The sequence below is a fragment of the Pectobacterium carotovorum genome (assembly GCF_033898505.1).
Lineage (GTDB): Bacteria > Pseudomonadota > Gammaproteobacteria > Enterobacterales > Enterobacteriaceae > Pectobacterium > Pectobacterium carotovorum_J.
Genome location: NZ_JAXAFK010000006.1, coordinates 1 through 115,343 on the forward strand (window position 1 = coordinate 1; position 115,343 = coordinate 115,343).

Annotated in this window: 90 protein-coding genes, 1 tRNA gene and 1 rRNA gene; 48 read left to right on the plus strand and 44 right to left on the minus strand. The window is 52.5% G+C overall.

Annotation, left to right across the window (positions count from 1 at the left end; translation table 11 throughout):
- Window positions 1-5: 5 nt before the first annotated feature.
- A 5S ribosomal RNA gene (gene rrf, locus R9X49_RS19725) occupies window positions 6-121 on the plus strand.
- A 169-nt stretch (window positions 122-290) separates the two neighbouring features.
- Here rrf and mobB read toward each other — a convergent pair.
- Window positions 291-812, minus strand: coding sequence for a molybdopterin-guanine dinucleotide biosynthesis protein MobB (mobB, locus tag R9X49_RS19730; protein ID WP_319850002.1), 522 nt, complete (start codon window positions 810-812; stop codon window positions 291-293).
- Complete coding sequence (mobA, locus tag R9X49_RS19735) at window positions 802-1,380, minus strand: molybdenum cofactor guanylyltransferase MobA (RefSeq protein WP_319850004.1); 579 nt, start codon at window positions 1,378-1,380, stop codon at window positions 802-804. Before mobA ends, mobB begins: the two co-directional genes overlap by 11 nt.
- Window positions 1,381-1,593: 213 nt before the next feature.
- Between mobA and R9X49_RS19740 the strand changes: the two genes are divergently transcribed.
- The 4 genes from R9X49_RS19740 to polA all read left to right on the plus strand — a co-directional run bounded on the left by R9X49_RS19740 (window position 1,594) and on the right by polA (window position 6,741).
- On the plus strand, window positions 1,594-1,863 hold the full coding sequence (locus R9X49_RS19740; RefSeq protein WP_005968263.1) for a YihD family protein: 270 nt from the start codon (window positions 1,594-1,596) through the stop codon (window positions 1,861-1,863).
- A 78-nt stretch (window positions 1,864-1,941) separates the two neighbouring features.
- Window positions 1,942-2,928, plus strand: a complete 987-nt coding sequence (locus R9X49_RS19745) for a serine/threonine protein kinase (protein WP_319850005.1) — start codon at window positions 1,942-1,944, stop codon at window positions 2,926-2,928.
- A 24-nt stretch (window positions 2,929-2,952) separates the two neighbouring features.
- On the plus strand, window positions 2,953-3,576 hold the full coding sequence (gene dsbA, locus R9X49_RS19750) for a thiol:disulfide interchange protein DsbA (protein WP_010281626.1): 624 nt from the start codon (window positions 2,953-2,955) through the stop codon (window positions 3,574-3,576).
- A 375-nt stretch (window positions 3,577-3,951) separates the two neighbouring features.
- Window positions 3,952-6,741, plus strand: a complete 2,790-nt coding sequence (gene polA, locus R9X49_RS19755) for a DNA polymerase I (RefSeq protein WP_319850006.1) — start codon at window positions 3,952-3,954, stop codon at window positions 6,739-6,741.
- 416 nt (window positions 6,742-7,157) lie between these two features.
- Here the strand turns inward: polA and yihA are convergent, their stop codons facing one another.
- On the minus strand, window positions 7,158-7,793 hold the full coding sequence (yihA, locus tag R9X49_RS19760) for a ribosome biogenesis GTP-binding protein YihA/YsxC (RefSeq protein ID WP_015842306.1): 636 nt from the start codon (window positions 7,791-7,793) through the stop codon (window positions 7,158-7,160).
- Window positions 7,794-7,969: 176 nt separating this feature from the next.
- Between yihA and yihI the strand changes: the two genes are divergently transcribed.
- The 4 genes from yihI to R9X49_RS19780 all read left to right on the plus strand — a co-directional run bounded on the left by yihI (window position 7,970) and on the right by R9X49_RS19780 (window position 10,498).
- Window positions 7,970-8,524 (plus strand): Der GTPase-activating protein YihI, encoded by a 555-nt coding sequence (yihI, locus tag R9X49_RS19765; protein WP_319850007.1) that lies wholly within the window; start codon window positions 7,970-7,972, stop codon window positions 8,522-8,524.
- A 3-nt stretch (window positions 8,525-8,527) separates the two neighbouring features.
- Window positions 8,528-8,695 carry a hypothetical protein gene (locus R9X49_RS19770; RefSeq protein ID WP_319850008.1) on the plus strand — a complete coding sequence of 56 codons (168 nt, stop codon included), beginning with the start codon at window positions 8,528-8,530 and terminating at the stop codon, window positions 8,693-8,695.
- 122 nt (window positions 8,696-8,817) lie between these two features.
- Window positions 8,818-10,191: an oxygen-independent coproporphyrinogen III oxidase gene (hemN, locus tag R9X49_RS19775; protein WP_319850009.1), complete on the plus strand. Its 1,374-nt coding sequence runs from the start codon at window positions 8,818-8,820 to the stop codon at window positions 10,189-10,191.
- Window positions 10,192-10,249: 58 nt separating this feature from the next.
- Window positions 10,250-10,498, plus strand: coding sequence for a hypothetical protein (locus R9X49_RS19780; protein WP_319850010.1), 249 nt, complete (start codon window positions 10,250-10,252; stop codon window positions 10,496-10,498).
- 53 nt (window positions 10,499-10,551) lie between these two features.
- On the opposite strand, the gene R9X49_RS19785 is transcribed toward R9X49_RS19780, so the two are convergent.
- From R9X49_RS19785 to glnA, 4 genes are all read right to left on the minus strand, one after another.
- Entirely contained in the window at window positions 10,552-10,674 is a 123-nt protein-coding gene (locus R9X49_RS19785) for a YshB family small membrane protein (protein WP_015842303.1), read from the minus strand.
- Window positions 10,675-10,817: 143 nt separating this feature from the next.
- Window positions 10,818-12,230, minus strand: a complete 1,413-nt coding sequence (glnG, locus tag R9X49_RS19790; RefSeq protein WP_010298133.1) for a nitrogen regulation protein NR(I) — start codon at window positions 12,228-12,230, stop codon at window positions 10,818-10,820.
- A gap of 8 nt (window positions 12,231-12,238) precedes the next feature.
- Window positions 12,239-13,288, minus strand: a complete 1,050-nt coding sequence (glnL, locus tag R9X49_RS19795; protein WP_005968247.1) for a nitrogen regulation protein NR(II) — start codon at window positions 13,286-13,288, stop codon at window positions 12,239-12,241.
- 214 nt (window positions 13,289-13,502) lie between these two features.
- A complete protein-coding gene (gene glnA / locus R9X49_RS19800; RefSeq protein ID WP_015842300.1) occupies window positions 13,503-14,912 on the minus strand; it encodes a glutamate--ammonia ligase in 1,410 nt (469 codons plus the stop codon).
- A 369-nt stretch (window positions 14,913-15,281) separates the two neighbouring features.
- Between glnA and typA the strand changes: the two genes are divergently transcribed.
- The 4 genes from typA to fabY all read left to right on the plus strand — a co-directional run bounded on the left by typA (window position 15,282) and on the right by fabY (window position 19,421).
- The gene (gene typA / locus R9X49_RS19805; protein ID WP_039349771.1) at window positions 15,282-17,105 is read left to right on the plus strand and encodes a ribosome-dependent GTPase TypA; all 1,824 of its coding nucleotides are present in this window, start codon (window positions 15,282-15,284) and stop codon (window positions 17,103-17,105) included.
- 160 nt (window positions 17,106-17,265) lie between these two features.
- Entirely contained in the window at window positions 17,266-17,877 is a 612-nt protein-coding gene (yihX, locus tag R9X49_RS19810) for a glucose-1-phosphatase (RefSeq protein WP_319850014.1), read from the plus strand.
- A gap of 64 nt (window positions 17,878-17,941) precedes the next feature.
- Window positions 17,942-18,379 carry a D-aminoacyl-tRNA deacylase gene (dtd, locus tag R9X49_RS19815; RefSeq protein WP_010281657.1) on the plus strand — a complete coding sequence of 146 codons (438 nt, stop codon included), beginning with the start codon at window positions 17,942-17,944 and terminating at the stop codon, window positions 18,377-18,379.
- A gap of 100 nt (window positions 18,380-18,479) precedes the next feature.
- Window positions 18,480-19,421 (plus strand): fatty acid biosynthesis protein FabY, encoded by a 942-nt coding sequence (gene fabY, locus R9X49_RS19820; protein ID WP_319850015.1) that lies wholly within the window; start codon window positions 18,480-18,482, stop codon window positions 19,419-19,421.
- A 292-nt stretch (window positions 19,422-19,713) separates the two neighbouring features.
- On the opposite strand, the gene R9X49_RS19825 is transcribed toward fabY, so the two are convergent.
- From R9X49_RS19825 to gmk, 7 genes are all read right to left on the minus strand, one after another.
- Entirely contained in the window at window positions 19,714-21,405 is a 1,692-nt protein-coding gene (locus tag R9X49_RS19825; RefSeq protein ID WP_319850016.1) for an AsmA family protein, read from the minus strand.
- 157 nt (window positions 21,406-21,562) lie between these two features.
- Complete coding sequence (locus R9X49_RS19830) at window positions 21,563-22,951, minus strand: nucleobase:cation symporter-2 family protein (RefSeq protein WP_015842295.1); 1,389 nt, start codon at window positions 22,949-22,951, stop codon at window positions 21,563-21,565.
- A gap of 208 nt (window positions 22,952-23,159) precedes the next feature.
- Window positions 23,160-25,241, minus strand: a complete 2,082-nt coding sequence (gene recG / locus R9X49_RS19835; RefSeq protein ID WP_319850191.1) for an ATP-dependent DNA helicase RecG — start codon at window positions 25,239-25,241, stop codon at window positions 23,160-23,162.
- Window positions 25,241-25,933 (minus strand): tRNA (guanosine(18)-2'-O)-methyltransferase TrmH, encoded by a 693-nt coding sequence (gene trmH / locus R9X49_RS19840; RefSeq protein WP_319850017.1) that lies wholly within the window; start codon window positions 25,931-25,933, stop codon window positions 25,241-25,243. The genes recG and trmH overlap by 1 nt, the downstream gene beginning before the upstream one ends.
- Window positions 25,934-25,938: 5 nt before the next feature.
- Window positions 25,939-28,038 carry a bifunctional GTP diphosphokinase/guanosine-3',5'-bis pyrophosphate 3'-pyrophosphohydrolase gene (gene spoT / locus R9X49_RS19845; protein ID WP_015842293.1) on the minus strand — a complete coding sequence of 700 codons (2,100 nt, stop codon included), beginning with the start codon at window positions 28,036-28,038 and terminating at the stop codon, window positions 25,939-25,941.
- Window positions 28,039-28,056: 18 nt separating this feature from the next.
- Window positions 28,057-28,332, minus strand: a complete 276-nt coding sequence (gene rpoZ, locus R9X49_RS19850; RefSeq protein WP_005968230.1) for a DNA-directed RNA polymerase subunit omega — start codon at window positions 28,330-28,332, stop codon at window positions 28,057-28,059.
- A gap of 53 nt (window positions 28,333-28,385) precedes the next feature.
- Window positions 28,386-29,009, minus strand: coding sequence for a guanylate kinase (gene gmk, locus R9X49_RS19855; RefSeq protein WP_263058375.1), 624 nt, complete (start codon window positions 29,007-29,009; stop codon window positions 28,386-28,388).
- A 319-nt stretch (window positions 29,010-29,328) separates the two neighbouring features.
- Here gmk and ligB point away from each other — a divergent pair, with 319 nt between their 5' ends.
- The 4 genes from ligB to R9X49_RS19875 all read left to right on the plus strand — a co-directional run bounded on the left by ligB (window position 29,329) and on the right by R9X49_RS19875 (window position 34,232).
- A complete protein-coding gene (ligB, locus tag R9X49_RS19860; protein ID WP_319850019.1) occupies window positions 29,329-31,020 on the plus strand; it encodes an NAD-dependent DNA ligase LigB in 1,692 nt (563 codons plus the stop codon).
- A gap of 254 nt (window positions 31,021-31,274) precedes the next feature.
- Window positions 31,275-32,960 carry a kdo(2)-lipid A phosphoethanolamine 7''-transferase gene (eptB, locus tag R9X49_RS19865; protein ID WP_319850020.1) on the plus strand — a complete coding sequence of 562 codons (1,686 nt, stop codon included), beginning with the start codon at window positions 31,275-31,277 and terminating at the stop codon, window positions 32,958-32,960.
- Window positions 32,961-33,209: 249 nt separating this feature from the next.
- Window positions 33,210-33,286: transfer RNA gene (locus tag R9X49_RS19870), tRNA-Pro, on the plus strand.
- Window positions 33,287-33,707: 421 nt separating this feature from the next.
- On the plus strand, window positions 33,708-34,232 hold the full coding sequence (locus R9X49_RS19875; protein WP_319850021.1) for an Ail/Lom family outer membrane beta-barrel protein: 525 nt from the start codon (window positions 33,708-33,710) through the stop codon (window positions 34,230-34,232).
- A 40-nt stretch (window positions 34,233-34,272) separates the two neighbouring features.
- Here the strand turns inward: R9X49_RS19875 and R9X49_RS19880 are convergent, their stop codons facing one another.
- From R9X49_RS19880 to R9X49_RS19890, 3 genes are all read right to left on the minus strand, one after another.
- Entirely contained in the window at window positions 34,273-35,880 is a 1,608-nt protein-coding gene (locus R9X49_RS19880) for an EAL domain-containing protein (RefSeq protein ID WP_319850023.1), read from the minus strand.
- 183 nt (window positions 35,881-36,063) lie between these two features.
- Window positions 36,064-37,020: an AraC family transcriptional regulator N-terminal domain-containing protein gene (locus tag R9X49_RS19885; protein ID WP_413775900.1), complete on the minus strand. Its 957-nt coding sequence runs from the start codon at window positions 37,018-37,020 to the stop codon at window positions 36,064-36,066.
- Between the two features lie 220 nt (window positions 37,021-37,240).
- Complete coding sequence (locus R9X49_RS19890) at window positions 37,241-38,443, minus strand: NAD(P)/FAD-dependent oxidoreductase (RefSeq protein WP_319850024.1); 1,203 nt, start codon at window positions 38,441-38,443, stop codon at window positions 37,241-37,243.
- Window positions 38,444-38,719: 276 nt separating this feature from the next.
- Here R9X49_RS19890 and pitA point away from each other — a divergent pair, with 276 nt between their 5' ends.
- A complete protein-coding gene (gene pitA / locus R9X49_RS19895) occupies window positions 38,720-40,225 on the plus strand; it encodes an inorganic phosphate transporter PitA (RefSeq protein WP_319850025.1) in 1,506 nt (501 codons plus the stop codon).
- Window positions 40,226-40,409: 184 nt separating this feature from the next.
- On the opposite strand, the gene uspB is transcribed toward pitA, so the two are convergent.
- Window positions 40,410-40,745, minus strand: coding sequence for a universal stress protein UspB (uspB, locus tag R9X49_RS19900; protein WP_319850026.1), 336 nt, complete (start codon window positions 40,743-40,745; stop codon window positions 40,410-40,412).
- 574 nt (window positions 40,746-41,319) lie between these two features.
- Here uspB and uspA point away from each other — a divergent pair.
- The 3 genes from uspA to R9X49_RS19915 all read left to right on the plus strand — a co-directional run bounded on the left by uspA (window position 41,320) and on the right by R9X49_RS19915 (window position 45,165).
- On the plus strand, window positions 41,320-41,757 hold the full coding sequence (gene uspA, locus R9X49_RS19905) for a universal stress protein UspA (protein ID WP_015842285.1): 438 nt from the start codon (window positions 41,320-41,322) through the stop codon (window positions 41,755-41,757).
- 291 nt (window positions 41,758-42,048) lie between these two features.
- Window positions 42,049-43,392, plus strand: a complete 1,344-nt coding sequence (gene gdhA, locus R9X49_RS19910) for an NADP-specific glutamate dehydrogenase (protein WP_203470588.1) — start codon at window positions 42,049-42,051, stop codon at window positions 43,390-43,392.
- 459 nt (window positions 43,393-43,851) lie between these two features.
- Window positions 43,852-45,165 carry an NAD(P)/FAD-dependent oxidoreductase gene (locus tag R9X49_RS19915; protein ID WP_205592073.1) on the plus strand — a complete coding sequence of 438 codons (1,314 nt, stop codon included), beginning with the start codon at window positions 43,852-43,854 and terminating at the stop codon, window positions 45,163-45,165.
- A gap of 96 nt (window positions 45,166-45,261) precedes the next feature.
- Here the strand turns inward: R9X49_RS19915 and R9X49_RS19920 are convergent, their stop codons facing one another.
- From R9X49_RS19920 to prlC, 3 genes are all read right to left on the minus strand, one after another.
- Entirely contained in the window at window positions 45,262-47,157 is a 1,896-nt protein-coding gene (locus tag R9X49_RS19920; RefSeq protein WP_319850027.1) for a bifunctional metallophosphatase/5'-nucleotidase, read from the minus strand.
- A 150-nt stretch (window positions 47,158-47,307) separates the two neighbouring features.
- The gene (gene rsmJ, locus R9X49_RS19925) at window positions 47,308-48,054 is read right to left on the minus strand and encodes a 16S rRNA (guanine(1516)-N(2))-methyltransferase RsmJ (RefSeq protein ID WP_319850028.1); all 747 of its coding nucleotides are present in this window, start codon (window positions 48,052-48,054) and stop codon (window positions 47,308-47,310) included.
- The gene (gene prlC, locus R9X49_RS19930) at window positions 48,051-50,093 is read right to left on the minus strand and encodes an oligopeptidase A (RefSeq protein ID WP_319850029.1); all 2,043 of its coding nucleotides are present in this window, start codon (window positions 50,091-50,093) and stop codon (window positions 48,051-48,053) included. The genes rsmJ and prlC overlap by 4 nt, the downstream gene beginning before the upstream one ends.
- A gap of 358 nt (window positions 50,094-50,451) precedes the next feature.
- Between prlC and R9X49_RS19935 the strand changes: the two genes are divergently transcribed.
- From R9X49_RS19935 to R9X49_RS19950, 4 genes are all read left to right on the plus strand, one after another.
- Complete coding sequence (locus tag R9X49_RS19935) at window positions 50,452-53,001, plus strand: TonB-dependent receptor (protein WP_319850030.1); 2,550 nt, start codon at window positions 50,452-50,454, stop codon at window positions 52,999-53,001.
- 178 nt (window positions 53,002-53,179) lie between these two features.
- Window positions 53,180-53,692 (plus strand): sigma-70 family RNA polymerase sigma factor, encoded by a 513-nt coding sequence (locus R9X49_RS19940; RefSeq protein WP_319850031.1) that lies wholly within the window; start codon window positions 53,180-53,182, stop codon window positions 53,690-53,692.
- Window positions 53,689-54,678: a FecR domain-containing protein gene (locus R9X49_RS19945; protein WP_319850032.1), complete on the plus strand. Its 990-nt coding sequence runs from the start codon at window positions 53,689-53,691 to the stop codon at window positions 54,676-54,678. Before R9X49_RS19940 ends, R9X49_RS19945 begins: the two co-directional genes overlap by 4 nt.
- 200 nt (window positions 54,679-54,878) lie before the next feature.
- Window positions 54,879-55,700 carry an energy transducer TonB gene (locus R9X49_RS19950; RefSeq protein ID WP_319850033.1) on the plus strand — a complete coding sequence of 274 codons (822 nt, stop codon included), beginning with the start codon at window positions 54,879-54,881 and terminating at the stop codon, window positions 55,698-55,700.
- A gap of 10 nt (window positions 55,701-55,710) precedes the next feature.
- Here R9X49_RS19950 and R9X49_RS19955 read toward each other — a convergent pair whose 3' ends face one another.
- The gene (locus R9X49_RS19955; RefSeq protein ID WP_205558863.1) at window positions 55,711-56,004 is read right to left on the minus strand and encodes a DUF2623 family protein; all 294 of its coding nucleotides are present in this window, start codon (window positions 56,002-56,004) and stop codon (window positions 55,711-55,713) included.
- A 210-nt stretch (window positions 56,005-56,214) separates the two neighbouring features.
- Between R9X49_RS19955 and R9X49_RS19960 the strand changes: the two genes are divergently transcribed.
- Entirely contained in the window at window positions 56,215-57,906 is a 1,692-nt protein-coding gene (locus R9X49_RS19960; protein WP_319850034.1) for a molecular chaperone HscC, read from the plus strand.
- 238 nt (window positions 57,907-58,144) lie between these two features.
- On the opposite strand, the gene R9X49_RS19965 is transcribed toward R9X49_RS19960, so the two are convergent.
- Both R9X49_RS19965 and R9X49_RS19970 read right to left on the minus strand, forming a co-directional pair.
- Window positions 58,145-60,859, minus strand: a complete 2,715-nt coding sequence (locus R9X49_RS19965; RefSeq protein ID WP_319850035.1) for a J domain-containing protein — start codon at window positions 60,857-60,859, stop codon at window positions 58,145-58,147.
- Window positions 60,859-61,587, minus strand: a complete 729-nt coding sequence (locus tag R9X49_RS19970; protein ID WP_319850036.1) for a DUF1266 domain-containing protein — start codon at window positions 61,585-61,587, stop codon at window positions 60,859-60,861. The genes R9X49_RS19965 and R9X49_RS19970 overlap by 1 nt, the downstream gene beginning before the upstream one ends.
- A 228-nt stretch (window positions 61,588-61,815) precedes the next feature.
- Here R9X49_RS19970 and R9X49_RS19975 point away from each other — a divergent pair, with 228 nt between their 5' ends.
- On the plus strand, window positions 61,816-62,658 hold the full coding sequence (locus R9X49_RS19975; RefSeq protein ID WP_225086278.1) for a 23S rRNA (adenine(2030)-N(6))-methyltransferase RlmJ: 843 nt from the start codon (window positions 61,816-61,818) through the stop codon (window positions 62,656-62,658).
- A gap of 128 nt (window positions 62,659-62,786) precedes the next feature.
- Window positions 62,787-64,139 (plus strand): glutathione-disulfide reductase, encoded by a 1,353-nt coding sequence (gene gorA / locus R9X49_RS19980; RefSeq protein WP_319850037.1) that lies wholly within the window; start codon window positions 62,787-62,789, stop codon window positions 64,137-64,139.
- Window positions 64,140-64,270: 131 nt separating this feature from the next.
- Here gorA and R9X49_RS19985 read toward each other — a convergent pair whose 3' ends face one another.
- Entirely contained in the window at window positions 64,271-67,054 is a 2,784-nt protein-coding gene (locus R9X49_RS19985) for an AAA domain-containing protein (RefSeq protein ID WP_319850038.1), read from the minus strand.
- 327 nt (window positions 67,055-67,381) lie between these two features.
- Between R9X49_RS19985 and R9X49_RS19990 the strand changes: the two genes are divergently transcribed.
- On the plus strand, window positions 67,382-68,287 hold the full coding sequence (locus R9X49_RS19990) for a siderophore-interacting protein (protein WP_319850039.1): 906 nt from the start codon (window positions 67,382-67,384) through the stop codon (window positions 68,285-68,287).
- A 33-nt stretch (window positions 68,288-68,320) separates the two neighbouring features.
- Here the strand turns inward: R9X49_RS19990 and dsbG are convergent, their stop codons facing one another.
- A complete protein-coding gene (dsbG, locus tag R9X49_RS19995) occupies window positions 68,321-69,076 on the minus strand; it encodes a thiol:disulfide interchange protein DsbG (RefSeq protein ID WP_319850041.1) in 756 nt (251 codons plus the stop codon).
- Window positions 69,077-69,253: 177 nt separating this feature from the next.
- On the opposite strand from dsbG, the gene R9X49_RS20000 reads away from it, so the two are divergent.
- The gene (locus R9X49_RS20000; RefSeq protein ID WP_319850193.1) at window positions 69,254-69,880 is read left to right on the plus strand and encodes a LysE family translocator; all 627 of its coding nucleotides are present in this window, start codon (window positions 69,254-69,256) and stop codon (window positions 69,878-69,880) included.
- Between the two features lie 43 nt (window positions 69,881-69,923).
- Here R9X49_RS20000 and R9X49_RS20005 read toward each other — a convergent pair whose 3' ends face one another.
- Window positions 69,924-70,796, minus strand: a complete 873-nt coding sequence (locus R9X49_RS20005) for a LysR family transcriptional regulator (protein WP_319850042.1) — start codon at window positions 70,794-70,796, stop codon at window positions 69,924-69,926.
- 102 nt (window positions 70,797-70,898) lie between these two features.
- Here R9X49_RS20005 and R9X49_RS20010 point away from each other — a divergent pair, with 102 nt between their 5' ends.
- A complete protein-coding gene (locus R9X49_RS20010; RefSeq protein WP_413775901.1) occupies window positions 70,899-71,408 on the plus strand; it encodes a phenolic acid decarboxylase in 510 nt (169 codons plus the stop codon).
- 55 nt (window positions 71,409-71,463) lie between these two features.
- Here R9X49_RS20010 and R9X49_RS20015 read toward each other — a convergent pair whose 3' ends face one another.
- From R9X49_RS20015 to ghrB, 7 genes are all read right to left on the minus strand, one after another.
- The gene (locus R9X49_RS20015) at window positions 71,464-72,597 is read right to left on the minus strand and encodes an alkylhydroperoxidase domain protein (RefSeq protein ID WP_319850044.1); all 1,134 of its coding nucleotides are present in this window, start codon (window positions 72,595-72,597) and stop codon (window positions 71,464-71,466) included.
- Complete coding sequence (locus tag R9X49_RS20020; RefSeq protein WP_319850045.1) at window positions 72,594-73,628, minus strand: putative FMN-dependent luciferase-like monooxygenase; 1,035 nt, start codon at window positions 73,626-73,628, stop codon at window positions 72,594-72,596. Before R9X49_RS20020 ends, R9X49_RS20015 begins: the two co-directional genes overlap by 4 nt.
- Window position 73,629: 1 nt before the next feature.
- A complete protein-coding gene (locus R9X49_RS20025; protein ID WP_319850046.1) occupies window positions 73,630-75,321 on the minus strand; it encodes an ABC transporter ATP-binding protein in 1,692 nt (563 codons plus the stop codon).
- The gene (locus R9X49_RS20030) at window positions 75,318-76,178 is read right to left on the minus strand and encodes an ABC transporter permease (RefSeq protein ID WP_181830108.1); all 861 of its coding nucleotides are present in this window, start codon (window positions 76,176-76,178) and stop codon (window positions 75,318-75,320) included. Before R9X49_RS20030 ends, R9X49_RS20025 begins: the two co-directional genes overlap by 4 nt.
- Complete coding sequence (locus tag R9X49_RS20035; RefSeq protein ID WP_319850047.1) at window positions 76,175-77,119, minus strand: ABC transporter permease; 945 nt, start codon at window positions 77,117-77,119, stop codon at window positions 76,175-76,177. The genes R9X49_RS20030 and R9X49_RS20035 overlap by 4 nt, the downstream gene beginning before the upstream one ends.
- A 27-nt stretch (window positions 77,120-77,146) precedes the next feature.
- Entirely contained in the window at window positions 77,147-78,784 is a 1,638-nt protein-coding gene (locus R9X49_RS20040; protein ID WP_319850048.1) for a TIGR04028 family ABC transporter substrate-binding protein, read from the minus strand.
- A gap of 305 nt (window positions 78,785-79,089) precedes the next feature.
- Window positions 79,090-80,052, minus strand: coding sequence for a glyoxylate/hydroxypyruvate reductase GhrB (gene ghrB / locus R9X49_RS20045; protein ID WP_319850195.1), 963 nt, complete (start codon window positions 80,050-80,052; stop codon window positions 79,090-79,092).
- A 339-nt stretch (window positions 80,053-80,391) separates the two neighbouring features.
- Here ghrB and R9X49_RS20050 point away from each other — a divergent pair, with 339 nt between their 5' ends.
- Complete coding sequence (locus R9X49_RS20050; protein ID WP_319850049.1) at window positions 80,392-82,353, plus strand: methyl-accepting chemotaxis protein; 1,962 nt, start codon at window positions 80,392-80,394, stop codon at window positions 82,351-82,353.
- 20 nt (window positions 82,354-82,373) lie between these two features.
- Here R9X49_RS20050 and R9X49_RS20055 read toward each other — a convergent pair whose 3' ends face one another.
- Together R9X49_RS20055 and R9X49_RS20060 are read right to left on the minus strand one after the other, a co-directional pair.
- On the minus strand, window positions 82,374-82,847 hold the full coding sequence (locus R9X49_RS20055; protein WP_319850050.1) for an N-acetyltransferase: 474 nt from the start codon (window positions 82,845-82,847) through the stop codon (window positions 82,374-82,376).
- The gene (locus tag R9X49_RS20060; RefSeq protein WP_319850051.1) at window positions 82,844-83,407 is read right to left on the minus strand and encodes a DNA-3-methyladenine glycosylase I; all 564 of its coding nucleotides are present in this window, start codon (window positions 83,405-83,407) and stop codon (window positions 82,844-82,846) included. The genes R9X49_RS20055 and R9X49_RS20060 overlap by 4 nt, the downstream gene beginning before the upstream one ends.
- Window positions 83,408-83,734: 327 nt before the next feature.
- Here R9X49_RS20060 and R9X49_RS20065 point away from each other — a divergent pair, with 327 nt between their 5' ends.
- The 8 genes from R9X49_RS20065 (at window position 83,735) to R9X49_RS20100 (ending at window position 93,447) form a co-directional block, all read left to right on the plus strand.
- A complete protein-coding gene (locus tag R9X49_RS20065; RefSeq protein WP_319850052.1) occupies window positions 83,735-84,541 on the plus strand; it encodes a sulfite exporter TauE/SafE family protein in 807 nt (268 codons plus the stop codon).
- A 126-nt stretch (window positions 84,542-84,667) separates the two neighbouring features.
- Window positions 84,668-85,582, plus strand: coding sequence for a glycine--tRNA ligase subunit alpha (gene glyQ, locus R9X49_RS20070; RefSeq protein ID WP_010286428.1), 915 nt, complete (start codon window positions 84,668-84,670; stop codon window positions 85,580-85,582).
- A gap of 9 nt (window positions 85,583-85,591) precedes the next feature.
- Window positions 85,592-87,661: a glycine--tRNA ligase subunit beta gene (glyS, locus tag R9X49_RS20075; protein ID WP_319850054.1), complete on the plus strand. Its 2,070-nt coding sequence runs from the start codon at window positions 85,592-85,594 to the stop codon at window positions 87,659-87,661.
- A gap of 284 nt (window positions 87,662-87,945) precedes the next feature.
- Window positions 87,946-88,662 (plus strand): DUF3053 domain-containing protein, encoded by a 717-nt coding sequence (locus tag R9X49_RS20080; RefSeq protein ID WP_319850055.1) that lies wholly within the window; start codon window positions 87,946-87,948, stop codon window positions 88,660-88,662.
- Window positions 88,663-89,191: 529 nt separating this feature from the next.
- Entirely contained in the window at window positions 89,192-91,099 is a 1,908-nt protein-coding gene (locus R9X49_RS20085) for a PTS mannitol transporter subunit IICBA (RefSeq protein WP_319850056.1), read from the plus strand.
- A gap of 61 nt (window positions 91,100-91,160) precedes the next feature.
- Complete coding sequence (locus tag R9X49_RS20090) at window positions 91,161-92,309, plus strand: mannitol-1-phosphate 5-dehydrogenase (RefSeq protein WP_319850057.1); 1,149 nt, start codon at window positions 91,161-91,163, stop codon at window positions 92,307-92,309.
- 117 nt (window positions 92,310-92,426) lie between these two features.
- The gene (locus R9X49_RS20095) at window positions 92,427-92,993 is read left to right on the plus strand and encodes an MltR family transcriptional regulator (protein WP_319850196.1); all 567 of its coding nucleotides are present in this window, start codon (window positions 92,427-92,429) and stop codon (window positions 92,991-92,993) included.
- A gap of 91 nt (window positions 92,994-93,084) precedes the next feature.
- Complete coding sequence (locus tag R9X49_RS20100) at window positions 93,085-93,447, plus strand: YibL family ribosome-associated protein (protein WP_319850058.1); 363 nt, start codon at window positions 93,085-93,087, stop codon at window positions 93,445-93,447.
- A gap of 117 nt (window positions 93,448-93,564) precedes the next feature.
- On the opposite strand, the gene R9X49_RS20105 is transcribed toward R9X49_RS20100, so the two are convergent.
- The 3 genes from R9X49_RS20105 to fdhD form a co-directional block, all read right to left on the minus strand.
- Window positions 93,565-95,457, minus strand: coding sequence for a methyl-accepting chemotaxis protein (locus tag R9X49_RS20105; RefSeq protein WP_319850059.1), 1,893 nt, complete (start codon window positions 95,455-95,457; stop codon window positions 93,565-93,567).
- A gap of 333 nt (window positions 95,458-95,790) precedes the next feature.
- The gene (gene sodA / locus R9X49_RS20110; protein ID WP_010284182.1) at window positions 95,791-96,417 is read right to left on the minus strand and encodes a superoxide dismutase [Mn]; all 627 of its coding nucleotides are present in this window, start codon (window positions 96,415-96,417) and stop codon (window positions 95,791-95,793) included.
- 236 nt (window positions 96,418-96,653) lie between these two features.
- Complete coding sequence (fdhD, locus tag R9X49_RS20115) at window positions 96,654-97,487, minus strand: formate dehydrogenase accessory sulfurtransferase FdhD (RefSeq protein ID WP_319850060.1); 834 nt, start codon at window positions 97,485-97,487, stop codon at window positions 96,654-96,656.
- A gap of 560 nt (window positions 97,488-98,047) precedes the next feature.
- On the opposite strand from fdhD, the gene R9X49_RS20120 reads away from it, so the two are divergent.
- Window positions 98,048-99,583: an aldehyde dehydrogenase family protein gene (locus tag R9X49_RS20120; protein ID WP_319850061.1), complete on the plus strand. Its 1,536-nt coding sequence runs from the start codon at window positions 98,048-98,050 to the stop codon at window positions 99,581-99,583.
- Between the two features lie 220 nt (window positions 99,584-99,803).
- Window positions 99,804-100,796 (plus strand): acyltransferase, encoded by a 993-nt coding sequence (locus R9X49_RS20125; RefSeq protein WP_319850062.1) that lies wholly within the window; start codon window positions 99,804-99,806, stop codon window positions 100,794-100,796.
- Window positions 100,797-100,826: 30 nt separating this feature from the next.
- Here the strand turns inward: R9X49_RS20125 and xylB are convergent, their stop codons facing one another.
- Together xylB and xylA are read right to left on the minus strand one after the other, a co-directional pair.
- Complete coding sequence (xylB, locus tag R9X49_RS20130; RefSeq protein WP_319850063.1) at window positions 100,827-102,284, minus strand: xylulokinase; 1,458 nt, start codon at window positions 102,282-102,284, stop codon at window positions 100,827-100,829.
- 76 nt (window positions 102,285-102,360) lie between these two features.
- On the minus strand, window positions 102,361-103,680 hold the full coding sequence (gene xylA / locus R9X49_RS20135; RefSeq protein WP_319850064.1) for a xylose isomerase: 1,320 nt from the start codon (window positions 103,678-103,680) through the stop codon (window positions 102,361-102,363).
- Window positions 103,681-104,038: 358 nt separating this feature from the next.
- Between xylA and xylF the strand changes: the two genes are divergently transcribed.
- The 4 genes from xylF to xylR all read left to right on the plus strand — a co-directional run bounded on the left by xylF (window position 104,039) and on the right by xylR (window position 109,170).
- Window positions 104,039-105,034, plus strand: coding sequence for a D-xylose ABC transporter substrate-binding protein (gene xylF / locus R9X49_RS20140; protein ID WP_319850197.1), 996 nt, complete (start codon window positions 104,039-104,041; stop codon window positions 105,032-105,034).
- 120 nt (window positions 105,035-105,154) lie between these two features.
- Window positions 105,155-106,696 carry a xylose ABC transporter ATP-binding protein gene (locus tag R9X49_RS20145; protein WP_319850065.1) on the plus strand — a complete coding sequence of 514 codons (1,542 nt, stop codon included), beginning with the start codon at window positions 105,155-105,157 and terminating at the stop codon, window positions 106,694-106,696.
- Complete coding sequence (gene xylH, locus R9X49_RS20150; protein WP_413775902.1) at window positions 106,674-107,855, plus strand: xylose ABC transporter permease XylH; 1,182 nt, start codon at window positions 106,674-106,676, stop codon at window positions 107,853-107,855. Before R9X49_RS20145 ends, xylH begins: the two co-directional genes overlap by 23 nt.
- A 136-nt stretch (window positions 107,856-107,991) precedes the next feature.
- Window positions 107,992-109,170, plus strand: coding sequence for a D-xylose utilization transcriptional activator XylR (gene xylR, locus R9X49_RS20155; RefSeq protein WP_319850066.1), 1,179 nt, complete (start codon window positions 107,992-107,994; stop codon window positions 109,168-109,170).
- 73 nt (window positions 109,171-109,243) lie between these two features.
- Here xylR and R9X49_RS20160 read toward each other — a convergent pair whose 3' ends face one another.
- Window positions 109,244-109,819, minus strand: a complete 576-nt coding sequence (locus R9X49_RS20160) for a DJ-1/PfpI family protein (protein ID WP_319850068.1) — start codon at window positions 109,817-109,819, stop codon at window positions 109,244-109,246.
- Between the two features lie 426 nt (window positions 109,820-110,245).
- On the opposite strand from R9X49_RS20160, the gene argG reads away from it, so the two are divergent.
- Window positions 110,246-111,592: an argininosuccinate synthase gene (argG, locus tag R9X49_RS20165; protein WP_319850069.1), complete on the plus strand. Its 1,347-nt coding sequence runs from the start codon at window positions 110,246-110,248 to the stop codon at window positions 111,590-111,592.
- A 270-nt stretch (window positions 111,593-111,862) separates the two neighbouring features.
- On the plus strand, window positions 111,863-112,513 hold the full coding sequence (gene carI / locus R9X49_RS20170) for an acyl-homoserine-lactone synthase CarI (protein ID WP_319850070.1): 651 nt from the start codon (window positions 111,863-111,865) through the stop codon (window positions 112,511-112,513).
- Here carI and R9X49_RS20175 read toward each other — a convergent pair.
- Both R9X49_RS20175 and pemB read right to left on the minus strand, forming a co-directional pair.
- Window positions 112,497-113,225: a LuxR family transcriptional regulator gene (locus R9X49_RS20175; protein ID WP_319850071.1), complete on the minus strand. Its 729-nt coding sequence runs from the start codon at window positions 113,223-113,225 to the stop codon at window positions 112,497-112,499. The genes carI and R9X49_RS20175 overlap by 17 nt on opposite strands.
- A 348-nt stretch (window positions 113,226-113,573) precedes the next feature.
- The gene (pemB, locus tag R9X49_RS20180; protein ID WP_319850072.1) at window positions 113,574-114,782 is read right to left on the minus strand and encodes a pectinesterase PemB; all 1,209 of its coding nucleotides are present in this window, start codon (window positions 114,780-114,782) and stop codon (window positions 113,574-113,576) included.
- Window positions 114,783-115,343: the final 561 nt, after the last annotated feature.

Consider the following 115,343-nt stretch of genomic DNA (forward strand, 5'->3'; position numbering starts at 1 on the left):
ATTTGCCTGGCGGCGATAGCGCGGTGGTCCCACCTGACCCCATGCCGAACTCAGAAGTGAAACGCCGTAGCGCCGATGGTAGTGTGGGGCTTCCCCATGTGAGAGTAGGGAACTGCCAGGCATCAAACAAGTGGAAAGCCTCTGTCGAAAGACAGGGGCTTTTTGCTATGCGTGTTTGGGGAAGACTGACCTGTCAGGAAGACTAATCATGAATCTCTATACTGTGGTGAAAGACCGCCGCGACCAGCCGATTACTGGATGGCTTAGTGTAAACGGCGATCTACTCCGAACTACAAACGGCTATTTCTGAGCCATTGGTGAATAAAATTAGCAACCTGCTCCGGCTGATTGATATCAAGTACTGGAAGTATGGTGCTTATCTTAGTATCCGTTGCAATTGCGATAACATATTCATCGATCAAATCACTTAATTCTCTGCCCAACGATTGGCGAAACAAGGCTATTTTAGCGATCTTTTCATGTTTAAAGCCCTCAACCAGCACCAGGTCGAGGGTCGAGGCATCCATTTTCCCTACCAGATCGTAAATATTTGGCTCTTCCTGCTCAGGGGTCTCTGTCATTAATGCCCACCTTTGATTGCTGGCAACGATGGTTTGTGCCGCACCAGCTTTACGCAATTCATAGCTGTCTTTGCCAGGTGTATCAATGTCCATTTGGTGATGCGTATGCTTAATTAACCCGACTCTAACACCATGATTAATAAGCAGAGGAATGACGTGTTTAAGTAATGTTGTTTTACCTGTACCACTATAAGCGGCAACAGCGAGTAAAGGGAGATGATTAGAACCCACTGCGTTGATCCTCCCAATTGGATAAATCTTCAGGTGAATTCAAATTACGAAACGCTTCAGGCTGATCGTTAAATGAAACGGCTTTTGCTCCAACCTGTTCCATAAATAACATCAGCTTACGATTTCCAAGATGCAGATAGGTCTCTAGTGGTTCAATAAGGTTTTTATTGATTAAGAGTAATGTGGGATGTGGACGTTCTCCATCAGTGGCATAAGCCGCATTGGCTTCCCCCCGCACTTGCCACAAACGATGTACCAGATCGAGGGGGAAAGCAGGCACATCACAGGGGACAAATACCACCCACTCGGACATGGCGGCATGTAATCCACTTAGAATGCCTGCTAGCGGGCCAGGAAAGCTTGTATCAAAGTCACCAATAATTTGGCACCCGCTTTGCGCATATACAGCCTGATTGCGGTTGGCACTGATAATAACCTCGTCGACCTGTGCTTTAAGCCGAGAGAGAACGTGTAGGTATAGCGGCTCACCGTTCAGTGCTACCAGACCTTTATCGTGTCCGCCCATACGCGTTGCACGTCCGCCTGCGAGAATAACGCCTGTAATCATTTTACTTCCTAATTATCTATGCCCACTTTCCTCTGTTCTGAAAGTTTTTGAGGGATAAGCCCTGCGCTATTCTCTGAAAACTTTCGCAGAAGACCAAGTTCTTTCCTCATGTGCGCGAGGCTGTTATTTTTATCACTATATGCTCAATATCGCTCAAGCGGCTTCCTGCATATTGAAATTTATTGAGTACAAATCGTTTTTAAGGAGAAAAAAATGAAATGTCATCGCGTTAATGAGTTGATTGAACTACTGCACCCAGCCTGGCAAAAAGAACCCGATTTAAATCTGGTGCAATTTTTACAAAACCTTGCACAGGAGGCGGGGTTCGAGGGGCAGTTAAATGAACTGACTGATGATATCCTTATTTACCATCTAAAAATGCGTGATGCAGATAAAGAACAAGTCATTCCCGGTTTGAAGAAAGACTATGAAGAGGACTTCAAGACCGCTTTGCTTCGTGCCCGGGGAGTTATTAAAGACTAGTGGAAAGGAATAACACGTTCATGATGCTAACTATTGCACGCATATCTATTATGTTGCCCCTGACCCATTGTGGCCGCGATGAATAGTTCGGTATTTAACTTTCAGACGCTGTTCCCAGATCTGATTATGGATGCCTTGCTGGATGTTGGGCTGCGCGTTGATTCCGGCCTGACGGCGCTAAACAGCTATGAAAATCGGGTGTATCAGTTTGCGGATGAAGATCGTAAACGCTTCGTGGTGAAATTTTATCGCCCGGAACGGTGGAGCGCGGCGCAGATTCAGGAAGAGCATATTTTTGCCCAGCAGTTGGCAGAAGATGAAGTCCCTATTGTCGCGCCCATTTTGCTTAATGGTCAGACTCTGAACGTCTATGAAGGGTTTCATTTTGCCGTATTCCCCAGTGTGGGTGGTCGGCAGTATGAAATGGATAATGAAGAGCAGCTCGAGTGGGTCGGGCGTTTTCTCGGCCGGATTCACCAGACGGGGCAGAAAGCGTTATTCACCGATCGCCCGACGATTGGGGTAAATGAATATCTGCATGAACCTTATCGGCTGTTGGAAACATGTCCGCTAATACCGCAAATACATCGACATGATTTTTTACAGGCAACCCGTCAACTGATTGATACAGTTGAAACTTATTGGCACAGCGATTGGCGACCACTGCGTTTGCATGGGGATTGTCACCCAGGAAATATTCTGTGGCGTGATGGCCCGCTATTTGTAGATTTGGATGATGCTCGTAATGGCCCGGCAATACAGGATTTATGGATGCTGTTGCACGGTGACCGTCGTGAACAACGTATTCAACTGGATATCTTGTTAGAAGCCTATAGCGAATTTGCGGAATTTCAGGAGAAAGAGCTCGCACTGATTGAACCGCTTCGAGCGATGCGACAGATTTATTATTTAGCCTGGGTGGCTCGTCGCTGGGAAGATCCTGCTTTTCCAAAAAATTTCCCCTGGATGACAGATGCTGATTTTTGGTTGAAGCAAACGGCAATATTTATTGGGCAAACTCAGCTGTTACAGGAACCTCCTCTGCAGCTAATGCCAATGTACTGAAATTAAATGGAGAGAGTGAAATTTATGAAAAAATTATGGCTTGCGCTGATTGGCGTTGTTCTGGCATTTAGTGCTTCTGCTGCAGAGTTTTCTGACGGCAAGCAATATGTAGAATTAGATAAACCTGCAACTCAAGAGCCTCAGGTTCTTGAGTTTTTCTCATTCTATTGCCCGCACTGCTATCAATTTGAACAGGTTTACCATGTTCCAGATGCAGTAAAAAAAGCGCTGCCAGAAGGGACGAAGATGACACGTTATCACGTGGACTTCCTGGGCCCATTGGGTAAAAACCTGACTCAGGCCTGGGCTGTTGCTATGGCGCTGGGCGTAGAAGATAAAATTACCCCGCTGATGTTTGATGCCGTTCAGAAAACACAGACCGTACAAAAGCCTGAAGATATTCGCGAAGTCTTTGTGAAAGCTGGCGTGAGTGCGGAAGAGTTTGATGGTGCTCTGAATAGCTTCGTTGTGAAATCTCTGGTTGCCCAGCAGGAAAAAGCGGCTGCAGATTTACAATTACGCGGCGTTCCTGCCATGTTCGTTAACGGTAAATATATGATCAAGAATGATGGTCTTGATACCAGTTCAATGGATGGGTATGTAAAACAGTACGCTGACGTAGTGAAGTTCCTCATTACCAAGAAGTAATTATTTAATAAGTCATGCGGGTAAAGCCGCATGACTTTATACCTTCCCGCTGTTCATCTTCTTATCTTTATATCTCCCTAATCCGCAATGGCTATTTATCTTTTTTTATATCCACAAATTGGATGACGGTTTTCTGTGCCTCAAAAATAAACACTTTATATTATAACTGCATGAAATTAATGAATATAAAAAAACTCCTTGAGATAACAGAGGAAATTAATAATTAAGAGGATAAAATTATTCACAAAGTTATCCACAGGAAGATCTTGCGAGGATCCATGCAAAATCAGCCAATATCTTACGTTAAGGATCGTCTCTTTCCCTGACCTATGGCATGCTTAGCGCCATGACAGACAACAACGATCACGGCAGGCTATGGCTCAGATTGCAGAAAACCCTTTAATACTGGTAGACGGTTCATCCTATTTGTATCGTGCTTATCACGCTTTTCCACCGTTAACAAACAGCGCGGGAGAAGCAACCGGTGCAATGTATGGCGTACTGAATATGCTACGCAGTTTGCTGCTGCAATATCAGCCCAGCCATGTTGCCGTTGTTTTTGATGCGAAAGGGAAAACGTTTCGCGATGAACTGTTCGAAAATTATAAGGCTCACCGCCCACCGATGCCGGAGGATCTGCGCGAACAGATAGAACCTCTGCATAAGATGGTGAAAGCGATGGGGCTGCCGCTTTTGGCGGTTTCCGGCGTAGAAGCGGACGATGTGATCGGCACGCTCGCCGTTCAGGCGGAAAAAGCGGGTAAGCCAGTGCTGATTAGTACCGGCGATAAAGATATGGCGCAGTTGGTGACGCCAAGCGTGACGCTCATTAATACCATGAATAACACCATTCTTGGCCCACAGGAAGTGTGTGATAAATACGGTATTCCCCCTGAGCTGATTATCGATTTCCTTGCGCTGATGGGAGATGCATCGGATAACATTCCTGGTGTACCCGGCGTGGGTGAAAAAACGGCGCAGGCGCTATTGCAAGGTCTTGGTGGGCTGGATTCGCTGTATGCTAATCTGGATAAAATTGCCGAGCTTTCTTTCCGTGGTGCGAAAACCATGGCGCCGAAGCTGGAGCAGCATAAAGACGTGGCCTACCTCTCTTATCAGCTTGCCACCATTAAAACGGATGTTGAGTTGGATCTCAGCAGCGAGCAGCTTACCGTTAATGAACCGGATGTGGATGAGCTGCATCGTCTCTTTTCCCGTTATGAATTCAAACGCTGGCTATCAGATGTTGAATCAGGTACCTGGCTGGAAGGGAAAAAAAGCAGCCAGCCTGTTCAGGCTGTGAGCAAGGTGGTGGTTGAGCAGGTCGTTGAAGAAGATAACGCCCCTACGCTTTCTGCCGACGGTTATGTCACGATTCTTGATGAGAAAACGCTGCTCGATTGGGTTGAACGTTTAAAACAGGCTGAGGTTTTCGCTTTTGATACGGAAACCGACGGGCTGGATACGCTTACTGCTAACCTGATTGGTCTATCATTTGCGATTAAACCGGGTGAAGCGGCTTATTTGCCGTTGGCGCATGACTATCTGGATGCACCGGAACAGCTGGATCGCGACAAGGTGTTGGATTTGTTCAAACCGCTGCTGGAAGATGAGAAGCTGCTTAAGGTTGGTCAGAATCTCAAATTTGATAAAGGTGTGATGCAGCGGTACGACATCGATTTACGCGGTATCGCGTTTGATACCATGTTGGAATCCTACGTACTCGACAGTGTGGCGGGCCGCCACGATATGGATAGCCTGGCCGAACGTTATCTGAACCACAAAACCATTACCTTTGAAGAGATCGCGGGTAAGGGGAAAAATCAGCTGACGTTTAATCAGATCGCACTGGAACAGGCTGGGCCTTATGCGGCCGAGGATGCGGACGTCACGCTGCATCTGCACCAGAAACTGTGGGGGAAACTTCAGCCGCATGCAGACTTGTGTCAGGTCTTCCAGACTATAGATATGCCGCTGGTGCCAGTTTTATCCCGCATCGAACGTACTGGCGTGCTGATCGATCCCGCGATTCTGGCGGAGCACTCAAAAGAGCTGACAACCCGTTTGGCGGAGCTGGAAACACAAGCGTATGAGCTGGCGGGTGAAGAGTTCAATCTCTCATCGACCAAGCAGCTACAGGGCATTCTGTATGAAAAGCAAAAGCTGCCGATTCTGAAGAAAACGCCAAAAGGCGCACCGTCAACCAATGAAGAAGTGCTGGCTGAACTGGCGCTGGATTACCCTCTGCCGAAGCTGATTCTGGAATATCGTGGGTTGGCCAAGCTGAAATCTACTTACACCGATAAGCTACCGCTGATGATCAATCCGGCGACAAAGCGTGTGCATACGTCTTATCACCAGGCCGTTACTGCGACCGGGCGTTTGTCTTCCAGCGATCCGAACCTGCAAAATATCCCGGTGCGTAATGACGAAGGGCGCCGTATTCGTCAGGCATTTATTGCGCCGAAGGGCTACAGCATTGTGGCGGCGGACTACTCGCAAATCGAACTGCGTATCATGGCGCACTTATCCGGTGATAAAGGGCTGTTGAACGCATTTGCGAACGGGCTGGATATCCACCGGGCAACGGCGTCAGAAGTGTTTGGCATTGCGTTGGATAAGGTGACATCAGAACAGCGTCGCAGTGCGAAAGCGATCAACTTTGGTCTGATCTACGGTATGAGCGCATTTGGTCTGTCGCGTCAGTTGAATATTCCCCGTAGCGAATCGCAGAAATACATGAACCTGTATTTTGAGCGTTACCCGGGTGTGCAGGATTACATGGAGCGTACACGCCAACAGGCCGCGGAGCATGGCTATGTGTCCACGCTTGACGGTCGCCGCCTCTATCTGCCTGATATCCATTCTCGTAATGCGATGGCGCGTAAAGGTGCGGAGCGTGCGGCGATTAACGCCCCGATGCAGGGCACCGCTGCTGATATTATTAAGAAAGCGATGATCGCGATTGACGACTGGCTACAGAAAGACGCGCCGCAGGTGAAGATGATCATGCAGGTTCACGATGAGCTGGTTTTCGAGATCCACGATTCGGTTATTGAAGAATCCATTAGTAAAATCAAAGCATTAATGGAAGGTTGTATGCAATTGAATGTCCCGTTACAGGTCGACATCGGTACGGGCATGAACTGGGATGAAGCACATTAATGGCCGATTCTTGCGCTATTTCTGTAATTAAATAACAGTATTGTGTGACCTGGTTTAACTTTGTGTAATCGATAACCATTTTCTATGAAAGTAAACAACAAAAAATCCTTTGTTCCCGTGAAAAAATAGGGTAGAGTTAAAGACGTAGGGTACAGAGGTAAGATGTTCTATCTTTCAGACCTTTTACTTCACGTAATCGGATTTGGCTGAATATTAGCCGCCCCGCTCAGTTTTGAGCGGGGCGTTTTTTATGGGGCTTATCCAGGTTTTTTACCCCTCAAAACGGCGGTAGCTACGTGGCTGGCAGCAAGGTGTCAGCGCGGTTTCGAGGGTGAAAATAACGTCTCTGGTGGGCGATCATTGCGGGAAAGTGGGGGCGTGATGCGAGTGATGATGCTCTGCACCACGCGAAAGAATTATTCTGCTTCTTGTTCTTCTTCTGCGTGTTCTAGCGTGCTGAACCAGTTATCCAATTTCTGCCGTAGTTTATCGACACCGAGTTTTTTCAGTGATGAAAACGCTTCGACCTGAATATCACCCATAAATGGCAAGACTGCCTCGCGAACCATATTCAACTGTGCCTTACGTGCGCCAGAGGCCAGCTTATCGGCTTTGGTCAGCAGTACTAAGACTGGAAGCTCGACATCGACCGCCCACTGAATCATTTGCTGATCGAGATCTTTCAGCGGATGGCGAATATCCATTAGCACAACCAGCCCCTTCAGGCTGTTACGCTTTTGCAGATATTCACCGAGCGCACGTTGCCATTTGATCTTCATTTGCTCTGGCACTTCGGCATAGCCATAGCCGGGGAGATCGACCAAACGCACGCCGTCGGTCACTTCGAACAGGTTGATCAACTGGGTACGGCCCGGCGTTTTACTGGTTCGTGCCAGGTTCTTCTGATTGGTCAGCGTGTTCAGCGCGCTGGATTTTCCGGCGTTAGAGCGCCCAGCAAAGGCCACTTCAATACCGCTATCTGTTGCCAGATGGCGAATATCCGGGGCGCTGATGATAAAACGCGTCATGTGGTAGTTATATTGCTGGGTCACGATGGTTATCTCTATCTGGATCTCTGTCTGGTTGGGGATTATACCTGTAACTGACAATAAAGGCGGGTTTATCTGCCTCAAAGCTCAGCTGTCTGATGTGGACGCTTTTTTATTCTTGGGCTTTCTGCTAGATTCCGCCGCACTTCCCTTATATCTGTGTACCTGAGAACAACATTATGAACCGACCTGTCAAAGGGGCTGCCGATAAGGCAGGAAAACCCAAAGTAAAAAGAAAGACTCGCGAAGAGTTAGAGCGCGAAGCGTGTGAGCGTAAGAAAGATAAAAAGCATCGCGGTCACGCGGCGGGCAGCCGAACTCAGGAAAAAGCGTCCACCGATCAGCGTTCTGGTCAGCGTAAAGTCGCCGATCCGCGTATTGGTAGTAAGAAGCCCGTACAGCTTGGCGTGTTAGACAGCGCCGTCGAGAAACCGAAGCCTAAGTCGAAGCCTTCTGCGCCAGTGGAGAAAGTCGTTGCTGCCAAGCCGGCAATGTCACCGGAAGAAGAGCTGGAAATGTTAGAAAACGATTCACGTCTGGATGCTTTATTAGATCGTCTGGATAGCGGTGAAACGCTAAGCGCCAAAGATCAGTCATGGGTTGATGAAACGCTGGATCGTATCGATATCCTGATGGAAGAGCTTGGAATTGAGTTGGGCGATGATGACGAAGAAGAGCAGCAGGAAGATATGTTGCAGCTTTTGAAACGTAATAACCCGAAAGACGCGTTCTAATCAATGAAATGGCTGTTTCTGTTCCTGATATTGCTGGTCGCGTTTTATCTGCTCTATCTGTTCAGTAAACTATGGCTATTATCGAAGCGTAAGCATCGGTTGCATCGCGCCCTGTTTAACGGGCGCATGAATCAAGTACGACGCCCAAGACAAAAACGTGACGGCTCTTAGGGCGAGTCTCAGGGATAAGACGAGTAGCAAAACGTAGGAAACGTTTTTGAGCGCCATTTGTTGGCGACCTGAAGGAGGGTAAGGATCACCCACCGAGTAAAAACTGGAAGGAGTGAGCGAATATGTCGATACCGTCCGTTGACTGGGATCTGGCCCTGATTCAAAAATATAACTATTCCGGGCCGCGTTATACATCTTATCCCACAGCGTTAGAATTCAGTGAAGCTTACGATGAGCCGGCGTTTCAGCAGGCCATCGCCCGTTATCCGCAGCGACCGCTGTCGCTGTACATCCATATCCCTTTTTGCCATCGGCTGTGCTATTTCTGCGGCTGTAATAAGCTGGTTACGCGTCAGCAGCATAAAGCGGATGAATACCTTGATGTGCTGGAGCAGGAAATTCGCCAGCGTGCGCCGCTATTCGCCGGAAGAACGGTGACGCAATTGCATTGGGGCGGTGGTACGCCAACCTACCTGAATAAAGCACAAATCAGCCGACTGATGTCGCTGCTGCGCGAACTGTTCTCTTTTTCCGATCAGGCTGAGCTGTCGCTTGAAGTCGATCCGCGAGAAATTGAGCTGGATGTTCTCGATCATTTACGTGCCGAAGGGTTTAACCGCCTGAGCATGGGTGTGCAGGATTTTAATAAAGACGTTCAGAAGCTGGTCAATCGTGAGCAGGATGAAGACTTTATTTTTGCCCTTATTGAGCGGGCAAAGGCGCTGGGCTTCACCTCAACCAATATCGATTTGATTTACGGCCTGCCGAAGCAAACGCCGGAAAGCTTCGCCTTTACGCTACAGCGCGTTGCGGAATTAAGCCCGCACCGACTTAGCGTCTTTAACTATGCACATTTACCCAGCCTGTTCGCCGCGCAGCGCAAGATTAAAGAAGCAGATTTACCGAGCGCGGAGCAAAAGCTGGATATTCTGCAACAGACGATTGGGTCGCTGACGCAATCGGGCTATCAGTTTATCGGTATGGATCACTTTGCTCGCCCGGACGATGAGCTGGCGGTGGCGCAGCGAGAAGGGAAACTGCATCGCAATTTTCAGGGCTATACGACGCAGGGCGATAGCGATCTGCTTGGTATGGGGGTGTCAGCGATTAGTATGATCGGTGATAGTTATGCCCAGAACCAGAAGGAGCTGAAGCAGTATTATGCGCAGGTCAAAGACAAAGGAAATGCCCTGTGGCGCGGGTTGCAATTGACACGTGACGACTGCCTTCGCCGCGATGTGATTAAGACGCTCATTTGTAATTTCCAGCTCAGCTATGCGCCGATTGAAGCAGAATATGCGATCGATTTTAAAACCTACTTTGAGCAGGATTTAGCGTTGCTGGCTCCGCTGGTGGCTGATGGGCTGGTCGATAGTCAGGAAGATGGGCTGGTGGTGACGCCGAAGGGACGTTTGCTGATCCGCAATATCTGTATGTGCTTTGACGTCTATCTGCGCAACAAGCTCAGAACGCAGCAGTTTTCCCGCGTGATTTAACTGCTCGGAGAGGATGGCTATCCTGAGAGGAAAAAGGCTTTAATGACAAGGAGATCGCATGTTTTCGGATAAAGAGATTGCCAGAGAATATCGGGATAAGGCACTTAACCTCGCGAACCTCATGTACAACGAGGTAAAAGCATTACAGGGCAAAGTGCCTGAAGACGAGCACAAGAAATTTCGCGGTGTTATCGGGAATGGCATTGTGGACGTATTCGATAAGTTGATTAAAGAGATTGAAGCGATGCACCCGGACCTGAAAGTGGCTGACATGCCAGCCTATGCGGACGCTGAAAAACGTAAATAAAAAACAGCCAGTCGGTGCAAACATCGACTGGCTATTCTTGAACGCTTATTGGATCAACTAAAGAAGTTAATCAGTGCAGCACACAAAACGGCGGCAATAGCAGCCTGCGGCGAATGGCTTGCCGCGGAGCCAATTTCAGCGCCATGTGTTGCAACGGAAATCAATGAATCCAGCATGGTGTTCCTCCCGAATCAGCGACACGATCATACTGCTGACTCGAGGCAAGTAAAGTACAAATTAATGACAATTTCGTGCGCCAGATTGTATTTTTTATCACCAGTTTGTTTGTTAACAATTGAGCAATAAAAAAGCAATCTTGCTACTCCATTCCCAGCTCTTTTAGTTTACGCGTCAGGGTATTTCTGCCCCATCCCAGCAATCTTGCTGCTTCCTGTTTATGCCCCTGCGTATGCCGCAGTGCCGTCGTCAGCAGCGTCCTTTCCATTTCCGGTTGGGCCTCCGCCAGCAGGTTTTGATGACCGGAACGCAGCGCGCGATCGGCCCATTGTGCCAACAGCGTGGCCCAACTGTCTGGCAGAATATGCACGGTGGAATCCGGTGCAGTGGTCTCGAACAGTTCAGGCGGCAGATCCTGAATCAGCACTTCCTGACCGGCGGCCATGACCGTCAACCAGCGACAGGTGTTTTCCAATTGGCGCACGTTGCCGGGCCACGGCAAACGGGTTAGCGCCGTTTCCGCTTCTGGATGCAGATTCTTCGGCTCGACGCCCAGCTCTTTGGCCGTGGCCTGCAAGAAATAACGCGCCAGACGAGGGATATCTTCCCGGCGTTCACGCAGCGGGGGCAGGTGAACACGAATCACGTTCAGGCGGTGAAACAGATCCTCACGAAACTTGCCTTCCTGCACGCGTTGTTCAAGATTTTGGTGTGTTGCCGCGATAATGCGGACATCCACTTTCACCGCTGCATAGCCGCCGACGCGGTAAAACTGTCCGTCTGCCAATACGCGCAACAGGCGTGTTTGCACGTCTAGCGGCATGTCGCCGATTTCATCCAGAAATAGCGTTCCGCCATCGGCCTGTTCAAAGCGGCCCTGACGAATCTGGTTTGCGCCCGTAAACGCGCCTTTTTCATGGCCGAACAGTTCTGATTCAATCAGATCTTTGGGAATGGCGGCCATATTCAGAGCAATAAAAGGGGCTTTGGTACGCGGGCTGTGGCGATGCAGAGCGTGTGCCACCAGTTCTTTACCGGTTCCCGATTCGCCGTTAATCAGCACGCTGATCGATGAGCGAGACAGGCGGCCGATGATGCGGAAGACATCCTGCATCGCGGGCGCTTCGCCAATAATGTCCGTTGTCGGGCCATTGATCGGCTGGTTACGTACCGGCTGCTGCTGTTCCAGATAATGGCTGATCGCGCGCTCAACCAGCGCAACGGCTTCATCAATATCGAACGGCTTCGGCAAATAGTCGAACGCACCCTGTTGGTAAGCGCTGACGGCGGCATCCAGATCGGAATGTGCCGTCATAATGATGACCGGGAGCATCGGGTGGCGCTGTTTGATTTGCTGTAAGAGCGCTAATCCATCCATCCCAGGCATGCGGATGTCGGACAGCAGAACGTCGGGGGTTTGTGTTGCTAACGCATGCAATACCTGATTTCCGTTCTCAAACGTTGCGCAGGTTAAACCCGCACCAGCAAGCGCGCGCTCAAGCACCCAACGGATGGAGCTATCGTCATCGACAATCCAGACTATCCCTCGTTGCATTGTGAACCTCACTGGCGAATGGGCAGGTAAACCGAGAATTCGGTGTGTCCTGGCCAACTGTTAAATTCAATTTTACCGGAGTGCTGGTCGATAAGACTGCGGGCGATGGAAAGCCCTAAACCAGTTCCCCCTTCGCGCCCGCTCACCATCGGGTAAAACAGGGTGTCTTGTAGTTGAGCGGGTACGCCGGGGCCGTCATCTTCCACGTCAATACGGGCGGCGAGACGATAGCGCACGCCGTGTAAAGTGAGCTGAAAAGCCGTGCGGGTACGTATCGTAATCGTCCCGCCTTCCTCGCCCAGCGCCTGTAGCGCATTGCGGGTAATATTCAGCAGTACCTGTTCAATCTGGTCAGGGTCGTGCGTCAGCTCTGGCAGACTGGGGTCATAGTCTTTCACCAGCGTCACGTTATCCGGCTTTTCCAGTGAAACGAGCTGGCAAACGCGTTCGGCGACCTGATGAATGCTTTGGGTGACGTGCAGGCCGGGCTGCTGTGGCCCGAGCAGGCGATCGACCAGATTACGCAGGCGATCCGCCTGTTCGATGATGACCTTGGTATATTCCGTCAGCGCCGGATCGGGCAAGGCCTTTGCAAGCAGCTGTGCAGCACCGCGTAATCCGCCAAGCGGATTTTTTATCTCATGCGCTAAGCCCCGGACTAAATCACGGGCGGCCTGCTGCTGTGCATGTTGAAGCTGTTCCTGACTGAGGCGGCGCTGGTTATCCATTGGCGCCATTTCCAGCAGGATAAAATCGTTTTGTACCCGCTGAGCGGTGAGCGACATGATGTGCGCTTTACCATCCACAACGAGGGTGACTTCGTTATCCGTAAAACCTTGCCCTGAATCCAGACTTTCACGCAGTAAATCGATATTCAGAGAAAAGTATCCCAGCAAATCGGGCAGCGGTGTGCCGGATAATTTACGCGAGCTTTGTGCCAGTAATTGCTGTGCTGCCGGGTTGGAATAGTGAATCGCCAGATCGTTATCCAGCAATAAGATGCTGTTTATCAGAGAATTTAGGATCTGCCCAGCATCGGGCAGCGTGCCTGTTGCCATAACGCAGACTCCCGCACCGTCGTGGTGCATTGTAGTGTGAATGATGGATGTTACGTCGCAACGGCCAATGCCGGTGGTGAAAAAAGCCCATCCGAAGATGGGCTGAAGCGTTTCCACGGCAACAAGAACAAACTTCTTAGTATTCTGTTGTTTATCGGTCATGGTTGGGTATCAGCACACCCAACCATGCTGTCGTTATTAAACGCTGTCGTTATTAAACGCTATAGTACAGTTCGAACTCAACTGGGTGCGGCGTCATACGAACGCGGTCAATCTCAGATTTACGCAGTTCGATATATGCTTCGATAGCGTCGTCGGTGAACACGCCACCACGGGTCAGGAACTCGCGGTCTTCGTTCAGTGCAGCCAGTGCCTCGTCCAGAGAACCTGCAACTTTTGGAATCTCTGCTTCTTCTTCCGGCGGCAGGTCGTACAGGTTTTTGTCCATCGCATCGCCAGGGTGGATTTTGTTGATGATGCCGTCGAGGCCAGCCATCAGCAGTGCAGCGAAGCACAGGTATGGGTTAGCTGCTGGATCTGGGAAGCGCGCTTCGATACGACGTGCTTTCGGGCTGGCAACAACTGGGATACGGATTGAAGCAGAACGGTTACGGGCAGAGTAAGCCAGCATAACTGGGGCTTCGTAGCCTGGGACCAGACGCTTGTAGGAGTTGGTGGTTGGGTTCGCCAGGGCGTTGATAGCTTTAGCGTGCTTGATAACACCGCCGATGTAGAACAGAGCCAGTTCAGACAGGCCGCCGTATTTGTCGCCAGCGAACAGGTTAGTACCGTCTTTGGACAGAGACATGTGGCAGTGCATACCAGAACCGTTATCACCGAACATAGGTTTTGGCATGAAGGTCGCGGTTTTACCGTAAGCGTGAGCTACGTTATGCACGACATATTTGTAGATCTGAATTTCGTCAGCTTTTTTGGTCATAGTGTTGAAGCGAGTAGCCACTTCGTTCTGGCCCGCGGTAGCCACTTCGTGGTGGTGAGCTTCAACAACCAGACCCATTTGCTCCATGGTCAGACACATAGCAGAACGGATGTCCTGTGATGAATCGACTGGTGGAACTGGGAAGTAGCCGCCTTTCAGACCTGGACGGTGACCTTTGTTACCGCCTTCGTATTCTTTACCGGAGTTCCAGTAAGCTTCAACGTCGTCGATAGCAACGTGAGAACCGGAAGTGCTGCTGCCGAAACGGATATCATCGAACAGGAAGAATTCTGGCTCAGGCCCGAACAGGACGGTATCGGCAATGCCAGAAGAACGCAGGAAATCTTCCGCACGTTTCGCGATAGAACGCGGGTCGCGGTCATAACCCTGCATGGTGCCTGGTTCAAGGATGTCACAACGAATGATCAGCGTAGAATCTTCGAAGAACGGGTCGATCATCGCTGTGCTAGCATCGGGCATCAGAACCATGTCTGACTCGTTGATACCTTTCCAACCGCCAATCGAAGAACCATCAAACATTTTACCTTCTTCGAAGAAGTCGGCATTGACTTGATGAGCCGGAATGGTGACGTGCTGCTCTTTACCTTTAGTATCCGTGAAGCGTAAATCAACAAACTTCACTTCGTGCTCATTCAGCATCGTCAAAACATGTTCTGCGGACATACTTGGTTCTCCCGATTGGTCATTTATCGTCGTGGAACGAATATCGTTGTGGATTGATGTTGTTGCCGTGAGTAGACTAAAGCTAAAAGTGTGCCAACTTTTTAAATGTGTGCAATGTGTTGCTACTTGGGGCTTTCTCACGGAAATCCACTGCACCATTATAGTCTAAAGCACCAAAATGGTGCTCCATATGTGAATTATTGCACTTATTTGGTGCATTCGTGTTCGCTTGTAGCGCTTTTGCACCGTGAAAGGGATCACAAAGCAGGCAGCTCTAGGTTGTTTATCATAGATGCTTGTGATCTTGTTTAGTCCCTCGATTAATACGTGTACAATAGCGCGCTATTTCTAAATGCCTGAGGCAAAGCTGTGATCGAAAATTTGCGTAACATCGCCATTATTGCGCACGTTGACCATGGGAAAACCACCCTGGTTGACAAGCTGTTGCAACAATCCGGAACGTTCGGTGAACGTGTCGAAGCAACCGAGCGTGTAATGGACTCCAACGATTTGGAGAAAGAGCGTGGAATTACCATCCTCGCAAAAAATACCGCCATTAATTGGAAAGACTACCGCATTAACATCGTAGATACCCCGGGACACGCCGACTTCGGCGGCGAGGTTGAGCGTGTAATGTCGATGGTTGACTCGGTACTGCTGGTTGTTGATGCGATGGATGGCCCGATGCCGCAAACGCGTTTCGTGACCAAAAAAGCATTTGCCAACGGTCTGAAACCTATTGTGGTTATCAACAAAGTTGACCGTCCTGGCGCGCGTCCTGACTGGGTTGTCGATCAGGTATTCGACCTGTTCGTGAACCTGGATGCGACTGACGAGCAACTGGATTTCCCGATCATTTATGCTTCTGCGCTGAATGGTATCGCGGGTCTCGACCATACCGACATGGCGGAAGATATGACCCCGCTGTATCAGGCGATTGTCGATCACGTGTCTCCGCCTCAGGTTGAGATGGATGCGCCGTTCCAGATGCAAATTTCTCAGTTGGACTACAACAACTATGTTGGCGTTATCGGTATCGGCCGTATCAAGCGCGGTAAAGTCAAGCCTAACCAACAAGTGACCATTGTTGATAGCGAAGGCAAAACCCGTAACGGTAAAGTCGGTAAAGTTCTGACTCACCTTGGTCTGGAGCGTATCGACGCGGCTGAAGCGGAAGCAGGCGATATCATCGCGATCACTGGTCTGGGCGAGTTGAACATTTCCGACACCATCTGCGATCCGCAGAATGTCGAAGCGCTGCCAGCACTGAGCGTCGATGAACCTACCGTTACCATGTTCTTCAACGTCAATACTTCACCATTCTGCGGTAAAGAAGGTAAGTATGTTACGTCGCGCCAGATTCTGGAGCGTCTGAACAAAGAGCTGGTACACAACGTTGCCCTGCGCGTTGACGAAACCGAAGACGCTGATGCGTTCCGCGTTTCTGGCCGTGGTGAATTGCACCTGTCGGTTCTGATCGAAAACATGCGTCGTGAAGGCTTTGAACTGGCCGTATCACGTCCGAAAGTTATTAACCGCGTTATCGACGGCCGTAACCAGGAACCGTTTGAAAACGTGACGCTGGACATCGAAGAACAGCACCAGGGTTCAGTCATGCAAGCCATGGGTGAGCGTAAAGGTGATGTGAAAGACATGATTCCAGATGGTAAGGGTCGTATCCGTCTGGATTACCTGATTCCTGCTCGTGGTCTGATCGGTTTCCGTACCGAATTCATGACTATGACGTCTGGTACGGGTCTGCTGTACTCCACGTTCAGCCACTACGATGACGTGCGTCCGGGTGAAATCGGCCAGCGTCAGAATGGCGTACTGATCTCTAACGGTCAGGGTAAAGCCGTCGCGTTTGCGCTGTTCAGCCTGCAGGATCGCGGTAAGCTGTTCCTCGGACACGGTGCAGAAGTGTATGAAGGCCAGATCATCGGTATTCACTCACGTTCTAACGATCTGACAGTAAACTGTCTGACCGGTAAGAAACTGACCAACATGCGTGCATCGGGTACTGATGAAGCTACCACGCTGGTTCCGGCGATCAAAATGTCTCTGGAACAAGCGCTGGAGTTCATTGATGACGACGAACTGGTTGAAGTTACGCCACAGTCTATCCGTATTCGTAAGCGTCATCTGACCGAAAACGATCGTAAACGCGCCAGCCGCGGCAGCAAAGACGTCTAATTTCAGACGGATTTGTATGTTACGCAACAGGGCACCTTCGGGTGCCCTGAATTTTATGCGCTTTCTTCCACTTTAACCTTTCCTTATATTTCCTCCCTGTTCAGTTTCGCCATTTCCCGCTACAGTGAAAATCCTACGATTACGTCAGGAGGTGGCTGCCATGCTGTATATCTTTGATTTGGGTAATGTCGTCATCGATATTGATTTCAAAAGAGTATTAGGCGTCTGGAGTAATTTGAGCAGTGCGCCGCTCGCGACGTTGCAAGAACGTTTCGTTATGGGTGAAGCGTTTGAACAGCATGAGCGGGGCGAGATTAGCGATGAAGAATTTGCTACCAGACTGTGTCAGGAAATGGGCATCGCCCTAAGCTTCGAGCAATTCACCGCTGGCTGGCAGGCTATCTTTGTTGCGTTGCGCCCTGAGGTTATCGACATCATGCAGCGCCTGCGTCAGGAAGGGCACCGGGTGGTGATTTTGTCGAATACTAATCGCCTCCATTGTTCACACTGGCCGGCGTTGTTCCCGGAAGTGGGTGCAGCGGCCGACAGAATCTATCTGTCACAAAATATTGGATTACGTAAGCCGGAATTGGCGATTTATCAGTATGTTCTGACGCAGGAAGGCGTTACGCCAGCGCAGGCTGTCTTTTTTGACGATAATGCCGCAAACGTTGATGCTGCCCAGAGTTTAGGCATTCACAGCATTCTGGTGACCGATCGTCAGGTGGTGCCGGATTTTTTTGCTATGCAGGCAACGACAGCTAAAGCATGATTGATATCGCAGGGGCGGACACGGCCTCTATTGGGAATGATGACATCAGGAGTAGTTGGGTTTTATGATTGCGCTAATTCAGCGAGTATCCAGCGCCAGCGTTACGGTAGAAGGCAGTGTGGTTGGGGAAATCGATAAAGGTTTGCTGATCTTGCTGGGCGTTGAGCAGGGCGATGACGAACAAAAAGCCACGCGACTCTGCGAGCGTGTGTTGGGTTACCGCATATTCGGTGACGATGACGGGAAAATGAATCTCAATGTTCGTCAGGCTGGCGGCAATGTGCTGGTGGTTTCGCAGTTTACGCTGGTGGCCGATACGCAGCGTGGCATGCGGCCTGGGTTTTCTCGCGGTGCACATCCCTCGGAGGCCGATCGCCTCTATCAGTATTTTGTCGGACAGTGTCGTGAGCAAGGCGTTCACACGGAAACAGGGCAGTTTGCGGCGGATATGAAAGTGGCATTGGTGAATGACGGACCGGTGACGTTCTGGCTACAGACATAACATTGCAGGCACCGCCGTTATCGCGCTGCGTATCAGTTTGTCAGCGGTCTGATCTTATGAACCCCGATGCAATGAGGCATCTCGGTATAGAGGAAGGGTTATGTATCATCTGAGAGTACCTGAAAGCGCAGAAGAACTGGATGCGTACTATCAATTCCGCTGGGAAATGCTGCGTAAACCTCTGCGCCAGCCGCTAGGCTCCGAGCGTGACGCCTATGATGCTCTGGCGCATCACCAAACTGTGGTGGATGAGCAGGGAAGGCTGGTCGCGATTGGCCGTCTTTCCATCAATGCAGATAATGAAGCGGCAATCCGCTTTTTAGCGGTTCATCCCGATGTGCGGGGGAAAGGGTTAGGAACGTTGCTTGCGATTACTCTGGAGTCTGTCGCACGTCAGGAAGGCGTCAAGCGCGTGGTCTGTAGTGCCCGTGAAGACGCAATGGATTTCTTCTCCAAGCTGGGCTTTGTTAACCAGGGGGAGATCACTGCGCCACAAACAACGCCTGTGCGGCACTTTCTGATGATCAAACCGGTGGCGACGCTGGATGATATTCTGCACCGCCCTGACTGGTGCGGACAGCTGCAACAGGCCTGGTACGATCACATCCCTCTGAGTGAAAAGATGGGGGTTCGGATAAGCCAGTACACCGGGAAAAAATTTATCACCACCATGCCTGAAACGGGCAACCAGAACCCGCACCACACGCTTTTTGCCGGCAGCATGTTTTCTCTCGCTACGCTCACCGGTTGGGGACTGATCTGGCTGCTGCTACGTGAGCGGCACCTCGGCGGAACGATTATTCTGGCGGATGCGCACATTCGTTACAGCACGCCGGTGAGTGGTCGGCCGAGCGCTGTTGCCGACTTAGGGTCGCTGAGTGGCGATCTGGATCGTCTGGCTCGCGGGCGGAAGGCGCGCGTGCAGCTAAATGTAGAGCTCTTCGGTGATGACAGTAAAGGGGCGTTATTTGAAGGGGTTTATATCGTGCTGCCTGCTCAACCGGATGCACCGCTGGAAGAGGGCGGGTCAGTAGTGGATTAGCCCGAAGCTAGCCAAGCATGATAACGTTCTTCCCATCAATACATCACGTTACATGTTAGTTAGCAGCACTTCGCCATAATAATACCCGTGATTCTCACTGGGTGATGTTGCTGACAAAGTCCATCGAGCGGGAGTAACGGATAGATCGTAAAGACGCTGCGAGTACGTCCATGTAAGCTCGGATTGCGCCATCCATGGCGCAAACGCTTTACTCTTCTATTCCGTTACTCCCGTTTCCATCCGGTAAATTGGTTTGTCAGCGGTCTGGCCCTGTGTTTTGAAAACGTAATAATTACGGCGTTTCTGTCACGGTTCCCTGATGCATTTGCTGTCTGATGGGGTGGTCGTTACTATCCACACCTTGCAGCGTACCGCTTAGCGTCGGCTTAAGCTGTGTATCAGCGGCAAGTCGCCCATTCAACTGCAATTGCAGATTCGTGTTACCTGTCGGTGCGGTTGCGGGTTCTGGCCATCCCCAACGCGTCAGAACATCCAGCGGGACGGCGCGTCCTGTCAGCGACAGGGAAAAATTGCGTGCCGGTTGCTGGCTGATGGTCGCTTTGGCGTCCAGCATGCCATTTTGCGTAAATGCGCTGAGTTCGTTAATGGCAATCTGGTTATCGTCGGCCACCAGTGCCAGTGAAGGGCGGCGCACATCGACTTTATTGAACGTCGCGTCGCTGGCATTAAGGTTCAACGATCCTGTCCAGATTCCCCACTGATGATTACGAGCCAGCAACAGATCGCTGCCGTAGCCATCCAGCGCGGTGAGCTGGAAAGGGAAATCCGGATTGATATCGATCAGCAGGTTGCGATTGGCCGTGAATTTTCGCACATTCACTTCTGCCAGCCATGATGGCAGCGTCGCCTGCCACCGCTGGCGCCAGTCGCCGGGAAGTGTGTACTCCATCCCTGCGACAACAAATTCATTCAGCTGTAAACGTCGGTTACTACGCTGCCAGCTGCCGTTGGTTCGCAGTAAACCGCCTTCCCAACGCGTAGAGAACTGCTTGATGTTAACGCCCGCCGGCGACAAATCCAGATTCACGATAGGGTCGATAAGGTGCATGTTGCCGTTCACAATGTCGGTTGCATTGAACGACAGCGTTCCGCCTTCGCTCTGCCAGTCATTCTGCTTAAACGTGACATTTTGCAGGGCAACATCCAGGTCGATAAACGCCCATCCCGGTCCTTCGATACGGGCATCAATCAGATCAAAGCGGTCAACCGTAACAGAAGGCAGCTCGGTCACGGGTTGCCAGAAAGCTTCCGGCGTTCTCTGCGTTTGCAAACGGACATTGCTGAGCCGGAGGTTACCGATCTGCCAACTGCCGTCTTCTGCGCGGCTGGCGTTGCCCGTTAGCTGCCCTTGAGCAACATCGGCGCCGAAATTGCTCAGAATCAGCTGGTTATGGTTGATTTCGCCCTGAACCAAGACCTGACTGGCAGGAATATCGTTGAGTTCGAGTGAACGGGCGCTGAGCTGGAACTGCCCCTGCTTACCTAATAGATATCCCGCCTCGGGCTGCCACGGCATGATTCCGCCGTTGATCTGTTGGCCATTCAGACGCCAATCGCCGTCCTTTGCCTGCAGTGCCATTGTACGCAGTTGTAGCACATCGGCTTCGATAGGGAGCGTGGCGGCCTGTGAGGAAAGATTTAGCGTACCGCCTTCCAGCTCCAGACTGGCGAAATGGCGCGGTTCAGTAATCTGACGCACGCTAAATCCGGCTGAAACCTGCTTTGCAGTGAGTGTCGGCGGCTGGTTTTTTTGACCGAAACTGACGTCGGTGAGTTGGATATGATCGGCTGTTGACCAGTCATGATTGATTTTGCCCAGTGACAACTGGTAGTCGGTATTTTGGTTTACCCAATTACTCACCCAGCCTGCCGCCCAACTGGTTTGCAGTAATACGTATACGACTACCAGCGCTAAAAAGGCCAGTAGCAGTAGGGTCAGCAATAATTTCCCGATAAATTTCATCGTGTCAGTCCATGCCAATCGTCAGGGAGAACTGTTCTTATGCCGCAATTTCCCTGAAGGCTCAATAGGTAATGCTGTTACAGACAGTAAAAAGCGAGCGGTGTTGCATCACCGCTCGCTTTTACATGAACTGAACAGAAATTATTGCGGGCTGGCGCTATTTTTCTTCGTGTGGGAAGACCAAATTCAGCACGATTGCGGTAATCCCGCCAGCGGCAATACCGGAAGACAGTAACGTTTTAATCCAATCTGGTGCGAATTGCAGAATCAGTGGCTGCTGCGATACGCCAAGGCCAACGGCCAGCGACAGCGCAATAATCATGATAGCGCGGCGGTTCAGTGGTTCGCGGGACACAATGCGCACACCGGAAGCGGCGATCGTACCAAACATCACGATAGTGGCACCGCCCAGAACCGGCTCTGGAATATGCTGCACAAATCCGCTAACGGCAGGGAACAGCCCCAGCGCGATCAGCATCAGCGAAACCACGAAGCCCACATAGCGGCTGGCAACACCGGTAAGCTGGATGACGCCGTTATTCTGGCCGAAGCAAGAGTTAGGGAAGGTATTGAATACGGCGGAAAGGCAAGAGTTCAGACCGTTTGCCAGCACGCCGCCTTTTAAGCGTTTCATGTACAGCGGGCCTCTGACCGGCTGCTCAGACACGTCGGAGGTCGCGGTGATGTCACCGATGGTTTCTAACGACGTCACCATGAAGACCAGCATCAGTGGGATCAGCAGGTTCCAGTCAAAGCCTAAACCGTAATACAGCGGTGTTGGCACCATGATAGCCGTATCGTGTTGCGAGGATGTGTTTTCCGGCAGCATTCCCATCAGCCAGGCACCCAGATAACCCACCGCCATGGCAATCACCAGAGAGGCGACACGCAGGTAGGGGTTACGCTGGCGGTTCAGCAGAATAATAACCAGCAACACCACGCCTGCCAGCAATAAGTTCTTAGGCGCACCGAAGGTGTTATTACCCATCGCAGCATAGCCGCCGCCGATAGAAGTCAGGCCGACCTGAATCAGCGACAGACCAATGATCATCACCACAATGCCGGAAACCAGCGGGGTAATGATGCGGCGGGTTAAATGCAGGAAGCGTGAAAGAATGATTTCAGTGAAGGACGCGACCATCAGCGTACCGAACAGCGCCGCCATCATGGTGGGAACATCTGCGCCACCATTCTTCAGTGCCAATCCACCCATAATCAGTGGCGTCACGAAGTTAAAGCTGGTGCCCTGAATAGACAGCAGGCCAGAACCGACGGGGCCCCAGGTTTTAATTTGTAGAATAGAGGCCAGACCGGAAGCGAAAAGCGACATGCTGATGATGCGCTGCGTATCATGAGCGGGTAAACCCAATGCCTGACAGATCAGTAGCGCAGGAGTAATCACCGCAACAAACATGGCCAACAGGTGCTGGCTGGCGGCGAACAGCGTTTGCGGCAGCGGCGGCCTGTCTTCAAGACGATAGATGAGTTCACTGCGCTGAGGTGCGGCAGCGGCTTCTGTTTGGGACGTTTCCGTGGTGGTAGTCATGATGTAAGTTGGCGTTCCTGAAACGACAAAGAGCGCATTTTAATGATCTCTTTGTCGAAAGCAAACGTTTGCTAGCTCATCTCTTCGATATGAATTTTGTCTGAATGGGCAAGACCTTATTATTTAAGGGGATATGCAATGTCATACTTTCCGCTGCATGCAGGTTGGCGGCGAGGTTTTTAGAAAAAGGAAGAATGTGTGGCTGTGATTAGGCGTTAGTGTAGCGTGCGCGCTCTGGCAGCCAGCGTTCAATGAGCGCAATGGCATGCTCGGGATAGTGCTCATGCAGGTGGCGTGCAACGCGCTGCACCTGTGGAATCAGGTCCTGATCGCGCAGGAGGTCGGCTACTTTGAACTCGGCATTGCCGGTTTGTCGCGTCCCTAATAATTCGCCTGGTCCGCGAATTTCCAGATCGCGCTGAGCGATAACAAAACCATCGTTACTATCGCGTAGAACCTGAAGCCGTTTCTGGGCGGTTTTGCTCATTGGCGTTTTGTAGAGTAGTACGCAGTGAGACGCCACTGCGCCGCGTCCGACGCGACCGCGTAATTGGTGCAGCTGTGCCAGACCCAGACGCTCTGGGTTCTCGATGATCATCAGGCTGGCATTCGGTACATCTACACCCACTTCGATGACGGTGGTTGCCACCAGCAGTTGCAGCTCGCCCTGTTTGAAAGCCTGCATCAACGCCTGCTTTTCCTGCGCTTTCATGCGACCGTGAACTAATCCAACCTTGAGATTCGGCAGAGCAGCTTTTAGCTCTTCACTGGTGGCTTCTGCTGCCTGCGCTTCCAGAAGGTCGGATTCTTCAATCAACGTGCACACCCAATAGGCCTGCCGCCCTTCCTGCTGACAGGCGCTATTCACACGCTCGATGATGTCGCTGCGGCGTGAATCCGGTATGGCGACCGTGGTGACGGGGGTTCTGCCTGGAGGTAGCTCATCAATGACGGACGTATCCAGATCGGCATAGGCCGTCATCGCCAGCGTGCGGGGAATTGGTGTGGCGGTCATAATCAATTGATGGGGATGGAAGCCCTGTTCTTCGCCTTTCTCCCACAGCGCAAGGCGTTGATGCACGCCAAAGCGGTGCTGTTCATCAATAATGACTAACGCCAGCCCGTTGAATTTCACCTGCTGCTGAAAAATGGCGTGCGTCCCGACCACCATGGAAACCTGACCGCTGGCGATGGCATCCTGCTGCGCCTGACGCGCTTTTCCTTTTTGTTTGCCAGCCAGCCAGCCCACTTCGAGCCCCAGCGGTTCAAACCACTGACGGAAATTATGGGCGTGCTGTTCGGCCAATAGCTCTGTTGGTGCCATTAATGCGACCTGTTTGCCGTTGGCAATGGCTCGTAATGCTGCCAGCGCGGCGACCAGCGTTTTCCCTGAACCGACATCGCCCTGCACCAGACGCATCATTGGGAAGTCTTTCGCCATATCCGTTTCAATTTCAGCGACGACACGCTTTTGCGCCTGTGTGGGAGTGAAAGGCAGGGCGGCGAGTAACTGCTGCTTCAGGCTGTCTTTCTCCAGTAGCGACGAGGCTTTATGTCGCTGCTCCCCAGCCCGCACGGCGAGCATACTCAGGTTGTGCGCCAGCAGTTCTTCCATAATCAGCCGCTGCTGCGCTGGGTGTTTCCCGTGTTCCAGCTCGCTGAGCTGCATATCCGGCGGGGGACGATGTAGCGTGCGCAGCGCATCCGGCAGACTAATGAGCGAACGGCTCAGGGATTCAGGTAGCAACTCATCAATGTGATTGGCATCGAGCAATGCCAGCGCCTGATCGGTAAGCTTGCGTAGCGTCGCCTGACGAATACCTTCCGTGGAGGGATAAACCGGCGTGAGTGATTCCTGTAGTTCAACCTGCGTATTATCCCCCTGAACACGATATTCAGGATGGATGATCTCCGCACCGATTTTACCGCGCTTGATTTCACCATAAGCGGTAACACGCTGTCCCGGCGCGAGACTGTTTTTCATTGCGGCATTGAAATTGAAGAAGCGCATGGTCAGCATACCGCTGCCGTCGCTGATTTGGCAGGTCAACATACGACGGCTGCCAAAGGTGATGTCGTTACGTAGGATTTCACCTTCCACGGTGGCATACATACCGGGAAGGAGGTCGCCAATGGGATAAAGATGTGTGCGGTCTTCGTAGCGTAAAGGTAAGTGCAGCAGGAGGTCCTGCACGGTTTCCAGCCCGAGTCGCGCGAGTTTCGCTGCCTGGCTTGCACCCACGCCGGTAAGTGTACTCAGCGGTTGGGTGTTCAGCAGGCGGCCTTTCATCAGCACTCCGACGATTGCATCGCGGCCCACCACGGGGTATCCGCTACAATCTGACCCTGATGGTCGATATAAGGACGGGAGAGTCCTTTACGTTTTGCGACGCGTGCCAGTACTGGATAGCCCCCTTCAAACAGCAGCCGCTGCTGCTCTTCTTCATCCAGCGGGCTGTCTTCGCGCTGATACATGCCTGCTATCTGGCGCTGGCGCTGCGCTTCATACAGGATCAACGCCGAGGCTACGGAGACATTCAGCGATTGCACCATACCGGTCATCGGAATGATGATATCCCGATCGGCCAGTTTGAGTGCTTCGGCAGTAATACCGGTTTTTTCTTGTCCGAGCAGAATGCAGGTCGGGCGGGTGTAATCAATTTCCCGAAAATCGACCGCGTGCTCAGACAAATTGGTCGCCAGAACCTGCATGCCTTCGGCTTTCAGGTGACCAACCGCATCACCGATATTGCGATGGGTTTTCACCTGCACCCAGCTATTACTGCCCGCAGCCGAGGAAACCAGCGTTTTCATCCGGCTGGTGGGCCAAATCGCATGGACCTGGTGCACGCCGACGGCATCCGCGGTACGGATAACGGCAGAAATGTTATGGGGCTTATGCACCTGCTCCATGCAAATTGTCAGATCGGGCTGACGGCAGTTGAGCATCTCTTTTATGCGTGCATAACGTTGAGGGGTCATGACGATTAATTTCGGTTACGGTTAACTTTGATGACATCCGGCATCACGCGAATTTTACGCATAATATTGGCCAGATGAACGCGATCGAGTGTGGTGAGACGAATAAAGGCGCTGTATACGCGGCCGTCTCTCTCTTCCGTATTGATGCTCTGAATATTGGAATTCGCGGCGTTGATCGCTGCCGTCAGGTTCGCCAGCGCGCCCTGATGGTTGAACATATCGACTTTGATTTCAGCGATGAACTCTTGTTCCGTTACCTTATCCCACTCTACCGCCATGAATTTTTCAGGTTCTTTCTGATAGCCGCGAATGTTGCGACAGGATTCATGGTGAATAACCAACCCTTTACCGGGGCTGACGTGGGCGATGATCGGGTCGCCGGGAATAGGGCGGCAGCATTTGGCAAATGAGATCATGACGCCATCTGCACCTTTGATCGGCAACTTGCGCAGCCCGGTGGTTCCCAGTTCAGATTGTTCGTTCAGCAGATTTTTCGCCACGACGACGCTCATGGCATTACCCATACCAATTTCCGCCATCAGATCGTCCAGCGTAGCGAGCTTCATGCGATCAAGCTCAAGCTGAATAGATTTCTCAGGAATGTCGGAGAGTTTACGACCGTTGCCCAACGCGTGGTTCAGTAAACGGCGGCCAAGGCTCACGGAATCATCACGCTTGAGATTTTTCAGCATCTGGCGGATTTTGGAACGCGCTCTGGAGCTCACTACAAAGTTAAGCCATGCGGCATTCGGCCTGGCACCTGGCGCGGTAATGATTTCAACGGTTTGGCCGCTGGTGAGCGACTGTGACAGCGGGTAAGGCTGACGATCGACGCGCGCGCCGACGCAGGCATGGCCGATATCGGTGTGTACCGCATAGGCGAAATCGACGGGTGTCGCACCTGCGGGGAGTTCCACAATACGGCCTTCCGGCGTGAAGACGTACATCTCATCAGGGAAGAGATCGGACTTCACGCTTTCGATAAATTCAAATGAGCTACCGGCACTTTGCTGGAGTTCCAGCAGGCTTTGCATCCAGCGTTGAGCGCGGACCTGTGCCGTTGTGCTGCTCTCGCCTTCTTTATAGGCCCAGTGTGCAGCAACACCCATTTCCGCCATTTGATCCATGTCGTCGGTGCGAATTTGTACTTCGACCGGCACGCCGTGCGGGCCAATCAGAGACGTGTGCAGCGACTGATAGCCGTTGGCTTTAGGAATGGCGATATAGTCTTTTACCCGACCTGGGCGTGGCTTATACAGGCTGTGAACCTGACCGAGCACGCGATAGCAGGTGTCCAACTCTTTCACGATGACCCGAAACGCGTAAATATCCATGATGGAATGAAAACGCTGCTCTTTCAGGTGCATTTTGCAGTAGATGGAATACAGGTGTTTTTCGCGACCGCTGACGCGGCAGGCAATCCCAGCTTCCGTCAAACGTCCTTCGATTTCCGACAGGATTTTCTGAATCATTTCCTTGCGGTTACCGCGTGCAGCCTTGACGACCTCTTTAATGACGCGATAGCGGTTCGGATACAGCGCCTCAAAACCCAGTTCTTCCAGCTCGGTTTTGAGGTGATGGATACCCAGCCGATGTGCCAGCGGGCTGTATATTTCCAGCGTTTCGCGGGCAATGCGGCGGCGCTTGTCCGGGCGCAATGAGCCCAGCGTGCGCATGTTATGGGTACGGTCTGCGAGTTTGATCAGGATGACGCGAATATCTTGCACCATCGCCATGATCATTTTGCGAAAGTTTTCAGCCTGCGCTTCTTTCTTATCGCGGAACTTCAGTTTGTCCAGCTTGGAGACGCCTTCCACCAGTTCAGCAACGCTTTTACCGAAAAGCTGTTCCATGTCTTGATAGGTGGCGGGGGTGTCCTCTATGACATCATGCAGCAGTGCTGCCATCAGCGTTTCGTAATCGAGACGCATCTCCGCCAGAATACAGGCGACGGCAACAGGGTGTGTGATATAGGGTTCACCGCTGGAGCGAGTCTGCCCCTCGTGAGCATCACGTGCAACTAAGTAAGCCTGCTGTAAACGTTTGATCTGATCTTCTGGCAGATAACGTTGAATCAGCAGATTAAGGCTTTCAAAAATGTACAAGGGCGACTCGTGGTGTGATTAACGACGGCCTTCAGCAATCGCGGTAACCGCCTGAATCTCTGCGGCTTCCTGCTCTTGCTGTTCCTGACGGTCACGAACATCCAGAATCTGGTTGTTGATCAGACCTTCTTCGATCTCACGCAGTGCGATCACGGTGTACTTATCGTTTTCTTCAGGAACCAGCGGATCTTTGCCGCCAGTCTGGATTTGACGGGCGCGACGAGCAGCGACCAACACCAGGTCAAAACGGTTACCAATTTTCTCTACAGCGTCTTGAACAGTTACGCGTGCCATAATGTGCTACTCCACAGGAAATAAAATGACTGCGCATCATACTGAAAGAGGCGTCAGTCTGCCAATAGTTTGGTGATTAATGCATCATGCCGAACCTGTTGTCTGCTTAAACGCAGACGTTCGGCGCGAATAATGGTTTTCAGATCGAGTAACGCCAGATCGAAATCATCATTCACAATCAGGTAATCATACTCGCCGTAGTGCGTCATTTCAGCCACTGCCTGAGACATACGACGGGCAATGACTTCATCGCTGTCTTGTCCACGGCCGCGTAGGCGGCGAGCCAACTCTTCTTTTGACGGCGGCAGAATGAAAATACTGCGCGCGTACGGCATCTGGGCGCGGATTTGCTTGGCTCCTTGCCAGTCGATATCCAGAAAAACATCAACGCCAGTCGCTAATACCTGCTCAATTGCCGGTCGGGATGTACCGTAGTAATTACCGAAGACTTCAGCGTGCTCCAGAAACTCGTTATCCTGAATCATACGCTTAAATTCATCGACTTCGACGAAGAAATAGTGTTCGCCGTGGTTTTCTCCCGGTCGTTTAGCTCGAGTGGTATGCGAAATCGATACCTGAGTGTCGTAAAGCGGCTGAGTTTTTAATAACGCCTGAATCAGGCTGGATTTCCCGGCTCCACTGGGAGCAGAAACGATATATAACGTGCCTTGAGCCATAATGAAGTTTTATTCATGGTTACGATGGTGAATGTAGATATGCGACAGGAAGATGCGCATATCCCCGCATTATACACGCCAATATGTCATCAGTCGCGTTGCGTAAATTCTCCGCCGACTGTTTTTCGTTATGCCATCAGGTAAATCTTTTGCCAACGTGTCTTTTTGAGATTGCGATGCGTGTTCCTGTCTTTTTTACCGGCGTTGCAAACGATAAATCATCTTGCGGCGTGTTTGGCATTTCTCTTTTTTATGCCTCGTATTTTCCCCTCCATTGCTATGTACTGCGGCCATTCGCTAATGGATGGCAGGAGGGATTATGTGGCTCAGGGCCGGCGCATTTTTGATCATCATCGTTGTTGGGGACATCTGCGGTTTTGCGGCAGCGGCCCAGGTCTGCCCCGATTGGGATAACATGCGTTCCAGCAAAGAAATTGATGCACTACGTCATCAGTTAGAACGGTGGGATGACGTGTATTACACCGAAGGGAAAAGCCCGATAGAAGATGATGTTTATGATCAGCTACGGGACCAGTTAAATCAGTGGGTCGGCTGTTTTCAGCGCCAAAACGCCATTCCTGCACGATTACCTGATAGCGGTAAGCAACCCCATCCTGTTGCCCATACGGGATTGAAAAAATTGTCCGATCGCGGGCAGTTGGTGCAATGGATCGCCCAGCGAGAGGATGTATGGGTTCAGCCAAAAGTTGATGGTGTGGCCGTTACGCTGGTCTATCAGCACGGCAAGTTTGTATCTGCGGTTAGCCGGGGTAACGGCCTGCAAGGCGAAGACTGGACGGAAAAAGTTCGTCTGATTCCGGGAATTCCTCATTTATTGACTGATGCACCTCCCTCACTGGTATTACAGGGAGAGTTTTTCCTGAAGATGACCGATCATCGGCAGCGTATTCAGGGTGGAGTGAATGCCCGTTCGGTGGTGGCGGGTGAAATGCGTCGTCATCAACCCTCTCCCGTGCTGTCGCAGATTGGCCTGTTTGTCTGGGAATGGCCGGATGGCCCAAAAACGATGCCCGAACGTCTGGAGAAATTGAAAGAAATGGGGTTTGCCATGACGGCGGACTATACCCATGCTATTGGGTCATTCGCCGACGCGGAAAAATGGCGTCATCACTGGTATCACAACCCGCTGCCCTTCGTGACGGATGGCGTGGTTATACGCCAGACTAAAGAGCCGCAGGGGCGATATTGGCGTAATACTGCGGCCGACTGGGCGATCGCATGGAAATATCCGCCTGTTCATCAGGTTGCGGAAGTCACTGATGTCGCATTTTCTGTCGGGCGGACGGGTAAGATCGCTGTGGTGTTAAAACTTAATCCTCTGCAACTGGATGACAAATCGGTCAGCCGGGTGAATGTCGGTTCGCTGTCTCGTTGGAAACAATGGGACGTGTTGCCTGGCGATCGGGTGAGCGTCAGCCTGGCGGGGCAGGGGATACCACGTCTGGATAATGTGGTATGGCGGGGGACTGAACGGCCTGCCATCGTTTCCCCCAATGAACATGATTTCCATGCTTTTAGCTGTTTTCGGTATAGTGTGGTTTGCCAGCAGCAATTTCTGGCGCGCTTAGTCTGGTTGAGTGGAGAGCAGGGGTTAAATCTTGCGGGGGTGCGCGACGGGATGTGGCTGCGCCTGATGCAGCATGATTTACTGGAAGATGTGCTGTCATGGCTGTTTCTGACTGAGGCACAGCTTAATGCGATCAATGGCATGGGCGATAAGCGGGCGCGAGATATCTATAAGAGCTTGCAGTCGGCACGGCAGATGCCGCTATCCCGTTGGCTACTTGCGCTGGGTATTCCTGTTCCCCGTTCTGCAATTAGCGCATTAGATCATGTGGATTGGCTAGCGTTACAGCAATGGACGGCGCAACAGTGGCGACAGTTCTCTGGTATTGGAGAACGGCGTGCAGAAGAGATTATGGCGTTCCTGAAGCATCCCATCGTGGTGGAATTAATTGCCCGATTAGATCGTGAAGGCATAAATAGATAAGCGGTGATGATTTTTCAGGATAGGTCGAAATTGCACTTTTTATTTTTTCGTGGACTCATTCACATAAAAGGGGCGTTTTTTCTGTTTTCTCTACGTAATCATAAGTAAAATTTACGAATTAAACGGTCTAAACCTATTTGCTGTTTTGCGATATAAAATGCCTGAGAGTCTGATTATTTCTGTTGAACTCAGGCATAGGGATGTTGTCGTATAGCTTCAGATAATAAGAAAGGTTTGTTGGAGCACTTGTCATAATGAAGTTTGTAGCATCTTTTTCGCAACCCAAATTATCGTTTGTCCTGGCAATCTATATTGGTCTTTTTCTCAATATCTCAGTGTATTATCGACGGTTTGATTATTTTTCACTCTCTGCTGGTAACCAGGTTCCAACGTTTATTCCCGCTCTTGTCGAATTGACTGCGAGTATCTTATTTACCTTTTTCCTGATGAGAATTATTTCACTCGGGGGACGTCGTTTTTATCGAATTATTGCCTCTCTCCTGGTGCTGATTTCCGTTGCCGCCAGTTATTACATGACGTTTTTTAATGTCGTGATCGGCTATGGCATCATTGCTGCGGTCATGACCACAGATATTGATCTTTCTAAAGAAGTTATTGGTTTTCGTTTTTTCCTGTGGATGCTGGCGGTGAGTGCGCTACCGCTGTTTTTGATCTGGAAGAACTCACTGCGCCATACGCTGTTCGAACAGCTTAAATCGCCGGGAAAGCGTTTAATTCCTCTTCTGGTTCTTGTTGCCGTCGTTGCGCTGGTTTGGATGCCGCTTCGCTATATGGACAACATTCAGTCGGTGTCTGAACGGGAATCTAATGTGGATTTGCCCAGCTATGGCGGCGTAGTGGCTCACTCGTATCTGCCCTCTAACTGGTTATCTGCGTTAGGGTTATTTGCCTACACCAAGTATGACGAGAGTCAGGACTCTTCCAATCTTTTCGATCCGGCTCAGCATTTTACCTATGTCCCGCCGAAAGGCATTGATGATACCTACGTCGTTTTCATTATCGGTGAAACAACCCGTTGGGATCATATGGGGCTGCTAGGCTACGAGCGGGATACGACGCCAAAGTTATCGAAAGAAAAAAATCTGGTCGCATTCCGTGGCCAGTCATGTGATACCTCAACCAAGCTTTCTATGCGCTGTATGTTTGTGCGAGAAGGCGGTACGGAAGACAACCCGCAGCGAACGCTGAAAGAGCAGAATATCTTTGCCGTACTGAAAGAACTGGGCTTTACCTCCGAGCTGTTTGCCATGCAAAGTGAGGTGTGGTTCTACAATAGCATTGAGGCGAACAACTACTCTTTCCGCGAAATGATTGCGTCAGAGAAGCACAATGACGGTAAATCGGTGCAGGACATGTTGCTGGTTGATGAGGTCAAGGAGTCGCTGGCACGCTATCCCAAAGGCAAGCACCTGATTGTGCTGCATACCAAGGGTTCTCACTACCTGTATTCCATGCGCTATCCTCGCAGCTACGCGCGCTATCAGCCTGAGTGTATGGGCGTTGATGCCTCCTGTACGCGTGAGCAGTTGATTAATGCTTTCGATAATAGCGTGCTCTATACCGATAGCTTTATTGATAGCGTGATCGATCAGGTTCGGGATAAGAAAGCGATCGTGTTTTATGCTTCCGACCACGGTGAATCGATTGATGAGAACTATCATTTGCATGGTACACCGCGTGAGATGGCGCCGCCTGAGCAGTTCCGTTCACCGATGATGGTATGGACCTCGGATAAATTTTTGGCTGACACTGATAATCTGCATGCGTTTGAACAGCTAAAAGCTCAGCAGCGCGTTGGTAAAACACATCGCCATGAAGAGCTGTTTGATACGATTCTCGGATGCCTGGGATACTCGTCGCCTGATGGCGGTATTAACCCTAAAAATAACTGGTGTCAGAAACCTGCTATACCCAAATAATTCGAGTTTCAGGAAGGCGGCAAGGGAAGGAATCCCGATGAGCTTACTCAGGTAAGTGATTCGGGTGAGTGAACGTCGCCAACGCACATGCAACTTGAAGTATGACGGGTATAATTGACATGAATCACGGACAAGGATGTTGGTTTCAGGCTGCCAATGCAAGAGATGGACACTTTAGCGGCAGCCGAAATCCTTTTGCTAAAAAGGTATTGACGCTCCAATAGGGTAGCAGTAAGATGCGCCCGCATTCGGCGAGTAGCGCAGCTTGGTAGCGCAACTGGTTTGGGACCAGTGGGTCGGAGGTTCGAATCCTCTCTCGCCGACCAATTTTCTTCCTCAGTAAATCAATCGTTCCTCGTTCTTCTCCTCTTGTAACATCGTCTATTCACACTACTCGTTTATAACACTGTTCGCTTATAAAAATCGTCCTTTGTCAAATTAGTCCTTTATAAAAATAGGGTTTTATCTCGACCTTTTCTGGCGTCGCGCATTGCCATATTTTCCTTGCTTTTAGTTCAGAATGTTCCCAAAAACCGGACAGGAAATTGGGTGCTCATTATCCTTTATGCTATTTATCCTTTTGTTTTTTAATGACTAAAATAAAAATCACTCCCATTGTTTAAAAATAAGACTGACTTTACCTCACCGTATTTAAATGTAAGTTTATGTGCGGCCAACATTCGCGATATTTATATATTCGCTTTGTTGAAACCGTCTTTTTATTCAAACATGGAAGATGTTTAGATCATGAAAAAAACAACACTGCTGCTTTCCACTCTGATTGCTTGTGCCATGGGAATGTCTGTTGCTCAGGCAACACAAACGGTATCTTTGGGTTATGCTCAGGCGAAAGTCGATGACTTCAAAGATCCAAAAGGGATTACGGCCAAATACCATTATCAGGGTGATTCCGCTCTTGGCATTATTGGTTCTTTCACTTATGTGAGTGCGGAGCAAACAGAGTATTATCAGAATTCAAGCAGTGATGTTTATAAGCTGAAATATTATTCACTCATGGCTGGCCCATCCTACCGCTTTAACGACTATGTCAGCGTTTATGGTTTGGCGGGTATTGGGCGCGGTAAATCCAGCTGGGAAGAGGGCGATGCTGTCCGTGAATCGGGTAGTGAAAGCAAATCCAGCTTTGCTTACGGCGCCGGTATTCAAATTACACCAGTAGCAAACTGGGCGATTGATATTGGCTACGAAGGCACGAAGATTTATGAAACTCGTGTAGATGCCTTTAATATTGGCGTCGGTTATCGTTTCTGATCTATATGGCATAGAAGACCGGTGGATAAATTTCCGCCGGTTAGTCGCTTTTTTTCCCTTCTTCATTTTTATTCATAAAACTTTCTATCGATTTATTGCCATTGTAGTGAAGCCAGACGAGAAACGATTCATTGTCCATCGGCTTAGCGTAAAGGAACCCCTGAATATATTTGACGCCGCGTCGCTGTAAATACATGAGCTGCTGCTCGGTTTCTACGCCTTCTGCTACGGATTGAAGCTTGATGCGGTGGCTCAAATTAATAATCGCATCAAGAATAGGCGCTTCTTCATCCGGTGATGAAATGGCGCTAACGAATCCCTGATCTATTTTCAGGCAATCCAGCGGGAAGTTTTGCAGATAAGAGAGTGAGCAGTGCCCGGTGCCAAAGTCATCAATGGCAATCATAAAGCCATCTTCACGCAGCTGATGCAGGCGCTGTATGATTTCAGGACCGTTGCTGATGAGGTTACGTTCTGTCAGTTCCAGCGTAATGCTTAATGAATGAGAGGCGACTTTCTCGGCGAAGCGGTGTACGTCTGAGACAAAACTGGGATGATGCAAGTGCTCGGCTGCAACGTTGAGCCCCAGATGAAACCCCGGTTTTACCTGCCAGCTGGCAATATCTGACGCGACCAGATCAAATAAATGCCGGGTGATGGGAATAATCATACTTTCTGCTTCGGCGGCAGAGATAAATATATCGGGTCTGATCCACTTCCCATTGCTGCGTCGCCAACGCAGTAACGTCTCAACGCCGGTGCAGGTTCGCGCTTCTGCATCATAGATGGGCTGGTAATAGACGGAAAACTCGCCGTTAGCGATGCCCTTACGGATTTCGTCGCGGAATAATAATTTACGTTTTTGCCAGTACCACATCGCCGTAGTGAAAAGCAGAGAGAGAATAATCGCCAGTGGCAGAAACGTGAAGAATGCCTGCTTCCAGTTGGTTATTTCTTGAGAGGCGGGGGCGGTGACATTGAGGGTAATCGGGAAGCGACTCGATTTGATTTCAAGCGTAGAGGTAGAAAATAGGCCGGTGCGGGGCGTAATCGCCGGGCCAGTTTGAATCGGGTGGCCGTTATCCATTTGCAGGATAAGCTGGTAGCCGCGAATTTTGCTTATCGCAATCATGAGGTCTATCAGATATTGCGCATCGACCATGGCGTAAGCGCCATAACCCGTAAGAGGCATCTGGACGAAGATCAGCGCCGGGCGTTCTTTCACGTTGTCGGAGCCTGCAATCGACAGGCTCCAGCGTTCAGAATAGCTCTCTGGCAACGGCTGTTGAATGACGCGGCTTATTGGCGTCACCGTGTTGCCAAACGTTGAAGAGCAATAGACGTTGGTATTATGGATAACGCCGATAGCACGAAAGTAAGAAAAGACGGAACCAAGACGTTGCAGTTCATCTCCGATAACGTCGCAGGGCTGGCCATGAAAGCGCTGAAGGCGATCCACCATATTCCATGCCTGTGTCGAAATATTCTCGGCATGATTCATCGCGATTTGCGCAGTGGATTCCAAATCACGCTTTACCATTAATCTGGATTCAACAAAAGTGAACAGCAATCCAAGCAGCAGCGGCAACATGCCTGCAATCAGTAGCTGTAATAGATTGATGTTATGTTTGCTACGTCTGGGACTCATCCACATCTCCTTTCTGGCAGCAGAGGCCTATATAGAGACGTCCTTTTCTCCGTGAATTAAAGGAGATCGCTGAATAGACCTTATTATAGTGCCTATTTGCTGAAAGCGATTCGCCGAGAATAAAGTTTGCAGCCTGGATCAGTCCGGTATTGGTCTGCTGTTCACACTGCGAGCCAATCTACGTTATGACTGCGTACCTGATGAGGGCGTCTGCTTCCGCAGAGCGGTAATATCTCTCTTGGCCGGAACCCCAAATAAACGACGGTATTCGCGGCTGAATTGTGAAGGGCTTTCGTAACCCACTCTGAATGCCGCGCTCGAAACATCCAGATGTTCATTCAGCATCAGGCGTCTGGCTTCGTTCAGGCGAATCCACTTTTGATATTGCAGAGGGCTCATCGAGGTCAGTTTTCTGAAGTGCTGATGAAAAGTGGGCGTGCTCATCTGCACTCGGGCAGCCAGTTCTTCTACGCGCAGTGACGCAGCATAGTGCAGCTTTAACCATCCGATGGCCCTTGCAATCCGGTGACCCTGACTGTCAATCGACGCAATGTGTCGTAATCTGGTTGCCTGATCGCTCATCAGCAAGCGAAAGTGGATCTCGCGTTGGAGCAACGGAGCCAGCACGGGAATGGCCTCTGGTTCTTCCAGCAACTCCAACAGGCGTCCAAAAGGTCGCAGTATGGCCGATGTCGCGGTTCCTATCCCTGCGCTTGAACTGACGCCGCGATCGCGATGCGGTGGTAAACATCCTTGCGCGATCAGTTCAGCCACAATCCGTAAATCAAGTTTTAGCGTCAGGCCGAGGCAGGGAGCCTGACGGCTGGCTGTCATGACTTCAGAATTGGCTGGCAAATCCAGAGAGGTGAGTAAAAAGTGGGATGTGTCATAGCGATACGCCTCTCCGCCGATCCAGATTTTCTTTTCACCCTGGGCAACAAGGACAACGCTCGGCTCGAGCATACACATGACGGGGTCTGTGGGCGCTTCACGCCGGAAGAACGTCAGCCCGTCAATCGGCGTAGCAAAATCACCGCTCCCCTGCGTCCGGGTATCAATGGTGCACATAAGATCGGCGAGCCGTGCTTCGTTTTCCTGATTGATAACGCTTTTTGAGCGGATAAAGGGTGTCGCTGTCATATTGGGCTCAATCCTCCGGCTTCTACTGTATCCCCGTCCTCGGTATGAAAACTACGGAATACCTCGCTTCTCATCGGATTGGGCAAGAAAATCAGAGAATCATGCTAACTTTGCGGCGGGAAACCTGAAAATCAGCATAGAAGAAAGAATGGCCGTCGCTGAGGCGCGCAGGTGCCTTGAACCGTTTTACCCTGCTCGCCTTACGCAGATTCTATATCTATCAGCCTTCCACGAAAGGCAGCGCCTGCGCGCATGCCCAGGCTGAACTCCACGCCCATTGGAAGTTATAGCCGCCGAGCCAGCCGGTCACATCGACCACTTCACCGATGAAATACAGCCCCGGCACCGCGCTGGCTTCCATCGTTTTGGAGGACAGCGCGCGGGTGTCAACGCCGCCGATGGTCACCTCGGCCGTGCGATAGCCTTCCGTGCCGTTTGGCTGTACGCGCCACTGTTGCAGGCTCTGTTCCATCTGCGTTTGTTGTGCGCTGTTGAGCTGCTTCAGCGTGACGTCCGGCAGTTGTCCTAACGCTTGCAGACATTCAACCAGTCGTTTAGGCAGCCACTGTGCCAGCGTGTTTTTCAGACTCTGGTTTGGGTGAGCGGTGCGCTCGTCATTAATGAGCTGGGTGAGATCGCGGTCGGGCAGCAGATTGATGGTGACGAATTCACCCGCTTGCCAGTAGCTGGAGATCTGCAAAATAGCCGGGCCAGAGAGCCCGCGGTGCGTAAACAGAATGTTTTCACGGAACGTCACGCCGTTTTCCGCGGTGACGACGGTAGGCACGGAGACGCCGGAGAGCGTTTGCAGCTGTTCGAGCAGCGGTTTGTGCAGCGTGAAGGGCACCAGCGCGGCGCGAGTGGGGAGCACGTTGAGGCCGAACTGTGCGGCGAGCTGGTAACCGAGCGGTGTCGCGCCCAGGCCTGGCATCGACAGGCCGCCGCTGGCAACGACCAGCGATGCGCTCTGGAATGATGTGCCGTTGTTTAGCTGGATGGTGAACAGATCGTCTGATTTCTCTACCGAGGTGACTTCACTGCGCAGACGGAGAGTGACGTTAGCCCGTTCACACTCTGTTACCAGCATGTCCACGATTTGCTGTGCGGAATCATCGCAGAATAGCTGACCGAGCGTTTTCTCGTGGTAAGCGATGCGGTGGCTGTTGACCAGGCTGATGAAATCCCATTGGGTATAACGCGCCAGTGCCGATTTGCAAAAGTGAGGATTGTGAGACAGATACGCCGCGGGTTCTGCATACATATTGGTAAAGTTGCAGCGACCGCCGCCGGACATCAATATTTTCCGGCCAGCCTTCTTGCCGTTATCGAGCAATAGCACACGCAGTCCGCGTTGTCCCGCCTGTGCTGCACAAAACATGCCTGCTGCACCGGCACCGATGATGACAGCGTCAAACTGTTCCACAATGCATTTCTCCGATGAGTGAGTGGATCTTCTTGGATGGCCGCGGGCATAAGCCGCGGGGCGGCAAATTGTAGTGTCGGTTTTTGTTCGATACCAGCGTAACAATTTGCATATTTTAGTAAAAATATATAATTATTTGATTTTTATTGATTAAGTGATTTTCCCATCGATCCCCATCACATATTAAGTCAAAAAAATGTCATATTTTGCTTTTCCCGACCCCTGCTTGTCGCCGATAATGCGCCGCGTTCATGACCACTAAATGGCCTAACGTTTATGCTACATTTATTTGCCGGACTGGATTACTACACCGGCCTGATGTTGATATTGGCTTTGTTGTTTGTATTAATGTATGAAGCCATTAACGGTTTTCACGATACTGCGAATGCCGTTGCCACTGTTATTTATACCCGAGCCATGCGCGCAGAGTTTGCCGTTGTTATGGCGGGTGTCTTTAATTTCTTCGGTGTACTGCTGGGCGGCCTGAGCGTAGCCTACGCGATTGTTCACCTTCTCCCCACGGATTTACTGCTGAACGTGAGTTCGGCGCACGGCTTGGCAATGGTGTTTTCCATGCTGCTGGCCGCCATTATCTGGAACCTGGGTACCTGGTATTTCGGTATTCCTGCCTCCAGTTCTCACACGCTGATCGGCTCCATTATTGGTATTGGTTTGACTAACGCGCTGCTGACGAATACCTCCGTCGTGGATGCGTTGAACGTGCCAAAAATGATCAGCATTTTCCTGTCGCTGTTGCTATCGCCGATTGTGGGGATGGTGGTTGCGGGCCTGATGCTGCTGGTGCTGCGTCGGTTCTGGAACAACAGTAAAAAGCGTAAACGTGTGCACCTGACGCCTGTCGATCGCGAGAAACAGGATGGCAAACGTAAGCCGCCATTCTGGACGCGTACCGCGCTGATTCTATCGGCGATTGGGGTGAGCTTCTCTCACGGGGCAAACGACGGTCAGAAAGGTATCGGCTTGATTATGCTGGTGCTGATTGGCGTCGCGCCAGCCGGGTTCATTGTTAACATGAACGCCTCTGGCTATGACATCAGTCGTACCCGCGATGCCGTTGTCAATTTGCAGGAATATTACAAGCAGCACGGCGACGCGTTGACGCACGTTATCGATCTGTCTCCGCCTGTGATTCCTGCGCCGGAAAACACGATTCCCGGCAACGGCCAGAAAGAGTTCCACTGTGACAGTTCACGCGTGATGATTGCGATTGAGCGCACACAGGGCCTGCTGAATAACCTGAAAAGTTACGACCAGTTGAACCCTGACGATCGTAGCAGAGTGCGTCGTTTGCTGATGTGTATCTCGGACACGATGGATCGGGTAATCAAGCTGCCAGAAACGTCGGGCGAAGATAAACGCTACCTGAGCAACCTGCGTAAAGACATGCTGCAGACGGTTGAGTATGCGCCGCTCTGGATTATCGTCGCTGTCGCATTGGCGCTGTCTCTGGGCACGATGGTGGGCTGGAAACGCGTGGCTGTGACCATCGGTGAGAAGATTGGTAAGAAAGGCATGACCTACGCACAGGGCGTTTCGGCGCAGGTGACGGCGGCTCTGTCGATTGGCGTTGCCAGCTACACCGGTATGCCGGTTTCCACTACGCACGTATTGTCCTCGGCGGTTGCCGGGACGATGATTGCTGACGGTGGTGGCGTACAGGGCAAAACGATAAGAAGCATTCTGCTGGCCTGGGTGTTGACGCTGCCAATCTCAATGCTGATGTCCGGTACGCTGTACTGGCTGGCGTTGAAGCTGATCTAACCGCGGTCATTCATCACGCATAAAAAACGTAGGGAACGTTTTTCAACGTTGCTTGCGTCATAAAAAAGGCGATTCTGTGGGGAATCGCCTTTTTACTTTTTATCAACGTTCATGGCGTTAATACCGATGATAGTGTTAATACCGATGATTAGGGTAATACCCGTGATGGTGTCAGTCCCAACGTTTAATACCAGATCGTCATAGCAACCAGACTGATGACGATAAGGCCGCACAGGGCGGTCGTGAGCAGGAACTGTCCCCGCACCCGCTCGCAGCGGCGAATAAATTCAGGGTCGTGATGATCAAGATAGCGTTGTGCGTAGATATAGCCTACCAGCCTGATTTGCTTGCTTGGCTGGCCGTGCGAGGTAAAGAATCCCCCTCCGTCAACGTATTGGTAAAGCAGCGGGTCACAGTCACGCAAAACCAGCAGTAACACGCGCAATGAAGAGTAGTACCTCGCCATATTAATGATGCAGACGATACATAAAGCCCAGAAAAGCGCAAATGTACTAATCATGCTTCCCTCCCGGTCGTTCTATTCGTCAGATACGATGGCCACACATTCCCGTTGTCCATCTGTGGCAGATGACAAGCGTTACGATTATCCGCGACGCCGCTCTACGACATTTGTTTGCGATGTTTTTCTACGAACGAATGTTTTTCTATGAACGAATAGTTATGCCACGCGCTTGCGCACGATTTTATTGTCATTGTGGATAGCCAACAGCATCACGGCTAGCCCCGTTCTCGTGTTTCATCCCAGAGGGCGGCGGACAGGCGCACCGCCCCCTACTTGTAGTGTAGAAGAAGAATGTTCTTTTGTGCCAGAGGGGCAGGCGCAATCGGCATGAAGGACGATTTTCGGCGAGATAATGCCCTTTCTGAAAGGAGAAGCTGCGCGATTTAACTGTGAAAAGGAGCGGTTTCTACTACACTTATCAATAGAATTAACAGGTTTGAAAACGGGTTGTGATCAACTGAACAGTCCGATACTGCGGATGAGTGCTATCCTATAATCCGCTGTTAAGTATCAGATTGGCAGGAGAAATAGCTGCTAACCCTTAATTAGTCTTTACGGAAGGAGTCTTATTATGGCTTACAAACACATCCTTATTGCTGTTGACCTTTCTCCAGAAAGCAAAGTGTTAGTGGAAAAAGCCGTTTCAATGGCAAGACCGTACAATGCGAAAGTCTCGTTAATCCACGTCGATGTGAACTACTCCGATCTCTACACGGGGCTTATCGACGTCAATCTGGGTGACATGCAACAGCGTATCTCCGAAGAAACCCAGAATGCACTGACCGAACTGTCGCAGAATGCGGGCTACCCCATCAGTGAAACGCTGAGCGGCAGCGGCGATTTAGGACAAGTGCTGGTTGATGCGATTAAGAAATACGACGCCGATCTGGTGCTGTGCGGCCACCATCAGGACTTCTGGAGCAAATTGATGTCTTCGGCGCGCCAACTGATTAATACCGTGCATGTCGACATGCTCATCGTGCCGCTGCGTGATGATGAAGACGAATAAAAATTAGCTTTTTTTGCATTTTTTTTCAGTGACGAAAGGCACGGCTTCCAGGCTGTGCCTTTTGTTATATAACAAAAACTTATGACAAATTTCCCTTCCTAAATTGCCGAAAAACCCTTCCTATCTCATTGGATTCTAACGTTTATCTGAAAAGAAAACGCTTGCTTAAATATCCATCGCCAGTGTTATAGTCCAGAGGACACAACATCATTTTCACCGATCCCACAAGCTTCTGCGTGTCTAAAAATAAAGAAGCAGAAGGGAGCTTATTCGTTCAATCAGGAGCTGTTCATGGCACAAATCGTATCTCTGGCGAGTTTTCTTGATTCTGTTCAACAACGCGATCCGCATCAGCCTGAATTTTTACAGGCCGTTAATGAAGTGCTTTCCACTCTGTGGCCTTTTCTGGAGCAGAACCCTCACTATGCGGATTACAGCCTGCTGGAGCGATTGGTCGAGCCGGAACGTGTGATTCAGTTTCGCGTCGCGTGGACGGACGACAAAGGTCAGGTACAGGTGAACCGCGCCTGGCGTGTCCAGTTCAGCTCCGCGATCGGGCCGTACAAAGGCGGCATGCGTTTCCACCCGTCCGTTAACCTGTCGATTCTGAAATTCCTCGGGTTCGAGCAGACGTTCAAGAATGCACTGACGACGCTGCCAATGGGCGGTGGTAAAGGCGGTTCGGACTTTAACCCGAAAGGGAAAAGCCAGGGTGAAATCATGCGTTTCTGTCAGGCGCTGATGACGGAACTGTATCGTCATCTGGGCGCGGATACGGACGTTCCGGCGGGCGACATCGGCGTGGGTGGCCGCGAAGTCGGTTTCATGACCGGCATGATGAAGAAGCTGACCAACAACACCGCGTGCGTCTTCACTGGTAAAGGGCTGTCGTTCGGCGGCAGTCTGATTCGCCCTGAAGCAACGGGCTACGGCCTGATCTACTTCACGGAAGCGATGCTGAAACGCCACGGTCTGGGCTTTGAAGGCATGCGTGTTGCCGTGTCCGGTTCCGGCAATGTGGCGCAGTATGCGATTGAAAAAGCGATGGAATTGGGTGCGCGTGTGGTCACGGCATCAGATTCTAACGGCACGGTGGTGGATGAGAACGGGTTTACCCCAGAGAAACTGGCGCTGCTGGAAGAGATCAAAAATAAACGCTATGGCCGTGTGGAAGATTATGCGCGTGAAGCGAAACTGACTTACCTCGCAGGCAAAACGCCGTGGGAAGTGCCGGTAGATATCGCGCTGCCGTGTGCTACGCAGAATGAGCTGGATCTGCCAGCGGCGCAGACGCTGATTGCTAACGGAGTGAAAGCCGTGGCAGAAGGTGCCAACATGCCAACCACGATCCCTGCGACCGATGCGTTCCTGGATGCAGGCGTGCTGTTTGCGCCGGGCAAAGCGGCTAACGCCGGCGGCGTGGCGACCTCCGGGCTGGAAATGGCGCAGAACGCGGCACGTTTGGGCTGGAAAGCAGAGAAGGTGGATGCGCGTCTGCACCACATCATGCTGGATATTCACAATGCGTGTGTGCAGTACGGCGGTGAAAACAGCCAGACTAACTACGTGCGCGGTGCCAACGTAGCGGGCTTTGTAAAAGTGGCCGACGCGATGCTGGCGCAGGGCGTCGTATAACGTCTTAGTCCTTCTGAGCGCCTGCATTTGCAGGCGTTTTTCCTTCTCACTTATTTATTTATACCCTAAATAATTCGAGTTTCAGGACAAAACGTTAACGTTTTGAACAACGCGAAGCGTTAGCCCTTCAGGGCGATGCTCAGCGATGAGCATCGTAACGCGGCAAGGGAAGGAATCCCGATGAGCTTACTCAGGTAAGTGATTCGGGTGAGTGACAAACCTGCCATAGGCATGTTTGAACGCTGCTTGCAGCGGCCCCAACGGGGCGAGGCACACGCCAGTGTGCTGAGTAGCGCAGCCAACGCACATGAAACTTGAAGTATGACGGGGATAAGTTTTAGCGACATTTCTTGCTGGACACCGCTTCCCGCCTTTCTTTATCTTAATCAGCATTGCGTATCGTCGGGTTTCTGTTCCTGCCTTCCGGTACAACCCGTTCTCTTCAAGGCTTAGACCATTGTGAAAATCAAACATCTTCCTTTCGATCAGAATCGTAATGGCTGGTCGGCAGATCTTATCGATAAACCGAATTACCCGCAGCAGCGCGGAAAAACAACGGCGGACTGGCTGGTGATCGGCGCAGGCTATGCGGGGATTGCCTTTGCGCAGCGTCTGGCTGAACAGCGCCCGGATAAACACATTATCCTGCTGGATGCGGGCGAGATTGGCGACAATGCCTCCGGGCGTAACTCCGGTTTCGTCATCGATTTGCCGCACAACATCGGTAGCTCGACGGCCGAGCTGGAAAAAGCGGCGGCTTATCGCCGCCTGTTGCAGTCTGGCGTGGCGCATCTGAAAGAGAAGGTGGATCGCCATGCTATCGCGTGCGACTGGAGCGTGGCGGGGAAATATCACTGTGCGGTCAGTTCAACGTTTAACGGCCTGATCGATACCTATGTCCGTGAATTGGACGATCTGGGTGAATCCTATCAGGTGGTGGAAAAAGATGAACTGGCTCGTCGCCTCGGCACGTCTTTCTATCATCGCGCCGTGTATACCCCCAATTGCATTCTGCTAAACCCGGCGGCGCTGGTGGTCGGGCTGGTGGCGAACCTGCCGAAGAACGTGACGGTTTACGCTCATTCACCTGCGTTGAATATCGAGACCGGATCGCGCATTCGCGTGGAAACACCGTATGGCGAAATTCAGGCAGATAAGCTGATGATGGCGATTAACGGCGCGGCGCGCGGCCTGCCGCTGTTCAATGGCCGGGTGTTTGCCGTGGCGACATTCGCGACGCTGACGGAACCGCTGAATGCGGAACAGATAGCACGTATGGGCGACATGCCGGACTGGGGGCTGACGCCGGTCAATGCGCTCGCCAGCGCGACGCTACGCTATACGCGTGACCACCGTTTCCTGATTCGGGAGCATGTGAAATTTGCCCCAGAGTTGGTCAATAGCGCGGTAGAAACCGGACGCCACGCGCGTCGTCACGCGGCTATTTTTGCCCGGATGTTCCCGCAGTTGAGCGATGTGAAGATGGCGCATACCTGGTCAGGTTTGATTAGCGTCACGCGCAACGGGGCGCCAATTTGGGGACAGCTAAGCGACAATGTGTATGCGTCCGCAGGCTGTAACGGGGCAGGTCTGTCGAAGCAAACTGCTGCCGGGCATATTCTGGCGGATTTGGCACTGGGTGAAGACAACCCGCTGATTGGCGATATGCAATCGCTCGGGCAGGCGAACTACCTGCCGCCACGCCCTTTCCTGGATGTGGGGGTGAACGGTTACCTGACGAGCGAACGTTGGAAAGCCCGCAGCGAGAGATAATACTGCCAGCCAACGGCAGGCAGTATCTCTACGATCTCTCCATTATCACCGCTCGACACACGCGGTCAGCCATTCCGGCTTCCCGCGAAGCGTCGGTTAGTTAATGGCCGCGATAATCGTCAACCGATCGTTCAGCCGTTGTTTGGTCAACGCATCGGTGGCGCTGTCGCGCTGTTGCGTCAATTCCGCTACGCGTTTCTCTCTCTGCGCGGCATCCGGCAGCAGCAGCGTTTTCACGTTGATGGATTGCACGTTGCTGTAGCGACCGTCGTCTGAGGTCGGTACGCTGATTTTTCCGCTGTTGAGCAGCGATTCGACGATGTGGCGTTCGCGTTCATAGCCCTGCAATCCAGCCAGCTTCCAGCGCTGCGGCACAGTGCCTTCGTATTGGCCTTTTTTCACCTCGGTCAGATAGCGGATGGTCAGGTTACGAATTGTGCCCGCTTCTTCGCCATATTCCACTTTGGTGTCTGACAGTACCGGGAATTGCCTACCTTCCAGCACGCCGCCTTTCTGCGTCAGGTGGCCCATACGGTAGCTGTTCATGCCCAGACGAATCGGCATGTCGTCGGTAACTGGCGTGCCGTTATTCATTTTCAGGTCGGTAATGCGCTGCCCGGCGGGTTTAGTCAGGTCGATGGTGTACGTCACGCCGTCGAAGAAATCGTTGGTGGAATACTTGGACGCGCGGCGCTGCGGATTAAAGCTGTAAGTCACATCGCCGTCCTGTAGCTGATTGAAGTAACCCGCTGACCATTCCATGTATTTCTTCAGTTCTTTTCCGGTGAGCTGGTAAACCGTGATCTCACCGCCAGCGTATTGATAGTTAAAGGCAATATCCTTGGCGGAGATGGTGCCGACGTTCAGCTTGGGCCGATCGTTATCAATTTGCAGCGCGATCACCTGCGCTTTGGGGGCGTAATGGCGGCTGGCCTCCTGGAACAGGGCGCTGATACCCGTGTCCTGTACGTGTACCCGAGGAATGCCTTTCACGGCATCTTGCGGCACCAGATCGTGCCCGAGGAGCTGAGCAATCGGACGGTTGGCGTTGGCGCGCAGGGTATTGTGATAAGGCTCGTAGATATCTTCCATCTTGCGGTCAGAATCCACGTCCTTAATCGAATAGGTATAGCTGTCCTTATTGATCAGCACGTATTTGCCGTTCTGTTGTTCAAACTGCAAATCGATGCGCGATAGTGCGCGGCCGTATTTGTCTGGTTCGGTGACGATCACGCCATTTATCACCTCTTTATCCACTTTTACGTGCATATGGCCCGCAACGATAGCCGCTAACTCCGGGTTTGCGCGAGCAATGTCGCCCACGCCAGTGCCCGGTCGCTGGTTCTCGTTATCGATGCCCATATGGGCGACCAGCACGATGGCGTCGACCTTATCGTGAATTTGCTGGATAACGGTTTTTACCGCCCCGACGGGATCGGTGAAGTTCAGCCCTTTCACGCGGTCAGTGCCTTTGGCGAATTCCGCGGTCATCGGCGTATCCATACCGATGATGCCAATCTTCACGCCCTGTCGTTCGACAATTTTATAGGAGGGTAAGTAAGGTTTACCGCTCTCCCAAAAAATGTTGCCCGCCAGCGCGGTGCCTTTGAACTGGTCAAGCGAGGTGGAAAGCACGTTCAGGCCGAAATCGAACTCGTGGTTGCCCAGCACCCAAACGTCATAATTCAGGGCGTTAAAGCCGAGGATCATCGGGCTGGTTTTATCATTTTTGAAGGTTTCGACAAAGTTGCCCTGAATCGTATCGCCCGCATCAACCAGAATCACGTTAGGCTGCTGTGCGCGAACCTTATGCACCTGCGTTGCGATCTGGCTCAGGCTGCCTGCCATGTTGGCGGTGTCGGTGGCGTAATCCCAGGGAACAAAAGTACCGTGCAGGTCGGATGTCCCCAGAATCGTAATATTGACGGGTTCTTGAACGGCCATAGCAGAAGTACTCAAACAAAGCAGAAGTGACAGAAGTGTTTTTTTCATTATGTCATCTTAGTGTCATAAAAGGAGATAGCGCGGAATTATGCGATTTGCTTCTCATTTGTGCTACAGACTTTGCAAATACAGCATAGGAAATGCGAAGCAGGCTAAGTTTTTAGCCGCTGACGCGTGTAGCGGCACAGCGGCGAGGGATTAAGCGGGGAGATAGAAATCGAAGCGGTGGCTTTTGGTTTCCAGCATGGATTGTGCCGGTACGCCCGCCAGCGGCGGCGCATAGTCTGGTCGTTTTACCACGACGCGTTTTTTTGCCAGCGCGCGTGCGGGCTCCAGCAGCGCGTCGGCGTCGTCATCTGCGCCAACCAGCGACTGAAACACGCGCATCTCTTTCTTCACCAGCGCGCTCTTTTGTTTATGCGGGAACATCGGATCGAGATAAACCACATCCGGCGGCGGCGTGATATCGCGTAGTGCGGTCATGCTCGACGCGTGCAGCAGCGTCAGCCGCTCTTGTAGCCACGGGCCAATTTCTGCGTCCCGATAGCCACGCTGCAACCCGTCGTCCAGCAGTGCCGCAACCACCGGATTGCGCTCCACCATGCGTACCCGACAGCCTAATGCCGCCAGCACAAAGGCGTCGCGCCCCAGCCCAGCTGTCGCATCCACGACATCCGGCAGGTAATCTTTTTTGATCCCCACGGCTTTAGCGACAGCCTCGCCGCGTCCGCCGCCAAAGCGACGACGATGCGCCATGGTTCCGGCGACGAAATCGACGAAGATAGCGCCGAGCTTCGGCTCATCCTGCTTGCGCAATTCCAGACGCTCCGCAGTCAGCACCAGCGCCATCACCGCATCGGGATCGGAAACCAGCCCCCAGCGTGCGGCCAGAGAAGATAAGGCGCCACTGTCGGCGCCTTCTTCTGCGATTAAGCAGATGCTCATCCTTTGATGCCGTAATGCGCGAGCATGGCATCCAACTGCGGTTCGCGGCCACGGAAACGTTTGAACAGCTCCATTGGCTCTTCGGAACCGCCGCGCGTCAGGATGTTATCCAGGAATGACTGGCCGGTTTCGCGGTTGAAGATGCCTTCTTCCTCGAAGCGAGAGTAAGCATCCGCCGCCAGCACGTCGGCCCACAGATAGCTGTAGTAGCCTGCGGCATAGCCACCCGCAAAGATGTGGCTGAACGCATGCGGGAAGCGGCCCCAGCTTGGGCTTGGCACCACGGCCACCTGCGCTTTGATTTCGGCCAGCGTCGGCAGAATCTGTGCGCCTTTCGCGGGGTCAAACTCGGCGTGCAGACGGAAATCGAACAGGCCGAATTCCAGCTGACGCAGAATGAACAGCGCGGCCTGATAGTTCTTCGCTTCCAGCATTTTATCCAGCAACTCCTGCGGCAGCGGTTCACCGGTTTCGTGGTGGCCGGAGATAAAGGCCAGTGCTTCAGGTTCCCAGCACCAGTTTTCCATGAACTGACTCGGCAGTTCGACCGCATCCCACGGTACGCCGTTGATACCCGCGACACCGGCGGTATCGATCTGGGTCAGCATGTGGTGCAGGCCGTGACCGAATTCGTGGAACAACGTAGTGACTTCGTCGTGCGTGAACAGGGCTGGTTTACCGTTGACTGGGCGGTTGAAGTTGCAGACCAGATAGGCGACCGGTTTTTGCAGTTCGCCGTTGCCCTTACGCAGTTTACCCGCGCAGTCGTCCATCCAGGCACCGCCGCGTTTGTGTTCGCGGGCGTACAGATCGAGGTAGAAACTGCCGCGCAGTTCACCGCTTTCATCGAACAGGTCGAAGAAACGGACATCCGGATGCCAGACATCCACGTCTTTACGCTCTTTGGCCGTGATGCCATAGATGCGCTTAACGACTTCGAACAGGCCGTTCACCGCGCGGTTTTCCGGGAAGTACGGACGAAGCTGTTCATCGCTGATGGAATACAGGTGCTGCTTTTGCTGCTCGCTGTAGTAGGTGATATCCCAGGCCTGTAATTCATCCACACCGTAGTGTTCTTTGGCGAAGGCGCGCAGCTGCGCGAGTTCTTCTTCAGCCTGTGGACGGGCGCGTTTCGCCAGATCGGTCAGGAAATCGAGCACCTGCTGCGGGTTTTCCGCCATTTTGGTCGCCAGCGACTTGTGCGCATAGCTATCGAAGCCCAGCAGCTGTGCCAGCTCGTGACGCAGCGCCAGCTCTTCCGCCATCACCTCGCTGTTGTCCCATTTACCTGCGTTCGGCCCCTGATCGGACGCGCGGGTGCCGTAGGCGCGGTACATCTCTTCACGCAGCGCCTGATTGGTACAGTAGGTCATCACCGGCAGGTAGCTCGGGATATCCAGCGTCAGCAGCCAGCCATCCTGCTCTTTGGCTTCAGCCTGCGCTTTGGCTGCCGCTAGGGCGCTTTCCGGCATGCCATCCAGTTCAGCGACGTCGGTAATCAGCTTGCTCCAGCCCATTGTGGCATCCAGCACGTTGTTGCTGTACTGCGAGCCAAGTTCGGACAGGCGGGCGGAAATTTCGCCGTAGCGTTTCTGTTTTTCCGGCGACAGGCCGATACCGGACAGTTCAAAATCGCGTAGCGCGTTATCCACGGATTTCTTCTGCGCTACGCTCAGCGCAGCGTAATGTTCGCCGTCGCGCAGGCTGCGGTAAGCCTGATACAGACCGGCATGTTGGCCGACCCAGGTGCTGTGCTCGGACAGCAGCGGTAAGCACTGTTCGTAAGCGCCACGCAGCTCCGGGCTGTTCTTCACGGCGTTCAGGTGGCTGACAGGGGAGAAGATGCGGCCAAGGCGATCGTCGCTGTCTGCCAGCGGTTGGCACAGATTATCCCATGTAAACGGCCCCGCTTGCGCCACCACGCGTTCTACCGTCTCGCGGCATTCATCCAGTGCGGATTGCACCGCAGGGACAATATCTTCCGTTTTGATGCTGGAGAACGGGGGCAGGGTAAATGAGGTCAGTAATGGATTCGTCATGGTGCCGTCCTGATAATTGTGGGTGATCTCGTTGCCGATCGATTCTTCGTTTTGCCGTTCCAGACTGGCTGCTGCGGGCAATCCGTTGAAGAGAAAAATACGGCAAGGCGGATATCTACTGCGGATTACTGACTAAGATGGGGTCAAGCGCCGTGAAAATCAATGGTGGAGGGGTTGCCGTTCGTGGCCGAAGGTGCGTTTTGCGGTCGTGGAGGAGCTCCATTGAGTGCCTGAACACGGCTGCTCACGTCGCGTTGAAGAGGTTTTCCTGAAAATTTTTGTACTTTTCCTGCCCGATTTTGTTTTTCGCGTGACCTACCTGATGTGTCTTTTTTTTCAATATTTCAGGGGAATGACAATGGCGATAAACAATCATAAGGGTGGGTGCATCGCGCATAAACCTACCTTGGCGGTAACGCGGGCGGTGCAGTTAGCACTGTCTGGCGTATTGATCTTGAGTGCCGGAACGGTCAGCTCGGCGCTGGCGGCGGAAACGACGACAGCTGTCGCGGCGCCGACAGTGACGTTTTCTATCCCCGCTGGGCCGCTAGGAACCACGTTGCAGGCCGTTGCCAGCCGCGCCAATGTCATTCTCACGTTTTCTCCCGATCAAACACAGAATAAAACCAGCGGGAGTGTGCAGGGAACCTACACCGTTCAGGAAGCCTTTGCCGCCGCACTGGCGGGAACAGGACTGAGTGCGGTACAGACGGCTACGGGCTATCGGCTGGAATCCGCGCTTGCCGCCGAGGGGAGCGATGGTAGCCTGATGATCCCGACGCTTTCGGTCGTTGGCGGCACCTCGGACAGCGCCGCCGCCGGACGCTCCGTGTTGCGTCAGGCCGATGTTGATCGCGTGCAGGCCGATAATATTGCCAGCCTGCTCGATAAACTCCCCGGCGTGTCGATGGCGGGATCTCCCCGTCCAGGGGGCCAAAGCCTGAACATCTGGGGCATGGGCGACATGGAAGACGTCAAAGTCGTGTTGGACGGCGCGCCGAAAGGCTTTGAGAAATACCGTCAGGGTTCGGTATTTATTGAACCTGAGCTGATTAAGCGTATCGACGTCGATAAAGGGCCGCATGATATTCGTAGCGGCAACGGTGGCTTCGGCGGCACCATTCATGTTGATACCAAAGACGCCAGCGATCTGCTGCTGCCGGGGGAAAATTTCGGCGGGATGGTCAAATACAGTTATCACACCAACGATCGGCAGAATATCTACAGCGGCGCGCTGTATGGCCGCACGGAAGAGGGAATGGCTGACGGCCTGCTCTATATGAGCAAGCGCGATGGCGACAACATCGAACGCCCTGACGGTACACGCTTTGTCTACTCGACCAGCGACATGGCGTCCTACTTACTGAAGACCAACATCTATCTGACGGACGCTCAGACGTTGACGCTCTCTGCCATGCGCTCCGAATCTGACGGCTGGCAGCCGTTTGCCGCTAAGCGTGACGACATGGCGGCGCCCACACAGGCGGAAATTACTCGTTACGGCTGGGAAGAAGCCTGGCGGCGTAAGCTGGTTTACCGCGATCAGGTGGATAAGAACTACTCGCTGAAATGGAATATTGCACCGGAGGATCAGCCGTGGCTGAACCTTACGGCGTCATTTGCCACCTCAAAAACCGAACAGCATGACCGACGCCCTGATTCAGCTTCACAGAGTAGCTATCTGGGATCGCTGGGGAACGAAAGCTGGGTGAGCTACAAGGATCAGCTTGCGGAGGTCAGTAATGAAAGTCTGTTCACTACTGGCCCGCTCGATCATAAGCTGCTGGTGGGTATGCGCTGGCATCAGCATAAGCGCGACACGCTGATCTACTATCCATCTGGTAAGAATAACGCCGAGTATAACTACGGCTATTTCCAGCCTTACTATATGCCGGCAGGGGAACAGGAAACCCGCAGCCTGTATGTACAGGATGCGGTGACGCTGGGTAGTGTGACGATCACGCCGGGCGTACGTTATGACCACGTGACGAACACGGGGAAACCTAACGCGGCACCACGTTATAACAGCAGCATTCCGGCGGCAGGGCATGACTACAGCAGCGTGACCTACACCGGCTGGTCGCCGCGCATTGGGGCGTTGTGGAAGGCGACGGACAATCTGTCGCTGTTTGCCGATGCCAGCCGTACCTGGCGCGCGCCTGTCGTCGATGAACAGTATGAAGTGCAGTCTGCCGCGTCCAGCGTGCCGGGAACCAGCCGTAATCTGCAAGTGGAAAGCATCAAAGCATTTCGTCTGGGCGCGATTCTGGACTTCAACAACCTGATGCTGGAAGAAGACAGTCTGCAAATCCGCACCACGCTGTTCCGTAACCGCGGGAAAAACGAAATTTTCTACCGTCGCGGTATCTTGTGTGAAGCGCAGACGCAGAGCGGTACGTCATCATCTTGTGGGCAGCCGCTCTCTAACTACCGTAATCTGCCGGGCTATACGATTGAAGGGGTAGAGATTGAATCCTTCTACGACAGCCGCTGGCTGTTTGGCAGCCTGTCCTTCTCCTCAATTCGCGGCGAGCGCGATGCGTCACCGCGTAATCCGTGGGGCAATAAAACCTGGATCGCCGAGATTCCACCGACGACAGCACACGCCACGCTGGGCACCAAAATCCCAAGTCTGGATATGGCCGTAGGCTGGACGGGCGATTTTGTGCGTAAGCAGGATCGTTCACCTGCCGATGGCGATCCACAGGCCGATATTTGGGCGTTGCCGAAGAGCAAGGGATACGTGCTGCATGGCCTGTTCGCCAGCTGGCAGCCGCAGGCGATAAAAGGATTTGAAGCACGTGTGACGGTCGATAACCTGCTGAATACCGATTACTACCCGTACCTGGGCGAATCTGTGTCCGGTGTGGGACGTAACGTAAAAATCAGCGTGTTACAGCGCTTCTAATCATGTCGCGTGGGGCGGAGAGGATTCCGCCCCGTTAGCGAATGATGTTGCATGGGCGTAATGCAAATTCAGCAAATTTGAATAATTTTCGTTTCGGAACTTGACAGTCAGAAGGAAAAAACATAAATAAGAACGATTATCATTCTTATGTTTAAATAGCGCTCTGGGGTAAAGTTCGATGGTGAGGAAAGCGACGGCCAGCGTTAATGACTTTGCCCAGCAGCTCTATTTCGATCACCACCGCTGGTTGTATAACTGGCTGCGTCATAAATTGGACTGTGCCCAGCACGCGGAAGATCTGGCACAGGACACGTTCCTTAGCGTGCTGATGAACCCGGAGCTGCTCACGATTCGCCAGCCGCGCCCGTTTCTGGTCACTGTGGCCCGCCGTCTGGTCGCCAATCATTACCGCCGTAAAAAGATTGAAGATGCCTATCTGGATGTGTTGAGCACGCAGCCGGATGCCTGTATGCCATCCCCGGAAACGCGTCTTCTTACCCTCGAAATTCTTGAACAGCTTGATGCCGCGTTGGACGGCCTGCCAGCGCCAGTCAGGGAAGCATTTCTGCTGGCGCACCTCCACGGCATGCGCTACAGCGAGATCGCCGAACGTTTACGGGTTTCCAGCAGTTCGGTGAAACAGTATCTGCAACGCGCCAACCTCCAGTGTTTCTTTGCGTTGCCGCTATGAACGATCGCACTTTTTATCGTGACAGACAGGGTCAGCCGATTCAGCCAGACAGCGCGCGTGAAGCGGTCGTGTGGCTGACACAGCTGATGTCCGACAGCGTTACGGAACAGGATCGTCGCGAGTGGCAGCGTTGGCGGGAAGCCTCGCCGGATAACGAACAGGCGTGGCAGCATATTGAATCCGTGTGTGCCAATCTGGGTCAGCTTAACGCGCGGGCGGCGCATCAGAGCCTGTCGACGCTTAATGGTATGCAGCGCCGCAGCGTACTCAAAGCGCTGGCGATCCTCTGTCTGACCGGAGGCGCTGGCGTCGCCGGATCGCGCACCGACCTCTGGCAGTCGCTGACGGCGGATTACCAGACGCAGGTCGGTGAACAGCGCCATGCGGTATTGGACGATGGCACGACGCTGCTGCTGAATACGCAGACGGCGCTGAATGTGGCCTATGGCGACGATCTACGCCAGCTCACGCTGATTCGCGGTGAAGTCATGATCGAAACCGGTCAGGCAGAGAAGGCCGCGTTGTATCCACGTCCTTTCATTGTGACGACGGCACAGGGAAAAGTGCAGGCGCTGGGTACGCGCTTCAGTCTGCGAGTGCAGGATGAACATACTCAGGTGGCGGTGTATGACGGCGCGGTGAGACTTCATCCGCAGCAGAACGGTCAGGATGTACAAGTGGTGAAAAGCGGGCAGACCGCGACGTTCACTACGCAACGCTGCGGCCAGATAGAGGCGGCGAAGGCTGAGCCCGCGTGGGTGAAAGGACAGCTGTTGGCGGATAATCAGCGTCTGGTGGATTTTGTTGATGAACTGAGCCGCTATCGCAGCGGCGTGATTCGTTGCCAGCCAGAGGTTGAGAGCCTGCGGCTTTCCGGCGTCTTCCCGCTGTCGGATACCGATAATATTTTAGCGGCGCTGGTGGAGGCGCTCCCTGTACAGGTGCGTTATTTCTCTCGCTACTGGGTTCAGATTGCTGCGCGATAAAATATCCTGTCAAAATCTAATAACATTACTATTTATGCTGTTTTCACTTTTTTTCTGCCCGATCCTCATGACTAAGCGACCTACCATTATCAGTTGCTTTTTTATGCCTAACGATGTGATGAAGAACGCATGATGATCTTCCCGGAACCCCATTCATTGAGCCTGTTTCCCCTGTCTCCACGGCGCGGGGCGGTAGGCTAATGGCTGCACAGACGCTGAAATACAATACGATTCGGCCCGCCACGACGGTTCGTTGGGGGAGCGGTTCGCTGCTGGCGTTGGCGCTACATGCGGGGCTGATTGTCTGGATTAGCTACCATGCGCTTGATTCCTCCATCGAAGCGCCGCCGCCCGCCATGATGTTAATGGTGGCGGATAGCGTGCAATCGACTCCCAGCCCTCAGGATGCGCCTGTCGGCCCGCAGCAGACGCTGTCCACGCCGCAGGAAGCAACGGCTCAACCGGAAAAAATGACGCAGGATGCGCCACCGCTCGCGCCTGCACCGAAGCCAGTTATTACGGCGGCGCAAAAGGAAAAGCCGCAGCCGCAGAAAAAAGTGCAGAAAAAAAGGGAAAAGCCGGTGCAGGAGACGACGCCGCAGGAAGAGGTTGCACCGTCGGAAAAACCACCCGCACCTTTGACCAGCGCACCGCTGCCGGGTAGCAGTCAGCAAGTTGCTGCGCCGTATAACAGCGATGCCGCGCAAATGCGTAAAGGCGTTGCGGACTGGAGCAGCCAGCTGCTGGCGCACCTGAGCCGCTATAAGCGTTATCCGGCGCAGGCGGTACGGCAGCGATTGCAGGGCGTTGCCCAGATTCGCGTGACGTTGGATCGGGCGGGGAAGGTGCTGGCCGTCTCGTTAGCCAGCAGCAGCGGGGTGATGCCGCTGGATAAGGAGTCTGTCGCCTTACCGCAGCGCGCCCAGCCGCTTCCGGCTCCGCCAGCAGAGGTGATTGGGGATAACGCGCAGCTCGCTATCACGATCCCCATTAGCTTTGATTTACGAGAAGTGCGCCGCTAGTCGGCATCAGTTAGCTTGCCGTGTGGGCATCATAGCCTGCATAAAAAAATCGAATCGCATAAGGGTTGCCCTGCTCAGTAAAGAATTCTGCGATTCTCTCCCGTTCCAGCCCGTAGCGGCGTGACAACAACCCTGCTTCGAAGGCGGCCTGCTGACGGTCGCCTTTGGTTTCCGCCAGATTGTGAGCATAGCCGCAGATATAGCCGCGCCGATAATCGTAGCAGTAAGGATGGATGTCGTTGGTGGATTTTGGGCTGGCGGATCTCAGCCCAGCGAGGACGCCCCGCTCAAAATGGTTTCCCATGATAATGCTCCGTGAATGACCGTTATATACTTAATGATATAACGCTTATTTATCACTCACCAGATCTGGTGAAAAATATTCCTGAATCCGTCGGGCGCGGTCTTTTCTTGAACAAGACGTATATACTGTTGCCCTGCCTCCTGAACGGGCGAGGGGTCTGCGCCTGATGGGCACTCTGGGAATACGGAATGGTTAACAAGGAATAACAGCATGATGCACCCGCAAGACGCTTCTCCGGCAATAGGTATCGATCTGGGCACGACAAACAGCCTGATTAGCGTTTGGCAAAATGGCGAGGCACGCCTGATACCGAATGCGCTAAATGACAGCTTCACTCCCTCAGCCGTCAGCATTGATGATGACGGCAGTATTCTGGTGGGCAAACCCGCGATTTCCCGTTTAACGACGCATCCGCATCTGTCGGCGTCGCTGTTTAAGCGCTATATGGGAAGCAAGAAAACCTTCAGACTCGGGGACAAAACGTTCTCTCCCGCCGAACTGTCGGCCATGGTGTTGAAATCACTCAAAGCCGATGCGGAAAGTTATCTCGGGTACCCCATCAAGGATGTGGTGATCTCCGTACCCGCTTACTTCAGCGATGAACAGCGCAAGCAGACGCGTTTTGCGGCGGAATTGGCGGATCTCAATGCCGTTCGCTTAATCAATGAACCTACCGCCGCCTCTATGGCTTATGGCTTACACACGCAGGAGCTGGGGCGTACGCTGGTTTTTGACCTGGGCGGCGGCACCTTCGACGTCAGCGTGTTGGAATATGCGTTTCCGCTGATCGAGGTACACAGCTCGGCGGGTGACAACTATCTGGGGGGAGAAGATTTCACGCAGGCGATGGTAAAAAGCTGTCTGAAAGCGTGGAAGCTTGAGGATGCGGTGATTCCAGCGACGGATCTGGCACGTCTTTACAGTCAGGCTGAAGCGCTGAAATGTCAGTCCGGCTTTCCTGCTCAATCGAATGAGCTGGTGTGGCACTGGCGCGAGGAAGACTGGCGTATTGTGTTGGATGATGAAGAAATCGAAGCGGCGTGGCTGCCGTTGATGAACCGTATCCGTGCGCCGATAGAGCAGGCGCTGCACGATGCTCGCCTGAAGCCTGAGCAGTTAGACCATGTGGTACTGGTCGGCGGGGCATCAAAGATGTCGATTATCCAGAAACTGGTGGTCAGACTGTTTGGCAAATTACCTTATCAGCATCTGGATGCCGATACCGTTGTCGCCAAAGGTGCGGCGGTACAGGCCGCTTGCCGGCTACGCGAGCAGGATATCGAAGAAGTGATCCTGACGGACGTTTGTCCGTATACCCTCGGGATTAAGACTGCCAACGATAAGCAAAATGGCCTGTTTTCCCCGATACTGGAGCGCAATACGGTGGTGCCGACCTCGCGGGTGGAGACGTTTTCCACGGGGTCTCCCGGACAGGACAACATCTGCATTGCGATCTATCAGGGAGAAAGCCCTTACGTCGATAACAACGTGTTTATCGATGAATTCACCATGCCGATAAAAGCGAAAACGTATAAGCAATCTATTGAGGTGCGTTTCAGTTATGACATCAATGGACTGCTGGAAGTGGATGTTAACCTGCCGGACAGCGGCGATAATTTCACGAAAGTGATCGATCGCAGCCCGACGGGGCTAAGTGCTGAGCAGCAGCAGAAAAGTCATCAGAAGCTGCAAGCGCTGAAAATTCACCCCAGAGATAATCTGATGAACCGCAACCTGCTGGCACGGCTGGAAAAAGCCTGGGCGCAGACGCGTCTGGAAGAGCGGCAGCAGATCGGCTTCTGGCTACGTGATTTTGAACAGGCGCTGGCGGGGCAATATGCACCGGCAATTGACGAAACGCGGCAGCGTATTGAGCAGTATCTGGATGAAGTCTCTCGTTAAATATACCCGTCATCTTTCAAGCTGCAGGTGTGTTGGCTTCACTTACTCACCCCAGTCACTTACTTGAGTAAGCTCCTGGGGATGAAATGAGAGACATCCTGTCTCTCACCGGAGGCCAGCCTTTGGCTGGTCAAATTCGTTCCCGACTAATTTGTCCTGCGTTTGCCGCCGTCCTGCAACTCGAAATCTATTGGGTATATGCATGCGTGTCATTGCTACGCCGCCTGAATTATTTTCGTCAGATAGGCGTGGTGTCGGTTCCGGTTTTCTTGCCAGCCGGTGGCGGCCCGAATTGGTTCCAGCGGTTAATACTTGGCGCCAACAGAGGGAGCAGCAGAAATATCGGGATGAGTACGCTAAAGACACTCATCACCCACGGCGTACTGGAACCGATATCGTTATAGCGTCGACGTGCAGCAATCAGCAGATTGATCACGATAAGCACCATCAGCAGCCCTTCAATATATGCCGGCGGCGACCCGATCCAGTCACTCGCGCGATAGAGAAAATAACTTCCCAACCCGCCCTGCATCAGGAAACCAAGACGGCCAATGCGAGCATTCGTGCGCCAGAACTGCCACCAGTAGCTCTTTTTAGCCTGTGATGCTTTGAACAGGCGTTCGCGCCGATCGGCGCATTGCAGCAGGATTTTTGCGACCAGCCTCAGCGTGACGTCTTCGTGTGGGTAGGACACATGCTCGGCTAAAAACCCCTGATCGCTGTTATCAAACAGGAACGAGTCATCTTTTGCACAGCTTTGAATCAGCTTGCCGATGAGGGTGACCCGCTTGTCATCGGAGAGCTGTTTTAGCTGTTTGTCCAGCTCGTCCGACCCTTCGGTAAAGGCGGTGCGGATTGCTTCTTCCTGTTCCGTTTCTATGGGGAGCGTGGCCAGCCGCTCAAGGTGTTGTTCGGCCTGCTCTTCCTCTCCCACAAGGGCATAGAACGCGTGAAAAAAGATCTGGTAAATGATGGGTGACGCTGCCAACTCCGATTGCCAGTGTTCATCGGTAAGATAAAAATGGCTCGCCGCAGACTCGCTGTAAATCTCGCCGCTGCTGAGATATTCCTCAATAGAGATAGGGAAGTTCATCCAGCAGTGATAGTGCAGCGGCTCGGTGAGATCCAACTGCTTTTTCAGCGGTGTAACCGCATCGCCATTGCGGCATTCTGCCTTGCGGAAGCGTCGAGAGAGTGAATGTGCTGGGTGGGTTAAGGCCAGTTCAGGCAGCACCGACTGGCGCGGTAAATCCAGACAGGATGTTGGATCGGTCATCATTAATGCGATCAGAATCGCCTGTCTCAGTTCCTCTCTGACGCTGAGATCCTGCGGCGTCTCTACCCCTTGCGGCGCCAGAGACGCATCGCACTTGTAGCGTGCTGACAGCTCGACCAGACAATCATTGATCGGGTCGATTTCTTCCGTATGTATGCCGCTGCTATACAGCTTATTCAACTGATTCAGCGACAGTGGACGCCATTGCCGCAGCCAGGTTTGCGCTTGCAGCCAGGCGGAGGATTTCTGGTTAGTGAACACGCTGGGCAACGCCTCTTCTGACGGCGAATACAGCCATTCCGTGAAGGTGTGGATTGCGCCGGAGGTGTCCAGCCAGGATAGGCGCTGCGACGCCTGAAACTGTAACCCCTGTAAGATCAACGCATACAGCGGTTCATCGGGCAACGGCTGCGCCAGAATATCCTGTAACAGGCGCTCATTACCCACGGTTAACATGCTGGCGTGCCAATACAGGCGATCCTGAATGGTATCCCCACTGTGCAGCAGCAGGTGTCGGTAGATATCCCGCAGCTCCTGCTTGCCGAGCTTCCAGCGGGCATAGCTTTCCGCCACAGGCGACAGCGGCAGCTTCAGCGCTTCTCCCCAGCGTATCAGCATCTGGGTGTTGTGCTGTGAAATAAAGAAACGCTGGCGCGGATCGTCCAGCGCTAACCCTGTCAGATCCGGCGCTGGCGTAGTGTTGAACGACTGAATCAGTAAAGGAAGGGCATCCGGCTGGTGCTGTTTACACCAGTCGATCAGCCAGTGTTCCGCCTGTGCATGATGAGTGTGCTGATAAAGCGTCAGCCACAGCGTGAACGCCTGTTCGTCTTCTCCGGCCAGTGAACAGAGGCTGGCGCTGAGCGCAAGCCATTCCGCATCGTTCGGTGTTGTGTCCAACTGTTGCAGACAGTAATCGCGCAGTATGGCGTTAGGAACACCGGCATGGCTGTGCCAGCGCGCCAGTTTTTGCATCAGCGCCGGGCTGTCAGGCCAATAAATCGCGGTCGGATTGCGCAGCAGCGTGCCCAGCATAAATGCCGGACGGTTCCAGTACGTTCCGTTAGCCTGCTGGAAATAGAAGATGGTTTCTAGCTGTGCGGGTAGACTCAGGTGCGACAACAGGGAAAAATCGAAGAGATCGTCGTAGTCGAGCGAGTCGAGGAAGTGACGGACATCTTCCACCCCGTCGCCAGACAGCTCACCCTGCCGCTGCTGCCAACGCAGGCGTTCGGCCAGCGTGCGGACACAGCGGATGGAGATGCAAGACTCGCTCATCAGGCGCTGGAGCAGCGGCCAGCGAATGTGATCGATCACATCGAAAGCGTGTTGGTTCAGTAGCTGAATATAATGTTCCCAATACAGCGGAACGACGCGCTCGGCCGGATTGCTTAGCAGCCGATCAAACGCGTTAACCAGCGCTTCTGCCTGGGGATCGGCATGCTCGGTTGTCGGGGACGCGTCATGCGATTCTGCGGCGGCGTGTTCTTCATCACCCGACGGCATGGGGTTTTTCGCCAGCTTGCAGGCGGTATCGTACGCATCGCGCAGCTGCTTAAAGCCCTCGGGGTCGGTTTCCGGGTGAAACTGCGGTATTTTCTGACGATAAGCCTGACGGATAACATCCAGATCCTGCGTCGGCTCAATGCCTAATCGCTCCCAGCACAGTGTGTCCATTATATTTCCGCTTCTGGTAAGGACTCGGGCTTATCCATTTCTATCGGATCAACATCCCAGTCGAGGTCATGAATCGGGCAGTCCGGGTGGGTATAGAGCGTGCCGATCTGGTCAATGTAGTCAGGAATCTGGCTACAGTTGCTGAAAACGTAGCGCTGGAATTCCGGGTCTTCCTCATCCGAGGAAAGCCAGTAGGTGCGGCCGATTAAGAACGCGGCGTAATAATTATCCCAACTGCGGTAATAGTAACGCGCCCTGTCGGCCAGCCGGGTGTGAATCCACAAGTTCTCTTTTTCGCTAATCCAGCCGTTGAGTAATCCGATGCGGCTCAGAAAACTCATGCGGCCCAAATCCCAGGCGCGGATCCCGCCTTCACCGCATAGCGCGGCCGTTTCGCTCACCAGTGTGAGTACACCCTGCGCTTCTTCAGATTGATTGGCGCAATGCTGCTGCCATTCGGATGCCGTCAGGTGGTGCCAAAGGTGATAGTAATACGCCAGACGCTCGGCATGGCCGCCGTCTGTCATATCGTTAATCATTGAGATCAGGCCTTCGCGGGACGTAATGCCCCAGCTGTTGCTCAGACTGATGGGTTCACCGGGCTCATAAAAGGTCGGCTCGCAGAAGCGGGCACCGTACTTGATATTGAGTGCGACCATCGGGGCGGAAAGCGCCATCAGCCAGCGCTGATATTCAGGTTCCATCAGAATAACGTCCAATTCCATCATGGTTAGCGTGCGATCGTACTTTATGTGCCTGAATATCGGTAGCTTTCAATCGAATGAAAAACGGCCATGTTTCACAATTTACTGATTTAATAAGATAAAAATGGCGGGTTTGCGGGGCGGTTCGCAGGGGGCTGCGTTGTTTCGGTATTGAGGGGATATTTTCCGCCGCAGACGGTTATACTGTCAGCTAATCGACGTTATTTATAAAAACTTCACCGGAAAGCAAGCATGTTAAGTTACCGCCACAGTTTCCATGCCGGCAATCACGCCGACGTGCTGAAACACACCGTTCAGAGCCTGATCATCACTGCCCTGAAAGAGAAAGAAAAACCTTTCCTGTATCTGGATACCCACGCGGGTGCCGGTCGCTATCAGCTTAGCGGCGAACACGCCGAGCGCACAGGCGAGTATCTGGATGGCATCGCGAAAATCTGGCAGCGTGACGATATTCCGGCTGAACTCGAACCTTACATGCAGGCCGTGCATACCTATAACCACAATGGCCAGTTGCGCTATTACCCCGGTTCCCCGCTGATTGCGCGCCAGCTGCTGCGCGAGCAGGACAAGCTCCATTTGACCGAGCTGCACCCCAGCGATTTCCCGCTGCTGCGCAATGAGTTTCAGAAAGATTCGCGCGCCAAAGTGCTGCGTGACGATGGCTACCAGCAATTGAAATCCCAACTGCCGCCGCTTTCCCGCCGCGGTTTCATGCTGATCGACCCGCCGTATGAGTTGAAAACGGACTATCAGGCCGTGGTGAAAGGCATTCAGGAAGGGCATAAACGTTTTGCTACCGGCGTCTTTGCGCTGTGGTATCCGGTGGTGCTGCGTCAGCACATCAAACGTATGCTGAAAGAGCTGGAAGCCACGGGTATTCGCAATATCCTGCAAATTGAGCTGGCGGTGCTGCCGGACAGCGATCGCTACGGCATGACGGCGTCGGGCATGATTGTGATTAACCCGCCGTGGAAGCTGGCAGCGCAGATGAAGAGCGTGCTGCCGTGGCTGCATAGCGTGCTGGTACCGGAAGGCACCGGACATACGCTGGTGGAGCAAATCGTACCGGAGTAATGCGCATGGCGGTGGTGGGAAACACGGTCAGTTTTTCCTATCGCAACCATAGGCATAACCTTTATGAGGCGTATGGCTCTGGCGTTACACTCTAGGCAAATTTTATTCACTTAAGCATGGATACACTGATGACCAAACACTATGACTACCTTGCTATTGGCGGCGGCAGCGGCGGTATTGCGTCTATCAACCGCGCGGCGATGTATGGAAAAAAATGTGCGTTGATCGAAGCAAAATATCTGGGCGGCACCTGCGTCAACGTCGGCTGTGTGCCGAAGAAAGTGATGTGGCATGCGGCGCAGATTGCCGAAGCGATCCATCAGTACGGGCCGGATTACGGATTCGATACTACGGTGAACCAGTTCAACTGGGGCACGTTGGTCAAGAACCGTAGCGCCTACATCGATCGTATCCACCAGTCATACGATAACGTGCTGGGCAAGAATAAGGTCGATGTTATCCACGGTTTTGCCCGCTTTGTCGATGCGCACACGGTGGAAGTGAACGGCGAAAAAATTACGGCTGACCATATCCTGATTGCGACGGGCGGTCGTCCGGTTCACCCTGCTATTCCCGGTGCGGAGTACGGTATCGATTCCGACGGTTTCTTTGAGCTGGATGCGTTGCCGAAGCGTACCGCGATTGTCGGTGCAGGCTATATCGCGGTGGAAATTGCTGGCGTGCTGAACGGGCTGGGGTCTGAAACCCACCTGTTTGTACGCAAACACGCGCCGCTGCGCAGCTTTGATCCGCTGATTGTCGATACGCTGGTGGAAGTGATGAACACCGAAGGGCCGACGCTGCATACCGAATCAATCCCGAAAGCGATTGTGAAGAATGCCGATGGCAGCCTGACGCTGGAGTTGGAAAACGGTCAGTCACAAACCGTCGACTGCCTGATTTGGGCGATCGGTCGCGAACCGGCGACGGATAACCTGAACCTGAGCGTCACGGGTGTAGAGCTGAACGACAAAGGCTACATCAACGTCGATAAATTCCAGAACACCAACGTCCCCGGTATTTACGCTGTTGGCGATAACACCGGTGCCGTTGAGCTTACGCCGGTTGCCGTCGCGGCGGGGCGTCGTTTGTCCGAACGTCTGTTTAACAACAAGCCGGACGAGCATCTGGACTACAGCAATATTCCAACCGTCGTCTTCAGCCACCCGCCGATTGGTACTGTCGGGCTGACCGAACCGCAGGCGCGTGAGCAGTACGGTGACGATCAGGTAAAAGTGTATAAATCTGCTTTCACCGCGATGTACACCGCTGTCACGCAGCACCGCCAGCCGTGCCGTATGAAGCTGGTCTGCGTAGGTAAAGAGGAAAAAATCGTCGGCATCCACGGCATCGGTTTTGGTATGGATGAGATGCTGCAAGGCTTCGCGGTTGCCGTCAAAATGGGCGCGACCAAGAAAGACTTCGACAACACTGTCGCTATCCACCCGACCGCGTCGGAAGAGTTTGTGACGATGCGATGATTAAATCACTCTCGCAGTGAAAAGCCTGTATGGGGCCAGAGATGACGCTGGCCTCATAGGGAAAAAATCTATCTGAGCCACTCTCTTCTTATTTTGATGTCCCAGAGCAAACCCATTGTTCTCATCCGGCATTAACACACCGACTCATGTTGTTCTGTATCAGATTCTGGTATGAAAGTGATAATCTCTTCTAGTGCTTTGCGAATTTTTTTCTCTTCCTCGCTTCCTGTTGTTGGAAAACGCAATAATGGGATTCCTAACTTAAATAGAATACTGTTTTTCTTCGCGTCCCGCGCTAATTGTTTAGGATCGAGGGCGTGGGTTCGGTGGCCATCGACTTCTATTGCAAGTACAGGGAGTTTATCCAGCTTGTTGCAGATCAGAAAATCTATATGGCTATTCGGATTCTGGGAAAATTGCTGCTCAGCCTCAGTGAGTATGCTGAAATCCTTTATCAGCAATCCTAACGTATAATTATGTTTGTACATGAATGAAGTAAACATCTTATCAGCAAGGATTTTTTCCAAAAGCGTAGCCATTAGATTTTCAGAATCAAACTGAGATATAACTTTCATCTTGCTTTTAAGTTCTTGTAAAACAGGTGCAAACTCGCTATACAAACAGTCGAATATTGAAGCGATTTTACTTTCAAAGATATTAGGTGACATAGATTGGTATTCTATGTGCCGTATTAAATCACCAATATTCGTACCTTGCTGTTTGAATAAACTGGCTGACATTACCATAATGAATTTTTCTTTTGCTCGCGATACGGCGACATTAATTAAATTCGGACTGTCATTAAATGTATCTGCCCAGTTCGCGGTTGGGCTATATATGATGATGTCTTTTTCACGTCCTTGAAACTTGTGTGCGGTATCTATTTTTATCTTTTTTCTATCAATAAGACCGTTAGCTTTTTCAACCTGTGCGCGATAAGGCGTAACGATACCGATTTTTTCTGGACCTACATTGGCTAAATCGGCTTCAAGTACTTCTTGTTTAATTACGTCCAACTCACGAGAGTTGACTTGGCTTTTGCCGCCAGGTGCTTTGCGGGTGTGATTGCCTGGCGTTGTTTTGAAAATCTTAAATGGCTCAGTGTCTGAATGCGTCATGATGACAAGCTGGCCGTTGTAATATTTCTGATTACAGAAGTCGATGATCCGAGGGTGGCAACGATAGTGCTCTTTGAGCAGCGTGGAGGGGGCTTCCTTAGCGAACACCTTGTTTACAGACGACAAGAGGCTTTCTGTTCGATAACTATAATTGGTATGGATATCAAATTGCGTGTCAATATCAGGCTGAGCGGCGATGAGCGACTTGTTTGGAATATGGGGGATTTGCTTTAAATCACCGACGACAATCATATTTTTGGCACACGCCATAGCTAATATGCCTGTGAGCAGGTTTACCTGTGATGCCTCATCAACAATGATATAGTCAAAGAGCTCATTATCACCCTTATTGTTAATGATGGAATCGGTTGTGCTCAGGACAACAGGAAACCGCTTAACAAAGTCGGCGAAATGATTTTTATAAGATCTATAAGTGAATTCAACGCGATCCATGTGGTGATGGGTTGAGAAAATGTGGTGCCTGAATAGTGCCATCGAACAATGAGTATACTGCTTTAGCTGTTCATCGAAATTGTGTTGCCTTAATTTTTTATCTATTGTCCGTTTTTTTTCTGCAAGCTCTTGTTTTCTTCTTCGATAATACTCAGAGATGAGTCCTTTGAACAATTCACCAGAAAGGACTTTGAGATCCTTGAATTTGTAAATTCCATATTTTAATAGCCAGGTAAACTTTCGTGACCACGGCAGCGTTTCTTTTTCTGAGAAGTGCTCCACCTCAGCCATAAATCTCATCAGATTGGGTGTTGACCAACGGTTGCCAAAAGACCATTTAGATGGGTTTATTGGATCAATAGAGAAATAATTATCAAAATATTTGCTTTCGATCTCAAGCCTACTGATTAGTTCCTGAACTTTGGCTTGCTCATTTTTTAGCTCAAGTAGCTCGGAAATCAATGTGTCCGTGTTGGCAATAATCTCTCTGTTTTTTATCAGGTCATTTTCAGAAAGCGCCCAATGAGAAAGATCGGGGATATTATTTTCCTTGGCGAAAAATTCATCCTGTAATTCTTTGCTGCCAAGACTGGCTGAGATAAACGGGAAGCCTTTTTCTTCTAATTTATCATAAATATTTTTTGTTGCCTCATTGTTCCCTGAAACTACAGCAATCGTCTTATTTTGACAGACCAGATTGGCAATCATATTGAGTATAGTCTGTGTTTTTCCTGTTCCGGGTGGACCTTGAATAAGACTTATTTTTGATGTTAGCCCCTTAATAACGGCTTCACGCTGTGATGGGTTTATCCCAAAAGGGAAAAGGGGTAATGAGCAATGTTCTGTTGGTAACTGAGAGGGGCTAATATAGCGACTCAGCACGGAGTCGTCTCTTATACGGTTGAGCTTATTTTCATAATAATAGTGTGCTGATTCAGACAGCTCCGAGTCTTTTAAAAATTTGGCGATATGACGATAATAGCTGATAAGGTGTTTTGTCTCTTTCCTGTGCGCGATATTGGGTATTATTTCTACGTCATCGATGGGGAAGGCTTTGCTATATCCATTGTTGAAGAAAACGAGATACTGGTTATCAAAAGTTAATACTTCATCCCATTCTCTCATTGATTCTTTTTTGAATCTAACAATGGAACCTTCAGTGTTGATAGCGTCTGGGTTAGCAAAAAACAGGACGTTTTCTCTGTTATAGGTGAAAGGTTTTCCATTCTGAAAAGTGACGCACATTTTGTCGCCTGATAGCGTGACATCAGTGACTGCTTTTGTCGTGTTTTTGAATTCACTTTGCTTGCTTCTGGTTAGAACCAAGTACTTCCGCTCATCCATGAATCACTTATCCTTTTTCGGTCAAAAACCACTGGGAACTGCATTCTAAACGAAAAACTCTGAGGTTCTAAGCTAATGGCTGTGAATTTAGGGTGAGAAAACGGGTGGTCTAAATCAACCAAAAATGCCAATGATGTTAACGCTCAATGTAGTGTGGCTCGTTAACCTGGTTTCCTGCCACAAGATGAAGAAAATGCTGCTTTTATCACGGCATTCACTTGAATAGTGATAATGATTATCGTTAGTGTTTTGTTTATGGTAAGTTGCGGTAATGGGTTTGATCCCGCTGACTGATTTTTTCCTTACAAAACATACGGTTTTATCACTATGTCTTTAGCTACCCGTACAACGTCTTCAGCCTATCGGTTGTTCAACTTACGCTTAGAGAGTAAGACGTTACTCTCACCTTCATTAGCTCGCTGTGTGTTCACCGGCCCAGAAGTGCGCCAGATGAAACTGGACGCGCCGGATCAGCGCATCAAGCTGCTGCTCGCCAGTGAAAGCGGGGAACTGACGCCGATGGCCGTGAGCGATACCTGGTATCAGGACTATCTGGCGCTGCCGCGTGAGCGTCGCCCGATTTTGCGTACCTATACGCTGCGTTCCGTCTCACAGGAATCACAGCAGACGGCGATCGATTTTGTGCTGCACGGTGATACCGGGCCTGCCTCAAGCTGGGCGAATCACGCTAAGCCGGGCGATACGCTACAGATTGTCGCGCCCAATGCGGAAGCGGATGGCGACAGCGGCGGCTATGAGTGGGTACCGCACGATGGCGTTGAGCAGGTACTGCTGATTGCGGATGAAACGGCGCTGCCAGCGGCGATGGGGATTCTTGAACAACTGGCTACCCAGTCTTCTCCGCCGTCGGTACAGGCTTTTTTTGAAGTGCCGAAAGTAGCGGACTGCGTGACATCGGGCAACTTCCCTTTTGCACAGATTCACTGGCTGCCGCGTGAGGAAACCGGCAGCACAGTATGGGGTGAGCGCCTGCTGGCTGCGGTGCAACAGGACGTGAAGATTCCGGCCAGCGCCTGTACCAACCGAGATGAAATCGCGCAGGAGACGCCAGAAGACGAACTACTGTGGGAACGGGCAACGGCACATCGCCCGTTTTACGCGTGGGCGGCGGGAGAGTCTTCCGCCATCAAACGGCTGCGCCGCTATCTGCTCGACGAGCGGCACCTCGATAAAGAGACAATCAACTTTATGGCGTACTGGTCGCATCGCTAAGAGAAACGTCAGGAGGGAGATGCCCTCCTGTGTTTATTTCCCCATCATCTCCGCCAACTGCTGTGCATCTGGCAGCCCGACGACCTGCTGTAATTCATTCTTATCATTCAGGTAATAGATGGCAGGCGTGACGTTGGCGCCTAATTCATCCATGAGTCGCTGATTATGCTGAATGTTATTCCAGATGTCGCGTGATGAAGCCTCGGGGAACGGGGGCACCGTTTTGCCGTTCGACAGTTCATACTCATGCCAGGCTTTGGCTGGATCGCTGGCGGCAAGAATCGCCGCGGCATAACGTCCGCTTTCCGGTTTGATGACGCCGACCAGCAGCGTTTGTAACTGCACTTTTCCTGCTTTTACCCACGGCTGTGCCTGCTGCCAGAACTGTTTGCAGTACGGGCAGAACGGGTCAGCAAAGACGATGATTTTACGCGGCGCATCCTTCGAGCCTTCAGTGATAAACGGCGCCTGCTGTAGTTTCTGCCACATTTCCCGACCGGCAGGCACATACACTTCCTGCTGAATCAGCGTTTCACTCAGGTTGTTACCATGTTCGTCATACATATAGCCCGAAATGGCGTGCTTACCGTCCGGCGTTAAGTAGATGGTCACCCCTACGCCTTGATAACTACCCAGCCAGCCTTGCACGCCGCCGGGTGCAGTGAACGGCTTGATGATCGTAATGCCCTGTTTTTCGATACTCTTCACTGCATCCGGCAGGGTATCTTGCGCCAGTGACGATGTGGAAAGCGTCAATAAGGCGAATGTGAGGAAGAAGCGTTTTATCATGGTGTTACACCTGTATCGTGAATCATTGCCTGTCGGATAGGTAACCGATCTCTTGTATGGCCATGCCCTATCGTCTATTAGGTAGAGATTACTATAAGATAGCGTGTCCGCTCACTTGCATCATTCTCAATGAGGATGGTGTGTTTTGTGGTTTTCCCTGCTGGAGTAATGAATACCGTGACCCTGACCGAATCGCTGATTGCTTTTACGTTTGCGGCGACGCTGCTGACTCTGACGCCGGGTTTAGACACGGCGTTGATTTTACGCACCGCGACCGTTGAAGGCAGTAAAAAAGCCTTCCATGCCGCGTTTGGTATTCAAGTGGGCTGCCTGATTTGGGGCGCGATGGTGGCATTTGGTCTGGGAACGCTGATTGCAGCCTCGGAGTTGGCCTATAACATCCTGAAATGGTGCGGGGCGGCGTATCTCTGCTGGCTGGGTCTGCAAATGATCCTGAAACCCAGAACAGAGATGGTGATGGCGACGTCATCACAAGACGCACCGAAACATCAGAACTGGTTTCTCCGCGGCATGTTGGGCAACGTATTAAACCCGAAAGTGGGTGTGTTCTACGTTTCATTTCTGCCACAATTTATTCCTGCTGGCCATTCAGTGGTGCTGTGGACGTACCTGCTCGTGCTTATTCATGTTGTTATCGGCACGGTGTGGTCGTCTACGCTGATTGCTGCTACGCGCCCACTGTCACGCTTTCTGCGTCGCGGCCCGGTCGTGAAATGGATGGACCGAACGACAGGTGTTCTTTTTCTGGCATTCGCTGCGCGTCTGGCTTTTTCACGGCGGTAGTGTGGCCTTAGCATCGAAATTATCGATAAACGCCTCTCATACCTCAGAGCCTGCCGAACAGTAGCGCGATGAGTGTCAGAATCTCTTTGCTGAGCGGCTGCCCTTTCTCTTCGGCTAACAGATAGAGTGGGGTGGTACGCCTTTCCCCTTGCTGTAACGGCAGTATTTGTAATTCGCCCCGCGTAATGTGTTCTGCAATTCGTGCTTCCGGCAGCCAGCCGTAGCCTACCTGATGCAAAACGGCCTGTGTGGCTGCTTCAAACGTGGTGAACGTCCAGCTTTCGGCGGAGGAAGGCTGCGTATGCGGCGTCGTGCGCGTCACAATCTCTACGCAGGGGTAGCGAGACAGTGCTTCATGGCTTAACGGCGTGGGGAGTGAGAAAAGTGGATGATGGCTGTGTGCGACGGCAACAAAATCAACGTTCATCAGCCATTGCCCGGCAATGCCGTCAAGTTCACGCGAGGTGATGACATAAATATCCGCCTCGCGTGCTTTCAACTGTTCCGGCGTTTCATTACGCAGCACTTCGGTTAGGTGGATACGGGTGGCAGGATGCTGTTTTTGAAAGGCGCTGAGCAGGTGAAATAGGCGATCTTTGGGGAAGGTGCTGTCAACCACCAGGTTGATGCTGGTCTGTTCACCCATTTTCAGAGAATGGGCGCGGGCTTCCAGCGCATGAAACGAACGTATTACGGGTCGCACCTGCGCGAGCAGATTTTCACCCTCTGGAGTGAGCTCAGCTTTGCGTCCGTGGATGGTGAGTAGCGCGATGCCCAATCGCTCTTGCAGCAGAGAAAGCTGATAGCTGACCGAAGACTGGCTGCGATGAAGCGCATTTGCCGCTTGCGTATAGCCGCCCAAATCAATAACCGCCTGAAGGATTTCCCACTGTTCCAGCGTCGTCTTTGCCAGCATCTTTAATACATCCAAATATCGAATGGTTTTCCCTGAAAAATAGCGTTATTCATCGAATTAATAAAGCTCTAGAGTGAATTCACCTATTTAGGGAGAGCCATCATGCCGTCATTTAATCAACACGATCTGAGCCATTTTGTAGGTAAACACCTGGTATATACCTATGATAATGGTTGGAATTACGAGCTGTATGTCAAAAATGCCAACACGATAGACTACCGTATTCATAGCGGTATCGTGGGGAATCGTTGGGTGAAGGATCAACTGGTGTATATCGTGCAGGTTGCCCGCGAGGTGTATAAGATTTCATGGACAGAGCCAACGGGAACGGACGTCAGCCTGATTGTTAACATTGCCGATAAGCTCTTTCACGGCACGATCTTCTTCCCGCGTTGGATCATCAATAATCCAGAGAAAACGGTGTGCTTCCAGAACGAACATATTGCTGAAATGGAAGCCCATCGCGAAGCGGGCCCCGCGTACCCCACCGAAGTCATCGATGAATTCGCCACTATTACGTTTATCCGCGACTGTGGCGAGAACAACAACGAGGTCATCAACTGCCCTGCCTGCGAATTGCCTGCGGATTTCCCTGCCTGCTTGAAAAAATAAACAGCGATAGGCGACACACTACCGTGTCGCCTGACTGGTTATCGCACCAGGCTGATTAATGCTCCGGCCAGAAGGGTTCGCCTAGCGTCAGCATCAGTCGGTTGGCCCATGAGAAAAAGGCGGCGGACTGCACCACATCGACGATCTCCAGCGTGTCTAATCCCTGCTCTTGCAGTTGCTTCAGGTCGTTCGCGTTGACCTGCGCGGGCGTGGCGGAAAGGCGGGCCGAGAAATCGATAATCGCCTGCCAGCGTGGGCTTTGACCGATGCCCAAATCACCGCCGGGAACGACATCCAGCAGTCGCTGCACATCGCTGTCCTGTTTGTAGAGCTGGCTGGCTTTACGCGCGTGTACCGAGGCGCAGTAGATGCAGCCGTTGACCTTGCTAGTGACAGCGGCGATCAGTTCGCGCTCCTTGCGCGGCAGGCCGCCAGCGGTATAGAAAATCCCTTTATCCGTCAGCGTGCGCTGTTCCAGTACCGGGAGATTGCGGCCTAGCAGACGGAAATAGTCGGAATCGGTGTGCCCGAAGCGCGCCAGAATCGCCTGCTCATCCGCATTAAATTCGGCCAGCGGTTTGGGGGCGATCCACGGTTCCCAGCCCAACTCTGCCTGAGTAAACGCCTGCGGTGCAGATTTGCCACTGTGCGTCTGCGGTTGGGTATGCCATTGGCCTGCAACAGCGGCCTGTGAATGGGGCTGGCCGACGCGATGACCAGCAATCAGGCGATAGCCGCGCAGCAACCGGCTTTGAAAATTCACAAACGCGATGAGCTGCGACAGCGTCACGATATCATCTACCGACCAGCCCGCTTGCTCCAGCGTGCTGATATGGGACGCTGAGGCGTGTACGGGGGTTTTCGTCAGGCGTTCGGCATGATCCAGCGCCAGCTGTAGCGCGGGTGTCAACGCGGGTTCCGGGAAGTCCGACAGCCGCTCGGCATAAAAATGCTGCAATTGCTCATCCTGCTGCCAGCCGCTGATCTTGGTCGCGAACCAGAAGCGTAGCGATAGCGGCAGCGTCGCGTCGTCTGCAGCGTTGGCGTTAAACAGCGCCTCGTAGCTGCCCTGAGTGTGGCGTGTCGCCGCATCACGGGTTTTTCTGGCTGCCGCGAGGGCGGAGTCCGGGCTAATTTCGGCCAGCGTATCCAGGATGTCCTGAGTGTGTAACGTGTTAGCGTGCGTCATGCAATCTCCTGCCCGATCGGGCTTTTCTGTTTGACGGCGGGTCTCCAGCCCAACGCGGGAGCCACCTGAGTGGCAATCAGTTCAAGCGAGCGCAGAATTAGCGCATGCGGCGGATCGATGGAGTGCACCTGGAATGTCACATCGGTCGCACGCTCCAGCGAACTGTCTGCCCGAAGTGACGCGATGACATCCTGCGCGGTGCCGACATGGCTATCAAAGGAAGCGATCAGCGCTTCTATCGAGTCGTGAGAGATCGCACGGAACGTGCCGGAACGGGCGGCGGAACGAGTAAGCCCTTTTTCTGCCAGACTCAGTGCCAACTGGCGATCGTCAGCCACGAAAACGCTACGTGAGCTGAGGATGCGCGGTGCGACACCAGCGGGCAGCGCGGCCAAATAGGCGTCGATCATTGGGTTTTGCAGATCGGCGAGCGTGGCGTCCGGGAAATGTTCCGGGCGCGGCTGGGTACGGGAAAGCATCAGGCCATCGCCTGCTTTACCAGCACGCTCGGCACCTTCGATGGAAAACGTGGCCTGCCAGACGCGCTTATCCAAATGCGGCGCGGCAGGGTAGAGCTGATTGCCGTCTTCGCTCAAGGCTTCCCCCCGCCAGGCGGCGCGCAGTTTCTCCAGATAGCGCCCGAGGATCTGTCCGCGCTGCGCGCTGTCGTGACCAAATGCGGCGAATGATGACGGTGTACCGCCAGAACCGACGCCGACTTCCAGCCGACCGTTGCTGAGTAAATCGAGCACGGCGGTGTCTTCCGCTACGCGCAGCGGCTCTTCCATCGGCAGCGTAATCACGCCAGTGCCGAGCTGGATACGTTGGGTGCGTGCGGCGACCAGCGCCAGAAACACCAGTGGTGAAGGCAGCCCGCCTTCATCAGCGTGAAAGTGGTGCTGCGCGACCCAGGCGCTGTCGAATCCTAGCTGTTCGGCTTTGACGATTTGTTCCGTTGCCAGCCGATAGCGCTGCTGGGCGGAGGTGTCATCCAGCAGCCGCGTGAAAAATCCCAGACGTTTCGTTGTCATTCTACTGTCCTTGGTTTAGTGCCACTTTGGTTTCAGAGTGATGCGGGCGGGCAAAAGCCGGGTGTTGCTGCCCAGGGATGGCCTCGATGAGTTCACGGGTGTAGCGATGTTCGGGATGGGCGAAGATCTGCTCTACCGGGCCGGATTCAAGCTGCTTGCCGTGGTACAGCACGGAAACGGTGTCGGCGATCTGGCGCACGACCGCCAAGTCGTGCGAAATGAACAGGTATGTCAGCCCAAGTGATTCCTGTAATTCAGCCAGCAAACGTAGAATCTGCGCCTGCACGGTGACATCCAGCGCCGAGACGGCCTCGTCCAGCACCAAAACCTGCGGTTCCAGCACTAACGCCCGAGCGATAGCAACACGTTGTCGCTGGCCGCCGGACAGCTCACGCGGTTTGCGTGACAGCAGCGCAACCGGCAGGGCGACGCGCTCGAACATCTCATGAATTTTTCGCTCCCGCTGCGCGGCAGTATGGCGATTAAAATTGCGCAGCGGTTCCTCGACGATGTCGTATAACCGCTGTGAGGGATCGAGTGAACCAAAGGGATTCTGGTAGACCAGCTGAATTTTCTGCCGGAATTGCCGTAGCGCTTCGCCTTTCAGGTGAGTGATATCGGTGCCGTCGATCAGAATGCGCCCGGCGCTGGGGTGGTGAAACCCGAGCAGGCTGCGTGCCGTGGTGGTTTTACCCGAGCCAGATTCGCCGACAATGGCGTGCGTTGTGCCGCGTGCCACGCTGAAAGAGACGTCATCCACGGCCCGAAAATGTTCCCCTTTACGGCCTGACAAGGGGAAGGTCTGCACCAGATTTTCAACCGAGACAATAATGTTAGGGGCAGAGGCATTGGCGCGTTGTGGGCGCGGCGTTGGGTTAAGCGACGGCACGTTCGCCAGCAGCGTGCGGGCATAGTGGCTTGAGGGCGCGCTGAGTACCTCAAGCGTAGGCCCTTGCTCCTGAATGTAACCGTTCTGAAAGACCAGAAGCCGATCGGCACGCTCGGCCGCTACGCCCAGATCGTGGGTGACGAATAGCACCGCTGTCCCATTTTCGCGCCGTAGCTCATCAAGCAGGTCGAGAATCCGTTTCTGTACCGTGACATCCAGCGCGCTGGTGGGTTCATCGGCAATAATCAGCGCGGGCTTTAGCGCAATGGCAATCGCGATCAGGACGCGCTGTTTCATGCCGCCGGACAGCTCGTGCGGATACTGTTTCGCTCGCAGCTCCGGCTGGTTTAACCCCACGCGTTCCAGCAGCGCCAGCGTTTTCTGGCGGGTCGTCTGGCGATCTTCCCGCTGATGAATGCGCAGAATCTCGTCCACCTGCTCGCCGATGGTCTGCACGGGGTTCAGGGAACTGGTGGGATCCTGCGGGATCAGGCTGATCTGCGCACCGCGCACGCTGTCCAAGCGCTTTTGCGACCAGCCGCTGATATCCACGCCGTTGAGACGAATGGCGCCGCGTGTTAACCGACCATTTTCGGCGAGTAAACCGATGACGGCCTGCGCAGTGGTGGTTTTCCCTGAACCGGATTCCCCCACCAGTGCGACGACTTCACCGGGCTGAATATGAAAAGAGACGCCTTCCACGACGGTCTGCTCGCGATCGTCACTGCGGTAGGCAATCGTGACGTTTTCCAGAGCGAGTACGGGCACCGCCGCGCTGGTTTGTAAGCTGGCTGACAGGCTCATCGTTCCGTCCTTCTGATAGATTGGCTGATACGGTTGGCGGACAACACCACGAGTACGACAACCAGACCGGGGAAGGTGGTTAACCACCACGCGGTGGCAATGTAGTTGCGGCCTTCGGCGATCAGCAGTCCCCATTCTGGCGTGGGCGGTGGTGCGCCGTAGCCGAGGAAACTGAGTGTGGAGATGGCCAGAATCGCGCTGCCGAATTGCAGCGCGGCAAAGGCGAAAACGGTGGTCAGTGAGTTCGGCAGAATATGTCGCCACAGCACGCTGAAAAAGGTACCGCCGCTGCCATAGGCGGCTTCGACGTAGTCGCTGTGGCGCACGCGCAACACTTCTGAACGCACCAGCCGGGTGAAACTGGCGACGGAGGTGACGCCCACGGCAATCGCGGCGTTAACGGTGCCGAAGCCCAACAGAATGATGACGCTCAGCGCCAGCAGCAGGCCGGGAATAGCCAGCAACACATCAATGCTACGCATCACGACGCTATCCAGCCAGCCGCCCACCGCGCCCGCCAAGAGACCAAACAGGCTACCGAGCACCAGACCCAGCCCGACGGCGATAACGGCACCGGAAAGTGAGTGCACCGCGCCATAAACGATGCGCGCGTAGAGGTCACGTCCCAGCTGGTCGGTGCCAAGCCAGTAGTCGGCGTCGGGTGCCAGCCGCTGTGCGCCCGCGATGCCCTCTGTCGGGCTATAGCCGGTAAACCAGCCGGGGAACAGCGCCCAGAGCGCGACGGTCAGCATCACCAGCCAGGCCAGCAACAGCCCCGGTTGGAAGGCGTAGCGACGCAGAAGCGGTCGCTTGCGCAGAAGAGGAAAGGTGATTTTTTCCAGCTGTACGGTAGTCATAGCGTGGCTCCTGGCGTTTTTTTCAGGCGCGGATCGAGAAGGGGATAGAGCAGGTCGACGGCCAGATTGACGACAACAAAGGCGGCAGCGGAAATCAGTACGATGGCCTGCAATACGCTGCTGTCCTGATAGTTCACGGCTTCCTGCGTCAACTGGCCGAGTCCGTTACGGCCAAACACGGTTTCGGTAATCAGCGCTCCCGCAATCAGTTCGCCCAACAGCAGGCCGGCGATGGTCAGCGTGGGCAGCATCGCGTTACGGGCGATATGTCGCCACAGTACGCCGCTGCGGCTGGCTCCTTTGGCGCGGGCGACGGCAACAAACGGCTGGGTTTGCACCTGATCGATGCTGCGCATCAACACCTGAGCCAGCGGGGCGGAGATCGGCAGCGCCAGCGTGAGAACTGGTAAAATCAGTCCTTCCCATTCGCCGGGGTTAATCACCGGAATCAGCCCCAGACGGAAAGAGAAAATCTGAATCAGTACGATACCGAGCCAAAAAGTCGGGACGGAAATAAACAGCGACGGCAACGATTGCAGCGCGCTTCGCAGCCACTGAAACGGCGTCAGCGTCGATAAGAATGCGAGAGCAAACGCCAGCAGACTGGCGGCAATGAAACCCAGTACCGCGAGCAGCAGCGTGGGCGGCAGGTTCGCGGCAATTAGCTCGGTGACGGGCACGCCAGCCTGCAGAGAGAGGCCGAGATCGCCACGTAATATCTGGGCTATCGCATGAAAATATTGCGTGAGTACCGGCGTATCGGCACCGTAAGACAAACGCAACTGCGCGATCTGCTCGGCACTCAGACCGAGCTCTGGGTTTTGGAACTTGATCAGTACAGCATCACCCGGCATCGCCTGAAGCAGGATAAAAGACAGGGTAAATGCCGCCCACAGGACGAGCAGTGCCTGACCGATGCGCAGTGCCAGATATCGGTTCATGATGATCACCTCTCTCTTTCTTCTGTGTTACTTATCCAGCCAGACGTTGTAGAAGCTGGGGCGACCAACGGCTTCAAACGCGATGCCTTTTGTGGTGGGGGCGCCGGCAAACACCTGCGGCTCTTCAAAAATGGGAATGACGTAGGCCTGATCGATCAGGTAGTTCTGTACCTCCCCGACCAGCGCCAGTCGCTTGCTGCGGTCGGTTTCAGCGGCGATGCCATCCAGCAGCGTATTCAGATGCGGGTCAACAAAGTCCTTCACCTTGTCGCTGGAGCCACCTTTTTGCAGCAGGACGTTACGTACCGTTGGGTAATACTGGCTTTTCAACACATCCGGGTCGGCACGGCCTACCATCGCTGGCGCCACGCCGGTTTTCAGCGGATCGAGGCTATCAACGGTCTTGCTGCCTGCGTCACCCGCCAGCACGTTCAGTTTCACGCCGACTTTTGCCCACTGCTGGGAAACCAGCTGTAAAGTTTCTTTGTTTTGCGGCTGCGGCAGGGATTCATAAGCGGTCAGTTCCAGCGTTTTGCCGTCTTTTTGCCGCAATCCTTGTGAACCGGTTTTCCAGCCTGCTTCATCTAACAGTTTGTTAGCCTGTGCAGGATCGAACGTGAGCTTGCTGGAGAGATCGACATAGCCTGCGGCGGTTTTAGCCAGTGGGGAGGTGGCCTGCGGGTAGTTGTCAGAGAACAGCGTATTGATAATCTCTTTGGTGTTGGTGGCGTGGAGCAGTGCTTTACGCACGCGGATATCGGCGACCAGCGGGTTATCCGGGCGGAAAACCACGCTGTTATTGACGCCGCGCGTCGGCGGGGCATAAAGATTGAAGCCCTGACTCTGCACCCGCTTTTCATCGTAGGCCTGAATCTGACGAATGAAATCCGCCTGACCGGATACCAACGCGCCAATACGCACGCTGTCTTCCGGAGTCACCAGATAGGTAATGCCGTCCAGATAGGCACGTCCCTGATGTTTCGATTTAACCGGTGCCCAGTTGTAATCCTTACGGGCGGTCAGTTTCAGTTCGCGTCCCAGTTTCTCGCTGCTGACCACGAACGGGCCAGAACCAATAATGTTTTTGGCATTGCCTAACTGATTGAAATTGCGCTCAAGCGTGCTGAGAGATACCAGACCGGAACCGATCGCTGAGGTGCCTTGCAGAAAGCCTGGGGAGGGCTTCTTAAAGTAAAACTTCACGGTGAGCGGGTCGATAACTTCGCTGCGCAGATAGTTATTGATGACCTCTGAAATTGGCTGGTTGAGCGCAGTATTTCCTAACCCATAGGTATCGAAGTTTTTCGCTACCGCGTTGGCATCCAGCGGCGTGCCATCAGAGAAGCTGATGCCGGGACGAATCTTGAACGTGTATTCGGTGTTATCCGCGTTGACGGTCCAGGATTCCGCAACCCACGGCTCGATCTCCAGCGTTTCCGGGTTCTGGTACGTCAGTTTGTCGGTAATCTGGTTGAGAATACCGCCGTTCGGGTAGAACCCGCCTGCGGGCGTATAGAGGTTGGTGTGTGCTTGCTGTTCCAGATAAATCAGCGTGCCGCCGATTTTCGGTGTGTCGTTCGCTGCCTGTGCGCTCAGCGCACCGCCCAGAAGGAGCAACGAGGCAAAAAGAGTGAGTTTCTGATGAGGATGCAAAAAAGTCGCCACGATGGTTGTTCCTACAGGTAATGGTTTTTATTAACGTTCTGTTTTATCAGGTGAATGTGCGGATCGATTACGTCCTGAAATGGGGAAATACGGTGGGGACGGTAACCGTTCGTTACAGCCGATACTTCCATAGGCGATAGGAAACAGCAAAGAACAAAACCGGCATTGGTTATCCAGTTTTTAGGTAGGGAAAAGCGCGGTTTTTGGCGTGAAATAGCTGCGTTTCGCGTGTGATGGCGGGTTTATTGAGTGGGAGGGCAGCAGCGCTGCGAGCACGTCGTCGCAGCGCTAAGATCGCCTGGGGACTATTTCAAAACCTGCGGATTCACGCAGTTTTCTTTTACCTGACCGCTCAGGGCGGCAATCAGGTTGTCAACGGCACAGGCAGCCATGTCGTAACGGGTTTCGTGCGTGGCAGAACCGATATGCGGCAGCGCCACGACGTTAGGTAAATCCAGCAGCGGAGAATCGACGGGGAGCGGCTCTTTGACAAACACATCCAGACCCGCGCCCTGAATTGTTCCTTTCACCAGGGCTTCCGTCAGCGCGTCTTCATCCACGACGGCACCACGACCGATATTAATCAAAATGGCGCTGGGTTTCATTTTTGCCAGCTGCTTACGACCAATCAGATGATGCGTTTCCGCCGTTAGCGGCAGCGTAATACAGAGGAAATCAGACTCGGCCAGGAGCGTATCGAGATCGCAGTGACGGGCATTAAAGCGCTGCTCTGCTTCGGCGTGATGGCGGCGAGCGTTGTACAGAACCGGCATGCTAAAACCAAAGTGAGCGCGTTGTGCGACGGCCAGACCGATGCGACCCATCCCCAGAATGCCAATGGTCTTATGGTGAACGTCAGTGCCAAACCAGTCGCTGTCAACGCCACCCTTCCATTCGCCTGCTTTAACGCGTTCAGCCACTTCCACGACCCGACGCGCGCTGGCGAGCATCAGTGCCAGAACCGTATCCGCCACGGTTTCCGTCAGCACGGTTGGGGTATGCATGAGAATCACCCCTTTTTCATTCAGTGCATCGACGTTAAAGGTATCGTAACCGACAGAAATGGTGGACGCCGCACGTAAACGTGGGGCGTGTTGCAGGAAGTCTTTATCGACTTTACCACCGGAACCAATGATGCCTTCGGCCGTTGCCAGCGCCGGGTGGTCGAGTGAAGGAAAGGCGTCAAGTTCAGTGACGGTGAAGTGTTGGTCTAAACGAGCGCGTAGGTCGTCAGCAATTTTTTTATACAGGATAACGCTAGGTTTCATCACAAACTCCAGCAGATTAAGGAAGTTAACGTAGAAATAGCTCATCGAATAATCGCGTAGCTGGCGGGAGACTGCAAGCGATACCGCCCCCGCATCTGCCCAAGGTTAACCGAGATTAATGGGGGATTTGCACGATGGATAGGATGAACGATCGCATACAGGCGCTTAGCGTGAGTTTTTATGTCTTGATTAATATATTTCCTTTGTGATTGTTATCACTCATTTTGGGGTAAAGCATTGCCACGACAAACCGATAACCCTATTTACGGGGATGTTTTAGATATGGTGTTTTTTTAGACAGATTCATGTTTTAGACACGGTTTGTTAATGGGGGCGGAAATGCATTTTTTTACCAGGATTATGAGTAACCTCAAGGTGTCTCATAAGCTGTATGGCGGTTTCGGTATTGTCCTGCTGTTAGTGATGATGGCGTCTGGTGTTGGCGCTGTACGATTTTTTATCATTCACGATCTGTATGTTAAAACGACCATTTTGAATGAAATGAATCATTACCTCGATCAGTCAAAAATGGCGAGAGTAAAATATTCATTCACCTTTGCGGATGACAATATCAAGAATCTGAATACCTATATTAGTCAGGCAAATCAGCAAAAAGAAAAAGCGAAAGCACTCACGTGGGAAGAGGGATATCTCTCTGATTTTAATAATCTTGATCAAGATTTTAAAGATTATGATACCGATCTGAATACCCTGAAAGCCGCCGCCAATGCGGTCGTCGCGACGGCAAAAAAAATCGGCCAGATGAACGCCTCTGATGCATTAACGGCATTTATGACCAACCTTCCTGTCGGCGCGGATGAAAATGCGTTAGCGATGCAGAAAGACGCGTTCTCACTGCTGTTTCTGAAACTGGTCAACAGCACTTATATCTTACAAAAAGAGAACAGCGAAGCCGCGTTTAATGCACAGAAACAGGTCTATGCTGCATCGAAGGCATCCTACGATGCGTTGGCATCGTCGGTCAGTGGCGATCGTCGTCGCGTCGTGGATTCGTTTTGGCAAGCATTTGAAAATTATCATCAAACGGCAGAGCAGTATTACGTACAACTGGGGCAGTTAAAGACCACAGATGTTAAATTCCGGGCAACCGGAGACAAAATGACGAGTGATATCGGCAATATTCTGCAAAAGCTCGGCGCGAAGAATGATGACATCATCAATAGCTCCGTACTGCAAACGCTGGTTTTAGGGGCGATAGCCATCGTATTCGGGTTATTGATCGCCTGGTCTGTCACGCGACAAATTACCCGGCCCATTATTACCAACCTGAAGCTGGCGGAACGCATTGCGGGCGGCGATCTGTCCGCCAATGTCACGGTAGAACGGCATGATGAACTGGGGCAATTAACGACGGCGATGATGGTGATGACGGAGAAATTACGTCATTTAATGACTGATATTCGTCAAAGCGTGTACAGCGTTGAAAGTGCTTCTTCTGACATTGCCGTAGGCAATAATGATTTGTCATCACGTACCGAACAGCAATCGGCGGCGATTGTAGAAACCGCAGCCAGTATGGAAGAGTTAACGGCTACCGTGAAGAACAACGCCGATAACGCCCGACATGCCAGCCAGATTGCCGGAGAAGCCTCAACCAATGCCAATCGCGGTGGGGAGATTATCAACCGCGTAATTAACACCATGAGTGATATTTCAGGGAGTTCGAAGAAAATCTCTGATATTACGAGCGTTATTAATAGCATCGCTTTCCAGACCAATATTTTGGCATTGAATGCGGCGGTGGAAGCGGCGCGTGCCGGTGAACAAGGGCGAGGATTTGCGGTGGTTGCCAGTGAGGTGCGCAGTCTTGCCCAGCGCAGTTCTCAGGCGGCAAAAGAGATCGAAAGCCTGATTTCAGAGTCGGTTTCTCGCGTGGGTGCCGGAACGGATCTGGTTTCTCAGGCGGGAACGACGATGGATGACATTGTGGCTTCAGTGAGCCGTGTGAATGACATCATGGGGGAAATCTCTTCGGCATCGGATGAGCAGAGCCGCGGGATTGCGCAAATCGGCAGTGCTGTCGCTGAAATGGACACAACCATTCAGCAGAATGCCGCCATGGTGAGCGAATCCTCCGTCGCGGCGAACTCGTTGCAGGAACAGGCCTCGAAGCTGGCAAAACTGATGTCGGTTTTCCGCATATCTGATGCGGATGTTGCCGGTCTGCCAAGACTGCAAGGATCGGGCACCAGTAACGGTAACTCGGGCAATAAGCCGAAGGCTCGTCTGCCGACGTTCGCATCGCGGGATAGCGGAAGCGATAACTGGACAACGTTCTGATATTCCGCTGAGTCGATGACTCAACGGCGATCGACTGAACCGGGGGGAGTGGCATTGGCTGCTCCCTCGTTCGCCCACTGCATAATCAGCGCCGTGGCCTGCGTATCCTGATTGACGTTTTCCTCAACGACGACAAATCCCTGCTTATGGTAGAACCGGCAGGCGCGCGTATTCTGCTGATACACTTCCAGACTGAGTAAGGGAAACTGCGCCTGAACGTGCTGCATCAGCGCTGTACCAATCTGCTTTCCATAATAGGCCTGTTCCACAAACAGCGCGCCGATGAACCGTGCCTCCAGCACGCTGATAAAGCCGATAAGGCTTCCTTGCTCCTCATAAACCCAGGTTTGCGACTGGGGAATATAGATCTCACGTACCGCGCTGGCGCTTTCTCGCCAGTAATCTTCACGAATAAACGGATGCGCCAGAATGGTGCTCTTTAGCCAAAGCTGCATCAGCGGCGCGAGATCGCGGTCGCGGTAAGGGCGTATCATGACGCGCTTTCCTGATGACAAAAACAGTCGGTGACATGGTCGTTGACCAATCCACCCGCCTGCATGAAGGCGTAGCAGATAGTTGAGCCAATAAATTTGAAGCCACGTTTCTTCAGGGCTTTGGACATGGCATCCGAAATGTCCGTTTTGGCGGGGACTTCTGCCAGTGACGCGGGGTGATTGAGGCGCGGCTGGTGCTCGACGAAAGACCAAATGAAGTGCGAGAAGCTTTCCCCCTGGCTTTCCATTGCCACCCACGCTTTTGCATTGGTGATAATTGCCTCGATTTTTCCGCGATGGCGGATAATGCTGCTGTCCTGCACTAGCCGATCCACGTCATCCTGCGTCATCTGTGCCACTTGCTCAGGGTTGAACTGGTGGAAGCAACGGCGATAGTGTTCGCGTTTTTTCAGGACGGTGATCCAGGAAAGACCTGCCTGCTGGCCTTCCAGGCACAGTAACTCAAACAGCTTCTGGCTGTCGGTGCAGGGCTTTCCCCACTCGTTATCGTGGTAATCCTGATATAAGGTGTCTTGTGTAACCCAGCCGCAGCGTTGCATGCCTTTCTCCTGATTAGGGTGATACCGTTGATTGTAAGGCGGTCTGTCGCAATGTGGTGTGATGATGGCACTTAAAGTGCTGTATGGGCAACCAGTGTTTTGCGGGCGTGCTCGCAGATATGAAAGATCGCTGGCGGATGGGGCGGAAAGTCGTCGTGGAATCATGAATAATGTTTTGCCAGCAGCCCAGAGCTGTTTATTCGCTCAAGGCTGTTTATTAGCTCAGGGCTGTTTATTCGCTCAAGGCTGTTCATTAGCTCAGGGCTGGTTTATTAGTTCAAAGCGGTTTAATCGATCATAAGAAAAGCATAGACAGGGGTACAGGGAATGGCAGTGGAGTGGATTGCAGCCTATCTGGCATTAGGCGCGGTGGTAGGTTTTATGGCGGGGTTATTGGGCATTGGCGGCGGCGGTATTATGGTGCCAGTGCTGACGGCGCTGTTTGCCGCACAGGGTGTGGAGAATACGCATCTGGTGCATCTGGCGTTGGGAACGTCAATGGCGGCCATCGTCGTCACCGCGATTTCCAGCCTGCGTACCCATCATCAACATCAGGCGGTGCTGTGGCCTGTCGTGATGAGGATTACGCCTGCCATCCTGATCGGGACATTCGCGGCCACCTGGCTGGCGACGCTGTTGCCGACGCGGGCGTTGGCGATCTTTTTCTCCTGCTTTATGGCATACGTTTCGCTGCAAATGGTGCTGAATATCAAGCCAAAACCGCAGCGCCAGTTGCCTGGTACGGCAGGCGTTTCGCTGGCGGGGTTGGTGATTGGTAGCATATCAGCGCTGGTGGCGATTGGCGGTGGGTCGCTCACGGTGCCGTTTCTGACGTGGTGCAACGTTCGTATTCAGCAGGCGATCGGTACATCCGCAGCGGTTGGGCTACCGATTGCCGTTTCCGGCGCGCTGGGCTACCTGATCAACGGCTGGTCGACGACCGGGTTACCTGACTACAGCGTCGGCTATGTTTCTCTGCCCGCCGTGCTCCTGATTTCCGCCGTCAGCTTTTTCACCGCACCTGTCGGTGCCCGTCTGGCGCATCGTCTGCCTGTGGCAACGCTGAAAAAGGCCTTTGCCGCGCTGCTGTTGCTGCTGAGCCTGAAGATGCTACAGACCGTTTTTTCAGGCTGATCCTGAAATTTGAAAGATGATGACGGGGATTTGCACTTGTTACCGCATTCTGGCTGTATATCTTGCGGTCAGAGGGTATACTGGCGCATTCCTTATAAATCCACTTGTATCGCGCGCGAATCCAACATGCAAAAGTTTGATACCAAGACCTTCCAGGGCCTGATCCTGACATTACAGGATTATTGGGCTCGCCAGGGCTGCACCATTGTTCAACCATTGGACATGGAAGTCGGCGCAGGCACTTCACACCCTATGACCTGCCTGCGGGCACTGGGACCGGAGCCGATGGCTGCCGCCTATGTGCAGCCTTCTCGCCGTCCGACCGATGGGCGCTACGGCGAAAACCCAAACCGCTTACAGCACTATTACCAGTTTCAGGTCGTCATTAAGCCATCACCGGACAACATTCAGGAGCTGTACCTCGGTTCTCTGAAAGAGCTGGGCATGGATCCGACCATTCACGATATCCGCTTCGTGGAAGACAACTGGGAAAACCCGACGCTGGGTGCCTGGGGTCTGGGCTGGGAAGTCTGGCTGAACGGTATGGAAGTCACGCAGTTTACCTACTTCCAGCAGGTTGGCGGTTTGGAATGTAAACCAGTGACGGGTGAGATCACCTACGGCCTGGAACGTCTGGCGATGTACATTCAGGGCGTTGATAGCGTTTACGATCTGGTCTGGAGCGATGGCCCGTTAGGTAAAACCACCTACGGCGACGTGTTCCATCAAAACGAAGTCGAGCAGTCGACCTACAACTTTGAACACGCTGATGTTGATTTCCTGTTCAGCTGCTTCGAGCAATATGAGAAAGAAGCGCAGCACCTGCTGGCGCTGGAAAAACCGCTGCCTTTACCGGCTTACGAACGCATTCTGAAAGCAGCGCACAGCTTTAACCTGCTGGATGCGCGTAAAGCGATCTCGGTGACCGAGCGCCAGCGCTACATTCTGCGTATTCGTACCCTGACCAAAGCGGTTGCGGAAGCCTACTATGCCTCTCGTGAGGCGCTAGGTTTCCCGATGTGTAATAAGAAAGAGAGCTAAGAGGCAGCGATGACTGACAAGACTTTTCTGGTGGAAATTGGCACGGAAGAGCTGCCGCCGAAGGCTCTCCGTAATCTGGCAGAATCTTTTGCCGCGAATTTCACGGCGGAGCTGGATGCCGCCAATCTGGCACACGGTGAGGTGAGCTGGTTTGCCGCGCCGCGCCGTCTGGCGCTGAAAGTGGCACGCTTAAGCGCTTCTCAGCCCGATCGTGAAGTAGAAAAACGTGGGCCTGCGATTGCACAAGCGTTTGATGCTGAAGGTAAACCAACCAAAGCGGCAGAAGGCTGGGCGCGTGGTTGTGGCATCACCGTTGAGCAGGCTGAGCGTCTGACGACCGACAAAGGTGAGTGGCTGCTGTATCGCGCCCACGCGAAAGGCGAGCAGGCGCAGGCGCTGCTGGCTGGCATGGTAAGCACGGCATTGTCGAAGCTGCCAATTCCAAAGCTGATGCGCTGGAGCGACAAAGAAACGCAGTTTGTGCGTCCGGTGCACACCGTAACCATGCTGCTGGGTGAAGAACTGATCCCCGGTCAGGTATTGGGTATCAATTCTGCCCGTACCCTGCGCGGTCACCGTTTTATGGGTGAAGCGGAATTTACGATCGATAACGCCGAACAGTATCCGCAGATTCTGCTGGAGCGCGGTAAAGTCGTCGCCGATTACGATGCGCGTAAAGCGAAAATCAAAGCCGATGCCGAAGAAGCCGCACGCAAGATTGGCGGCAACGCCGATCTGAGCGACAGCCTGCTGGAAGAAGTCACTTCGCTGGTGGAATGGCCAGTGGTACTGACCGCGAAATTTGAAGAAAAATTCCTCGCGGTACCGTCCGAAGCGCTGGTTTACACCATGAAAGGTGACCAGAAGTATTTCCCGGTTTACGACAACAGCGGCAATCTGCTGCCGAACTTCATCTTTGTTGCCAATATCGAATCCAAAGATCCACAGCAGATTATTTCCGGTAACGAAAAAGTGGTGCGCCCGCGTCTGGCTGACGCCGAATTCTTCTTCAATACCGACCGTAAGAAGCGTCTGGAAGATCACCTGCCGCGTCTGGAAACCGTTTTGTTCCAGCAGCAGTTGGGTACGCTGCGCGACAAAACCGACCGCATTCAGGCACTGGCTGGCTGGGTGGCTGGTCAGATTGGCGCTGATGTGAATCACGCGACGCGTGCGGGTCTGCTGTCCAAGTGTGACCTGATGACCAACATGGTGTTTGAATTCACCGACACGCAGGGCGTGATGGGAATGCACTATGCGCGCCATGATGGCGAAGCCGAAGATGTTGCCGTTGCGCTGAATGAGCAATATCAGCCGCGCTTTGCGGGCGATGAACTGCCGTCTTCTGCGGTGGCCTGTGCGTTGGCAATTGCCGACAAGATGGATACGCTGGCAGGGATTTTTGGCATTGGCCAACACCCGAAAGGCGACAAAGATCCGTTTGCGCTGCGTCGTGCCGCCCTCGGTGTGCTGCGCATCATCGTCGAAAAACGTCTGCCGCTGGATTTGCAGACGTTGGCCGAAGAAGCAGTGCGTTTGTATGGCGCCAAGCTGACTAACGCCAACGTTGTGGATGACGTGATTGAGTTTATGCTCGGCCGTTTCCGCGCCTGGTATCAGGAAGAAGGCCACAGCGTGGATACCATTCAGGCGGTATTGGCGCGTCGTCCAACTCGTCCGGCAGATTTCGATGCCCGCGTGAAAGCCGTCAGCCACTTCCGTTCGCTGGATGCTGCAGCAGCGCTGGCCGCTGCTAACAAGCGCGTTTCCAACATTCTGGCGAAATCCACCGATACGCTGAACGAGAGTGTCAATGCTGCCGTATTGAAAGACGCAACGGAAATTACGCTGGCAACGCACCTTGTCGTGCTGCGCGACAAGCTGACGCCGCTGTTCGCTGAAGGCCGCTATCAGGAAGCGCTGGTTGAGCTGGCCTCACTGCGTGAACCTGTCGATGCATTCTTCGATCAGGTGATGGTCATGGCGGAAGATGAGCAGGTGCGTGTGAACCGCCTGACGCTGCTGAGCCAACTGCGTGAGCTGTTCTTGCAGGTAGCTGATATTTCCGTGCTGCAATAACGGCGATAGCGTTACCGTCGTCTCAACCCCCGAGTAGGTTCTCCTGTTCGGGGGTTATTTTTTCCGCGCTGTAAAACGTCCCGCCTCGCCCCTGTCGTCGCCCCGTGTATCTCGATGCTTAAACAATCGGTATTCGTTGTCAGAGCAGGCCTTTTTCTGCACAGCCAGCCTGATTCGACTATGCTTATGTCGTAGAAAATCTTGTCATGGAAAATCCATCGTCAGCGTGTTTCTGTTTGAAGAGGACGTGACTGGCGGGGCAGTAAGCATAACAGGAGTAGGGCATGAGAAGGCTGATGATGTACCGTTCACGCTTGCTGCTGCCAGTTCTGGTTATTCTGGCGGCATTGCAGTTGGCTGCCTGTGGTGACAGCGAGGCGGAGCAGCGGAAGGCATTCATTGCATTCCTGCAAAGCGCACAGTCGCAGCAGGATGGGACGCTGCCAGCATTGACGGAAGAACAGAAGAAGAGTTTTGGCAATTTTGCCAACGATTATGCGATTTTAACCACCTTTTCTCAGCAGTTTAATCAGGCTGTATCCGGCAGTTTGACGCCGATGCTGGGGCAAATTTCCCGTATTCGCGTCCCTAAAGACTATCTGACACAGCGTGATGACCTTCGGCAATCTATCGGGGCAATGAACCTGCTGAGCCAGCATGTGCAGGCGGCGAAAGTGCAGGCGGACAATGCCCACCGGACGCTAAAACAGCCTGAAGAGGTGCAGATACCCTATGAGCGGCTGTATGCACGCACGGTAATACAGCCAACTAACGCGCTGTTGCCCGCCATTCCGAATGCGATTGCTTTCGCACAGAGCCTGACTCAGATCGGCGATTTCCTTCAGGCTCAGGGCGATCAGGCCATGTTCAATGGCGCGTCTGTGCAATTCCGTACGCCGCAGCAGGTGGCGCAATATAACAGCATGGTGGCGGCGTTACCCATGCAACAGCAGAATTTAATGAATGCGCTCAGAGGGGTAAGTGGCGTGAATTCTCCCTAACCGCGTCGTTTTCTCATGTTGTCGCGATGCGCTATTACGGATAGGTATTCTGGATAAGAGGGTTAGGGGAGGCGAGAGGGTAAAAATAAATTGTGATTAACATCACATAAATAAAACAAATACAGGTCATTAAAATGTGATGTGAATCACATATAAAGGGCCGTATTTGTCTGGGAATCGGTTTAGTTTTTCATTTTTAACGGTTTTTTGTGAAGTAAATCACCTATTTGTATCGTTGATGTAGGGTGGTTGTGTGATTTTTGTCACGTTCCCGCCATGGAGTTGCGGTATGAAAACAGCGTGTTAGAGTCCGCGCTGCATACAGTAATACTGACGGAAGCAATCGGTGTTTTGATTACCGATATGCCTATAACAGCCGAGGTTTTGGTCACTGCTGATATCTCGGTAAAAATAAGGCTGTCGGTCGTTGTTGCTAACCATCGCTGCAACTAACACATATTGCCACGCCGTCTCACGATAATTACCACGCGCTCTTATTGTCAGCGCGTTTCAATAGGGGTGTGTTTTTATGCTTTCACCAGATATTAAGATCAAAGTGCAAAACTTTGGTCGCTTCCTCAGCAATATGGTAATGCCCAATATTGGCGCCTTTATCGCCTGGGGTATTATTACCGCTCTGTTTATTCCTACCGGCTGGATTCCCAATGAAACGTTGGCGAAGCTCGTCGGCCCGATGATCACGTATTTGCTGCCATTACTGATTGGTTATACCGGCGGACGTCTGGTATTCGGTGAGCGTGGTGGCGTGGTGGGTGCGATTACGACGATGGGTGTGATCGTCGGGACCGATATCCCGATGTTCCTCGGCGCCATGATCGTCGGCCCATTGGGTGGCTGGGCGATCAAACGTTTTGACCGCATGGTCGATGGTAAAATCAAGAGCGGCTTTGAAATGCTGGTCAACAACTTCTCTGCCGGTATCATCGGTATGTTGTTGGCAATCCTGTCGTTTTTGGCAATTGGTCCGCTGGTTGAAGTCTTCTCTCAGGTGTTGGCTTCCGGCGTTAACCTGATGGTACAGAACAACCTGCTGCCGTTTACGTCCATCTTTGTTGAACCAGCGAAAATTCTGTTCCTGAACAATGCGATTAACCACGGTATCTTCTCACCGCTGGGCATTCAGCAGGCAACGGAAACGGGCAAATCTATTTTCTTCCTGATCGAAGCGAACCCAGGCCCAGGTATGGGCGTGCTGATGGCTTATATGTTCTTCGGTCGTGGTAACGCGAAAGAGTCAGCTCCGGGTGCGGCGATTATTCACTTCCTGGGCGGGATTCACGAAATCTACTTCCCGTATGTGCTGATGAATCCGCGTCTGATTATTGCGGTGATTCTGGGTGGGATGACCGGCGTGTTTACACTGAGCGTGTTGGGCGGCGGTTTGGTCTCTCCTGCGTCTCCAGGCTCAATTCTGGCGGTGCTGGCGATGACGCCAAAAGGCGCTTACTTCGCTAACCTTGCGGCCATTGCAGCAGCCTTCGCGGTATCCTTTATCGTGTCGGCGATTCTGCTGAAAAGTACCAAGCAAAAAGAAGAAGACCTGAGCGACGCAACGCGCCGCGTACAGGAAATGAAAGCTTCTGCGAAAGGTACGGCGACGAGCGCTGGTGTCAGCGGTGATATGAGCACCGTGCGTAAAATCATCGTAGCCTGTGACGCTGGTATGGGCTCCAGTGCGATGGGGGCTGGCGTGCTGCGCAAGAAAGTGCAGGATGCCGGGCTGACCAACATTTCGGTGACCAATAGCGCGATCAACAGTCTGCCGGACGATGTCGATCTGGTGATTACGCACCGTGATCTGACCGAGCGCGCAATGCGTCATGCGCCACAGGCACAGCACATTTCGCTGACCAACTTCCTTGATAGCGGCCTGTATAGCGATCTGGCTGCTCGTCTGGTGGCTGCGCAGGGTGCCGCGAAGCCTGAAGCCGTAGCGACGCCTGCCCCTGCGACTGCCGATGCGCAGACGAACCTGTTCCAACTGGGTGCAGGCAATGTGTTCCTGAATCAGCATGCGACAGAGAAAGAACAGGCAATTCGTTTCGCCGGTGAGCAACTGGTGAAAGGCGGCTATGTCGAGCCGGAGTATGTTGAAGCAATGCTGGAACGCGAAAAGTTGACCTCTACTTATCTGGGCGAGTCGATCGCCGTGCCGCACGGTACGATTGAAGCGAAAGATCGCGTGCTGAAAACGGGCGTTGTCTTCTGCCAATACCCTGAAGGGGTACGCTTTGGCGATGAAGAAGATGAGGTTGCGCGTCTGGTTATCGGTATTGCTGCCCGTAACAACGAACATATCCAGGTTATCACCAGCCTGACCAATGCACTGGATGATGACGCCGTCATTGAGCGTTTGGCGCACACCCAGGATGTTCAGGAAGTACTCGACTTACTCTCCGGTAAAAAGAGTGCCTAATTGATGTGGCTAGTGCCGCCTTCGGGCGGCCTCTTTTTATGTTTTTTTAAGGTTATGTCTCATGAAAGCATTACATTTTGGCGCGGGTAATATTGGCCGTGGATTTATTGGGAAATTGTTGGCGGATGCCAACGTCGAACTGACATTTGCTGACGTCAATCAGCCGCTGTTGGATGCTTTGAACAGCCGTAAAAGCTATACGGTGCGGATTGTTGGCGATAACACACGCCTTGATACCGTGAGCAACGTTAGCGCCGTTCACAGCGGCAGCCAGGATGCCGTTGCGCTGATTGCCGTGGCCGATCTGGTGACAACCGCGGTGGGGCCGCAGATTCTGGAAAAAATCGCCGGAGCTATCGCTCAGGGGCTGGTTAAGCGCCATAACGACGGCAATACCCGGCCATTGAACATTATTGCCTGTGAAAATATGGTGCGCGGCACCAGCCAGTTAAAACAGCATGTGTTGAAACTGCTGCCGGAAGGCCATCAGGAATGGGTTGTCGAGCATGTGGGATTTGTCGATTCTGCCGTGGATCGCATCGTTCCCCCTTCTGAAGCCGGTAGCGATGATGTGCTGGCGGTGACGGTAGAAACCTTCAGCGAATGGATCGTCGATAAAACCCAGTTCTGCGGTGAGCCGCCAGCGATTCCCGGTATGGAACTGACCGACAACCTGATGGCATTTGTCGAGCGTAAGCTCTTTACGCTGAACACTGGCCATGCAATTACGGCTTACCTCGGCCAGCAGGCGCGGCATCAAACGATTCGCGATGCGATTCTTGACCCGCAAGTCAGAGCCGTAGTCAAAGGCGCAATGGAAGAGAGCGGTGCGGTGCTTATCAAGCGCTACGATTTTGATGCGGATAAGCATGCTGCCTATATCAATAAAATTCTCAGCCGCTTTGAAAACCCCCATCTGCATGATGATGTGGAGCGCGTTGGCCGCCAGCCGCTGCGTAAATTGAGCGCGGGCGACCGTCTGATCAAGCCGCTGCTGGGCACGCTGGAGTACCATTTGCCGCATGACAACCTGATTACCGGTATTGCCGCCGCGATGCATTATCGTAGCGAACAGGATCCGCAGGCGCTGGAACTGGCCGAGTTGCTCCGTGCACAGGGGCCGCAGGCGACGCTGGCACAGATTTCTGGTCTGGATGCTGACAGCGAGGTTGTCGCGCAAGCAGTGAATGTGTATAACGCCATGCAGTAATCGGCGCGTCTCGTCACCAGGCAGGTGTGGTCTTTTCGACACGGTGTAATCTATACGGGCGACGTCGGGGATGGGAGGTCGCCACACCTGCCGGTAAGCATGCTACCGAGATGGGGTATGCTGTGTGCGGGGTTAAAAGGTCGAGAAGTGACGATGGAAGAAACACAGGCGTTTGAAAACCGGGTTCTGGAAGCGCTGAACTCAGGGAAGACCGTGCGCGATTTTATGCTTTGTGCCGTTGAATTGCTGGCTGAAGCGGTCAGTATCCTGATGTTGCAGGTGTTCCGTAAAGACGACTATGCGGTGAAATATGCCGTTGAACCCTTGATGACGGGAACGGGCCCGCTGGGCGACCTGTCCGTGCGCCTGAAACTGATTTATGGTCTGGGGATGATCAGCCGTAAAGAGTACGAAGATGCAGAACTGTTAATGGCGCTGGGCGAAGAGCTGACGCATGACGATCGGCATTATCGTTTTACCGACGATGAAATTCTGGGGCCCATCGGCGAACTGCACTGCGTTACGGCGCTGCCCGCGGAACCGGCCTTGCCGCCGGGAGCCGACGCCGCCGATCCGCTGCTGGTGAACATGCAGCAGCAGCGTTATCAGCAGATGGTTCGTTCCACGCTGGTGTTATCTCTGACCACTCTGATTGCGCAAATTAGCCTGAAAAAAGCGTTTTAACCTTATTCCACGCTATCACGTCACTGCGTCAATCCGACGTTTCGTGTATGCTGTGCTCCGCATTATTCTCCCGTTATACAGGTTATCTTTTATGAAAGAGCAGGAAAAAGCAGAGATTAAACGCCTTAGCGACCAATTGGATAAGCTGACGCGTAAGCAGGCCACGCTGCTGGCACAAGGTGATGCTGAAGCTATCGCCCTCAATATGGACGCGCGTGAGAAGCTAACGGCCGAAATTGAGCGCCTGCGTAACGTGAGAGAACAGAAACTCAGTAAAGAAGCGCAGAAACTGGCGAACCTGCCTTTCAGCCGTGCGATTACGAAAAAAGAGCAGGCTGATATGGGGACGTTGAAGAAAAGCGTTCGCGGTTTGGTGGTGGTACACCCGATGACTGCACTGGGGCGCGAGATGGGCTTAACAGAGATGACGGGCTACGCGCCGAAACCGTTCTGAGGTTTGTTTCTCTGCGCCGACAGAAGCTGATGATGTACGCGTTGGCGTGATGGATTTGTTGATGAAGCCCCTGTTTAACAGGGGCTTTGTCGTTTCTGGTTCGTGGCTGTTGCGATATTAGCGCGGTGCGTGCAGACGATGCGTTTGGTTGGTAAACGCGATACCGGCCGGAGTGTCATCGTGTTGCGTGTTTGCCAGACGGAAGACGGAAACCGCCTGTTTCAGCAGTCTCGCCTGTTCTTCCAGCGAATCGGCGGCGGCAGAGGATTGTTCAACCAGCGCGGCGTTCTGCTGCGTGGTGCTGTCCATCTCAACAATCGCCTGGCTAACCTGACTAATTCCCCGGCTTTGCTCATCCGATGCAGTGGCAATTTCACCCATGATGTCGTGCACCTGCGTGATCGAGGTGACGATATCATTCATCGTTTTGCCTGCGTTGCCGACCAGCGTCGCACCGTGTGAGACCTGATTAACGGATTCAGAGATCAGGCCTTCGATTTCCTTCGCGGCCTGAGAACTGCGCTGTGCCAGATTGCGGACTTCGCTAGCGACCACGGCAAAGCCACGGCCTTGTTCACCAGCGCGAGCAGCTTCCACCGCAGCGTTCAATGCCAGGATGTTGGTCTGGAAGGCGATGCTATTGATGACGGACGTGATTTCCGCGATACGTTTAGAGCTGTTTTCAATCGCGCTCATGGTTTGCACCACGTTATTCACCTGCTCGCCACCCTGTTTGGCAGTTTGGGAAGCGCTGATAGCCAGTTTGTTGGCGTGGTGCGCGTTATCCGCATTTTGCTTAACTGTCGCGGTGAGCTGTTCCATGCTGGCGGCGGTTTGCTCAACGGCGGCGGCCTGTTGCTCGGTACGTGATGACAGGTCCGTATTGCCCGCGACGATCTCGCTGGAGGCGTTAGAAATCTGGCTGACGCCGACGCGAATGTCGTCGATCATATTGTGCAGGTTGTCGTTCATTTTCGACATTGCACTCATCAACTGACCCAGCTCATCCTTACGCGTTGTGTTGATGGACATGGTGAGGTCGCCTGTTGCGATTTTTTCAGCCATGCTCAATGTGTTGCCCAGCGGTGTGGTGATCTGACGTGAAATGAACCAGGAAATCAGCAGGCCAAGCAGCAGTGTAATCAGCGCCGCGATGCTCATTTGCAGTGTGGCATTGTGGATATCTGCCTGCGAAGCCGCCAGCTGATCGCTCAGCAGCGATTTCACTACGTCGTTTAACTGTCCGGCGACAACCTGCATTTGCCCCGCCTGCGCCATTTCCTCCTGATAGGCTGGCATATAGGCCAGAACCTGCTCTTCATAGCTATTCATGATTGTCATAACCGGTGCTAGCGTTTCACGCTGTTCGGCAGACAGGCTCTGATACAGAAAGGTCAGTGACGTTTGTGCCGCATTGATGGCATCCGTCAGCTTTTCTTCGGATTCTTTATTGGTCGAAAGTAATAAACCACGAACGTGGTAGCGGACGGCAATCAGTTTTTGGTTCAGGTCGGAAAGTAATAGTTGCAGGTTTGTGCTGTTGTTGTCTGTCTTTAATTGATCGTTGAGATCTTGTAGAGGTTTTTCCGTGGTTGAAATATTCCAGCTTTTTCTTACGGCATCCTTTTTGCTCACGGCATTTATATAATTATTTTGTTTTTCCTGATAGCTGGTAATTAATGTGGGGATGCTGGCTATTTTCTTGGCGTCGCTTTCAGGCCAGTGAAATTCTTTTGCTTTTTCAGCGAGTTTACTGACGCTGGCAATATGCTCAATGTTCCTTTTTATATCATCTGGGTTATAGGTGGTGCCGTATAATGCGCGGTAATATTTAGCCTGGTTAATTTCATCATTGATATTGTTGCTTAAGTTAACTTTATCAATGCTGTCTTTCAGCGAGCTAATATGCATAATGCCCGCACCAGCAATCACCATGGTCATCAGCAGAATCAGGAAAAAGCCTAACCCTAATTTTTTACCGACTTTTAGATTGTCAAAATTCATAGCCATCACATCCCACCACTATATCGTATTGAGTCGAATTCACTATCCTGATGCACGCTTGATTAGCGGTGTTAGCATCTCGGATTACCGCTTGCCAAGCCTATCCCTGCAAAACAACATGATAAAAACCCGCAGTAGATATCGGCACTTTACTCTGAAACTTTACGCGCCAGTAAGCGGCGGCCTGTCGGGGGCGAGGCTCAAAGATGAGCCGGATATTGCCAACGTACATGCGGCTTGAAGTATGGCAGGTACAATAAAAAACTGGAATAACAGACTGTTATTCCAGTTCATATTCAAACGCAGAAGAGGCCTGATGATATCAGGCACTCAGCGGTTTTATTTTTTCGCGCTAGCGAAACGAGCAGCGGCTTCGTCCCAGTTCAACACGTTCCAGAATGCTTTAGCATAAGCTGGACGAAGGTTCTGATATTTCAGGTAGTAAGCGTGTTCCCAGACGTCCAGACCGACGATTGGGTAGCCAGACGCGCCAGAAACAGCTTCACCCATCAGCGGGCTGTCTTGGTTTGCAGTAGACACTACGGCCAGTTTGCCGTCGTCTTTCAGTACCAGCCACGCCCAGCCAGAACCGAAGCGAGTGGCTGCTGCTTGCTCAAATTTCTCTTTAAACGCATCAACGCTGCCGAAATCACGTTCGATAGCGGCTTTCAGATCGCCAGTCAGCGTCGTACCTACTTTCAGGCCTTTCCAGAACAGGCTGTGGTTAACGTGGCCACCCGCATTGTTACGCAGTGCTGTTCTTTTCTCCGCAGGAACTTTATCCAGTTGGGCGATCAGCTCTTCAGCAGACAATTTAGCCAGCTCAGGCAGAGATTCCAGCGCGGCGTTAGCATTATTGACGTAAGCCTGATGGTGTTTGGAATGGTGAATTTCCATCGTTTCTTTGTCGAAATGCGGTTCCAGTGCGTCATAAGCATATGGCAGCGATGGCAGTGAATAACTCATGTTTAGCATCTCCATGGTAAAAAAAATGTTACGGCACTGTACTGTTAGTACCGCGTAAGCAATACGTTCATTATAGTTAATTAAATGATATTGAAAATGATTATTCTCGTTCTGATGTCATGAACCATATTGCTTTACCTCATGATAACAAACGGTTATGTCATTATTGCACTATGTAGAAACAAATTAATCTATACCCGTCATACTTCAAGCTGCTGTGGCGCAGATGGTGTCGCTTACTCGCTCAGGCGCTGTGGATGCGTGTAAATAGTCGCATGCCCCGGTCGACAAAAACCGACCAGCGTCAGGTTGCAGCGCTCTGCGACCTCAACGGCCAGTGAGGTTGCCGCCGAGACGGCAAACAGGATTTCCACGCCGCACATGGCGGACTTCTGAACCATTTCATAGCTGGCCCGGCTGGAGACCAGCGCTGCGCCTTGCTTCCACCCGTGTTTCGCTCGGGTACCCAGCAGTTTATCCAGCGCGACATGGCGGCCGACGTCTTCACTCCCCCCGGACAGCGTGCCGTCTGGCGCGACCCAACTTGCGGCATGCGTGCAACCCGTCATCTGACCGATCTTCTGCACGTCTCGTAGCCGTACCAGCGCGTTTTCGAGCTTGCTGAGGGAAAATGTCTGCGTGAAGGGTAAGGGGGCGATGGGTTTGCCGATTTCCGCGAGCTGTTCTACGCCACATACGCCGCAGCCTGTGCGACCGTCCATCGCCCGGCGCCGTTCTTTTAGCCCGACAAAGCGTCGGCTGGACAGCTCAATCTGCACTTCGATGCCGTTACAGGCGGCCTGTACATCAATCCCGTAGATATCCGCTGGTGATTGAATAATGCCTTCAGATAAGGAAAACCCGAGGGCGAACTGTTCCAGTTCTTTCGGCGATGCCATCATGACGACATGCGAGATGCCGTTGTAGACCAGCGCCACGGGCACTTCTTCCGCCAGCCAGTCAGACTGTGGCTGATGCAGCGAGTCAGGATGATAAACCGAATGTTGCGTTGCGCCTTCAAGGGCGGCATCCGCGTGTAAATGAACCCCTTCCACCTGAAATACCTGCATGTTAGTAACCCTGGAAATTAAAAGTATTATACCCGTCATACTTCAAGTTGCATGTGCGTTGGCTGCGTTCAAATACTCGGCCCATCGTGGGCCTCGCCCTGAAGGGCCGCTGCAAGCAGCGTTCAAATCTGCTCCCGGCAGATTTGTCACCCGAATCACTTACTTGAGTAAGCTCATCGGGATGAAATGAGAGACATCCTGTCTCTCACCGAAAGCCAGCCAATGGCTGGTCAAATTCGTTCCCGACGAATTTGTCCTTCTCTTGCCGCGTTACGATGCTCATTGATGAGCATCGCCCTAAAGGGCTAACGCTTCGCGTTATTCAAAACGAATACGTTTTGTCCTGAAACTCGAATTATTTAGGGTATATCTCACCGCGCCTGAAGGGATGCGACTTTTTCTCGCAAGAAACTGTGCGTCAACTCGAAGAGTTGCCTTCTTCTCTGGCCGAATTCTGTCGCTAACTCCATACCCCGTATAGGCTTAATTTAACTGCTTACTGTTTGCCTCTTTTTTCACTGCGGCATGGCCGCTCACCCGGAAATGAAAAGGAGACTGAAATGGCGCATGATAATTTTGAAGGCCGGCCAGCATCTGACGAGGTCGGTTCTCTCAACCTGAAAAAACGCTATGACAATTTTATCGGCGGAGCCTGGGTTCCACCTGATGCGGGTCAGTATTTTGTCAATTTGACGCCAGTAACGGGCCAGCCGATGTGTGAAGTGGCCAGTTCGTCAACGCGAGATATTGACCACGCGCTGGATGCCGCTCACAAGGCAAAAGCGGAATGGGGTGGTATGTCGGTACAGGATCGGGCGCTGGTGCTTAACCGCATTGCTGACAGAATGGAACAAAATCTTGAGCTGCTGGCGCGGGTGGAAACCTGGGATAACGGTAAACCGATACGCGAAACCAGTGGGGCGGATGTGCCGCTGGCGATTGACCATTTTCGCTATTTTGCAGCCTGTATTCGTGCGCAAGAAGGGGCGATCAGTGAAATTGATGGCGATACCGTGGCCTACCATTTTCATGAACCTCTCGGCGTTGTCGGGCAAATCATTCCCTGGAATTTCCCGCTGCTGATGGCCTGTTGGAAGATGGCGCCTGCGCTGGCCGCTGGTAACTGTATTGTGCTGAAACCCGCCAAACTGACGCCGATGTCGGTGCTGATTTTGATGGAACTGATTCAGGATCTGCTGCCGCCAGGTGTCATTAATGTCGTCAATGGGTCGGGAAGCGAAATTGGCGAATACCTGGCGACGTCGAAACGCGTTGCGAAAGTCGCATTCACCGGCTCGACCGAAGTGGGCCAGCAGATCATGAGCTATGCGGCGCAGAACGTGACGCCAGTAACGTTGGAACTGGGTGGCAAATCGCCGAACATCTTCTTTGCCGACGTGATGGATAAAGAAGACAGCTTTTTTGACAAAGTGCTCGAAGGCTTCACGCTGTTTGCTTTCAATCAGGGAGAAGTCTGTACCTGTCCGAGCCGCGCGCTGGTGCAGGAATCTATCTATGATCGCTTTATGGAGCGGGCAATCAAGCGCGTGGAGGCTATCCGCATCGGCAACCCGCTGGACAGCAAAACCATGATGGGTGCTCAGGTGTCAGCAGGCCAGCTTGACACCATCCTTAACTACATAGATATCGGTAAGAAAGAGGGTGCACGGGTGCTCACGGGCGGCCAGCGTAAGGCGATGCCGGGTGGGCTAGCGGAAGGCTACTATCTGGAACCGACGATATTGTTCGGTAAAAACAGTATGCGTGTCTTCCAGGAGGAAATTTTTGGACCGGTATTAGCGGTCACGACCTTCAAAACGATGGATGACGCACTGGAGATCGCCAACGACACGGAATACGGTCTGGGGGCTGGCGTGTGGAGCCGTAACGGTAACATCGCTTACCGGATGGGGCGCGGTATTCAGGCCGGACGCGTCTGGACCAACTGTTATCACGCCTATCCGGCGCATGCGGCGTTCGGGGGCTACAAGCAGTCCGGCATCGGGCGTGAAAACCATAAAATGATGCTGGAACATTACCAGCAAACCAAGTGCCTGTTGGTGAGTTACTCTGATAAGCCGATGGGGCTGTTCTAACGGCGTACTTCCTTAAAACCCTGCGTGCCTGCCTGTGCGGGTACGCAGGCATAACGTACATTGATGCGGGTTTCCCGTATGAATCCGTCCTGATCACTCAGATTTGCCCGATTGTTGAGCGCTGGGAGTTGATAGTAGCAGGTCGTTGATAATAGATTGTGCTGACGTTTAACAACGGCTACGCTGTTTTGAATAGCGCTTTGCTTTCAAGAGGTTGTGCATGACGGATAAGATCGGCTGGATTGATAACCTGCGGGCGCTGGCCTGCATGATGGTCGTTCTGATTCATAGCACAACCTACTATATTACTGCGGGCGGCACGCCGGGCGACGGTCACTGGGATGTAGCGAATATCCTGAACTCTGCCTCGCGCGTCTGTGTTCCGCTGTTTTTCATGATCTCGGGTTACTTATTCTTTGGCGAGCGCAGCGCGGGGAAAAAACATTTCCTGCGTATTGGTTTATGCCTGCTTTTTTATAGTACGGTCGCGCTGATCTATATTGCGACGCTCACGCCGATTAATGGCCTGAATTCATTGCACCATGCGCTGCAAAAACCGGTCTTTTATCACTTATGGTTTTTCTACGCCATTGTGGTGATTTATCTGCTTTCCCCACTTATTACCATCAAGCCGGTCTCGGGAAAATATATCGTCGTCTTGATTATCTTGCTGGCCGTTGTCGCCAATCCGAATACGGGGCGGGTGGAATTTGAAGGGTTTAAATTACTGCCCGTGAATCTCTATATTTACGGCGACACGTTTTACTATGTGCTGTATGCCGCGCTGGGGCGTGCGTTGGGGATGCTGGAAGTACCAAAGAAAATCGCGCTAGCCGCTATCCCGTTCTTTATTGCCTGTGTCGCACTGGTTGCGATGGGGACGAAGCACCACACATTATTGAACGATACGTTTACCCAGACATTTTACATCTACTGTGGCCCGCTGGTGTTTCTGGCTGCGGTCAGCCTTCTGGTGGTGTTTAAGCATTACTGTAACCAGCGAGTTTTACCCGGTTTTGCCACCCTTTCGCGCCATTCGCTGGCGATTTACGGCTTCCATGCGTTGATCATTCATTATCTGCGTACGCATGATGTAGTACTGCCATCCCACCCGGTTTTCGACATCTTGTATGTTTTCGCCATCGCGCTGGGGAGCAGCCTGCTGCTTTCGATGGCGCTACAGAAAATTGATGTGCGGCGCTGGGTGAGTTGACGGTTTGTCCGCCGTGCCGGAAGTATCGTGTTACATCAACGTCTTCAGCTGCTGGTAGAGTGCCTTAAATGTACGTCTCCGCTCGGTATAGGTGGCGTGACGCTGGGGATCCGGTTGATGAACCTGTTCCAGCGGTAGCGGCGGCAGAAGGTCTGCCAGTGGCGTATGTGGATGCATGGCGATTTGTGCCAGACGTGCCGCTCCCAGCGCGGGGCCAACATCTCCTCCCGTGCGGTACTCCAGCGTTTGACCGCTGATATCCGCCAGCATTTGCCGCCAGTAGGCGCTGCGTGCGCCACCGCCAATCAGCGTGATGCTATCGGGTTTTAGCCCGGTCATATGCAGTGCGTCCATTCCATCGGCAAGCGCAAATCCCACGCCTTCCAGTACCGCTTTTGCCAGTTCTGGTCGGCCGTGCTGATGGGTGAGTCCCCAGAATGCGCCTTTGGCATCGGGATTATTGTGCGGTGTGCGTTCGCCGGAGAGATAGGGTAAGAACCACACTGGCGTGATTGTGTCATCGGCTGGCGTCGAGGCAATTTCCTGCAATAGCGCGGGTACGCTCTCTGCGTGCGTCAGGCGGGCGACCCAGTCGAGGCAGGAGGCGGCGCTTAGCATCACGGACATCAGGTGCCAGGTATTCGGCAGCGCGTGGCAGAAGCTGTGGACGGCATGCTGTGGGTTGCTGAGAAAGCCGTCGCTGACGGCGAAGTAAACGCCGGATGTGCCGAGAGACAGCATCGCCTGACCGGCTTGATACAGCCCGACGCCAATCGCTCCCGCCGCGTTATCCCCACCGCCAGCAATCACGGGGACGGGATCCATACCCCAGCGGCTAGCGATATCAGGCCGCAGATAACCGGTAATCTGATTGCCTTCATACAGTGCGGGCATATGTTCGCGGCTCAGCGCGCAGGCTTCCAGCAGCGTGTCGCTCCAGTCTCGTTTGGCGACATCCAGCCAGAGTGTGCCGGCTGCATCGGACATATCGCTGGCAAACTCTCCCGTCAGACGCCAGCGCAGATAATCTTTTGGCAGCAGGACTTTGTCGATTTGGCTAAAGACCTCGCTTTCGTTCTCCTGCACCCATTTCAGTTTGGGCGCGGTAAAGCCCGGCATCATCAGGTTGCCGGTAATCTGGCGCGATGTTGGCACCTGTTGCTCCAGCGTGCGGCATTGGGCCGCGCTACGTCCGTCATTCCAGAGGATCGCGGGTCGCAGCACGTTCTGGCGAGCATCCAGCAAGGTCGCCCCGTGCATTTGCCCGGTCAACCCCAGTGCTTTCACGGCGCGAAGGCTGTGCGTTGCCGCCAATGCCTGTAGTGCTTGATCGGTCGCCTGCCACCAGTCTTCAGGCGCTTGCTCTGACCAGAGAGGATGCGGGCGGGAAATGCGCAATGCGGCGCTATGGCTGGCAATCACTTCACCTGCTTCGTCCAGCAGGATGGCTTTCACGCCGGAAGTACCCAGATCAATACCAATATACATAGTGGCTCCTGATAAGCCTCTGCGGCAGGGGGGAGCCTGTCGCAGTAGGTGTGGCGTAGTGAGCGTACCGTTTTATTTAGCCAAAGAGGTGGCGGTTAACCAGGTTTTCCAGCAATTCCTGCTGGCCACTCTGGTGCTGTGGTGCCAGTTGGTGGCTTTCCGCATAGTGGGTGAGTGATTCCAGCGAGGCTTTACCTTGCAGGATTTGCTGACCCAGCTCTCCGTTCCAGCCTGCGTAGCGTTTAGCAACCAACTGATTGAGTTTATCATCTTCAATCATTCTGGCGGCGGCCTTGAGCGCCAGCGCCATGGTATCCATCGCGCCGATATGCGCGTGGAAAAGGTCATAGCGATCGGTGCTTTGGCGACGAACTTTGGCGTCAAAGTTCAGCCCACCCGTCGTAAAGCCACCCGCCTTGAGAATTTCATACATGATCAGCGTGTTCTCTTCCACGCTGTTAGGGAACTGATCGGTGTCCCAGCCGAGCTGCGGATCGCCGCGGTTTGCATCGACCGATCCGAAAACGCCCAGCGCGACAGCGGTGGCGATTTCATGATGGAATGAATGGCCTGCCAGCGTAGCGTGGTTGGCTTCCACGTTGACTTTAATCTCTTTTTCCAGCCCAAACTGTTTCAGGAAACCATAAACGGTGGCGACATCGTAGTCGTACTGGTGCTTGGTTGGCTCCTGCGGTTTCGGCTCAATGAGCAGCGTGCCCTGAAAGCCGATTTTGTGTTTATGTTCGACGACCATCTGCATGAAGCGACCGATTTGTTCACGCTCCTGACGCAGGTCGGTATTGAGCAGGGTTTCATAGCCTTCGCGCCCGCCCCACAGCACATAGTTCTCGCCACCCAGTTTTTTGGTCGCGTTCATGGCCGTGAACACCTGCGTAGCCGCCCAGGCAAAGACATCCGGGTCAGGGTTGGTGGCCGCGCCTGCGCCATAGCGAGGATGGGTAAAGCAGTTGGCGGTACCCCACAGCAGCTTCACGCCGCTATCCTGCTGCTTTTCCGCCAGCACATCGGTGATAACCGCAAAGTTATGCAGATACTCTTTCAGTGAGTTCCCTTCCGGTGCGACATCGACGTCATGGAAGCAGTAGTAAGGCACGCTCAGCTTTTGAAAGAATTCGAATGCGATGTCTGCCTTGCGCTTCGCCAGCTCCAGCGCGTCGCCTGACTGTTGCCACGGCCGCGCAAAAGAGCCGACGCCGAACATATCCGCGCCGTTCCAGCAGAACGTGTGCCAGTACGCGACGGCAAAACGCAAATGGTCCGCCATACGTTTCCCGAGAATTTCCTGGTCGGGATTGTAGTGACGAAAGGCGAAGGGATTGTCGCTTTGGCTACCTTCATAACGGACTTTTTCGATCTGTTCAAAATAGGCTTGCATCGTTAACTCCTTAGAAACCACCCAGACGGAAGAGAGGGGAATGGGATTAATTTTCGGAGTGGATGAACGTTTCCTCAATTACGTTATTTCACACTGAAATTCAGAGAATTATTAAATGTGCGCTGTGTCGCAAAAATAACGGTATTTAATCTGAATACGCTTCGCAATGTGTAACAACATGAAAATGTGACTCGACAATAAAATATGACCAGTATCAAAAAACGGGAATTAAACCAAAAAACATAATTGGAGGATAAAAATCTGTAATTGATGGGGGGATACTTAGCGACAATACTCATCTGGCTATTGCTATTGGAGTCTTAGGCCCTGCATCTTAAATAAAAAAAGGTACGCTATGATGAAAGTTAACCATTTTTTACTCTCAGCCTGTGCCGTATTCACTTTAGTGTGTCAGCCCGGATTCGCGAAGGACGTTAAAATAGGCATGGCGATTGATGACTTGCGTCTTGAACGCTGGCAGAAAGATCGCGATCTTTTTGTTGAGCAAGCCAAAAAGCAGGGAGCTGATGTTTTTGTTCAATCGGCAAACGGCAATGAGGCCACACAAATTTCTCAAATAGAAAACATGATCAATCGCGGTGTCGATGTCTTGGTTATTATTCCTTATAACGGTCAGGTACTTGGCAATGTTATTGCGGAAGCAAAGCGTGAGGGAATAAAAGTGCTTGCTTATGACCGCATGATTAATAATGCAGATGTGGATTTTTATATTTCATTTGATAATGAAAAGGTTGGCGAATTACAGGCGAAATATCTCGTCGATAGGGTGCCCGGTGGCAACTATTTCTTAATGGGCGGCTCCCCCGTTGATAATAACGCGAAGCTGTTTCGTCAGGGGCAAATGAAGGTGCTCACACCGCTGATCGAAAGCGGGAAAATAAAAGTAGTCGGCGATCAGTGGGTTGATGCCTGGTTACCAGAGAATGCGCTGAAAATTATGGAAAATGCGCTAACGGCGAACAGCAATAAGATTGATGCTGTTGTCGCATCGAACGATGCGACGGCGGGCGGGGCGATTCAGGCGCTTGCCGCACAGGGTCTGGCAGGGAAGGTTGCGATTTCCGGTCAGGATGCCGACCTGGCGGCAATCAAACGCATTGTGGCAGGGACGCAAACCATGACGGTCTATAAACCGATCAGCAAGCTGGCGAAAGATGCCGCAGATATCGCCGTGGCGTTAGGTTCAGGTAAAACGCCGGAATCTAACGCTAAATTAAACAATGGATTGAAAGACATTCCTTCCTTCTTACTGACGCCGATTCCCGTCGATAAATCCAATATCGATTCCACCGTTATTGCCGATGGCTTCCACAAAAAAGCGGACGTGTATTAACGCACGTCGCAGCCACTAGATTTCAGGATGCAGGAAAGACGTTCATCGAGCCACGACACGAGGTTGTGGCTCGCCACTGTTGCAGACGAGGTCTGAGATACCTGAATCACGGAGGCCGTGATGCCACATCTGTTGGAAATGAAAAATATCACCAAGGCGTTTGGCGCGGTGAAAGCCGTCGATAATGTCAGCCTGACGCTGGAGGCGGGTCAGGTCTTGTCGCTATGTGGCGAGAATGGCTCTGGCAAATCCACCTTAATGAAGGTCCTGTGTGCCATCTACCCGCATGGCAGCTATGACGGGCAGATCGTGTTTTCCGGTGATGAACTGCGCGCCAACCATATTCGCGATACGGAGCAAAAAGGCATTGCGATTATCCATCAGGAGCTGGCGCTGGTGAAAGAGATGACGGTGCTGGAGAACCTCTTTTTGGGTAACGAATGGTCGCGTTTTGGCGTGATGGATTACGACAATATGTACCTTCGCTGCCAGCGCATGTTGGAGCAGGTCAAGCTGGCCGTCGACCCGAATACCAAAGTGGGCGAGCTTGGATTAGGCCAGCAACAGCTGGTGGAAATTGCCAAGGCGCTGAATAAGCAGGTGCGTTTGCTGGTGCTGGATGAGCCAACTGCCTCATTGACCGAGCGGGAAACCGCAATCCTGCTGGAGATCATCCAGGATCTGCGCGATCACGGTATTGCCTGCATCTATATCTCGCACAAGCTCAACGAAGTTAAAGCCATTTCCGATGTGATTTGCGTGATTCGCGACGGGAAACACATTGGTACGCGTCTGGCGGCTGAACTGAGTGAAGATCAGATTATTGCCATGATGGTGGGGCGAGAGCTGACGGAGCTCTATCCCAATGAACCGCATGTCATTGGTGAAGAAGTGTTACGCGTAGAACACCTTACCGCCTGGCACCCAGTCAATCGCCACATTCGCCGGGTGGATGATGTTTCGTTTGCGCTGCACCGAGGCGAGATTCTCGGCATTGCCGGGCTGGTGGGGTCAGGGCGTACGGAAACGGTGCAATGCCTGTTTGGGGCCTATCACGGCCGCTGGCAGGGCGACATCTTTATTGACGGCGAGCCGGTGACCATCAGCAACTGCCAGCAGGCGATGGCGCGGGGCATTGCGATGGTGCCGGAGGATCGTAAGAAGGATGGCATCGTCCCGGTGATGAGTGTGGCGCAGAACATGACGTTGGCGGCACTCGACCAATTCACAGGGCCGTTTTCCATGCTGGATGATGCCCGTGAGCAGGACATCATCCGGCAGTCGCTAGCGAATCTAAAGGTGAAAACCTCCAGCCCGGAACTGGCAATCGCCCGGCTAAGCGGCGGCAATCAGCAAAAGGCGGTGCTGGCGAAATGCCTGCTGTTGAATCCCCGTATTCTGATTCTTGATGAACCCACACGCGGCATCGATATCGGTGCCAAATATGAAATCTACAAGCTCATTAATGCGCTGGTAAAACAGCACATTGCCGTCATTGTCATTTCTTCTGAATTGCCCGAAGTGCTGGGGTTGAGCGATCGGGTGTTGGTGATGCATCAGGGGCGGATCAAAGCGGATTTGATCAATCGTGATTTAACCCAGGAACAGGTTATGGAAGCCGCATTGAGGAGTGAACATCGTGCTGAAAACATCGCAGTCTGAACAACAACATGTCGCGGGCTCTGTCTCGATTCTGCAACGGTTGAAAAGCATCAATCTTCAGGTCTACGTGATGATTGCCGCCATCATCGCCATCATGCTCTTTTTCACCTACATGACCGACGGGGCGTATCTCAGCGCGCGTAATCTCTCCAACCTGCTGAGGCAAACGGCGATCACCGGCATTCTGGCGGTCGGTATGGTGTTTGTCATTATCTCCGCCGAGATCGATCTGTCGGTTGGCTCGATGATGGGATTATTGGGCGGTGCAGCGGCTATTTTTGATGTCTGGTTTGGTTGGCCTTTGCCGTTGACCATCGTTGTGACACTTGCGCTGGGATTGCTGCTTGGCGCGTGGAATGGCTGGTGGGTCGCCTACCGGAAAGTCCCTTCTTTTATCGTGACGCTGGCGGGGATGCTGGCTTTTCGCGGCATTCTGATCGGCATTACCAATGGGACGACGGTTTCCCCGACCAGCGAAGCGATGTCGCAGATTGGCCAAAGCTATCTGCCTTCCGGCATCGGTTTTATGTTCGGTGCCGTCGGTCTAATGGTGTTTATCGCCTGGCAGTGGCGTCGGCGCAGCAGTCGTGCGCAATTAGGGTTACCCGTAAACCCTCCTGCGGGTGATATTGGTCGTCAGACGGTGACAGCGCTGGTGGTGCTGGGTGCGATTTATCTGCTGAATGACTATCGCGGTGTGCCAACACCGGTTCTGGTGCTGACGTTGTTGATGTTGGGCGGTATTTTTCTGGCAACGCGAACCGCATTTGGCCGCCGCATCTATGCCGTGGGCGGCAATATTGATGCCGCCCGCTTATCGGGCGTGAATGTTGAGCGCACCAAAATGGCGGTGTTCGCGATTAACGGCCTGATGGTGGCGGTCGCCGGGCTGATTCTTAGCTCGCGGCTAGGGGCAGGCTCACCCTCCGCCGGGAATATTGCCGAATTGGATGCGATTGCCGCCTGCGTGATTGGCGGCACCAGTCTGGCGGGCGGTATTGGCAGCGTGGCGGGCGCGGTGATGGGGGCATTTATCATGGCGTCGCTGGATAACGGGATGAGCATGCTGGATGTGCCGACCTTCTGGCAATACGTCGTAAAAGGCGGAATCCTGCTATTGGCGGTGTGGATGGATACCGCAACAAAGCGGCGCGTATGACGTGATGCGGGGTCTATGGAGGAAATACGTGGCGGCTCGCAATAATCAGCAAATTATTTTGGCCTCTGAGGGCGCTGTGCTATTCAAGGAAGAAGACTTTATTCAAGGAACTTGCGATTAATGAGTGCCAACTGTCATGTTTGAAAAACGCTATCGCATCACGCTGCTGTTCAACGCCAACAAAGTGTATGACCGTCAGGTGGTTGAAGGGGTTGGCGAATATTTACAGGCCTCTCAGTGTGACTGGGACATCTTCATCGAAGAGGACTTCCGTTGCCGCATTGATAACATCAAAGAGTGGCTGGGAGACGGCGTGATTGCCGATTTTGACGATGGCGAAATCAAGCAGCTACTACAGGATGTGAACGTGCCGCTGGTGGGGGTTGGCGGCTCCTATCACCGGCCTGAGGATTACCCGCCCGTGCATTATATCGCGACAGATAACCATGCTCTGGTGGAAAGCGCGTTTATGCACCTCAAAGAGAAAGGGCTGAACCGCTTTGCTTTTTATGGCCTGCCGGCATCGGGTGGAAAAGGCTGGGCACAGGAGCGGGAATACGCTTTCCGGCAATTGGTTGCAGCAGAAAAGTATCAGGGCGTGGTGTATCAGGGAATGGAAACGTCGCCGGATAACTGGCAATACGCACAAAATCGGCTGGCCGACTGGGTGCAGGGGCTTCCGCCGCAGACGGGGATTATCGCGGTGACCGACTCGCGCGCGCGCCATCTGTTGCAGGTCTGCGAACATCTGAATATTGCCGTACCGGAAAAGCTATGCGTTATTGGGATCGATAACGAAGATCTGATTCGCTACCTTTCACGCGTCGCGCTCTCGTCAGTGGCGCAGGGCACGCGCCAAATGGGGTATCGTGCCGCGAAGTTGCTGCATCAGCTGCTGTTGAATCAGGCCGATTTACCGCTGCAACGTATTTTGGTGCCGCCGGTTCGGGTGGTGGAACGTCGCTCAACGGATTATCGCTCTGTGCACGATCCTGCCGTTATTCAGGCTATGCACTTTATCCGCTATCACGCCTGCAAAGGGATTAAGGTCGAGCAGGTGCTGGATGCGGTAGGGATTTCCCGCTCGAATCTGGAGAAGCGCTTCAAAGATGAAGTCGGTCAGACGATTCACGGTGTGATTCACGCAGAGAAGCTGGATCGGGCGCGCAACTTGCTGATATCGACCTCGCTCTCGATTGGCGAGATCTCGTTAATGTGTGGCTACCCTTCGCTGCCTTACTTTTATGCTGTCTTTAAGAAGGGGTATGACATCACGCCGAAGGAGTACCGCGAGCGTTATGGAGAAGGTTATTAAGACTATTTATATATAAAGAAGGTTATGCAGGAAGGCGCGGCGGTGCGCGCCTTATCAATCGGTGTGTGAGCGGTTACGCCGGCACGCGCCAGTAATCGTAATCGATGTGCTCAACCTGGAAGTTGGCGTTCTCTTTGTCACCCGTCAGACGGTTGGCGATGGTAAAGGCAAAATCGAACGTCACGCCCAACCCTTTGCCGCTGATCAGATTACCGTCTTCCACGACTTTCTCATCAACATAAACGCCATCGGTCACGTCCTGCCATAAATTGCCGGAGCAAACGTAGCGACGGCCTTTCAGCAGATTGTTACCGCCCAGTACGCGTGCAGCCGCAGAGCACAGTGGGCAAATCAGTTTTCCCGCCTCGTCATGGCGACGGATGAACTCGACAACCATCGGGTTGGCGGCCAGGTTAACTGTACCCTGTGGGCCGCCAGGAATGACCACGGCATCAAACAGCGCGTCCTGGTTTCTTTCCAGCAGAGAATCGGCAAACATACGAATATTGTGATAACTGTGCAGTTCCAGTCTGTCATAGCATGACAGCATGGTGACTTCTATCTTCATGCGGTGCAGTACATCAATCACCATGATCGCTTCTGCTTCTTCAAACCCTGGGGCCAGCAGAACGGCGACTTTCTTAGACATAGCATCTCCAGCAATATGCAAGGGAAGGTGTTAACCGCAAGAGGATAGCAAAGAAATATCGACAAAATGAAACGATGTTTTATTAATGTCGAGTGGGTCGCGTAAACGATTTTTGCTGCTTAGCCTAAAGAGAAGATGGCGCTATACTTGCTAACTTGGTCGTGAATCGGCCACGAATTTTTTTGCACGAAAGCACGACTCTTCTCTTCCTGTCCCGCCAAAAAGATGTTTAAATTATCACTCACTTATTTTGCATAAATATGCATTTGTGAGTGTGTCGATTTTGATTATCGACCGGCCCGTTTGATGTAGCATGTGCACAGGGCCCGAACGCTCATTAATGCATGGCGTAACATAATGGTGTGGCGGCTAAGCTGATACCCTAGGGGTATATCACCATAGATCTTTCGAGCAGGGATTACATATATGACAACGATTCTCAAGCATCTTCCGGTTGGTCAGCGTATTGGTATTGCGTTCTCGGGTGGTCTGGATACCAGCGCCGCGCTGCTTTGGATGCGTCAAAAGGGCGCGGTTCCTTATGCGTACACCGCAAATCTGGGGCAGCCAGATGAGGATGACTACGAGGAAATCCCTCGTCGGGCTATGGAATATGGCGCGGAAAATGCTCGCCTTATCGATTGCCGTAAACAGCTGGTTGCTGAAGGTATCGCTGCGATTCAGTGCGGCGCATTCCACAACACGACGGCAGGCGTGACCTATTTCAACACCACGCCGCTGGGCCGTGCCGTTACCGGTACGATGCTGGTTGCGGCGATGAAAGAAGATGGCGTGAACATCTGGGGTGACGGCAGCACCTATAAAGGCAACGATATTGAGCGTTTCTATCGCTACGGCCTGCTGACCAATGCTGAACTGAAGATTTATAAACCGTGGCTGGATACCGATTTTATTGATGAACTGGGCGGCCGTCAGGAGATGTCCGAGTTTATGTCTCAGGCTGGGTTCGGCTATAAAATGTCTGCTGAGAAAGCCTATTCCACCGATTCCAACATTCTGGGTGCGACGCACGAAGCGAAGGATCTGGAATTCCTGAATTCCAGCGTCAAAATCGTTAACCCAATTATGGGCGTGAAATTCTGGGACGAGAACGTCAAAGTTCCGGCAGAAGAAGTGACCATTCGTTTTGAACGCGGCCACCCGGTTGCGCTGAACGGCAAAACCTTTGCCGATGATGTCGAACTGATGCTGGAAGCGAACCGTATCGGCGGACGCCACGGTCTGGGTATGAGCGATCAGATCGAAAACCGTATTATTGAAGCGAAAAGCCGTGGCATCTATGAAGCGCCGGGAATGGCACTGCTGCACATTGCCTACGAGCGTCTGGTGACTGGTATCCACAACGAAGACACCATCGAGCAATACCACGCTAATGGCCGTCAGTTGGGTCGTTTCCTGTATCAGGGACGCTGGTTCGATTCTCAGGCGCTGATGCTGCGCGATTCTTCTCAGCGTTGGATCGCCAGCGCCATCACTGGTGAAGTGACGCTGGAGCTGCGTCGTGGCAATGATTACTCCATCATGAACACCGTGTCTGACAATCTGACCTATAAACCAGAGCGTCTGACTATGGAGAAAGGCGACTCGGTCTTCTCACCGGATGACCGTATCGGCCAGCTGACCATGCGCAATCTGGATATCACGGACACACGTGAAAAACTGTTTAACTATGTTGAAACGGGCTTGCTCTCTTCCTCCGCCAGTACGGGTCTGCCGCAGGTAGGCCAACTGCAGGATAAAGCAGAGAAATAACGCACAGATTGAGTAATATAAAAATCCGGAATCGTCTCGCGTTTCCGGATTTTTTTTATCTGTTTATCATATGTTTATGTTTGGTCTTCTCGCGGTGTTTTTTCGTGTATGAACTCTTGCTGACAATGCAGGTTGCATCTGTACAACCGTCGTGGAAAGGGACAAAATACCTATAAATAAGCAGCCAGGATAATAATCTGAAGGCGAAGGATCTGTGGGATGGGATGTCGTTTTTTTGGGGTTATGTATTAACTTTTCAATGGAGGAAAAATGTTAGAGATATTTGATGTAAATCACGCCTTGTTGTCAGAAACGAAATCAGAAGAGATGTTTACCCTCAGAAAAGAGACGTTTAAAGATCGGCTGAATTGGGCTGTGCAATGTACTGATGGAATGGAGTTTGATCAGTATGATAATAATAATACGACTTATCTTTTTGGCATAAAAGATAACACGGTTATTTGTAGTCTGAGATTTATCGAAACAAAATACCCTAACATGATTACCGGGACGTTTTTCCCTTATTTCAAGGAGATTAATATTCCTGAAGGGAACTATCTGGAGTCTAGTCGGTTCTTTGTGGATAAATCGCGAGCGAAAGATATCCTCGGCAATGAATACCCCATTAGTTCGATGCTGTTTCTTTCGATGATTAATTACTCAAGGGATAAAGGCTATGATGGAATATATACCATAGTGAGTCACCCTATGCTGACGATATTAAAACGTTCTGGCTGGGGAATCAGCGTGGTTGAGCAAGGTTTATCAGAAAAGCAGGAAAGAGTGTATTTAGTTTTCCTTCCTGTTGATGATGAGAATCAGGAAGCGTTGGCTCGTCGTATTAACCGCAGTGGGACATTCATGAACAACGAACTGAAGCAGTGGCCTCTACGAGTACCTGCCGCTATTGTACAGGCTTAATGAGTTGTAGTTCAACGCCAAGTCTTATGGCATGCTTGGCATTCAGGACGCCAAGTTTTTTCACAACGTTGCCGATATGAAATTTTACCGTGCTGGTTTTGATTCCGAGAATAATAGCGACTTCCAGATAGGTTTTACCCATGCTGGCCCAGTAAAGAATTTCATTTTCTCGTTGAGAGAATATTTCTTTATTATTTAATTGTTTCTTACTTTCCATCATCTCTCTGCAAAGAGAGATGATTTTTTCATATGCATCAATTAACAGCATCTGAAAGGTGTCTTTTTTCTCTTCAATGAATGTTTCAACATCATCCGGATATGAACTGTCCACGATAATCGATAACATCGCCAGATTGTCACCATGATCGTGAAGCACAAAAGTATATCCGTTAATAATATTATATTTTTTAGAGAGATCGAATATCTTGGCCAGCTGTAGTCGGGTGTTAATAACGAGGCTTTTCTCCCAGGAGAAAGGCGATATCTTATTAAATGAGGCAAGAACAACAGGATCAATATGCTGATATTTGTTTTCTTTATAGAGGTTAACCCATTCATCGGGATAACTGGAAATGATGATCATTTGAGAAGGGTTCTTCTTATTGAGCACCATAAATGAGAATTTTATGCCGTCGTAGTGATCCAGGTTTTTATTGAAATGCTTTTTAATTACCCTGCTTATTATTTCACTATCGGTGAATAATGGCGACATCTCATGACCTCAGTCTGAAGAATCAACATCCTTGTAATGGAAAAGTATATACCTACACCTGTACCTAAGTCTAATTGTTATGCGTGAGTGAAAAAACATACAATTCGAAGATCGTTTGAGGGCGTAAAACAAAAGAAATAAACACCGCTCAGGATAAGCGTGATGATTGGCTAACATCAGGGAATGCTAATTAAAACGATATTTTTCAGTAATATAATAAAATTCGTTTCTTTTCTATGGCCTGTATTGTTTCACAGGCCCACCAGGTGTTCTGATTCATTAATTCCATCAGGGCGATACCCTCGCGAATAACACTCACTTTTATGCTGTGTTCTTTTTCGCGGTACCTCACGCCTCGTCGATGTTGATATTGTTGTATTCCCACAGCCGATTGAAATGCACGTCATCCAGATTGCGGGCTGAATCCGTATTACCTGCAAAAGGCCGGGCAGTGGTTGCGGCCGCTCCCCACGGCTGTTCTCTGTCATAGCTGGCGTCAATTGTGCTGTCGCGAATCACTAACTGACCGTTTGCCGTCTGGCCCGACAGGTATCCCGTTTGCCTTGCACCTTGATCCCAGGCGCGCCCCAGTTTGGCCTTTTTTCCTCCGCGGAAGCCTCCATCTCCTGTGAAACGACACGCCACTGCCAGAAAGCCGTATGGCACCCACGGCATGCTGTCAGGTGCGAAGACGTGAATATCTTTCGCCCCGCGGCTGGAAACCGTATGAAAGTGGACATGCTCGAATACCGCGGTTGCACGCCCAAAAACGTAATCGACATCGCCCTCAATATAGCAGTCTTTAATGTAGGCCCGGCTGTAGCGAGCCGTGACGTACTCGTTGCGGAGGTTGCTGGTATTGACGAAAAACGTATCCTGACGACCAATGAGGCGGACCTTTTCGAGCTGTACCTTGTCGCCGTCGGTGCGCAGTGCGACGGCCTGATGTGCTCGGCCATCTACCGAATCCAGCAAGGTATTTAATACCGTCAGGTTCTTCATCTGGAAATTGTCGCTCTGTGACCAGACCACGGCGGAACAAATGGTATCAATCGTCGCGTTTTGTTTTGATGCACAGAGATCGTACAGATACCAGGCAGGATCGCCGGGCTGATATTCACCGTGGGAATTCACCGTCTCCCGGTAGATTGCCGGTGAAAACATCGAATCCAGCGTAAGCTGAATCACCACGTCACTCGGTTGCTCTCCCGCCCCACATAGCGTGAGCGGTGGGGCATCGGCAGGGATATAGACCGTGCCGATATAGGTGCCCGGCAGCAGTTTAATCGTAATGTGCGACTGACCCTGCGGTGCCCGCAACGCGGCGTTGATCGCCTGTTGAACCTGAGTGTGCGTTGCGCCATCTATACCGATCTGTGGCCCGACAACCCACGGCGTAGCCAGTTCGACCGTAATGGGCGTGGGAAGCCAGACGTCAGCGTCGGTATGACCCTCATGTCCACGCGGCGTAAAATAGTGCGCTAGCGTGAAGCGACTTGCTTCCTGTTCGGAAAGTATGGGGCGATGAACCGTGCCGGGGTACGTCGTTTTTATCATGATCTTATCCTGCTGACGGCGCTATCGGCGAGAAAAGGGATGCCATCGTTATATGCGCTTTCGTAAGATGATTGAGGTGTCCTTTCTTGCCAGGTCAACCAGTATGTTTGATGCTGTAGCGTTGATGCTATAGGTATCCTCTTTATCTCTGGCATTGTTCACAGATTTTGCCAAACAGAATAGAAGTACTTAGTTCTACTGGTAATATGATTACGCTATCTGCGTATTGAAATAATATTATCTATCAAATAATTACCACGATTTTCTATTAAGCCTGCATGAATCATTTTTCAGGCCGACTGTGTTCAACGGCACAACGCTTATTTCCTTCATGTTTTCGTAAGTCACTTATTAATAAGTCTGTTATTGCTACGCTAAAGGTGAACTTCATAGCTGGAGCATATGCACATCTCACCGTTGTTAATATTGCGAGTGAAATAGAACGGCTGGAAGAAGTGAAAGTCCCTAAGGGAGATATCCTCGCATTATTGCGCGAGTGATAGTGCATATCGGAAATTTTTTGTTTTAGCATAACTCCAGCCCAATAGCAGATCGAATGGC

What these genes read in the sequence shown, in the direction of transcription:
- ghrB (WP_319850195.1), bottom strand. Translation starts at nt 80,052, where the DNA reads ATGAAACCTAGCGTTATCCTGTATAAAAAAATTGCTGACGACCTACGC.
- R9X49_RS20145 (WP_319850065.1), top strand. Translation starts at nt 105,155, where the DNA reads ATGCCACATCTGTTGGAAATGAAAAATATCACCAAGGCGTTTGGCGCG.
- R9X49_RS20160 (WP_319850068.1), bottom strand. Translation starts at nt 109,819, where the DNA reads ATGTCTAAGAAAGTCGCCGTTCTGCTGGCCCCAGGGTTTGAAGAAGCA.
- R9X49_RS19830 (WP_015842295.1), bottom strand. Translation starts at nt 22,951, where the DNA reads ATGACTACCACCACGGAAACGTCCCAAACAGAAGCCGCTGCCGCACCT.
- R9X49_RS19940 (WP_319850031.1), top strand. Translation starts at nt 53,180, where the DNA reads ATGGTGAGGAAAGCGACGGCCAGCGTTAATGACTTTGCCCAGCAGCTC.
- R9X49_RS19785 (WP_015842303.1), bottom strand. Translation starts at nt 10,674, where the DNA reads ATGCTGGATTCATTGATTTCCGTTGCAACACATGGCGCTGAAATTGGC.
- polA (WP_319850006.1), top strand. Translation starts at nt 3,952, where the DNA reads ATGGCTCAGATTGCAGAAAACCCTTTAATACTGGTAGACGGTTCATCC.
- R9X49_RS20055 (WP_319850050.1), bottom strand. Translation starts at nt 82,847, where the DNA reads ATGATACGCCCTTACCGCGACCGCGATCTCGCGCCGCTGATGCAGCTT.
- R9X49_RS20080 (WP_319850055.1), top strand. Translation starts at nt 87,946, where the DNA reads ATGAGAAGGCTGATGATGTACCGTTCACGCTTGCTGCTGCCAGTTCTG.
- recG (WP_319850191.1), bottom strand. Translation starts at nt 25,241, where the DNA reads ATGAAAGGCCGCCTGCTGAACACCCAACCGCTGAGTACACTTACCGGC.
- R9X49_RS19970 (WP_319850036.1), bottom strand. Translation starts at nt 61,587, where the DNA reads ATGATGGAATTGGACGTTATTCTGATGGAACCTGAATATCAGCGCTGG.
- xylF (WP_319850197.1), top strand. Translation starts at nt 104,039, where the DNA reads ATGAAAGTTAACCATTTTTTACTCTCAGCCTGTGCCGTATTCACTTTA.
- yihI (WP_319850007.1), top strand. Translation starts at nt 7,970, where the DNA reads ATGAACCGACCTGTCAAAGGGGCTGCCGATAAGGCAGGAAAACCCAAA.
- pemB (WP_319850072.1), bottom strand. Translation starts at nt 114,782, where the DNA reads ATGATAAAAACGACGTACCCCGGCACGGTTCATCGCCCCATACTTTCC.
- R9X49_RS20020 (WP_319850045.1), bottom strand. Translation starts at nt 73,628, where the DNA reads ATGACAACGAAACGTCTGGGATTTTTCACGCGGCTGCTGGATGACACC.
- sodA (WP_010284182.1), bottom strand. Translation starts at nt 96,417, where the DNA reads ATGAGTTATTCACTGCCATCGCTGCCATATGCTTATGACGCACTGGAA.
- xylB (WP_319850063.1), bottom strand. Translation starts at nt 102,284, where the DNA reads ATGTATATTGGTATTGATCTGGGTACTTCCGGCGTGAAAGCCATCCTG.
- uspA (WP_015842285.1), top strand. Translation starts at nt 41,320, where the DNA reads ATGGCTTACAAACACATCCTTATTGCTGTTGACCTTTCTCCAGAAAGC.
- fdhD (WP_319850060.1), bottom strand. Translation starts at nt 97,487, where the DNA reads ATGCAGGTATTTCAGGTGGAAGGGGTTCATTTACACGCGGATGCCGCC.
- R9X49_RS20015 (WP_319850044.1), bottom strand. Translation starts at nt 72,597, where the DNA reads ATGACGCACGCTAACACGTTACACACTCAGGACATCCTGGATACGCTG.
- R9X49_RS19950 (WP_319850033.1), top strand. Translation starts at nt 54,879, where the DNA reads ATGGCTGCACAGACGCTGAAATACAATACGATTCGGCCCGCCACGACG.
- fabY (WP_319850015.1), top strand. Translation starts at nt 18,480, where the DNA reads ATGTATCATCTGAGAGTACCTGAAAGCGCAGAAGAACTGGATGCGTAC.
- R9X49_RS20125 (WP_319850062.1), top strand. Translation starts at nt 99,804, where the DNA reads ATGACGGATAAGATCGGCTGGATTGATAACCTGCGGGCGCTGGCCTGC.
- uspB (WP_319850026.1), bottom strand. Translation starts at nt 40,745, where the DNA reads ATGATTAGTACATTTGCGCTTTTCTGGGCTTTATGTATCGTCTGCATC.
- eptB (WP_319850020.1), top strand. Translation starts at nt 31,275, where the DNA reads ATGAAGTTTGTAGCATCTTTTTCGCAACCCAAATTATCGTTTGTCCTG.
- dsbG (WP_319850041.1), bottom strand. Translation starts at nt 69,076, where the DNA reads ATGATAAAACGCTTCTTCCTCACATTCGCCTTATTGACGCTTTCCACA.
- R9X49_RS19945 (WP_319850032.1), top strand. Translation starts at nt 53,689, where the DNA reads ATGAACGATCGCACTTTTTATCGTGACAGACAGGGTCAGCCGATTCAG.
- dtd (WP_010281657.1), top strand. Translation starts at nt 17,942, where the DNA reads ATGATTGCGCTAATTCAGCGAGTATCCAGCGCCAGCGTTACGGTAGAA.
- R9X49_RS19985 (WP_319850038.1), bottom strand. Translation starts at nt 67,054, where the DNA reads ATGGATGAGCGGAAGTACTTGGTTCTAACCAGAAGCAAGCAAAGTGAA.
- R9X49_RS19770 (WP_319850008.1), top strand. Translation starts at nt 8,528, where the DNA reads ATGAAATGGCTGTTTCTGTTCCTGATATTGCTGGTCGCGTTTTATCTG.
- R9X49_RS19880 (WP_319850023.1), bottom strand. Translation starts at nt 35,880, where the DNA reads ATGAGTCCCAGACGTAGCAAACATAACATCAATCTATTACAGCTACTG.
- glyS (WP_319850054.1), top strand. Translation starts at nt 85,592, where the DNA reads ATGACTGACAAGACTTTTCTGGTGGAAATTGGCACGGAAGAGCTGCCG.
- mobA (WP_319850004.1), bottom strand. Translation starts at nt 1,380, where the DNA reads ATGATTACAGGCGTTATTCTCGCAGGCGGACGTGCAACGCGTATGGGC.
- R9X49_RS20120 (WP_319850061.1), top strand. Translation starts at nt 98,048, where the DNA reads ATGGCGCATGATAATTTTGAAGGCCGGCCAGCATCTGACGAGGTCGGT.
- R9X49_RS19740 (WP_005968263.1), top strand. Translation starts at nt 1,594, where the DNA reads ATGAAATGTCATCGCGTTAATGAGTTGATTGAACTACTGCACCCAGCC.
- R9X49_RS20065 (WP_319850052.1), top strand. Translation starts at nt 83,735, where the DNA reads ATGGCAGTGGAGTGGATTGCAGCCTATCTGGCATTAGGCGCGGTGGTA.
- gmk (WP_263058375.1), bottom strand. Translation starts at nt 29,009, where the DNA reads ATGGCTCAAGGCACGTTATATATCGTTTCTGCTCCCAGTGGAGCCGGG.
- R9X49_RS19965 (WP_319850035.1), bottom strand. Translation starts at nt 60,859, where the DNA reads ATGGACACACTGTGCTGGGAGCGATTAGGCATTGAGCCGACGCAGGAT.
- glnG (WP_010298133.1), bottom strand. Translation starts at nt 12,230, where the DNA reads ATGCAACGAGGGATAGTCTGGATTGTCGATGACGATAGCTCCATCCGT.
- R9X49_RS20105 (WP_319850059.1), bottom strand. Translation starts at nt 95,457, where the DNA reads ATGGCTATGAATTTTGACAATCTAAAAGTCGGTAAAAAATTAGGGTTA.
- ligB (WP_319850019.1), top strand. Translation starts at nt 29,329, where the DNA reads ATGTGGCTCAGGGCCGGCGCATTTTTGATCATCATCGTTGTTGGGGAC.
- dsbA (WP_010281626.1), top strand. Translation starts at nt 2,953, where the DNA reads ATGAAAAAATTATGGCTTGCGCTGATTGGCGTTGTTCTGGCATTTAGT.
- R9X49_RS20025 (WP_319850046.1), bottom strand. Translation starts at nt 75,321, where the DNA reads ATGAGCCTGTCAGCCAGCTTACAAACCAGCGCGGCGGTGCCCGTACTC.
- carI (WP_319850070.1), top strand. Translation starts at nt 111,863, where the DNA reads ATGTTAGAGATATTTGATGTAAATCACGCCTTGTTGTCAGAAACGAAA.
- R9X49_RS19780 (WP_319850010.1), top strand. Translation starts at nt 10,250, where the DNA reads ATGTTTTCGGATAAAGAGATTGCCAGAGAATATCGGGATAAGGCACTT.
- R9X49_RS20010 (WP_413775901.1), top strand. Translation starts at nt 70,899, where the DNA reads ATGCCGTCATTTAATCAACACGATCTGAGCCATTTTGTAGGTAAACAC.
- trmH (WP_319850017.1), bottom strand. Translation starts at nt 25,933, where the DNA reads ATGACCCCTCAACGTTATGCACGCATAAAAGAGATGCTCAACTGCCGT.
- xylA (WP_319850064.1), bottom strand. Translation starts at nt 103,680, where the DNA reads ATGCAAGCCTATTTTGAACAGATCGAAAAAGTCCGTTATGAAGGTAGC.
- R9X49_RS19875 (WP_319850021.1), top strand. Translation starts at nt 33,708, where the DNA reads ATGAAAAAAACAACACTGCTGCTTTCCACTCTGATTGCTTGTGCCATG.
- R9X49_RS20050 (WP_319850049.1), top strand. Translation starts at nt 80,392, where the DNA reads ATGCATTTTTTTACCAGGATTATGAGTAACCTCAAGGTGTCTCATAAG.
- R9X49_RS19955 (WP_205558863.1), bottom strand. Translation starts at nt 56,004, where the DNA reads ATGGGAAACCATTTTGAGCGGGGCGTCCTCGCTGGGCTGAGATCCGCC.
- yihX (WP_319850014.1), top strand. Translation starts at nt 17,266, where the DNA reads ATGCTGTATATCTTTGATTTGGGTAATGTCGTCATCGATATTGATTTC.
- R9X49_RS20085 (WP_319850056.1), top strand. Translation starts at nt 89,192, where the DNA reads ATGCTTTCACCAGATATTAAGATCAAAGTGCAAAACTTTGGTCGCTTC.
- xylR (WP_319850066.1), top strand. Translation starts at nt 107,992, where the DNA reads ATGTTTGAAAAACGCTATCGCATCACGCTGCTGTTCAACGCCAACAAA.
- rsmJ (WP_319850028.1), bottom strand. Translation starts at nt 48,054, where the DNA reads ATGAGCATCTGCTTAATCGCAGAAGAAGGCGCCGACAGTGGCGCCTTA.
- R9X49_RS20090 (WP_319850057.1), top strand. Translation starts at nt 91,161, where the DNA reads ATGAAAGCATTACATTTTGGCGCGGGTAATATTGGCCGTGGATTTATT.
- gorA (WP_319850037.1), top strand. Translation starts at nt 62,787, where the DNA reads ATGACCAAACACTATGACTACCTTGCTATTGGCGGCGGCAGCGGCGGT.
- R9X49_RS19960 (WP_319850034.1), top strand. Translation starts at nt 56,215, where the DNA reads ATGATGCACCCGCAAGACGCTTCTCCGGCAATAGGTATCGATCTGGGC.
- R9X49_RS20100 (WP_319850058.1), top strand. Translation starts at nt 93,085, where the DNA reads ATGAAAGAGCAGGAAAAAGCAGAGATTAAACGCCTTAGCGACCAATTG.
- R9X49_RS20095 (WP_319850196.1), top strand. Translation starts at nt 92,427, where the DNA reads ATGCTGTGTGCGGGGTTAAAAGGTCGAGAAGTGACGATGGAAGAAACA.
- R9X49_RS19935 (WP_319850030.1), top strand. Translation starts at nt 50,452, where the DNA reads ATGGCGATAAACAATCATAAGGGTGGGTGCATCGCGCATAAACCTACC.
- glnL (WP_005968247.1), bottom strand. Translation starts at nt 13,288, where the DNA reads ATGGCAACAGGCACGCTGCCCGATGCTGGGCAGATCCTAAATTCTCTG.
- R9X49_RS19745 (WP_319850005.1), top strand. Translation starts at nt 1,942, where the DNA reads ATGAATAGTTCGGTATTTAACTTTCAGACGCTGTTCCCAGATCTGATT.
- R9X49_RS19920 (WP_319850027.1), bottom strand. Translation starts at nt 47,157, where the DNA reads ATGAAAAAAACACTTCTGTCACTTCTGCTTTGTTTGAGTACTTCTGCT.
- R9X49_RS20030 (WP_181830108.1), bottom strand. Translation starts at nt 76,178, where the DNA reads ATGACTACCGTACAGCTGGAAAAAATCACCTTTCCTCTTCTGCGCAAG.
- argG (WP_319850069.1), top strand. Translation starts at nt 110,246, where the DNA reads ATGACAACGATTCTCAAGCATCTTCCGGTTGGTCAGCGTATTGGTATT.
- R9X49_RS20175 (WP_319850071.1), bottom strand. Translation starts at nt 113,225, where the DNA reads ATGTCGCCATTATTCACCGATAGTGAAATAATAAGCAGGGTAATTAAA.
- pitA (WP_319850025.1), top strand. Translation starts at nt 38,720, where the DNA reads ATGCTACATTTATTTGCCGGACTGGATTACTACACCGGCCTGATGTTG.
- R9X49_RS19990 (WP_319850039.1), top strand. Translation starts at nt 67,382, where the DNA reads ATGTCTTTAGCTACCCGTACAACGTCTTCAGCCTATCGGTTGTTCAAC.
- rpoZ (WP_005968230.1), bottom strand. Translation starts at nt 28,332, where the DNA reads ATGGCACGCGTAACTGTTCAAGACGCTGTAGAGAAAATTGGTAACCGT.
- R9X49_RS19825 (WP_319850016.1), bottom strand. Translation starts at nt 21,405, where the DNA reads ATGAAATTTATCGGGAAATTATTGCTGACCCTACTGCTACTGGCCTTT.
- R9X49_RS19885 (WP_413775900.1), bottom strand. Translation starts at nt 37,020, where the DNA reads ATGACAGCGACACCCTTTATCCGCTCAAAAAGCGTTATCAATCAGGAA.
- glnA (WP_015842300.1), bottom strand. Translation starts at nt 14,912, where the DNA reads ATGTCCGCAGAACATGTTTTGACGATGCTGAATGAGCACGAAGTGAAG.
- R9X49_RS20060 (WP_319850051.1), bottom strand. Translation starts at nt 83,407, where the DNA reads ATGCAACGCTGCGGCTGGGTTACACAAGACACCTTATATCAGGATTAC.
- hemN (WP_319850009.1), top strand. Translation starts at nt 8,818, where the DNA reads ATGTCGATACCGTCCGTTGACTGGGATCTGGCCCTGATTCAAAAATAT.
- glyQ (WP_010286428.1), top strand. Translation starts at nt 84,668, where the DNA reads ATGCAAAAGTTTGATACCAAGACCTTCCAGGGCCTGATCCTGACATTA.
- R9X49_RS19975 (WP_225086278.1), top strand. Translation starts at nt 61,816, where the DNA reads ATGTTAAGTTACCGCCACAGTTTCCATGCCGGCAATCACGCCGACGTG.
- R9X49_RS20035 (WP_319850047.1), bottom strand. Translation starts at nt 77,119, where the DNA reads ATGAACCGATATCTGGCACTGCGCATCGGTCAGGCACTGCTCGTCCTG.
- prlC (WP_319850029.1), bottom strand. Translation starts at nt 50,093, where the DNA reads ATGACGAATCCATTACTGACCTCATTTACCCTGCCCCCGTTCTCCAGC.
- R9X49_RS20005 (WP_319850042.1), bottom strand. Translation starts at nt 70,796, where the DNA reads ATGCTGGCAAAGACGACGCTGGAACAGTGGGAAATCCTTCAGGCGGTT.
- gdhA (WP_203470588.1), top strand. Translation starts at nt 42,049, where the DNA reads ATGGCACAAATCGTATCTCTGGCGAGTTTTCTTGATTCTGTTCAACAA.